This window comes from Nocardia sp. IBHARD005 (assembly GCF_052814245.1).
Genome location: NZ_CP199935.1, coordinates 1,771,038 through 1,885,685, shown reverse-complemented (window position 1 = coordinate 1,885,685; position 114,648 = coordinate 1,771,038). Strand labels below are relative to the sequence as shown.

The following is a 114,648-nucleotide window of genomic DNA, read 5'->3' as shown; positions in this document are numbered from 1 at the left end:
GTTGTCCGCGCATGCGGCTACCCTGCCCATCGAGCCGCGTAATCCGTTGTGTGACAACAGATGCACGAACTTTCTGGAACGAAATTGGCTGCCTCTGTCCGAATGTACGATCGTGGCGGTCGGTGACCGTAGCCCGATCGCGTTGCGCAGCGCTGAACACGCGAGTTCGGCGGTCATTCGGTCGTCGATGCTGTAGCCGACGATGCGGTTGGACCACACGTCCTTGACTGCACAAATGTAGAGCTTGCCCTGGTCGGTGCGGTGTTCGGAGATGTCGGTTAGCCATAGCTGGTTGGGCCAGAGGCGGTGAAATCCCGCTGGACCAGGTCGTCGTGGACCGGCGGACCCGGCCGGGTGACCATGGCGCGTCGACGGGCGAAAGCGCTGTAGATCCCTTGCAGCGAGCACAGGCGTTGGACACGGTTTTCGCCGGCTTCGAAACCGAGGTCAGCGAGCTCGTCGGCGATGAACCGGTACCCGAACTCGGGATCATCGGCGTGGATATCGAGCGCGGCGTTGATCAAATGGGCGTCATCCCAATCGCGTTGGGACACGGGGTCTTTCACCCATTTGTAGAAAGCTTGTTTCGAGAATCCCAATACCCGGCAGGTCACCGCGACCGGGATGCGGTCAGCGGCTAGATCAAGGACCAGCGGATAGGTCATTTTGGGGGCAGCTCCCTGGCGAAGAACGCGGCCGCTCGTCGCAGGATCTCGTTTTCTTGTTCGAGCAGTTTGGTTCGTTTACGCAGTTCACGGAGCTCTTCGGTCTCGGCTGTGGTCAATCCTGGCCGGTTGCCGTCGGCGACGTCGGCCTTCTTGAGCCAGCCCGCGAGGCAGCTTTCCGAGATGCCGAAATCCTTCGCGATTTGCTTCAGCGGTGCTTGGCCCTTGCGGGCCACAGCGATGACGTCACGACGGAATTCGTCGGGGTAAGCCTTGGGCACGGTGGTTCATCCTCTCACGGAGGAGACTCGCTGGACTCCTCAGGGTAGGAGTCAACCAAACCCGGGGCAGTCCCGGTTTCTGGTTCGAGTCCAGATGGGGGAGCATCTACCAGGGTCAAACGTCATCGTTTGACCCTGGTTTTTGACTATTCTGACCCTCGCTACACGAAAACAACACCTTTTCACCGTTTCAGCTGCTCCACAGTGGCGGTGAAGTCGGGTGCCTGCGTCGCATGATCGATGTGAGCTGCGGCGGCTCTGGCGGTCCGGATTTCGGGGTAGCCGACTACGCGTGACAAACCCGCGCCTGCGGCGCAAGCTGATGAGTGCCCAACACACATTGGAGGTGCACTCATGACATCGACCACGACGCGGGCTCCCCGCACGGAATCCCCCGCGTCACAGATCCACTACTCGGAGGATTTCCCCGCCGAGCACCGCCGTTTCGTCGAGAAGTCGATCCAGAGCATGATCGAACGTTCCTCCGCGGCGACCGCGCGCGGGCGCGCCGCCGCCGCCGAACGGACCGCGATCTCGCAGGCGCTCTACGCTCCGCTGATCCGACTGGCACAACAGGATCCCGACACGGCGGACATGCTGCGAAACGCGGAGGAAACCCCTGTCCCGCTCGACGAGGACCTGGCACACCTGCGGCGCACCGACTCACACGGGACCCACCCGGAAACAACGGCAACGCTCGATATCCGGGCAGGCACAGAGATCTTCGGGATCCCGTATCACTTCGAGTGGGCATGGCACGACCCGGCCGGCGGCGCACCGTTCGAGATCGTTGTCGATCGCGACAACGGCCGCGTGGCCATCGACGGCCGAGCGGGTCCGAAGATCGGCGGCGCCGACGACTTCGTAAGCGCGCGTGCCGGATTCGGGGTCTCGCTGCAGACCGACCACGAGGTCTCCGCGATGGGCCGCGCGTACCGGACGACCGACGACCACTACTCGGTCGGCGCCGGGTTCGGCGGCGACGCCACTGCGGAGGGTGGTACCGATCTAACGGTTTTCGAGAACGGCAACTTCATCGCCTCCGCTATCGACAAACGCTGGCGCAAGCGGGTCAGCCAGAATGAGGTGGACGTCTACAGCAGCGACGGATTCGGCCCCGGGGCGACCATCGACGTGTTCTGGACGATGCGCCCCGGCAATACGTACACGTTCAACGTCGGAACGTGGGTCTATGCCGAACGGAACGACGGTCTCGGCAACACCTGGAGCCAATCGAGCATTGTCGCGAACCTCATCTTCATGAGCCTCTTCCGATAGCGGCGTGACGCTGGGAAATCTCCAGGAAGGCTGCGGGGGCGGTGCCGCGCGAGTACCTGGAGGGTGCGAGCCTGATTACCCGGCCGAATGAGGATGGCCTCCTCGGTCAACAGCGTTCCGCGGTGACCCCAAGCGACCCGGAATCTCTACCGGCGCCGGTAGTCGAACTGTGGTCTCGACAAGTCGACGTCTGCTCGGAGGTCGCCATCATCGGCAGCGCCATCGAAATCGACACGGCGAGCACGGCTTCCAATGCTGAGGGACTCGATGAAGCCCGGTTGCGTCAGGATGGACGTTGGTACAGGTAAATTGTGGCGAACTGTGAGTCACGAGCGATCGTGACCTCGGGGTAGTCGGGCCTGATGTTGCCGTACGGTGAGCTGGCGAACAATTCGATTGCGTTCGTGCAATCGAACTTCCAGTCGTTGTCGCCGCCCTTGGTCGTCGGGTCGAAGCCGAGCTGCTTCGTCAGCTCGGCGCAGGTCACTGTGCGCAGCGGCCGGGGATAAGCCTGATCCGTGAACATCGACTGGTAGTCCGGGAATCGTTCCGCTGGCGCGGTCCCTACGTAGCCACACATACCTGCCAGCGGCGGACAGCCGAATCGGCGCATCCTGACCAATTCGAATGAGTCAGGTATCCGGATACTATGCCGATCTGTGAGCCGCTGCGCCTCCTCGTCGGACATGTCATGGTCCGCTTTCGGGATGATGGCAGAGACCCATCCCCACAGGAGTGCTCCACACGTCACGAGCACGAGGGCGGTCCAGAACCATCGCAAATCCCAGCCTCGAGACACGATCCCCCCGCAGTTGCCATGACGGAAAGGCACTGATAGACAGCGCTTTCAGGCCCCGGCCGCGTAGCCCTCGTTGCCCATCGCCTGGGCCGCGAGGCTCTTGCGGTACTGCTCCAACGCCACCAGGTCGCCGAACAGCGTCATGTAGGTGTCGGGTTCCTCGCTGGCGGAAAGGCGCTGCAGCTTCGATTTGAGCTCGGCGATCTGGCGGCCTACCCAGGCTTCCTGGGTGCGGGCCAGGATACCTGTGATGAAGCGTGGGGTGTCGTTCTGTGTGCGGACCGGGAGCTGCTCGTTGGCCAGTTCGGAGACCAAGGCGCGGATCATCAGGTCATCGGTGTGGTCGGCGACGGCGGCGACCCATTCCGCGCCGCTGAGCCCGGCCGCCGTGCCGCCCGCTTGGGCGATCATGATGCGCAGGGCGACATAGGCGGGGTGGGTGAAGGCGGCGGCGTCGATGGCGTCGAAAGCCACGCCCGCGATGCCTGGGTATTGCAATGCGGCACTGAGACTTTGACGTTGAGCGAACAGCACCGGGTCATTCGGGGCAGGCCGCACCGAGGAGCTCTCCTCGAGCCGAGGCACGGGAATCGCCGCGGCACCGGACTTCAGCGCGGGCGTGACATTGCCGCCCATCCGGTTCTTCTTCGCCTCTTCACCGACCCGGCGTACGACCAGCTGGATGTCGTCCCAGCCGACCCAACCGGCCAGCTTGGTCGCGTACCCCTTTCGGGTGGCGTTGTCCTTGATCTGAGCCACCACGGGCACCGTACGGCGCAACGCTTCGACACGGCCCTCGACATCGTCGAGATTGTGTTCGGCAATCAGTCCGCGAATGACGAACTCGTACAGCGGGGTTCGCCGCGCCACCAGATCACGCACGGCACTGTCACCGGAGTGCTGACGCAACTCGCACGGATCCTGCCCGTCGGGCGCGACAGCGATGTAGGTCTGCCCGGCCAGCCGCTGATCGCCACTGAACGCCTTCAACGCCGCGGCCTGGCCTGCCGCGTCCCCGTCGAAGGTGTAGATGATCTCGCCGCGCCAGAAGTTGTCGTCCATCAGCAGCCTGCGCAACACCTGCAGGTGCTCTTCGCCGAAAGCGGTGCCACAGGACGCGACCGCGGTTTTCACTCCGGCCAGGTGCATGGCCATGACGTCGGTGTAGCCCTCGACGACCACGGCCTGATGACCCTTGGAGATGTCGCGTTTGGCATGGTCGAGACCGAACAGCACCTGAGACTTCTTGTACAGCAACGTTTCCGGCGTGTTCACGTACTTGCCGGGCATGGTGTCGTCGTCGAACAGCTTGCGCGCGCCGAACCCGATCACCTCGCCGCCGAGATTGCGGATCGGCCACAGCAGGCGCCGATGGAACCTGTCGATCGGACCGCGCTTGCCCTGCTTGGACAACCCGGCCGCTTCGAGCTCCTTGAACTCGAAACCCAAGCGCTGCAGGTGTTTGGTGAGCCCGTCCCAGCCCGCGGGCGCGTAACCGCAACCGAACTGCTGCCAGGACGCCTTGTCGAAATTGCGGTCCGTCAAATACTGGCGGGCGGCCTCGGCCTCGGGTTCGTGTAGCAGGGCCATGTAGTACTCGTGCGCGGCGGCATTGGCGGCGACCAGGCGGGAGCGCGTGCCACGATCGCGCTGCACCGAGGTGCCGCCACCCTCGTAGTTGATCTGGTAGCCGATGCGATCGGCCATCTGCTCGACGGCCTCGACGAAACCGATGTGTTCCATCTGCTGCAGGAACTTGTAGACGTCGCCGCCCTCACCACAGCCGAAGCAGTGGAACAGTCCATGGTTGGGTCGCACATGGAACGACGGTGACTTCTCGTCGTGGAACGGGCACAGACCTTTGATCGAGTCGGCGCCCGCGCGCTTGAGCGCCACGTACTCACCGACTACATCTTCGATCCGGACACGTTCACGGATCGCCGCGATATCGCGATCTGGGATTCGTCCGGCCACGGTGAGCGAGTCTAGTCGGGTCTGGTCAGCGGCAGTCCAGCGAGGCGGCGACGCGTTCGAAGCGGCTCTCGGTGTAGGAGGCGATCTGGTCGATCACCACGCGCACACGGGCGGCCTCGGTGGTCGCGGCGTTGAACCAGGGCAGCATCTGGTCGTCGAGGTGGGCAGGCGCGGTGGTGAGCAGGCGGTCGGCGACGGCCTGCACGCGATCGCGCTGGGTCTGCTGGCGGGCGAGGTGGCCGGGGTCGGAGCGCACGTAGCGCAGCGCCACGGTCTTGAGGACGGCGACCTCGGCGGCCACGATCGGTGGCACGATCAGGTCGGCCTCGTAGCGGCTGAGCGGGCCTTCGCCGTGTCGCTCGTGGGTGGCCGAGATCGCGGCGGTGGCGAAGCGGCCGACCAGTTCGCTGGTGAGTCGTTTCAGGGCCACCGAGGCGCCGAAGCTGCCGTCGTAGGTCGCGGCATCGGCCACGATGTCGAGTTCGGAGAGCCGTTGCGCGGCGGCGGCGAGTGCTTCGATCGACTGGTCGGGGTGCTGGCCGTGACCCTGTTCGGCGAGTGCGGCCTGCTCGGCCGGATCGGCGAGGGCGCGCAGATCGATGCGGCCGACGATCACGCCGTCCTCCACGTCGTGCACCGAGTAGGCGACGTCGTCGGACCAGTCCATGATCTGGCATTCCAGGCTCTGTTTGCGGTCGGGCGCGTCCTTGCGCACCCAGGCCAGGCGCTCGAGGTCGTCGTCATAGGCGCCGAACTTGGTGCCGGAACCGCTTCTGCCCCAAGGGTATTTGAGGGTCGCGTCCAGGGCCGCCCGAGTCAGGTTGAGCCCGAAGCTTTCTCCGTCGGCGTCGAGGATCTTGGGTTCGAGGCGGGTCAGGATGCGCAGGTTCTGCGCGTTGCCTTCGAAACCACCGTATTCGTCGGCGAATTCGTCGAGCGCGCGTTCGCCGTTGTGACCGTAGGGCGGGTGGCCGATGTCGTGGGCCAGGCCCGCCAGGTCGACGAGGTCGGGGTCGGCACCGACACCGTCGGCGATGCTGCGCCCGATCTGGGCCACTTCGAGGGAGTGCGTCAGGCGGGTGCGCGGGGTGTCGCCTTCGCGCGGGCCCATGACCTGGGTCTTGTCGGCCAGGCGACGCAGTGCGGCGGAGTGCAGTACACGGGCACGATCGCGGGAGAACTCACTGCGATGACCCTTGCCTGCCGCACCGGGCCACGCGGTCTTACCCGGCTCGTGGACCATGCGTTCCTGGTCGTGCGGAGTATAAGTCCCTGTCATCTCACTGTCCCGCCTCGTAAGAGAAGTCTGCCGAGAAATGAGTGAGCTGATACCAGAGCAGCGCGCCGGTTTCGCGGGCGATGCCGCGGAATTGCGACTCCCTCGTGTAGACGGCCGGTCCGGTGCGGGTGGGTGCGGTCCACGCTGCCAAGCCCGCGTCGCGAGCCATCGTTCTGGTTCGGAGTGAATGCCACGGATCGCTCACGAGTACGGCCGATGACATGTCGCGCTCCCCCATCGCTGTCGCGACGGCCTCGATGCTGCGCAGGGTGTCGGAACCTGTTTCCACGGCGAGGATGCTCTCGCTCGGCACGCCCTTGTCTTCCAAATACCTTTTGCCCGAGGCGGCTTCGGTATACAGGTCGCCCTCCTGCTTGCCGCCGACGGTGATCACCGTGGGCGCCACACCGGCTTCGTAGAGTCGCCACGCCTGATACAACCGCGCCTCGAAAACCGACGACGGCGTCCCCGAATACTGCGCCGCGCCGAGCACCACGATCGCGTTCGCGGGGGTGTAGTCGTCGATCCGCGCGACCTGCCAGACCCGGAACGCCGTCCCGGCGACCAGCACCAACGCCATCAGCACCGCCCCGGCGATCAACCGGACGAACCACACCGAGACCGTCGACACCAGCCCGCGCGGATGCCTGACATCCGGGGCGGGCGCTGACGTTCGCGAGAATCCCGATTTCACCTTCGTCAGTCTGCCAGGTCGGTCCGACGCGTCGTGTGGTCAGCGGTCACCACTGGATTCCGTTCCGGTGAACGACCGATCGGCGGCGGCGAGATCATCGCGGCAACGTCGACGATCGAGCGGATCAGCGGGCTGTGCTCGGCGCTGTTCCAGGACGAGATTGCTCGGCGGCTTGTCGACGAGCGGGACCACCACCAGAGGGTCCGGTACCGGACGGCCGAGCGGCGTGCGTCCGACGGTGCCGTTCCACAGGACGGTTTGCTGATATTCGTGGACGGTGCGCACCACCGGCCCGGTGTCCGGATCGGTCGGGTGCGACCAGTGGCTCCGCCAGATCGGGTGTCGGGAGGCAGCTGGAACCGGTGTCGATCGGCCAGATCTCGCAGGTGCAGGTTCACGCGGTCGGCGAGTGGATCATCCACGCGCAGTACGACACCTACGGGGTCTGTGCGTAAAACCTGTGTGGTGATACCTGTTTCGTCGAAGGGTGTGCGGGTGAGGGCCATGTCGACGCGCGCCTCGTCGGCTGATCCACCGGCCGACCGAGCGAACTTCCGGGGCGGCCCGGACGTCACCAGCCCCGGGCGCGCCATTCGGGCAGATTCGCGCGGTCGGCGCCGAGGGTGGTGTCGTCGCCGTGGCCCGGGTAGACGACGGTGTCGTCGGGGTAGCGGTCGAAGAGTTTGGTGGTGACGTCGGTGAGGAGGGTGTCGAAGTCGGCGGGACTGTGAGTTTTCCCCACTCCACCTGGGAAAAGGGAGTCGCCGGTGAAGAGGTGGGTGTGGCCTGCGTTGTCGGTGAGGGCGAGGGCGATCGAGCCGGGGGTGTGGCCGCGCAGGTGGATGACCTGTAGGACGAGGTCGCCGATTTCGATGGTGTCGCCGTCCGCCAGCAGGCGGTCGGGGTGGACCGGGATGTGGTCGGCGTCGAGGGTGTGGGCGGCGGTCGGGACGGCGAGGGACTTGGTGACCTCGGTCAGTGCCTGCCAGTGATCGGGGTGGCGGTGGGTGGTGACGAGCTGTTCGACCTGGCCGGGGGTCTCGAGCGCGGTCAGTTCGATGATGCGCTCGGCGTCGTTGGCGGCGTCGATCAGCACGGCGGCGCCGGTGGCGGTGCTCTGGATCAGGTAGGTGTTGTTGTCCATCGGACCGACGGACATCTTCACGATGCGGGCGCCGGGGACGTCGCGCAGCTGGGCGCCTGCGCCCGCGGTGACGTGACCTGTGTACTGGCGATCGACTGTGACCATGCATCAGATCGTAGAAGCCACGCGCCGCGATGTCGTGCCGGTGTCGGTGTCGACCGTTAGATTCGACAGATGCCGCTGTCGAGGAAAAGTTCGGCCACGCTCCGCCCCCGCGCGTCGACCAGCGGGCAGGTACGTCCCGCGCAGCACGGCCGCCCGTCGGGCGAACACGCATCGGTCGGAGATGACCGCCGAACCGGGCAGCGGGGCCGTGCGCTGATCGGGGTCATGATCGCCGCACTCGTCGTGCTGTGCGCGCCCGGCGCTGGTGCGGAGCCGCCGTCGCGGATGGGTCCGCGGGTGGTCGACTCCGCCGGTGTGCTGAGCGCGTCCGACGAGGGCCAGGTGCTCGACGCGATCGATACGTTGTACCGCGATCACCAGGTGAAATTGTGGGTCATCTACGTGCGCGACTTCGCGTCGATGGCCCCGCAGGATTGGGCCGCTCGCACCTCCAGCCTCTCCGGCTTCAGCGATCGCGACCTGCTGCTGGCGGTAGCCGTCGACGACCGCGGCTACTGGCTCGACGGCACCCTCCCCGAGGGTGTGAGCGACGCCGAACTGGACTCGCTGCTCGCCGGTTCGGTGGAACCCGATCTGCGCGACCAGAAGTGGGCGCGGGCCGCGGTCGACACCGCCGAGGGAATAGGTTCGGCGATGCGTGGTGGCGGGGTGCCGTGGGGGGTGCTGATCCTCATCGGACTGGCCGTGATCGTGGTGGCAGGCGGTCTGATGTTGTTCTCCCGCAAGCGTCGTAGTGCCAGAGATCGTGCCGAACTGACCACCGCGCGCGAGGTGGACCCGACAGACTCGGCGGCGCTGGCGACATTGTCACTGCCGACCTTGCACGAGCTCTCCCGTGAGCGACTGGTCGAGATCGACGACGCCGTGCGGACCAGCGCCGAGGAATTGAGTTTGGCTACCAGCGAATTCGGCGACACCGCGGTGACACCGTTCCGCTCCGCGCTCGACGCCGCCCGTGCCGCCACCGCGAAGGCGTTCACGATTCGTCAGCAACTCGACGACGCCATCCCGGAGACGCCGGACCAGCAGCGCGCCCTGCTCATCGAACTGATCGCCACGGCGGGCAAGGCCGATCGCGAACTCGACTCGCAGGTCACCGATTTCGACGCCATGCGCGACCTGCTCATCGACGCGCCCACCCGACTGGACACTCTCACCCGCGACATCATCGAGCTGACCGCGCGCATGCCGGGCTCCGAAGCCGAACTCGCCCGGCTCGGTTCGACCTATCCGCCCTCGGTCATTGCACTGATCCACGACAACGTGCGAATGGCGCAGGAGCGAATCACTTTCGCCGAGAACAACATCGACTCCGCCCGCACCGCACTCACCCAGCCCGTCGGGCAGCAGGGCGGTGCGGTGGCGGCGATTCGTGCGGCCGAGGGCGCGATCGGGCAGGCCAGGACCCTGCTCGATGCCGTCGAGCAAGCCGCGACGAATATCCAGCAGGCACGCGACGGCCTACCCGCCGCCCTCGACGAACTGCGCGCCGACCTGAACTCGGCGAAGAGTCTCACCGAATTCGGCGGCGCCGATCTCGCCGCCGCGGTCTCGTCCGCCACCGCGGCCTTGAATACTTCGAACGCCGACAGTGATCCCCTCGGTACCTTCCACAACGCGGTCACCGCGGACGCCGAACTGGACCTGGCGATCGCGGCGGCCTCCGATCGCAAACTGGCCGTGGAGGATCTGCGACGCAGACTCGACCGCACCCTCACCGACGCGGCCGCGCGGATCGATGCGGCATCGTCGTTCATCACCACCCGGCGCGGCGGTGTCGACGCCGAAGCGCGCACCCGGCTCTCGGAGGCGCAACGCCATCTCGGCGAAGCACGCGCGCTCGCGGGCAGTGACCTCGAACGCGCCCTCGTCAGCGCGCAGACGGCTGCGGACCTCGGCGGCCGGGCGATGCAGGCGGCACAGGCCAACGTGCAGGCATGGGAGACCCGCCAGCCGATGTCAGGGGGCGGCGGCTCCCAGACCGGCGCGGTGCTGGGCGGAATCCTCCTGAATGAGCTCCTGCGCGGCGCGATGAGCGGCGGTTCGCGGCGCGGAGGTTTTGGCGGCGGCTATGGCGGAGGTGGCGGCGGGTACCGGCCTGGCTCATACGGCGGCTCGTCGGGATCTCGGCGGGTCAGCCGTGGCGGCAGATTCTGATCCGCCGGGAGGTGCCGGGGGGGTGACCGCGCCGGCTGTCGCGGCAGGAGGGCCGGGTCCTGGCGCGCCGAGGTCGACACGATTGCCCTTGACTCTCTCACTGTGTGAGGCCGTACACCGGAAGGCGTCATGTTCAGTATCGGAGATTTCGCCAGGCACGGTCAGGTGTCGGTACGCATGCTGCGCCACTATGACGCGGTGGGTTTGTTGCCGCCCGCCCGGGTCGACGCGGCCACCGGCTACCGGTTCTATACGGCAGCGCAGCTGGCTCGGCTCAACCGGCTTATCGCGCTCAAAGAGCTCGGGTTCACCCTCGAACAGGTAGGCCGGATGCTCGAGCCGGGACCCGACGCGGCGCAGCTGCGCGGCATGCTCAGCTTGCGCCGGGCCGAGTTGGAACAGCGGATCGCGGCCGACCGTTCGCGGTTGACCGAAGTCGAAGCGAGGCTCCGAATCATCGAAAAGGAGGGCGTTATGCCCGATCAGGATGTGGTGATCAAGTCGGTGCCCGCGATCAGGGTGGCCGAGTCATCCAGCTGGGCTTCGGGATTCGAACCCCAGGCGATCAGCCCGGTGATCGGAGGGCTGTTCGGCGAACTGTCGGACCAGCTGGCGAAGGCCGGGATCTCGATCGCGGGCCCTGCGATCGCCTATTACGATCTGCGTGAAGACGGGACGGTGGGCGTGCACGCGTGTGTGCCGGTGAACGTGGAACCCGATGCGGCGCCGGACTTCTCGATCGTCGATCTGCCCGCGCTCGAACACGCGGCGACGACCGTCTATCGCGGGAATGTGAGCGGGATCGGCTCGGCGTGGCAGGCGCTCGGCCGCTGGGTGGAGGACAACGGGCATCGCACCGGCGCGCCGGTCCGCGAGGTCACCCTCGCGTGGACGCCTGATCCCGATGACTGGGTCACCGAGTTGCAGGAGCCGCTCGCCGCGCACTGACTCAGGCGGTCGCGGCTTCGTGGTCCGCTGGTGACCGCGACAATTCCGCGGCCACCGCGGACAGCAGTTCGGCGGGGAGCGCGCCCCCGCCCAACCGGCCGATGTTCAACCGGCCGAGGTAGGTGTACACGAGGAAGGTGACCGCCGCGGACGCCCCCGTCGACGGGCGGGGGTGTGCGGAGAGATAGACGATCTCGTAATCGTCGAGGACCAGCCCGGCGGGGGCGCGGAACGTGGGCACCGTTCCGGTGTTGGTGAGGGCGATGTGGCCCGCCGTGGAGTGGATTCGGTGGGGTCCGAAGAAGTCCGGGAAGTGCAGGACGGACTGTTCGATCACGCCGTCGGCCAGGTCGTTGTGCAGGCTGGTGCCGATCCGGCGAGCGAGGACGATGAGGTCCTCGGTGGCGGCGGCGTCGGTGGCGAACGCGGCCAGGCCCGACAGGTTGGTGCCCGCCTCCGCGGTGACCGCCGGGTCGAGGCGCCTGCGCAGGTCGACCGGATACACGCACGAGACCCGCTCGGCGCCCGAGAGATCGGCATACGCCCGCAACACCGCGGCGGTGACCAACCCGTTGACGCTCACCGCATGCGCGCGAGCCATGTCGAGCACCCGCGCGGTCGCGACGGTGTCCAACTGAACCCGTGCGGGCCGAGCCAGCGTGGCCGGCGCCGGTTCCGAGCGCTCGACCCCACGCACCGGGTCAGCGGCGGTGAGCGGACGTGTCACCGTCTCGAGCCCCGACCGTGGCCCACGCCGGATCCCGCGCTGTGCCAACAGCGCCTCGAGCGACGCCGGATACTCCTGCGCCACACCGGGATCGGTCTCCGGCTCCCTGGCGCCGGTTACCGCGTCCGCCGGAGTGGTGCCGAGCCCCCTCGCGGTACCGGCCGCGATCTTCCCGGTTTCCACATAGTCGGTGTAGTAGCTCCACAACCGCGCGAACAGTTCGACGCAATACCCCGCATCAGCCACACTGTGGTGCACGAACAAGGTGACCCGAGCCCGATCTTCTTCGGCGAGAACCACATCCAGATACGCCAGCTGAGCCCCGGGGTCTACGGACTCGGCCGGAATCCGCACCTCGTCGGGATCACCGAAACTCACCCACGCACCGACGGCTTCGATATGCCCGGGACGCAACAGGATCCCGTTCTCGTCGCCATCCTCGACGATCCGGCACACCAGAATCGGAAACGCCCGCTGCAACGCCGCGAAGGCCGCGCCGAGCGCAGCCGCATCGAGTTCCCCGAGCACCGTGACCGACCGCCCGGTGAAGGTCGCGTGCCGCACGAATCGTTGTTCCGACGGTTCTAGCACCCGCACCACGTCTTCCGGTTCCCACAACACAACGAAGATCGTGAGGCACACACCCCCCCAACGCAAACCGTCAGCTACGCAGTGTGATCAACGCAGCTCAATCAAGATCATCAGGCCATGGTGGATTTTTCCTCTCGGCCGATGTCTACGTAATGGCCTGGTGATCAACCGTCCAGGCCGTAGACATGGAGGAACCCGCGCCAGGTATCCGGCGCGGGTTCTGATCGGTGGGGAATCAGGCGCCGATCAGGCGGGCTGCGAGGTAGGACTCGACCTTGTCCAGGGCGATGCGCTCCTGGGCCATCGAGTCGCGCTCGCGGATCGTCACTGCCTGGTCGTCGAGGGTGTCGAAGTCGACCGTGATGCAGAACGGCGTACCGATCTCGTCCTGACGACGGTAGCGGCGGCCGATGGCACCCGCGTCGTCGAAGTCGACGTTCCAGTTGCGGCGCAGCTGGGCGGCGAGGTCCTTGGCCTTGGGGGTCAGGTCAGCGTTGCGCGAGAGCGGCAGCACCGCGGCCTTGACCGGCGCGAGGCGCGGGTCGAGCCGCAGGCTGATCCGCTCTTCGGTCGTGCCCTTCGCGGTGGGTACCTGGTCGACGGTGTAGGCGTCGACCAGGAACGCCATCAGCGAACGAGTCAGACCGGCCGCGGGCTCGATGACATACGGCGTGTAGCGCTCACCCGAGGCCTGATCGCGATAGCTCAGGTCGACGTTGGAGTGCTCCGAGTGCGTCTTGAGGTCGTAGTCGGTGCGGTTGGCGATGCCCTCGAGCTCGCCCCATTCGCTGCCCTGGAAGCGGAAGCGGTACTCGATGTCGGTGGTACCCGCCGAGTAGTGCGACAGCTTTTCCTTCGGGTGCTCGAACAGGCGCAGGTTCTCCGGGTCGATGCCGAGGTCGGTGTACCAGGACAGCCGGGCGTCGATCCAGTACTTGTGCCACTCGACATCCTCGCCCGGCTTGACGAAGAACTCCATCTCCATCTGCTCGAACTCACGCGTGCGGAAGATGAAGTTGCCCGGGGTGATCTCGTTGCGGAAGCTCTTGCCGATCTGGGCGATGCCGAACGGCGGCTTCTTGCGCGCGGTCTCCTGGACGTTCTTGAAGTTGACGAAGATGCCCTGCGCGGTCTCGGGACGCAGGTAGTGCATGCCCTCTTCGTCGTCGACCGGGCCGAGGAAGGTCTTGAGCAGGCCGGAGAAGTTGCGCGGCTCGGTCCACTTGCCGGGCTGACCGGTGTCGGGATCGTTGATGTCGGCCAGGCCGTTGGCGGGCGGGCGGCCGTGCTTGGCCTCGTAGGCCTCGATGAGATGGTCTGCGCGGTAACGCTTGTGCGTGTGCAGCGACTCGACCAGCGGATCGGAGAAGGTGGCCACGTGGCCCGAGGCCTCCCAGACCTGGCGCGGCAGAATCACCGAGGAGTCGAGACCGACGACATCGTCGCGGCTGGTGACCATGGTCCGCCACCACTGCCGCTTGATGTTGTCCTTCAGTTCGACGCCGAGCGGACCGTAGTCCCACGCCGACTTGGTGCCTCCGTAGATCTCACCGCACGGGTAGACCAGACCCCGGCGCTTGGCGAGGTTGGCAACGGTGTCCACCTTCGACTTGGGTGCCACGCGAGATTTCTCCATCCACTGCGAGTCGGAATTGTTCGTCACGTCGTGAGAATTGCGTTACGACGTAACGTTCGTCTTGCGATAGAGCGTATCGGCACCCGTCCAGTGAGTTTGCAGCACCCGAGGTGTCCGCGCGGCGCGTCATTTGACATGCGCAACCGTGCATATCAAAATGGAATCTGTTTCCATTAAGGAGTTGGTTCATGACCACCGAGGCCGCGCCCGCGCACCCGCACAACCCGTACCACTCCCCTGCCCCCGCCGCCGTGCCGTCGCGCACGGTGCTCGAGGACGCGGGGGAGTTGCTGCGGGCACTCGCCGCGCCGGTACGCATCGCCATCGTGCTGCAGTTGCGTGAGTCGCCGCGCTGCGTGCACGAGCTGGTCGACGCCCTCGGCGTCACCCAGCCACTGGTCAGCCAGCATCTGCGCATCCTCAAGTCGGCGGGCGTGGTGCACGGCGAACGCTCGGGCCGCGAGGTGCTCTACGAACTCGTCGACGATCATCTGGCGCACATCGTCGTCGATGCCGTCGCCCATGCCGAGGAAGGGTAATCCGTTGGCAGACAACATCTCCGCGAAGCAGGTCGGGGTTCGCAGCACCCGTCAGCGCAGTGCCATCTCGGCCCTGCTCAGCGATATCGACGAGTTCCGTTCGGCACAGGAATTGCACGACGAGCTGCGCAAACGCGGCGAGAACATCGGCTTGACCACGGTGTATCGCACCCTGCAGTCCCTCGCCGACGCGAGCATGGTCGACGTCCTGCGCACCGACACCGGCGAATCCGTCTACCGCCAGTGCTCGAGCGGCCACCATCACCACCTGGTGTGCCGCCAGTGCGGCCGCACCGTCGAGGTCGAGGGCCCGACAGTCGAGGCGTGGGCCGAGTCGATCGCGAGCGACCACGGATTCACCGAGGTGAGCCACACGCTCGAGATCTTCGGCACCTGCCGCGAATGCGTGCGCAGCCGGACCGATGCGGACGAGCCCGCATCCGTGTGACTCACGTCACATGATGGAACCTTCGCTTCGCGTACCCCGTCCAACCTTCACGAGGGGACCGGTCCACCCGGACGCGTAGTCCTTCGGCATCGAAGGAGGGGGACATCGTGAGTGGGACCCTGGGCGTCGAGCCCGATCAGCTGAAGACCATGGCGACGACCTGGCGCCGGGAGGCAGGCGAAGTCGACGCGCTGAGCTGGGCTGCTGCCGGCGAGGCGACCGGCGACGGAAGTGACGTACTCGCCGCCGTGCGCGGACTGGCCGACCCGGCTTCGCAGGCCATGGACTCGATCGCGACCCGGTACACGACGCTGGCCGACCTCGTCGACAAGTTCTCCGCCGATATCCAGGCCGAAGACGTCGAGACCGCGGGCGAAATCGGGAAGCTCGGTACCCGCTGATGCGGCCCACGATCCCCCAACTCGACACCTGGAATCTCGAGGGCCTGCACCGCGCCGCCGAAGCCGCCCGCGCCAATGCCGACATCGTCTCGACCTCGGTCGAGGACTGCTCGCGCGCGGTGTCGGCGGCAGGCGGTTGGTACGGACAAACCAAGGACGCGGCCTCGCGACGCATCGATGAGGAAGTCGATCACGGCTACGAGGTCCGCACTGTGCTGTTGCGCGTGGCCGACGATGCCGATGACGCCTACCAGGGCTTGAAACACTTCAAAACCTATGTGCTGGAACAGAAGAACCTCGCTGTCGCGCAAGGTTTCGCGGTCGCCCCCGATGGCCGGGTGACCCATTCCGATCCCGAGAAGGAAGGCGATGCAGGGGTTTTCCAGCTCAACCTGTTGAGTGGGCTGGACGAGATCGAACGCCTCGACAATCTGTTCGGTGCGCGTTTGCGCGAGTCTGTCGGCGACCTCGACGCGATGCGCGACGGTCAACCCGACATCACGCTCGCCGATGGGTCGGTCCGGGATCCGGATGCGGTGGCGATCCAGCTGGCATCGATGTCGCCGGACGATCGGGCGACGTTGCTGGCCGGGTTGAGCCCCGAAGCGCAACGTCAATTGGTGATCGCGGCGCCGGAGAAGCTGGGCAACCTGAACGGGGTGCCGTTCGTGATGCGGATCGACGCCAACGAGATCAACGTCCGCACTGCGCTGACCTCGGAGAAGGCGAAGCCGAATCGGGACGAATCGCGCGTCGAGCAGCTAGAGGCGATGCTCGCGCCGATCCCGAATCCGGACGGCAAGACGACAGCCCAACAGGGCATGGTCGACCGCAAGTTCGTCATGTTCAGCACCGAAGGCAACGGTCGGATGATCGAGATGATCGGCGATCTGAAGTCGGGCGCGCCTGGTGTCGGCGTCTATGTGCCCGGGACGAGTACCAATCTCAACGGTTCGGGGTCCAACCATGTGGCGGCCTGGAATCTCGCCGACCAGACGAACGGCCCGATCTTTCTCTACATGGAGGGCGACTTCCCGCAGAGTCTGACCGGTCTGTCCGATGGTGCGCCGAGCCCGAGTTTCGCGGCTGATATGGCGCCTCGACTTGTCGACTTCGGTCGCGAAATCGATCGGGAAGTCGCGGCGTCAGCACCGGGAACACCGGTTTCCTATGTTGGCCATTCCTATGGCGGTTCGATCGTCGGGTCGGCCGAGCAGTTGGGCCTGCGGGCCGACCGCGTACTGCATGCTTCGTCGGCGGGAACCGGTGTGTTCGATGGTGGTTGGAACAATCCGAACCCGAATGTCGGCCGTTATTCCATGACCGCGCCCGGCGATCTGATCGGCGTCGTGCAGTCCTACCCGGAGGGCGGGCTGACCATTCCCGGCGGGATTCATCTGCCCGGTAATCCACACGCCTCGGACGTTCTCGGTGGCGATCCCGATGAAGTACCCGGCGTGACCCGACTGGACACCGGCTATTACAGCGACCAATCCACCGACCACCGGAACGAGGTCGTCTTCGGAAGCGACGGGCACGGCAACTACTGGGACGACCCAGGCTCGACAGCGTTCGAGAACATCGTCGGCGTCATCAGCGGATCGGACGCGACAGCCTACGTCGAGCGCGGGATCGAAACACGGTATGTCGACATCGGTTTGGGCGACAACGGCGATGGCGGCAAGGAAGGATTCGATGCGGCGAGGGCCGCCGCTGCCGCAGCCCTCGCAGCCGCCTTCGGCAACCCGAACCTCGACCCGTACGCGAACCCGCGCGTCACCGACAACCCCCGACTCGGCGAAAAGATCGACATCAAATGAGGATGATGACCGCACTCGCGGTGCTTGCCACCACGACTCTGACCGGGTGCGGCGCCTTCATCAACGAAGGTCCGACCAACCAGGAGATCAAGGACACCACGGGGCTGACCGTCGCCGAAGCGGGTCCGATTGTCGAGCACAATCTCGAACTCGTCTGGCCGCAACAGGTGAGCATCGAACGCGCCCCTCTGCCCTATTCTGGCGTCGGCTGTCGAACCAGCAACTCGATGATGTCGGAAGGGCCGCCGTGGCGGGTCCGCGTCACGATGGAGGAGGTGAACCCGTCCCAGGAGTTCATCGACCGTGCGATGGCCAACCTCGAAGCGATGACCACACAGGGATTCACACTCGAACCGAGCCAGCGGCCGGACGACGACCCGGCGAATCGGTTCTACCGCGATTCACACGGCTACACCGTCTCGTCGTCCCGCGACACCTCCGTTGGGCAGACAAAAGAAGTGCGGTTCTCGATGACCGCGACCTCACCTTGCGCGGCGGAGTAGGGCCCCGCGACATCCTTCTTCTTGCTCGCGGCGTCCGGGGGTGACCGCGCGTTGGATACCGTGCTCCGACAGCACATCGAGGCAGTACACACTGCGAAAGAGGTTGTTGCCAAGGCGATTGCACCCAACGAGGCGACCTCGATGTCACCGGCTGGCTGCTCTGGTTCCTCGATGCCCTGCACCGGTCCATCGACAACGCCGACAACACCATCGACGCAGCCCTCGCAAAAGCCCGCTTCTGGCGACCAGAAAATGGGCGATCATCACCAAGACCTCGCAAGCCTCGGCCCTGCGCGACATCAACGAACTGATCGACCTCGGAGTACTGCGTCGCTCCGACTCGAGCGGACGAAGCACTCCTTACGAGCTGATGGAAACCGCCGATACCGACCAGCAGTAGGCACAAAGATGCTCCGCACGAAAGGTGTTCGTGCGGAGCATCTTTGCGTGGACTGTCAGGCAGGTACGGCCGTCGGTTCCGGAGCTGCGGTAGGGGTGTCCGTCCGACGGGAGCGCAAGGCGCCGAGGCCGAGGAGAGCGACACCGCCCGCTGCCCAGGCGAGTAGGACGGTGAGCGGGGCGATGGCGCCCGCACCGTTGAAGTAGGCGACCGAGCGGAGCAGGGAGGCGGCGGCGCCGGGGGGAAGCAGCTGGCCGAGGGTGCCCCAGGGCTGGGGCAGGAGTTCGGGGGCCGAGGTGGCGGCGGAGAAGGGGTTGCCGACCAACAGCATGGTGAGGGCGCCGAGGCCGATTCCGGGGGGGCCGATGGCGGCGGCCAGGCCGACGATCGTCGCGGCGACGGCGAAGGAGGCGAGACCGGCGATGGCGGCCAGTTCGAGGTAGGTGCCGGGCAGGATCGAGAGCCAGGTGTGGAAGACCAGGGTGCTGAGGAGGCCGCCCGCGACGGCGAAGGTGGCCAGGCCGGCGAGGCGGGCGCCCAGGGAGGGGACCAGCAGGGTGAGCAGGACGCCGGCGGCGATACCGGACATGACGAGTGGGAGGACCATCGAACCGAAGCCTGCGCCGCGTGGGTCGTCGGGGTCGGTGGCGATCACGTCCTGGACTTGCGCGGTGGGCAGGCCGCTGAGCTGTTGGGCGACGGCGGTGAGTTGCTGGGCGACGGCCGGTGAGGCCGCGGAGGCGACCAGGACCTGCGGTGCGCCGTTGCCGGTGACGATGGCGCCGTAGATCTCGTTGTCGGCCAGTGCGGTTCGCGCCTGGGCGGCATCGGCGACGGTGGTGATCTCGAATGCCTCGGGATCGCGCTGCCGCAGTTGCTCGGCGACTTGGGCGGAGCCGGGACCCGCGACGGCGATCGGCAGGTCGCGCGGGGTCAGGTTGACGGTGGGCCAGGCGAAGGCGATCAGCATCAGGGCCTGGAACGCGGTGGCCGCGAGACCGAGAGCTACTGCTCGGCGGGTAATCGTCATGGCGGTTCTCCCTAAAGCGAATCCTCGTTCTTTTTGATGTTCCTACGGTGACACCGCCCACCTCGCTTGTCAAGAACGAACATTCGTTTTACTTTTGATCCATGCCCCGAGTCAGCGAAGAACACCTGGAACGCCGCAGACAGCAGATCCTCGACGCCGCGCAGCTGTGCTTCGCCCGTAGGGGGTTCCACGAGACCTCGATGCAGGATGTGTTCACCGAATCGCAGATGTCGGCGGGTGCGGTCTATCGGTATTTCGCCAGCAAGAACGAGATCATCGGCGCGCTCGTGAACCGCGCGATGGGGCCGTTACGCGAGCGGCTCGCCGAGATCATTCGCAGCGAGACTCCGCCTCCCCCAGCCGAAGTCATCCGGCTGCTGACGACCGAGATCGTCAAGCGCAGCGGACCAGAGGGGCCGCTGCGGCTCGCCCCGCAGGCGTGGGCGCTGGCCCTGGTCTCGACCGAGGCGGCCGTCCCGGTGTGCGCAGCCATCGCGTCGATGCGCGAGCTGTGGTTCGAGTACGCGGACCGGTTGCGTGAAACCGGCTGGCTGCCCCCCGGCACTGATTCCGACGCGATCGCCAAGACGATCATCGGGTTGGTTCCCGGGTTCATTCTGCAGCACCTGCTGCTCGGTGATGTCGAACCGGACGATTTCGCCCGCGGCCTCGAGGTGATGCTCCCGGGACCACCACATCACCCCAGGTGAGCAAGGCCACTGTTGCCACCGGCGCCCAACGGGTAGGTTCGGGTGCGGCACCGGAGGGGGTCCCGAGCGCCGGACATCGTTGAATACCGATCCGACCAGGGAGTTTTCAGTGACATTGCACCGTCGAACCCTTCGATCACGCGGCCTGGCCGCACTGGCAGCCGTGACCGTCGCGGCCCTGCTGCCCGCGGCCGTGGCAGGCACCGCGCAGGCCCGGATGATCGGCGGATTCGAAGTGGGCGGCGCGATCGAGGCCGAATACGACCAGGCGGGCGGCCCGGCGCTGGGCGAGCCCACCTCCCCGGAAGCCGACGCGGCGGCCGGTGGCAAGTACCAGACCTTCACCAACAACGCGGCCATCTACTGGCATCCCGACACCAACGCCAACACCGTCGCGGGCCAGATCCGCGACAAGTTCGCCGAGACGGGCAACGAGTCGGGCAAGCTCGGCTACCCGCTCACCCGCGAGCAGTCCACCCCGTCGGGCAGCGGCCGCTACAACCACTTCCAGAAGGGCTCGATCTACTGGTCCGTCGGCACCGGCGCGCACCAGATCAGCGGCCCGATCCTGGACAAGTGGGCTGCGCTGGGCTGGGAGTCGAGCCCGCTCGGCTTCCCGCTCACCGACGTGTCCGCGGCAGGCAAGGGCGACGGCCAGTTCACCATGTTCCCGACCGGCGCCATCTACTGGACGTCGAAGACCGGTGCGCACGCGGTATGGGGCAGCATCCAGGCCGACTGGATCCGCGCGGGGGGCGAAAACGGTCGCTACGGCTACCCCACCAGCGACGAATACGACTACCAGGGCGGCAAGGCCCAGGATTTCTCGGGCGGCAAGATCACCTGGAAGCCCGAGCGCTGAGACGGGTGGTGGCGGTGCTGATCACCGCCACCACCTCCGCTCGCATCGCGATCGACCTGTCATGCCGCGCACGTCCGAGAATTCTGTCAGGGTGCGAGAAGCCCCTGGCGAGCTCGGCTCGCGCCGGACAATGTCAACAGCAACATCGTGGTGAGGGCTCCGTCGTCGAGGCCTTCGGCAGGGAAGGTGTAGCGCAGGATGACATCGCCCAGTTGGCCACGGGCGATCAGCGTGACCGAACCGAACTGAATCTCGTTGTTACGTTCGGCGACGCGCTTGTGCAGGGCCGCCTTTAGCGGGCGGTCCCAGGCCAGAACGCTGGTGAGCGACAGCACGGTGAGGCCGGGGGCGAGGGTCACGGCGCGGATCGAGCACAGGGCGCCGTCGTATTCGAAGCCGAGCGAGCCGTCCGCGTCGACGCGAACGTCGATGTCCTGCATCTGCAGGCACGCACCGGTACGCGCCTGCAAGTCGATTTCGGGCGTGACCGTGGTATCCATGCCGGCTCCGTCGTCACTCATTTGGCGCCACCGAAGCGGCGATCGCGCTTGGCGTATTCCAGGCACGCGTCCCACAGGTTACGCCGGTCGAAGTCGGGGAAAAGCGTGTCCTGGTAGACGAATTCGGCGTAGGCGGCCTGCCAGATCAGGAAGTTCGAGCTGCGGAACTCGCCGGAGGGGCGAAGGAACAGGTCGACATCGGGCATGTCGGGTTCGTCGAGGTACTTCGCGACGGTGGCCTCGTCGACCTTCTCCGGGTCGATCTCACCCGCGGCCACCCGGCGCGCGATTTCCCTTGCGGCATCGGCGATTTCGGCACGGCCGCCGTAGTTGACGCACATGGTCAGCGTCATCACGTCGTTGTCGCGGGTGAGCTCTTCGGCCACCTCGAGTTCCTTGATCACACTGCGCCACAGGCGCGGCCGGCGCCCGGCCCAGCGCACCCGCACACCCATCTCGTGCATCTCGTCGCGGCGGCGGCGGATCACGTCGCGGTTGAAGCCCATCAGGAAGCGCACCTCGTCGGGGCTGCGCCGCCAGTTCTCGGTGGAGAAGGCGTAGGCCGAGAGCCACTTGACGCCGATCTCGATGCAGCCTTCGACGGAGTCCATGAGCACGGCCTCGCCGCGTTCGTGTCCGGCGGTGCGCGGCAGCCCACGCTCCTGGGCCCAGCGCCCGTTGCCGTCCATCACCAGCGCGACGTGGTTGGGCACGAGCTCGGGCGGGATCGCGGGCGGGCGCGCGCCGGAGGGATGCTGGGACGGCGGGCGCACGATGCGGGTGCCGTCCGGCTTGCTCGCGGGAGAAGAGTCACGACGCAGGATCACGGCATCCATCCTGCCTGATCGCCGGGTGCGGGCTGCACGGGCTCCGGGTTGACGGGTGGACCGGTCGTCACTGGAGCTACTCGCGGGCATCGCGCGCGGCGACCGGCCCGCGACGCTGGGCAGGCGATGAGCACGCGGGTGCCGTCGACGGAGACATCGACCGGCTTGCGCCGACCCTGATCAGCCGACCCGGCCGACAACATCGGCAGCGGACCGATCCGCGGTCGGGGATTCGATGCGGGATCGCTCGATCAGCGGCAGCGTGCGCAGCTGACGTTCCAGATGCCACTGCAGATGTGCGGCGACGAGACCGCTGGCCTGGCGGCGGACGTTGTCGGGGACGCTGTCGATGTAGGCCCACTCCCCCTTCAACAGGGCGACGAGCAGATCGAGCACCCCGGTGACAGGCGTGCTCGCGCCCGGTGGACGACAGTGCACACAGACCGCGCCGCCCGCTGCCACATGGAAGGCGCGATGCGGGCCAGGGGTGGCGCAGCGGGCGCATTCGTCGAGCGCGGGTGCCCAACCGGCAAAGCCCATGGCGCGCAACAGGTATGCGTCGAGGATCAGTTCGTGCGGGCGCTGCTTGGCGGCGATGGCGCGCAGGGCACCCGCGGTGAGGACGTGCAGCTTCGGGGCGGGTGCGCGTTCTTCGCCCGCGAGGCGTTCGGCGGTTTCGAGGATCGCGCACGCGGTGGTGTAGCGGCCGTAGTCGTCGATGATGTCGGCGGCGAACGCCTCCACGGTGATGACCTGGGTGACGATGTCGAGCGTGCGGCCCGGATGCAACTGCACGTCGATGTAGGAGAACGGCTCGAGCCGCGCCCCGAACTTCGACTTGGTGCGCCGCACCCCCTTCGCCACCGCCCTGACAAGCCCATGTTGCCTGGTCAAGAGCGTGACGATGCGATCGGCCTCGCCCAGCTTGTGCTGGCGAACCACTATCGCCTCATCCCGATACAACCGCACCTGGCCAGTCTTGCACGCGAGCCCGACACCGCGGTCACGGACACAGATCAGGACCGGAGCAGGCCGGTGATGAGCAGCAGCAGCGATTGCTGGGTTTCGATGCGGGCGCGTTCGGGGTCATCGGCATGGGCGACGATGAGCGAGGCTTCGGTGATGGCGCTGAGCAGTAGTTGCGCGAGGACCGGGACCGGGGCGACCGGGATCAGCTCCGCGTCGGTGGCGCGTTGCAGTTCGGCGGTGATGAGGCCGAGTCCATGGCGGGCCTCGAATTCGCGGAAAGCGGGCCAGCCGAGGACGGTCGGGGCGTCCATCAGCACGATGCGCACCATTTCCGGGCGGCCACAGAGCTCGAGGAAACACGCCAGGCCCGCGGTCATGCCACCGATGATGTCGGCGCGGTCGACGGCGGCGATGGCGCTCGCGATTTCCGCGGTGGCCTGGGTCTCGATCTGTTCGAGGACGGCGAGGAACAGACCGCGCTTGTCGCCGTAGTGGTGATGCAGGGCGCCGCGGGTGACACCGGCGGCGGCCACCAACTGCTCGGCCGACGTACCGGCGAAGCCGCGCTCGGCGAACAGGTCGCGGCCTGCCCGCTCGAGCGCGGCTCGGGTGGTACGGGAACGATCCTCCTGACTACGGCGCTGCATGCAGCAGAGTGAACTCCACGATCAGTTCGGTGAGCAACTCCGGCTGGTCCTCTGGGATGAAGGTGTAGGAATCGTCGACGGTGTGCAGGCTCGCCCGCGGTAGGTCGGCGACCAGCCGTTGCGCCAGCGCCATCGGGAACAGCTTGTCCTCGGTCGACCACACCACGAGCACCGGCACCTCGACCGAGCCGAACCGTTCGGCCGCGGCGATGGTGAATCGGTTGTCCACGGCGGCGGCGAAGCGGCGCAGGTCGTCGCGGATGGCGGCACTGCCCCGGGCGGGACCCAGGTAGGACTGCGCGATGTCTTGCGGCAGTTCGTGTTTGGTCACCCAACCGAAGCCGAGTGGCAGGCGCTGCGCGAATTTCCAGCGCATCGGTGCCAGCAGCGGACCGATCACACCGGGAATCTTCGCCACCTTCAGCAGACTCGAGAAGGGCCGGGGCGGGAACACTTCGTAGCAGTCGACGGCGGCCAGGACGACGCGGCCGATCCGTTCCGGTCGGCGGGTCATCAGGATCTGGGTGAGCGCGCCGCCGGTGTCATTGGCGACGAGGGTGACATCGGTGAGGTCGAGTGCGTCGAGGAACTCGGCGATCAGGTCCGCGATGCCGACGGGGCTGAGGTCGGCGTCGGGCATCGGAATGGTGTGGGATCCGAGTGGCCAGTCGGGCGTGAGGCAGCGGTGCCCGGCGGCGGCGAGGCCGGGCACCACCCCGCGCCAGATGTCGGCGTTGACGAGCAGTCCGTGGACGAACACGACCGGGGATCCGGTGCCGGTGTCGTGATAGCGGACGCGGCCGGACGACAGGGCGATCTCGTGCGCCGGGCCGAGTGCTGAGCTGATTCCCATGGGGTCCTCCCCTGGTCGGTTGCTGGGCACCTCCACTGTTACATACATACCGTATGTATGTCTATACCCACCCTAGGGGATGTGGACGGGTGACCAGTTACGCGTTACGGTCGAGCCAGGTACCAGCAGAGACGGAGCTCACATGTCCGCGCCCGACCACATCGCGCCGAATCCCTCGGCCGATCTCGGACTCACCGACCTGTCCGCGGCCATTGCCGAGGGCAGCATCTCCTCGGTCGCCGCCGTCGCCGACGCGCTGGACCGGATCGAGGCGTCACAGCCGACGCTCAACGCGTTCCGGGTCGTCCGCCGCGAGGCCGCGCTGCGGGAGGCGGCCGAGGCGGACGCGCGGTGGGCCGCGGGGGTGCGGCTGCCGCTGCTCGGCGTGCCGATCGCGGTCAAGGACGACACCGATATCAGCGGTGAGGTCACCGCGTTCGGGTGTGGTGGGGAGTTCGCGCCGAAGACCGCGGACGCGGAATCGGTACGGCGGTTGCGCGCGGCGGGTGCGGTGATCGTCGGCAAGGCCAATACCTGCGAACTGGGACAGTTGCCGTTCACCAGTGGTGACGCGTTCGGATACACCCGCAACCCGTGGGATCGCACGCGCACGCCGGGTGGGTCATCGGGTGGGTCGGCAGCGGCAGTCGCGGCCGGATTGGTCCCTGCCGCACTGGGTTCCGACGGTGCGGGGTCGGTGCGCATCCCGGCCTCGTGGACGAACCTGATCGGGATCAAGCCGCAGCGTGGGCGCATCTCCACCTGGCCGCTGGCGGAGTCGTTCAACGGACTCACCGTCAACGGCCCGCTCGCGCGCACCGTGCGTGACGCGGCGCTCCTGCTCGACATCGCCGCCGGGCCGCACGACGGCGACCGGCACAAGCCCGCGCCGATCGATGCGAGCGCGGCCGTCGGGCGCGACCCCGGCAGGCTCAGAATCGCTCTGTCCCTGAACATTCCGTACACCGCGACCAAGACCGCGCTCGATCCGCAGATCGCGGCGGCGGTGCACGCGCTGGCCGGCACGCTGCGCACCCTCGGCCATACCGTCACCGTGACAAACCTGCACTACGGGTTGATGATCGGCGCATCCTTCCTTCCGCGCTCGCTGGCGGGGATCAGCCGCGTGCTCCGGGATATGCCCGGGGCCGTTGTCGATCCACGGACCACCGTCAATTCGCGCATCGGCCGAGTCCTCAGCGGGCCCGCACTCACCGCGGCACGACTCGCGGAACCCTTGCTGCACAGGCGAGTCGGTTTGTTCTTCGACGACTACGACCTCGTGCTGGCGCCGACAACGGCGACTCCTCCCCCGCAGGTGGAAGAGATCGATGACATCGGCGTCGGCGCGACCAACAACCTGATCACCGCCGCGTGCCCGTACACGTGGCCGTGGAACGTGCTCGGCTGGCCGAGTGTGAACGTACCGGCGGGCTTCACCGAATCCGGTCTGCCGATCGGCGCGCAACTGATGGGCACCGCCGACAGTGAACCACTGCTGATTTCTCTTGCGGCCCAACTGGAATCGGAACTGCACTGGGAACGTCACCGCCCCGAGCGGTGGTGGTGGTGATCCACAGGGCGCTTTCGAGCGACTCGAACAGCACGAATCCGCTACGCGGTAGGTAATTTGCGGAGCACGAGCCCTACCGGGCAGGTTCGGTCCACCCTTCCAGATCGCTCTTCGTGCCCGACGGACAGCCGTCCTGACCGGCCTGCCGGGGAAACATCATCAGGCAGCGCTGCGGACCCGATCCGCCGACCGCGGTGGTGACCAGGACCGCGATCGACGAGCCATCGGCGACGCGACTGGTCGAGAAGCCGAGCGTGCCGGTGACGCCGCGATAGTCGGACTCGCGCAGCTGGACCGCGATGGCGGTTCGGTTCGGCGGGAGGTCGGCGAGGACACCACGGCTGTTGCGTACAGCCTGGAGGAACAGGCCGCTCACGTCGAAGGCCAGACCGGTGCGGTCGCCCGCCCAGCTGGGCTGGTAATCGGTGAGGTCGGGGTAGCCACGGAGTTCTTCGATCAATCCGGCCAGTTCGGTGCACAGCTGTTCGTGTTCGAACGGCACCGGCTGGTCGCCCAGTTTGCCGATGCCACTGACGCAATCGGCGCCGCCGAGCATGACCGGCGAAGCCTTGGACACGTAGCGCACGGTGAGGTTGGCGGGAAGTGCAGCGGTGGCCTTCGGATCGGTGATCAGTCTGGTCACCGCGTCATTGCCGAGGATCGCCGGGCCCGCGCCGCTGATGCAGCCGCGGCTCACCGATTTGGCGAAGGTCGGGAAGTCGTCGTTGCGGCCCGCGAAGAACAGCAGGGTGCGACGGTCGAATCCGGCGGTCTCACACGGCGCGGGGAAACGGTAGAGCTGCTGCTGTTCACGCCAGCTCATACTCTGTTGTGCCACACCGCGTTTGGTGAGTTCTTTCTGCACATCCTCGACCAAGGTGGTCACGTACAGGTCACCGGCGGCCTCGGGGTGATAGATCGCCACCTTGTCGTAGCGGGGTGCGCCGTTGAGATCTCGGGCACCCTGCACATAGTCCGCGACGAGGCGAGCCTGCACGCTATTGCTCGGTGCCGCTTGGAAATACAGCGGCGATGCCTGTTCCAGACCATCGGCGGACAGTGTCGTGGCCACCGCGGGAACGCCGAGTTCGCCGAGCCGGGTGATGGCCCTGCGGGTTTCGTCGTTGCTGCGATCGATCCCGACGACACCGAGCACGCTGGGGTCATCGGCCACGAGCTGCCGCAACGGATTGTCGACCACCCAACCGGCGTGGCGCATATCGGAACCGCCATTGGCGACGATGACGCGCAGCAAGGGTTCCGATTCGTCGGAGGCCAGCAACGCGCGACGTTGCTGCACCGCCAGACCGGCGAGTTCCTCGACCTGGGCGTGCGGGTAGCGCACATTGGTGTCGACATAGCTGAGGCCGGCGAAATACACCAGCGAGACCAACGGCCGGTTCGGGTTGCTCGCGCGCGCGTCGGCCGCGGCGACGTTGAGCCGGAACACTTCTCGCTGCATCGCCGATAGCTCGGGGTCATCGGCGAAGGTCTGGCGGGGGTTGTCGCTGTAGCCGACGCATTCGCCGTCACGCAGACTCACCGAGACACCGCCGGTCCACGGCCAGTGCGAACATTCGGCACCACGCAGCGGCGGAAAGTAGACCAGCGTCGCGCCCACGGCGAGCACGATCGGGATCAGCACACACAGACCGACGAACCAGCTGCGTGCGGCGAGCGGCGGCGCGGGCGGCAGTGCGAGACCACGGAATCGGGCATCGCTGACGCGCGGTGCGGTGTCGGGCGGCAGGATCGCGCGCAACGGCAGGAACCACGCGTCGGCCTGGCGATGAGTGCGGCGGTTGTCGATCTCGCGCACCCACTCCTGCAGCGGATCGGGCGGCTGCGGGGTTGGGGCGTCGGCAAGACTTTCCAGGGTGCGCAGCGGGCGAAGATCGCTGATGTGCGAGAGCTCGCCGACCTCGCGGCTTGGCCCTTCCGCACGCAACGCCACGACCACCAGCGGATCGAAAAGTCCGGTCTCGTTACGGATTTCGTTGATCCAGGTGAGGATGCGCGCACCGTCGCTGCCCTCGGCCAGACCACCGAGCAGCGCGACCGGATACGCGGTGCGCCGCCAGCTCGACGGGCGCCAGATCCGGCGCCGGTAGGCGTCGCGCAGGTCCTCGAGAAACGCGTGCACGAGGAGCTTGGCGACCTGCTCCTCGTTCTCGTCGACCCGGTGCGAAGCCGTGAGCCGGGAGGCGAAACCCAGGAAACTGCCCGACAATTCGGGTGCCAGGTAGCGCTGGTGCAGGAACCACCGCGTCACCTTCGACATACCGGGTATGCGCCCGGACACCCACAGCCACAACCGCAGCACCGGCCACAAGGCCAGTACACCGAAGACCACGCGCGAAATCGTGTCGCCCGCAACGCCTTCGGCGGTATCGGAACGGCTCGTCGGCGTGCCGCTGCGCAGCAGTTTGGGCAGCCTGCGGCGCAGTTCGTCGGGCGCCTCGGATTCGTCGGAGGTCACCCGCTGGCGGGTCAGCCAGTCGGCGGTGCGGTAGCGCGGGAACTTGATCGCGCCCATCGCGGTGTCGTCGGCGGCGAAACCCGCCACCAGGTGCCCGACGATCGGGAGGCAGTGGCCGGGGATCTCCTGATCGTTGGCGTGCGGGCCCGCGTCGATCGCGTTGAGATCGGGGGTGAGCTGAGTGCGCGGCAGGTCCGGCGCGCGCAGGTCGATCTTGACGCGCGGCGTCGCCCGCCTGCCACCGGATTCACTGAGCCAGCTGTAGATTTCGCCGACCAGTGCCGTATGCCCGGCGACGCCGACCACTTCGACGATCGGACGCGGCAGCGCGCGCCGCCCGTGTACCAGTGTGCGCAGCACGCGCGGGCGGGCGTCGGGAATCTCGAGCGCCCGCAGCAGCTCCAGCAGCTTGCCGACATCATTGGCATCGGGCACTTCCACGGCCTCCCCGGACGATCAGCGACCACGCCGAACGAACCGGCGTGTTCGCCGAACGATACCCCGAACCGCCGACACTCAAACGGTCAAAAGCCCAGCTTCCCCAGCTGTTTCGGGTCGCGCTGCCAATCCTTGGCTACCTTCACGTGCAGGTTCAGGTAGATGCGGGTGCCGAGAATGTGCTCGATCTGTTTGCGGGCATTGGTGCCGACCTCTTTGAGGCGTGCGCCGTTCTTGCCGATGATGATCGCCTTCTGGCTTGGCCGCTCGACGTACAGCAGGGCATGCACTTCGAGCATGTCCTCGTTCGCCGCATAGGGCTCGATGTCCTCGATGACCACGGCCAGCGAGTGCGGCAGTTCATCGCGCACGCCTTCGAGCGCGGCCTCGCGGATCAGCTCGGCCATGAGGGTTTCCTCCGGCTCGTCGGTGATCTCGCCGTCGGGGTAGAACGCCGGACCCTCGGGCATCAGCGAGGCGATCACGTCGACGAGCACCTCGACCTGTTCGCCCTTCACGGCCGACACCGGGACGACCTCGGACTCGGGACCGAGCAGCTTCACCAGCGCCATCAGCTGGTGGGCGATCTCGTCGCGGCCCACCTTGTCGATCTTGGTGACCACACCGAGGATCTTGGTCTTGGGCGCCATCATCTTGATCTGCTCGACGATCCAGCGGTCACCGGGACCGATCTTCTCGTCGGCCGGGATGCACAGCGCGATCAGGTCGACCTCGGAATAGGTGTCGCGCACCAGGTCGTTGAGGCGCTGGCCGAGCAGGGTGCGCGGGCGGTGCAGGCCGGGGGTGTCGACCAGGATCAGCTGGGCGTCCTCGCGGTGCACGATGCCGCGGATGGTGTGGCGGGTGGTCTGCGGGCGCGAGGAGGTGATCGCGATCTTGGTGCCGACCAGTGCGTTGGTCAGCGTCGACTTACCGGTGTTGGGCCTGCCGACGAAACAGACGAAGCCGGAATGGAATTCCTTGCCGGAATCAGCCACCGTGCACCTCGCTCAGTACGGCGCCGGTGTGGTCGGTGCGCACGACCGTGGCCGACGGGGAGACCTCGCGCACCGCGTCGATGCCCGCGTCGTTGGCGTCACCGCCGACGACGACCGCCGCCTCGAAACCCTCGGCGCCGCTCGAGATCGCGGCGGCCACGGCGGCCTGCAGTGCGGTCAGGCGCAGTGCGGTCAGCGCCACCTCGCCCGCGGCGTAGGTGCGGCCGTCGGTGTCGCGCACCGCGGCACCGCTCGCGCCGCCGGTGCGGCCAAGCGCGCCACGGGCCAGCACCAGCAGTTTGTTGTCCTCGGCGTCCAGTTCACTCATGGTTTTCTCCGTTGTCGTCGGGCACGCGCACCTGGTCGGTGTCGGCGGTTGCCTCGTCGGTGGCGCCCTTGCGGGGCTTGTCGGTCTTCTTCTCCTTGTCGGCGGCCCGGCGCACCAGCACGGTGTTGACCCGCATGCGCCCGCGCGCGTCGGCGCCGCCCTCGCCGCGCAGCACCAGCCCGTAGACGGTCACCTTGGAGCCGGGCAGCGGGACACGGCCCAGCTCGTGCGCGAGCAGTCCGCCCACCGTGTCGACGTCGTCGTCCTCGATGTCGAGGCCGTACAGCTCCCCCAGGTCTTCCACCGACAGCCGCGACGAGACGCGGTAGCGGCCGTCGCCGAGGTCTTCCACGGGCGGGGTTTCGTCGGTGTCGTATTCGTCGGCGATCTCACCGACGATCTCCTCGAGCACGTCCTCGATGGTCACCAGTCCCGCGATACCGCCGTATTCGTCGACCAGCAGCGCCATGTGATTGCGGCGGCGCTGCATCTCGTCGAGCAGTTCGTCGAGCGGCTTGGAATCGGGAACGAAGACCGCGGGCCGCATGACCTCGCGCACCGATACCTTGCGGGCGCGATCGGCATAGGGCACAAGGTCTTTCAGGTAGACCACGCCGCGTACGTCGTCTACGTTCTCGCCGATCACCGGGATCCGGGAATGGCCGGAGCGCACGGCCAGTGACATCGCCTGGGCGGCGGTCTTGTCGTCCTCGATCCACACCATCTCGGTGCGCGGCACCATCACCGCGCGGGCCGGGGTGTCGCCGAGTTCGAAGACCGACTGGATCATCCGGCGTTCGTCGTCGGCCACCACGCCGCGCTCGCGGGCCATGTCGACCACCTCGCGCAGCTCGATCTCGGAAGCGAAGGGGCCGTTGCGAAATCCCTTACCGGGAGTGATCGCGTTGCCGAGCAGAATCAGCAACCGGCTGACCGGGCTGAGCACCGCGCCGATGATCTGCAGCGGCACGGCGGCGGCCAACGCGATCGAGTAGGCGTGCTGGCGGCCGAGGGTACGCGGGCCGACGCCGATCACGACGTAGGAGACAACGACCATCAGCATCGCGGTGACCAGTAGCGCCGTGCTCTCGTTCCACAGGTCCAAGGTCGCCGCGGCCAGCAGTACGGTCGCGGTGATCTCACACAGAATGCGCAGCAGGACAGCGAGATTCACATAGCGTGGGCGGTCGTCGACGATCTTGCGCAGTCGCACGGCGCCGGGGCGCTCCTCGCGGACCATGTCGTCGAGCCTGGCCCGGGACACCGTATTCAGTGCCGAGTCGACACCCGCGAACACCCCGCCGATTCCGATCAATCCGATCGCCAGCGGGATCAGGGTCAGTGCTGTCACGCGGGGCCTTCACCGGGTGCGGTGAAACCTGCCTTGCCGAGTAGTCGGTCGTCACGCTCGGCCAGCTCGGCGCGGCGCTGTTCCTCGCGCAGGCTCACGTACCACTCCTCGAGCAGCTGTGCCTGCAGCGCGAACATCTCCTTCTCCTCCTCCGGCTCGGCATGGTCGTAGCCGAGCAGGTGGAGCACGCCGTGCACGGTGAGCAGGGCCAGCTCGTGGTCGAGCGAATGGTCGGCCTTCTGCGCCTGACCCATCGCGAACTCCGGGCACAGCACGATGTCACCGAGCATGGACGGGCCGGGCTCAGGGCTGTCGGGACGACCGCCGGGCTCCAGCTCGTCCATCGGGAACGACATCACGTCGGTGGGGCCGGGCAGGTCCATCCAGCGCACGTGCAGGTCGGCCATGGTGTCGAGATCGACGAGCACCATCGACAGTTCGGCGGCCGGATGTACGTCCATCCGGCCGATCACGAAACGTGCGACGCTGACCAGGTCTTCTTCGGGAACGTCCATGCCCGATTCGTTGGCGATCTCGATGCTCACCTGTTCAGGGTACGGTGCTGGCCCGACGCCACCGGGAGCGGCATCGGGCCAGCTTGATCGCCCGTCAGGGACACGGTCACCGGCCCCGACATCGAGCACCGCGCCGGTTAGCGGCGGTCGGTGCGACCGGCGGCCCTGCGCTGGGCCCGATTGCCCGGGTAGTGCGGGCCGGGGACCGCGCGGGTGTCGGATTCGAAGCGGTCGTAGGCGTCGACGATGTCGGAGACCAACCGGTGGCGGACCACGTCGGCGCTGGTGAGCTCCGAGAAGTGGATGTCTTCGATATCGATGAGGATCTCCGCGGCCGCTCGCAGACCCGAGCGCTGCCCGTTGGGCAGGTCGACCTGCGAGATGTCGCCGGTCACCACCATCCGCGAGCCGAAGCCGAGGCGGGTGAGGAACATCTTCATCTGCTCGGCGGTGGTGTTCTGCGCCTCGTCGAGAATGATGAACGAATCGTTGAGGCTGCGACCACGCATGTACGCCAGCGGTGCGACCTCGATGACGCCGGAAGCCATGAGCTTGGGAATAGCTTCGGGGTCCATCATGTCGTGCAGAGCGTCGTAGAGCGGGCGCAGGTACGGGTCGATCTTGTCGTTGAGCGTGCCCGGCAGGAAGCCGAGCCGCTCGCCCGCCTCGACCGCGGGCCTGGTCAGGATGATGCGGGTGACCTGCTTGGACTGCAGGGCCTGCACCGCCTTGGCCATCGCCAGGTAGGTCTTGCCGGTACCGGCGGGGCCGATGCCGAACACGATGGTGTTGTCGTCGATCGCGTCGACATAGCGCTTCTGGTTCAGCGTCTTGGGGCGGATGATCTTGCCGCGCCGCGACAGGATGTCCAGGCTCAGCACCTCAGCAGGCGATTCGTGCACGCCTTCGTCGGTGAGCATCGAGATGGTGTGGCGGACCGCCTCGGGGGTGATCACCCGGTTGCGGCCGGTCAGCGCCACGAGCTGCTCGATGACCCGCTCGGCCAGCGCCACATCGCCCGCTTTACCGGTGATGGTGACGGTGTTGCCACGGACATGGATGTCGGCCGGAAGCAGTTTCTCCAGCTGACGCAGGTTCTGGTCGGCCGAGCCGAGGAAACCGAAAACCGACTCCGGGGCGAGCTCGATGCTGGAACGCACGGTCCGCGCCGCGGGACCAGCATTGTTTCCGCCTGTGCCGATGTCTGATACGGGGTTGGTGGGGTTGCCGATCTCGCCTGAGTTCTTCAAAAGTGGCTACAGCCTGCTTCCGGTTTCGACCTGGTGTTCGATGAGATCAGTTTACCGCCGAGCACTGACACCGCACAGTGGTTAAAAATGCGCCCGTGGTATGCCGTTCGCGACACCATCGGAATACCCGATCCCGGGCGGTCCACTCCTGCTCACCAGCGTGCGGTCAACGCCCCCAGCGCACCGAGCGCGACCGCAGCCGCGGTGGAGGTGCGCAGGACGGTCGGGCCGAGGAGCACGATGTCGGCTCCGGCCTCCGCCAGTGCGGCCAGCTCGGCGTCGTCGAGGCCGCCCTCGGGGCCGACGATCAGCACCACTTCGCTCGCCTCGCCCAGCGGCAGTTCGGTGAATTTGCCCGCACCGGATTCGTGCAGGGCCGCGACGATCGCGCCGTCCGCCTTGGCTTTTCGCACCAGTTCCACCAGGTTGCGGGTGCGGTGCAGGTCGGCGATCTCGGGGATGTAGGCGCGACGGGATTGACGCGCAGCGGACTTGGCCGCCGCACGCCACTTCTCGATGCCCTTGGCGGCCTTGGCTTCCCAGTTCGCGACGCAGCGCGCGGCCTGCCACGGGACGATCAGGTCCGCGCCCGCCTCGGTCATCAGTTCGACGGCCAGCTCGGAGCGGTCCGACTTGGGTAGCGCCTGCACCACGGTCACCGCGGGGGTGGGCGGTGCGGCGACACGACGGTCGCGGACCGCCAGCTCGAGCCGATCCTTCTGGGCCGCAACGACTTCCGAATCGGCCAGCACCCCGTGTCCATCGGACAGGGTGATCGGCTCGCCGACCTTGATCCGGCGCACGGTCGCCGCATGGCGACCCTCCGGACCGTCGAGCACCGCGACGGCGCCCGGCTCGGGCACCTCATCGAGATAGAAGACCGTCGCGGCCACGGGCTCAGCGTCCGCTGAACGACGCGCGCAGCCGGGCGAACAAGCCGCTGTTGTGCTCGGACTGGGTCGACATCACCTCGGCGCGATCCTTGTCGCGCATGCCCTTGAACTTGCGCAGCAGATCGGTCTGCCTGCCGTCGAGCTTGCTCGGCACCACGATGTCGAGGTGGGCGAGCAGGTCGCCACGCGCACCCGAGCGCAGGCGCGGCATGCCGTGCGCACGCAGCTGGATGACCTCGCCGGGCTGGGTGCCCGCCGCGATGGAGAGCTCGGTGGGGCCGTCGAGGATGGTGTCGACGACCACGGTGGTGCCGAGGATCGCGTCCACCATCGGCACCCGGACGGTGCAGTGCAGGTCGTCGCCGTCGCGAACGAAGGTGTCGTGGGGCTGCTCGACGACCTCGACGTAGAGGTCACCGGCGTGGCCGCCACCGGGGCCCACCTCGCCCTGAGCGGCCAGGCGAACCCGCATGCCGCTGGCGACACCGGCCGGGATGGGCGCGGCGATCTCGCGACGGGCACGCACCCGGCCGTCGCCACCGCACTTGTTGCAGGGGTCGGGGATGGTCTCGCCCGCGCCACGGCAGGTGGGGCACGGACGCGAGGTGAGCACCTGGCCGAGGAACGAGCGCTGCACCGACTGCACCTCGCCCGCGCCGGCGCAGGTCTCGCAGCGGACCGGCTTGGAGTTGCCGTTGGTGCCCGAGCCGACGCAGACATCGCACAGGATCGCGGTGTCGACGGTCAGATGCTTGGTGACACCGACCGCGCATTCGGCCAGGCTCAGCCGGGTGCGGATCAGCGAGTCGGCGCCGGGCTGCACGCGACCACGCGGCTTGCGCTGGCCACCGCCCTGGCCGCTCATCCCGCCGAAGAAGGCCTCGAAGACGTCGCCGAGGCCGCCGAAGCCCGCACCGTTGAATCCCGCTCCGCCGCCGCCGTTTTCGAGCGGGTCACCACCGAGGTCGACGATCCGGCGCTTCTCGGGGTCGGTCAGCACCTCGTAGGCGGTGGAGACGTCCTTGAAGCGGGCCTGCGCGCCCTCGTCCGGGTTCACATCGGGGTGCAGTTCGCGGGCCAGTTTGCGGTAAGCGCGCTTGAGCTCCTGGTCGGTGGCGTTCTTGCCGACGCCGAGCAGTCCGTAGTAATCCCGTGCCACGTGAGTTCTCTAGTCCTTGGTCGGTGTGGGCCGGCCGAGCGCCGGGCGCATCCTTTAGTCGAATCCACTCAACTTTACCGGCCGAAGTATCGACCTTAACAGTCCGGTAGTTGTCGTTCCCGAGCTGGCTTCACCTTTCGGCGAGCACCTCGCCGATATAGCGGGCCACGGTCGCCACCGATGCCATGGTGCCCGGGTAGTCCATGCGCGTGGGGCCGAGCACGCCCATCCCGCCCAGTACGGCACCGGCCGCGCCGTAGCCGGTGGAGACGACCGAGGTGCCGCGCATCTGCTCGACCTGGGTCTCCTCGCCGATCTGCACCGTCACCTGGCCCGGCTGCTGCGCGGCGGCGAGCAGTTTGAGCACGATGACCTGTTCCTCCAGGGCTTCCAGCACGGTGCGCAGGGAGCCGGGGAAGCCGAAATCGGCGACATTGCGGGTGAGGTTGGCCGTGCCGCCGAGGACCAGGCGTTCCTCAGGATGTTCGACCAGCGTCTCCACCAGGACTGTGGAGACCCGGACCAGCACGTCGCGGATCTTGGCCGGTGCGCGTTCGGGCACCCCGGCCACCGAGGCACTGGCGACCGAGAGCAGTTTGCCGTCCATGGCCCCACCGAGCAGGCCGCGCACCGCGGCGAGGTCCTCGTCGGAGATCACCGCGCCCAGATCGACGATGCGCTGGTCGACGCGACCGGTGTCGGTGATCACCACCAGCAGCAGGCGGGCGGGATTCAGTGCGACGACCTCGATATGGCGCACGATCGACGCTGAGACGGTGGGGTACTGCACGACGGCGACCTGGCGGGTGAGCTGGGCCAGCAGGCGCACGCCACGACGCAGGACGTCGTCGAGATCGACACCGGATTCGAGGAATTCCATGATCGCCCGGCGTTCGGCGCCCGAGAGCGGTTTCACCTCGGCGATCCGGTCGACGAACTCGCGGTAGCCCTTGTCGGTGGGGATGCGGCCCGAGCTGGTGTGCGGCTGGGTGATGTAGCCCTCGGCCTCGAGCACCGCCATGTCGTTGCGGATGGTGGCGCTGGAAACGCCGAGGTGGTGCCGTTCCACGAGAGACTTGGAGCCGATCGGTTCCTTGGTGGCGACGTAATCGGCGACGATCGCTCGAAGGACCTCGAAACGTCGATCTTCGGTGCTCGACGCCATCGACCCCACCTTCCTCGCTCGTGCTGGTACGTCATGCCTACCGTGCTGCGTTCGCACAGGGTCGCACGCGGACGCTCGCAGCGTCTCGTTGTCCAGTCTAATTGTCTCGTTCGGCGATCACCGGATCGCACGGCTGTCCGGCATCGAACTGTCATCCGGGGATATTCGGCTTCGGGGGCGGTGTTCGGCCTGCCGACCCGGTCGAGCGCGGCTCAGAGTTATCCACAGGCCCGAGTTGTCCACAGATGGGATTTCGGGGGTTGTCGGGCCCTGGTGGCGGGCGTAGGTTCGGGACTGAATCAGGGGATCTACCAGCAATTTTCAACTATCGACCGTGGTGCGGGGAGGAAACTGTGGTGCGTCCGGGTGTGGTCGGCGAGGCGTGGCATTTCGGGTCGAGCGAGGTCTCGGTGCGGCCGGCGGAGTTCGCCGGGATCGACGATGCGTGTGGGGAGTTCCTGCTGGCGATCGCGCGGATTCGGGCACTTGCCGTGGAAGTCGGCGATCAAGTGCATTGGGGACTGGGTGAGGGGCAAGCACGGCTGATATCCGGTTCCACGTTGGTGGCGCGATTGCGCTCTGTGGCGGCAGCGAAGGAGAACAGCATCGCTGCCGTATTGGATCGACATTCGCGGATCGTGGGCGATATTCGCCAGTCGTTCCGGGAGGTGCGCGATCTGATGATGGTTGCCGACGAAGAGTGGGCCGATCGACTTACATCGGTGGAACCCTCTGCGGGACAACCTATTTCCATGGAGTCGGTGTGACCCGCCGCGAGCCGAGCGGCATTCGCGGCGGCGGTCCGAATCCGAACTTTTCCGGCGGCACCCCGAATTCGGGTTTTCCCGGCGTCAGCGAGAGCACGCATACCGGTAGCCATAGCGGTTTCACACAGACCGGTATTCCCGGCGGCGGGGAGAATACGCATTCTTGGCGACACCGGGAGATCGTCGCGGCATTCGAGGCGCTCGAGGTGACCGATGCCTTGGCGCAAGCGGATCGGTTCGCCCAGATCGCGCGATGGTGGGACGACGGTGTGCGCGCTTTCCGGCACGCGGTGGAGGGGTCGCTCGCGCTGGCTTGGTCGGGCGTGGGGGCATCTGCGGCTGGTTCCGCGGTCGAGGGCTATGTCGCGCAAGCGCACGAACTGACAGTCGCACTGGAGGAGTTGCCCGGTGTGGTTCGGGCGGCGGCCGAGGCGATCGTGGCGACCAAGTACGCGGTCGGGTCGCCGGTTGTCGAGGAAACCGGCACTTCGGCATGGTCGGTGAGTGGGGCGGTACACGCCGCGGGCTCGGCATCGGCGCACGGTGTGGCTTCGGCCGCGCAGGAGGATGCGCGCGCCGCGATGCGGGAGCGGTACGTGCTGCCGTTCGCTGAGCTGGTTGCTCGTATTCCGTTGCTGCCCATACCGCTTCGGTCGTTCGACTCCGGCGGGTCAGACATCCGGCAGATGCTGTTCGGCACCGCAGGGCAATCGCGGGGACACAGGCGTGCGTGGTCGCCGGGCGAGGTTTCGGCAGGAGCCGGGGAGAACCCGTCCGCCGCGACCAAGGAGAGCTCGGAGGTCAGAGCGATCGGGGATTCGGAAACGGTGGGACGCGATGGCCGCCGAACAGGAGTTCCGACCGGCGGGTCGGACAGGCTCGACAGCCGGTCGGAATCCGATGACGGGGCGGCGCGTTCGGGCAGCGCTACGACGATGGCCTCGGCATCAGCGGGTGTCACCGGCGCCACACCGCCGAGCGGCACGGCTGCGTTGACCACACCTGGCGGCTCGTGGTCGCTCACAGCGCCTCCGGGGAATTCCGCGGCGGCCATCGACCCCGTGGTCGTTTCGGCGGGGCGCGATCCATCGACTGGGCGTACCGCCGGCACGAGGGGGGCCGGTGACCGAACCGCGGGGGGCGCTCCGCGGTACCAGCCGTCTGGTCAGCCCCACGTGTCGAGGCCAGGTATCGGGCACAGCATTCCCGGATCGACAGGCCCGGTCATCGGGGCCAACCCACCATCGGGGAATACCCCAGCCAGGGCGGTCGATCGCTACTTCCAGTGCGCCGGAGCATCACCGGCAGTGCCGGCACCAGGCGTGGACGCCGTGCGAGGCCTGCCGGAGTACTTGATCACGTCGGCGAATACCGCGGAACTGCTCGGTGCGCCACGACCGGCGGTAGCAGGTGGGGTGATCGGGGGTGGCGATGACTTCGTGCCCGGCGAGCAGCGCTCACCGGCGACTCGGGGCTGACGGCGATGTCAGCGAGCCGTCGGGACTCTTCAGCAATGGCCGCCCGGGCGGGCGGCCGATGCCGAATCAGACTCGGGCAGCTGCGCCGCAGCGAGCGGCCGAGTCGGGAGCGCCGACCTCTTTGCCCGCGAGGGCATCAAGGCCGAGCATCGCCAGCAGCGCGCCGCAGTCGTCGGCGTCGTTGGAGTGCGACGCGACCGTCCTCGCGGCGACCGCGCACTGACGCGCGTTCTCCGCCTTCTCGGCGGAGCGCGCTTCAGCGAATTCGCTCTGCTCGTGGACGAGGGTGATGTGCCGTTCGGTGGACATATAACTCCCTAGGATCGAGTTGAAGCCTACGCCCCTAATCGTTATCTTCCACCCCGAACCCACCGAACATACCCTTAGAGCACCCCACTGTTCCGGGCCCCCAACCAGGTGTGCATTGGCTTGATACCCCAGGATGACCGGGCAATCTTTGGTACCGATCCCAAGCCGGAGAAATCTCGAAATTCAGATCACGATGACATCACCGCCCGCGCGATTCCCCGACCTGCTCAACAGCGTGTCGAACGCCAACCGCTGAGTCGACAAACCTTCGGAAAAGACCGCCGCGGATCGGTCGAGAAACCTCCAGCGCGCCCTTCGACGATCAGGTGAGAAGGTCGCGGACGATGCCGTCGGCGAGGAGACGGCCTCGGTCGGTGAGGACCAGGTTGTCGCCGGTGATGTGGGCGAGACCGTCGGCGATGATCCGGTCGAGGGCGGGGGCGGCGGACGGGGCCAGGTCCGTGAGGGGCATGCCGGTGCGGAGGCGGACCGTGAGCATGAGGTGTTCGGTGTAGCGCTCGTCGTCGGTGAGGGCTTCCCAGCCCGCGGCGGGGAGTCCACCGAGGGCTACCCGATCGGCGTAGCGGGCGGGGTGTTTGACGTTCCACCAGCGCACACCGCCGACATGGCTGTGCGCGCCGGGGCCCGCGCCGAGCCAGTCACCACCGTCCCAGTAGCCGAGGTTGTGCCGGCAGCGGGCGGAATCGCTTGCGGCCCAATTGGATACCTCGTACCACGTCAGACCGGCGGCGGCGAGGCGGGCATCGATGCGTTCGTAGCGGGCGGCGAGGACATCGTCGTCGGGTGCGGGCAGTTCACCACGGCGGACCTTGCGTGCCAACGCGGTCCCGTCCTCGACGATCAGAGAGTAGGCGGAAACATGATCGACACCGGCGGCCAGCACCGCGTCCAGACTCAGGTCCAGATCGGCATCGGTCTCGCCTGGAGTGCCGTAGATCAGATCGAGGTTCACGTGATCGAACCCGGCCGCACGCGCTTCCTTCGCCGCGGCGACCGCGCGACCCGGCGTGTGCGTGCGATCGAGCACCTTCAGCACATGCTGTGCGGCGGACTGCATGCCGAGCGAGATCCGGGTGTAGCCGGCCCCGCGAAGCCGCTCGAAGAACTCGGGCGAGGTGGATTCCGGGTTGGATTCGGTGGTCACCTCGGCGTCGGCGGCCAGCGGGAAGTTCGCTCGCACGGCATCCAGCACCGAGGCCAGCCCGTCACCACCGAGCAGCGACGGTGTCCCGCCGCCGACGAAGATCGTCGACACTTCGGGGGTTGCGCTCGGCAGGGCACCGAACTCGACCGCGGCGGTCGCGAGCTCGCCGCGCAACGCCTCCAGCCACGACTGGGGCGACGCCGAAGTACCCAGCTCCCCCGCCGTATAGGTGTTGAAGTCGCAGTACCCGCAGCGGGTGGCACAGAACGGCACGTGCACGTACACCCCGAACGCGCCACCCCCGAAATCGCGCAGCACCGGGCGATCGGCATCGGCCGGTGTCACGCCGGGAGCCCCGGAAGCAGCGCTGGTAATCACCCCTCCAGTCTGCCGGGCCATGGTGAACCGCCTCGTCCGGCCCCTCGCCGGGCACGCGTGCCGACCCCGCACGAGCCGGGCGCGCGGCTATCGGCGCACGGGCGGCGATCACCGACGACACGTCTGCCGGCCGACGACGATCTACCCGAACGTGTCAGTGCGTCAATCCGTCACCACGGGAGTGTTCTGGTTCGCGGTGAGCACCCAGGCCCCTGCCTCCTTGGTCATCACGTACAGCGGGGTGCCCTGACCGGACAGCTCGCCGTCGAGGGTGAAGTAACTCTGGCGGATCTTGACGGCGGCGACATCGGGCCGCAGGAAGAGCACGTGCTCGACCTCGTAGGTCGCGCTGCCCTGCGTCGTCGCGCCGGGCAGCACCTGAGCGGTGAACTCGGCGATGGCCGGGCGACCGAACAGGCGCTTGCCGTGACCGGTGGTCCAGATCGCGTCGTCGCGGAAGACGGCGACGAACTCCTCGGCCAGTTCGTTGGCTTGGGCGTGCGCGATGGTGTTGACGACGGCGCGGATGGCCGCGAGTTCGGTGTCGAGATCGGCGGGGGTCTGACCGGCGGCAGTGGCGTCGTTGCTCATGCCACTACTGTGCAACCTCGAGCGCGCTCCAGGTCAACCGCGCTGTGCGGCACCGCACACGCGTCGGCGCGACGTATCACAGGTCGGTTCCGCGCGGCGGGCTATGACCCCCGTCACAGAACGGGACGGCCGTCCAGGGAATTTCCCCCAAAAGTGCGGGAAATATCTCCTTGCGGTCGGACCGACCCGGTTGACGTGGCACAATAGGCGCATGCACGCAACTGGAGTACGACTCGTGGCCCGTCGCCACGTCGACTTCCAGCGTGTCTGTAGCGCCTGCTGTCGGCCCGGTTTCCACCGGTAGCGCAGCGGCGTCCACGCCCGGGTATCCCCCGGTGCCTTCGACTTTCATCGGCCCGCTGACCGCCTGACGCGAGCCAGCCCCTCGCGCCCTCAGCACGGATGTCCAATCACCCCGCAGGAGCGACCCACCATGACGTCGAGCACCGACGCCGGTTCGACCGAACAGTCGACGGCGCAGGCCCGCACTGAGCGTTCAGCTGCCCAGCGCCCGGCCCGCCCGAGCACCGATGCCCCGGTCGCGCCGCGCGCCCGCACCGGCAAGCCGGTCCGCCGCCGCTCCGAAGGCCAGTGGGCCCTCGGCTACCGCGAGCCGCTGAACCCGAACGAACAGTCCAAGAAAGACGACAACCCGCTCAACGTGCGTTCGCGCATCGAGAACATCTACGCCAAGGGCGGCTTCGACTCGATCGACAAGGCCGACCTGCGTGGCCGTTTCCGCTGGTGGGGTCTCTACACCCAGCGCGAAGAGGGCTACGACGGCACCTTCACCGACGACGACAACATCGACCTGCTCGAAGCCAAGTACTTCATGATGCGGGTGCGTTGCGACGGCGGCGCGCTCAGTGCCGCCCAGCTGCGCACCGTCGGGCAGATCTCCACCGAGTTCGGCCGCGACACCGCCGACCTGTCCGACCGCGAGAACGTCCAGTACCACTGGATCGAGGTCGAGAACGTCCCGGAGATCTGGCGCCGGCTCGAGTCGGTCGGCCTGCACACCACCGAGGCGTGCGGCGACTGCCCGCGCGTGGTGCTCGGTTCGCCGCTCGCGGGTGAGTCCCTGGACGAGATCATCGACCCCACCTGGGCGATCGACGAGATCGTCAAGCGCTACATCGGGAAGAAGGAGTACTCCAACCTTCCCCGCAAGTTCAAGACCGCGATCTCGGGCCAGCAGGACGTGGTGCACGAGATCAACGACATCGCCTTCGTCGGTGTGAACCACCCTGAGCACGGCCCCGGCCTCGATCTCTGGGTCGGCGGCGGTCTGTCCACCAACCCGATGCTGGCTCAGCGCGTCGGCGCTTTCGTGCCCCTCGAAGAGGTCCCCGATGTGTGGGAAGCGGTCGTCTCGCTCTACCGCGACTACGGCTACCGCCGCCTGCGCACCAAGGCCCGCCTGAAGTTCCTGATCAAGGACTGGGGCATCGAGAAGTTCCGTCAGGTGCTCGAGGACGAGTACCTCAAGCGCAAGCTCATCGACGGTCCCGCGCCCGCGCAGCCGGCCAAGCCGATCGACCACGTCGGTGTGCAGAAGCTGCGCAACGGCCTGAACTCCGTCGGCTTCTCCCCCATCGCCGGTCGCGTCTCGGGCACCATCTTGAGCAAGGTCGCCGATGCCGCCGAGAAGTACGGCTCCGACCGCATCCGCTTCACCCCGTACCAGAAGCTGATCGTCCTCGACATCGCCGACGACCAGGTCGACGCGCTGATCGACGAACTCGAACCGCTCGGTCTGCAGGCCCGCCCGTCGGTCTGGCGCCGAAACCTGCTGGCGTGCAGCGGTATCGAGTTCTGCAAGCTCTCCTTCGTCGAGACCCGCAAGCGTTCACAGGTGCTGGCACCGGAACTCGAGCAGCGCCTCGCCGACATCAACGCCGAACTCGACGTGCCGATCACCATCAACATCAACGGCTGCCCGAACTCGTGCGGCCGGTCCCAGATCGCCGATATCGGCTTCAAGGGCCAGCTCGTCGACGACGGCACCGGGAATCAGGTGGAGGGTTTCCAGGTTCATCTCGGTGGCAGCCTCGGCCTCGACAGCGCGTTCGGCCGGAAGTTGCGCCAGCACAAGGTGACCAGCGTCGAGCTCGGTGACTACATCGATCGCGTCGTCCGCAACTTCGTCAAGAACCGGGAATCCGGTGAACGCTTCGCGGTGTGGGCTGTGCGCGCCGACGAGGCCGACCTCCGATAGTCGATGAGGAGATCCCCACTGTGACAACCAATCTCGCGGCCAAACTGTCCGAAGACGAACTGCGCGCGCTCGCCGAGCAGGGCGCGGCCGAACTCGGCCCCGACGCCTCGCCCGCCGACCTGATCGCCTGGACCGACAAGGTGTTCGGCAACGGCTACATCGTCGCCTCGAACATGCAGGACGGCGTGCTGGTCCACCTCGCGGCACAGACCCGCCCCGGCGTGGACGTGCTGTTCCTCGACACCGGCTACCACTTCGCCGAGACCATCGGCACGCGCGACGCGGTCGAGGCCGTGTACGGCGTGAACGTGGTCAATGTGGCGCCCGAGGCCAGTGTCGCCGAGCAGGACGCACTGCTGGGCAAGGATCTGTTCGCCCGGGACGCCGCCGAATGCTGCCGGCTGCGCAAGGTCGTCCCGCTGAAGCGCTCGCTGAGCGGCTACAACGCGTGGATCACCGGCATCCGCCGCGTCGAGGCGCCCACCCGCGCCAACGCGCCGCTGATCTCGTTCGACGAAGCCTTCGGCCTGGTGAAGATCAACCCGATCGCACCGTGGTCCGACGACGAGATGCAGGCCTACATCGAGGCCAACGGCATTCTCGTCAATCCCCTGGTGGAGGAGGGTTACCCGTCCATCGGCTGCGCACCGTGCACGCGCAAGCCCGAGCCGGGGTCCGATCCGCGCAGCGGCCGCTGGGCCGGTATCGCCAAGACCGAATGCGGATTGCACCAATCATGACTATCACCGGGAGTGAGCCTGTGAGTACCAACACCACCGAACGCGAACTCGGCCTGACCGAGTTCGACACCCTCGCGGCGCTGGAATCCGAGGCGATCCACATCTTCCGTGAGGTCGCGGGCGAATTCGAGCGTCCCGTGATCCTGTTCTCCGGCGGCAAGGACTCCACGGTCCTGCTGCACCTGGCGCTCAAGGCCTTCTGGCCCGCGCCGCTGCCGTTCACGCTGCTGCACGTGGACACCGGGCACAACCTCGACGAGGTGCTCGAGTTCCGCGACAAGGTGGTCGAGCGCTACGGCCTTCGCCTGCACGTCGCCTCGGTCGAGGAGTACCTGGCCGACGGCCGCCTGACCGAGCGTCCCGACGGCATCCGCAACCCGTTGCAGACCGTGCCGCTGCTCGACGCCATCACCGAGCACCGCTTCGACGCGGTCTTCGGTGGCGGCCGCCGCGACGAGGAGCGCTCGCGCGCCAAGGAGCGGATCTTCTCGCTGCGCAACGCCTTCGGCCAGTGGGATCCCAAGCGTCAGCGTCCCGAGCTGTGGAACCTCTACAACGGCAAGCACGCGCCGGGTGAGCACGTGCGCGTGTTCCCGCTGAGCAACTGGACCGAGCTCGACATCTGGCGCTACATCGCCCGCGAGGACATCGACCTGGCATCGATCTACTACGCGCACGAGCGTCCGGTGTACTCCCGTGACGGCATGTGGATGACGCCCGGCGTATGGGGCGGCCCGAACGAGAACGAGGTCCTGGAGACCCGTTCGGTGCGCTACCGCACCGTCGGCGACGGTTCCACCACCGGCGCCATCATCTCCGACGCCGCCGACAACCAGGCCATCCTGGCCGAGGTCGCGGCGTCACGACTGACCGAACGTGGCGCTACTCGCGGCGACGACCGCGTGTCCGAGGCCGCCATGGAAGACCGCAAGCGCGAAGGCTATTTCTGATGCGTTCTGTGCTACTCACCAGGCCGAACGCGGCGCACAGCGCCCGACTCGGGGCGAGCGACGACCGTGTGTCCGAAGCCGCCATGGAAGACCGCAAGCGAGAGGGTTATTTCTGATGTCCGACCTATTGAGGCTGGCCACCGCCGGTTCTGTCGACGACGGTAAGTCCACTTTGGTCGGACGGCTGCTCTACGACACGAAGTCCGTGCTGGCCGATCAGATCGACGCGGTCACCCGCGCCTCGGTCGACCGCGGGCTGTCCACGCCGGACCTGTCGCTGCTCGTCGACGGCCTGCGCGCCGAGCGTGAGCAGGGCATCACCATCGACGTGGCGTACCGCTACTTCGCCACACCCAAGCGGTCTTTCGTGCTGGCCGATACGCCGGGACACGTGCAGTACACCCGCAATACGGTGTCGGGTGCGTCCACCGCGCAGCTGGTGATCCTGCTGACCGACGCGCGCAAGGGTGTGATCGAGCAGACCCGTCGCCACGCGGCCGTGCTCGCGCTGCTCGGTGTGCCGCGGCTGGTGCTCGCGGTGAACAAGATCGACCTCGTCGACAACCCGGCCGAGGTGTTCGCCGAGATCTCCGCCGAGTTCAACGAGCTCACCTCGAAGCTGGGCTGGGCCACCGAGGATGTCATCGAGATCCCGGTTTCGGCGCTGCACGGCGACAATATCGCCAGCCGCTCCGAGAACACCCCGTACTACGACGGCCCCTCGCTGATCGAGCACCTGGAATCGGTTCCGGTGGACGCGGATTCGACCGGCACGCACGCGCTGGGTCTGCGTTTCCCCGTGCAGTACGTGATCCGTCCGCGCACCGCCGAGTACCCCGATTACCGGGGTTACGCGGGTCAGATCGCGGCCGGTTCGGTCTCGCCCGGTGACGAGATCGTGGTGCTGCCCTCGGGGAAGAAGACCACCGTCGAGCGCATCGACACTCCGGACGGCGAACTGGCCGTGGCGCAGGTGGGGCGCAGCGTGACGCTGATCCTGGCCGACGAGGTCGACATCTCGCGCGGCGACATCATCGCCTCGGTGCACGACGCGCCGGAGTCGATCGACTCCTTCGACGCCACTGTGTGCTGGCTCGGCGACAAGGGCCTGCGTCCCGGCGCCCGACTGCTGCTCAAGCACGGCGCCAAGACCACCCAGGCCATCGTCGGCGCGCTCGTGGAGCGGTTCGACGAGCAGACGCTCACCGCGCAGCCGAGCCCGGAATCGTTGGAGCTCAACGACATCGGTCGTGTCTCGCTGCGGCTGGCCGAGCCGATCCCGGCCGACGACTACCGCACCAACCGGCACACCGGGTCGTTCCTGCTGATCGACCCCGCCGGTGGCAACACCCTCGCGGCCGGCCTGGTCGGCGATGTGCTGACTTCGGTCGAGGTCGGTACCGCGGTCTGATGAATCGCACGCTCGCCCCGCTGCGCGGCCCCGGTATGGCGCCGCGCGGCGGCGGCGAGCCCGCGCTGATCCTGGTCGCCCACGGCAGCCGTGACCCGCGTTCCGCGGCGAACGCGGCGGCCGTGCGCGATCGGATCGCCGCCGCACGACCGGATCTTCTCGTGCGGCTGGCCTTTCTCGATCTGAATGCGCCGTCCGTCGACCAGGTCGTCGATGCTGTCGCGGCGCAAGGGTGTTCGCATGCCATCGTGGTGCCGCTGCTGCTGGGCAGCGCGTTCCATGCCCGGGTCGATCTGCCCGGCCTGCTCGATGCCGCACGGCGCAGGCAGCCGCTGCTCGACCTGATTCAGGCCGATGTGCTCGGCCCCGATCCGCGGCTGATCGCCGCCCTGTGCGAGCGGATCAGCGAAGCGACAACGGGCTACCCCCGTGGCCGCGTCGGCATCGCCGTCGCCGCGGTCGGTTCCTCGCGCACCGGCGCCAACGAGCGCACTGCCGAGGTCGCCGTCGCGGTCGCCCGGCGCACCGGGTTGCTCACCGAGATCTGCTTCGCGACAAGCGAACCCACCGTGTCGGCCGCGACCGAACGACTGCGCGCCCGCGGTGCGGAGCGCATCGTGGTGGCGCCGTGGTTCCTGGCACCGGGTCTACTGACCGACCGATTGCGTACCACCGCACCAGGGCTCGTCCATACTCTGGCACTCGGAGCCCACCGGACGCTTACCGAGGTCGTGTGGGATCGCTACGACACCGCGCTCGGCGCCGAATGGGAACTCTCCGCCTGAGACACCGGCGGTTCGGCCGAGGTCGATCCGGAGGCCGTCTCGGAGGCGGCACCGGCGGTCGACCCGGCATCTGCGACGACCTGTTCGGACTCCGTGCTCGGCGCGACGGTGTCGGCAGTCGATTCCATTGTGGACGTGACGGCTTCTGTGGTCGATGCTGCCGAGCCTGGGATCGATCCCGTGTGGTCGACCACCGGGCCTGGATCAGTGGGCGAAATGGGGAAATGGGGCAGCCCGGGCGCCGGAATCTCGATCGATGGCGATGGCGGTGACGGCGCCTGCGACCCACTGTTATCGGCCGAATCCCCTCGCGGGTCGGGTAGCGGCGCGCTCGGTGAGTCCGCCTGGACGAGCGCGGTGGCAGCGACCGCGGGAACGCTCGTGGGCGGATCGATGCCAAGCACGTTCGCCGGAGCCGAGGGATCCCCTTGTGTTCGCAGTGACTCCGGCACAACGACCGCCGCGCGGGGGTTCCACCACATCACTGGGAGCCAGCGTGGCTGGGTCGCGACCGCGCCGGGCAACGGTGCCGATTCCCCGGCCCAACCGTCGACGAGCCGGCCGGGCAGACTGCGACCGGGCGCCGCTGCCACGGCCTCAGGCCTGCCGTCCTCGGCAGGCAACAGGGCGAGCACGGCCGGAATGAGCAGTGGCACAGCGAGCGCGGCACCGGCGAGCGCGGTGCGTGCCATCGGACGCCGGACCGGCACCAGCACCGTGTCGGTGGCCGACCGCCTGGCCCCGAGCAGTGCGGCACCACGGGCGACGGACTCGGCGGTCACGGGACCGCGAACGACCGGGCAGCCCAGCGCGTCGGCGAGGGTGTGCGCCACCACGAGCGGCGAGGCCGCGCCCCCGGCGAGGAGGATCGCACCGAGATGTTCGGGGGAAAGTCCTGCGGTGCGCAGGCATTCGTGCACCAGCGGCAGCGAATCCCGCACGAGCTGCGCGCGAACCGCCGTCCGGACGGGATCCGGCGACCCGGCGACCGGTTCGTCCGTGGGCGCCAGATCGTGCTCCGTGGCGGCTACGGCCGCGGCGGTGAACCGGCCACCGAAGGCATAGGACCGAATCGGCTGTCCAGCAATCCGATGCCCCTGCCGGTCGCGCACGACCACGGTGAGGTCGAGGGAGGTGGCACCGAGGTCGTACACCAGCATCGAATCTGTGGCGACGCCGAGTTTTTCGTTCGGTTCCTGCTGTTCGATCGGGTCGAGGGCCGCCGCTGCCGCGATCGGCTCCGCCACCAGCTCGACCTCGCCCAAGTGCGCCCGCGCGAGCGACCGCCGCAGCGCGGTGACGTGCTGCTCGGTGTAGACCGCCGGGTACGCGAGCACAGTGTGCTCGGCGAGAGCGCCCGCGGCGGCCATCGCTTCACCGAGAACCCGGGCGACAAGGTCGGCGGCCCCGGAGGCCGGCGTGCAGGACAGCTCGTACGCGAGGGTCAGGTCACCGAAACCGAGAATCCGCGGGTTCGCGCCGGAGCCGGTCGCCGCCGTGGTCCGACCGCTGCTGACCACCGGATCGGTGCCACCACCGACTGCGGCGCAGACGGTGTTCCGCGCACCGATGGATACTCCCCATCCGACCGTCATCCCACACCAATCTCTCGCGGCCGATGTGCGACCGGGAACGTTTTACCAGAATCGAAGACGTAGTTTAGCCTCTCCTAACATCTTGTTGAGACACCAGGCGGAGGCATCCATGCCACAGGGTTTGCTGGTCATTCGACCGAATATCGTGATGACACCGACGGTCTGGGGCACGCCGCATGCCCCGGCCCCGATACCGCGCGGTGGTCGCTGGCCCGCCCCGGAACCGTCCCGGCCGATCGGCCTGCTCGACTCCTGGTGGCTCGTCACCGCAGCCGCACTGGCATCGACGGGACTCCTCGGCGCGGCACTGTGGATCGCCACCCATGTGAACCCAGACCCGGTACTGCACACCGCGGGATTGTTCGTTCACCTCGCCGGGCTGACGCTCGGCTTCGGCGGCGTCCTGATCGCCGACTATCTGGCCGCCCTGTGGCTGCTCGGGCGCAGCACCCTCGCCGAGGCGATGGCCGGAGTCTCCCGAATGCACGTGCCGATCTGGCTCGGGCTCGCGGCGCTGGTGGCCAGCGGCTGCGTACTGGAACCGAATCTCGATTCCCCGTTGACGCAGACCAAGATGGTGTTGACCGCACTGCTCACCGTCAACGGATTACAGACCACGGTCTTGAGCAGGCGCCTGGCCGACCACTCGGCAGCACCACTGCCACCCCGATTGCTGGCGTGGGGCGCCGCCTCGGGGGCGATCTCCCAAGTCTGCTGGTGGGGAGCGATGGCCATCGGATTCTGGAACGCCCAGCGCTGACGGACCACGAACCCTCTGTGATTCAGATCATGGGGTATTCCTCCTGCTTACATACCCCATGGGGGTATTGTTGGTGGCAACGCCCAGCGAACGCAGAGAGGCGAAAACGATGACCACCAACGCCCACGCCGGACACCACACCCACGCCGGACACGCTGACACCGCGCCCCAGCCCGCGCACGCCGGACACCAGGACAACCACACCGGGCACGGCATCGATGCCGACGACCATGCGGCGCACCAGCATCACGGCAAGCACGCCGCGCCCGAGCAGCCAGCCAACGACGCCCACGCAGGCCACGCCGCAGGAGTGCCGGGCGGCCTCCTTGTCACCCAGGACGGGTACACGCTCGATCTGGAGACCACGATCGCCGAGCCGGGCGGTATCGACTTCCGGTTCCGCATCCTCGGGCCGGACGCAACCGCGGTCACCGAGTTCGATCCGATTCACGATCGCGAGCTGCATCTGATCGTCGCGCGCCGCGAGCTGACCGGGTTCTGGCACGTCCATCCGGTGCGCGAGGCCGACGGCACCTGGGTGATCCGCCTCGACCTTCCGGAAGCGGGCGCCTACCGCGTATTCACCGACATCGCCCCGCGGGCACTCGGCCGGACGATCACCCTCGGCGCCGACCTGGCAATCACGGGACACTATGCGCCGCAACCGGTTCCGCCGGTTTCGCGGGGCACCGAGGTCGACGGCTACGAGGTGACGGTCGAGGGCGAGTTGCGCGCCGAGGGCGATCTGCTGACGCTCACCGTACGCGGGACGGCGAACCGGTGACCGACCTACAGCCGTACCTGGCGGCTTTCGGCCACCTCGTGATCCTGCGCGCAGGAGACCTCGCGTACGTCCACGTGCACCCCAACGGTGAACCCGGCGACGGCATCACCCCCTCGGGCCCCGAAATCACCTTCCACACAGCGGTTCCCGGCCCGGGCACCTACCGCTTGTTCCTCGATTTCCACCACAACGACGTCGTCCGCACCGCCGCCTTCACCCTCGCCGTTCCGCCTCTCCGGGTATTCGAGCCGGGCTCAGGCGCGACGCCGGCGGCCGACGGTGTGGCGCGGGGCTAGTGAGCCCGTTCCGGTGAGTTACCCATGCGCTCTGGAGATCACTGGCCGAAGCACAGCCACCGACACAACCGACTAGGTCCCGCTCGGCGCGTCCGACAACAAGCGGGTCGCGATGGTGCGGGCCGCTTCGACGCGGGCCGAATCACCGGTCTGGCGGGCGATATTGGCGGCGCTCACGATCGCGTCGAGCTCGAAGACCAGCAGATCAGGGTCGACGTCGGTGAGTTCACCCATGGCCTGTGCCTTACGGACCTCATCCGCCAGGAAGGACAGCCAGCCATCATGGTCGGCTACGACGGCGTCGCGCACAGGGCCTGGCTTGCTGCTGAATTCGGTGAGGGTGGCCACCCGGAAGCAGCCGCCGGGGAAAGGGGGATTCTCGATGTGCGCGAACCAGCCGTCGACCATCGCGCGGACCCGGGTTCCGCCGCGGGGGGCGCGCAGGCCGGGCGCGATGACTCGTTCGACGAAGATGTCGCGACCAGCTTGGACGGCGGCGAGTTGCAGGGCTTCCTTGGTGCCGAAGAGGGTGGCGATGCCGCTCTTACTGATGCCGAGGTCGGTGGCGAGCCGGCCGATGCTGAGGCCGTCGAGACCTTCGACGGAGGCCAGTTGGGCGGCGCGACCGGCGATGGTGGCGCGGGCCCGGGCGCCCTTGGCCAACCGCTGGTCACTCGGTTCCGCATGACCGACGTGTCAGCTCGGCCCGAAGATCCGCTCCGCACAGCGACTCCCGACTCCAGCGCCGCAGGCCGCACCCTCGCAGTAGCCGCGGGCGCGGCATTCATCGCCTTCCTCGATCTCTCCGTCGTCAATATCGCATTCCCGACGATCGCCCTGAGTTATCCCGGCACGTCCACCGGCACACTGACCTGGATTGTCAGCGGCTACGCGATCGCGTTCGCCGCGCTACTCACACCGGCGGGGCGCATCGCCGACGCACTGGGCCGTCGGCGCCTGTTCGCGCTGGCCCTGGCCGGATTCGCGGTCACCTCCCTGCTGTGCGGGCTCGCACCCGGCGCCGACTGGCTCATCGCGGGACGTGTCCTGCAGGGCATCACGGCGGCATTCATGGTGCCCGCGGCACTCGGACTGGTCCTGGAAGCCACACCTCGGGCGAAGATCGGCGCCGCCATCGGCGCGTGGTCGGCGGCTGGTGGGTTCGCGGCGGTGGTCGGGCCTGCGCTGGGTGGCGCGCTGGTCGAGGTGTTCGGCTGGCGTGCGGTCTTCCTGATCAATGTGCCGATCGCGGTGGTGTTGATCGTGCCGGGGCTGAGGCTGCCCGGCGGCGACAAGGACTCGAGCGAGACGGCGCTACCCGATCCGCTCGGCACGGTCGCCGTCGCGATCGGACTCGGTGCGATCGTCGCCGCCGTCACCGAAGATCAGTCATGGGGCTGGACTGCGCCCGGCACGCTCGTCGCATTGCTCGGCGGAATCACGCTGACGGCGATCGCGCTGGTTCGCTCGCGTCGGCATGCCAGCCCGGCTGTCGCCGTGGCACTGTGGCGTGATCGGCAATTCGCGCTCGCGAACGCGGGTTCGTTCCTGTTCGGCGCCTCGATGTTCGCGTGGTTGCTGGCCTGGCCGCTGTTCCTGAACGCGATCTGGGGCTATTCCGTCCTCGAGTCGGCGGCCGCGCTGACCGTCGGCGCGGTGGCATCGATGGTGACCGCCGTTGTCACCGGCCGGATTACGACACCGCGCGGCCAGCGGTGGGTGGGCGTGCTCGGTGGTCTGATGTCGACGGCCGCGCTGGCCTGGATGAGCACCGACGCCTTCGGCCCCGAACCCGCGCTGTGGACGGCGTGGATTCCCGCCGGTGTGCTCGGCGGCGGCGGAATCGGCATCGTCGTCACGGTCCTCGGCACGGCGGCGGCGAATTCCGTTCCACCGCAACAATTCGCGGCCGGGATCGGGATGAACCTCACCGCTCGTCAGGTGGGTGGGGCGCTCGGCATCGCCGTACTGGCGGCGATCTTCTCGGCGACGGCCGACGACCCGCTGCGCGGTTTCCACCTCCTGTTCGCCGTGTGCGCCGGGATCAACATCGCCGTCGCCCTTGTCCTCGCCTTGCTTCGCAGGCCCGTTCGACCAACTGAACCGGGAGTCGATATGTCTTCCAGCACACCACTATCAGTGAGGTCGTAGTGGACACTCAGTTGTTGTCGCGCACCAATCGAGTGCCGAGTGCTACCAGTTCGGATCTGACCTGGGCGGGACCGACGACCTCGACGTCCCCGCCCCAGCCCGCCAGTTGCCGGGCGAGCATCTTCGCGGTGTCGGCGGTGATCCGAGCTCGCACCCGGCCGTCCGGACTCGGGCCGAGCAGCGTGCAGTTGCGGCCCTGCTGGTCGGCCAGGATGGGGGCGAGACCGGTGGCGACGAGGACCGTCGCGGCGACGGCGGCGCGACGGCCCTCCATCCGCTCGACGATCTGCGACCACTGGGCCTGGAGATCGAAATCGGCTGGCCGGTCAGCCGTTTCATCGAGGGTGACGACCTCGACGACACGGTCGAGCCGGAAGGTCCGCTGCCCACGGTCGGTGCCAGCGATCAGGTACCAGACCGTTTCCTTCTCGACCAGGCCCCATGGATCGATCGTGCGGACGGTGCGCTCACCCTTGCTCAGATAGTCGATGCGGACGCGGCGGCGATCGACCACTGCCCGCCGCACCGTGTCGAGTACCTCGGGCACTTGCGGATCAGGGCGCCCCCAGCGGGCCGGATCGACCACAACGGCGTCGGCCGCGGCGGCGGCATCGGCGCGGAAGGTGTGCGGGAGAGCGCGAACCAGTTTCCGCAGCGCCGACTTCAGTTCGGGGGCGGCCTGGGCGGCGGGGCCCGCGAGCAGGAACAGCGCTCTGGTCTCCCCTGCCGTGAGTCCGGACAGGTCTGTGCGTGCGCCGCCGATCAGCGACCAACCACCCCCGCGGCCCGATTGCGGGTAGACCGGGATGCCCGCGGCCGACAAGGCCTCCAGGTCACGCCGGGCTGTCGCCACCGAGACTTCGAGTTCGGACGCGACCTCGGCGGCTGTCACCCGCCCCCGCGCCTGCATCAACAACAGGGTGGCTACCAATCGGTCGGCTCGCATACTCGGTAATTCTGCCGAATAAAGTGCTCATTCGGTGAGCACTTTGGCTGGCACAGTCGTTTTCACACCGAAGCGACAACCGAATGGAGCAGACATGCTGCGCGGAATGGCCACCACCACCTACTACGCCGACGACCTCACCGCCGCCAAGGACTGGTACAGCGAATTTCTCGGTACCGCACCGTATTACGAGGTGCCCGGCGGGTACTACGAGTTCCGGCTCGGGCCGTTGCAGGCCGAGCTGGGAATCATCAATCGCGCGTACGCCCCGGCGGGTGCGCGCAATGCGCCGGGCGGGGGCGGAGTGGTCTTCTGGCAGGTCGACGATCTCGCGGCTACCTTCGCCCGGTTGCTCGAGCTGGGCGCCACCGAGTACGAGCCGATCACCGAGCGCGGGGAGGGCACGGGCTTCGCGACCGCGGCGGTACTCGATCCGTTCGGCAATGTGCTCGGGATCATGGCCAACCCGCACTATGTGGCGATGACGTCCTAGGGATTCAGGCGAACCAGCGTTCGAGGACGGTGGCGACACCGTCCTCGCTGACGTCGCCGGTCACTTCGTCGGCCAGGGCGAGCACGGCATCGGGCGAGCCGGCCATGGCCACCGAATGTGCTGCCCAGCACAACATCTCGCGGTCGTTGAAGCCGTCACCGATAGCAAGGGTCGCTTCGGCCTCGACCCCGAGCAGATGCCGAAGTTGTTCCAGCGCCCAGCCTTTGGACACCCCTCGGCGGGAAACGGTGAGCCATGGGCCGTACTCACCGTGCACCAAGGACGCATCGGGAACGTCGAAGGTTTGCAGCAGGCGCAGCATCTCCTCGGGGCTGCCGTCGGGCCACCAGCCGTTGAGGCGCGGCGTCGGCACACTGCTCAGCTCGCGGTGGTCGACGAGCTGGAAATCGCCGATCGAGAACTCCCCCGGCCCGTGCCCGGTCGCCCAGATACCGACGCCTACCCGTTCCGCGGCGAAGATCATCTCCGGGAACAGCGCGCGCAGAGCGAGCACCGCCGGTCCCGGATCGAACGATTGGACCGCGACCGGCTCACCGCGTGCCACATCGATGTGCACGGCACCGTTGGAACACAACGCATGCCCCTCGGCGAGGCCGAGCTCACTGAGCACCGGGCGCGTGGTGAGCAGGGTTCGCCCGGTGGTCACCACCACGTGCGCCCCCGCCGACACCGCCGCACGCACCGCCGCTCCCACCCGCGCGCTGATCTCGAACCCTGTCGCCAGCAGGGTCCCATCCACATCGAGCGCGATCAGCTTCGGCGCTCCCCCAAGTACAGCCACCGCCCTATTGTGCCCGCCCCCACCGACACCCACCCCCCGTTTCACCACCGGTGCTGGCGGACTACCCGGCATCCGGTCCCCGTTTCACCACCAGCACAGGCAGGACCACCCAGCATCCGGTCCCCGTTTCACCACCAGCACAGGCAGGACCACCCAGCATCCGGTCCCCGTTTCACCACCAGCACAGGCAGGACCACCCAGCATCCGGTCCCCGTTTCACCACCAGCTCAAGCGGGACCACCCAGCATCCGGTCCCCGTTTCACCACCAGCACAGGCAGGACCACCCGGCATCCGGTGCGGCACTTGCCATCGCGGGCCCCGGACATAGCCGGTCGGTCAGCGGCGAGAACCGCCACCACCACCGCCGCCGCCACCGCCTGCGGAGCCGCCCGAAGACGCGCCACCCTTGGAGCCGCCAACAGACGATGTACCGCCAGACGATGCGCCACCGGAAGATGCGCCGGAGGAGGATGCGCCGCCGGAATGTGCGCCGGATGACGCACCACTCTTCGATCCGCCGCCCGAGGCTCCACCACCGGACGCACCACCACCAGACACACCACCGGACGCACCACCACCCGAAGCACCACCGGACGCACCACCACCCGACGCACCCCCGCCGGAGCCACCGCCGTCAGATCCACCCCCGGACGCACCACCGCCCGACCCACCACCGCCGGACGCACCACCACCGAACGCACCACCCGATGCGCCCCCACCGGAGGCACCGCCGTCAGATCCACCGCCCGACTCACCACCGCCCGACGCACCACCACCGAACGCACCACCCGATGCGCCCCCACCGGAGGCACCGCCGTCAGATCCACCGCCCGACGCACCACCACCGGACGCACCACCGCTGCCGCCGGTCGATGCACCACCGCCGGAAGTACCACCGCCCCCAGCCCCACCGGAAGTGTCTGTGCCGCCGGTGGTTCCACCGCCGGTCGAACCTCCTGTGGCACCGCCGTCAGTGGTACCGCCGGTCGGTGTCCCTCCCGAGGTACCGCCGGCCGACCCGGTGGGATCGGAAGGTGTTGTGCCAGTGCTGGTTCCACCCGTCGGGACAGATCCCCCGGTATCGACGGAGACACCACCCGTACTCGGTGCCGATGTCCCGCCGGTCGGCGTGGAGGTACCACCAGTCGGGGTGGATGTGCCGACCGTCGGTGCCGTGCCGGGCGCCGGCGCGGTACCGGCCGCCGGAAGAGTGCCGGGATCCGTTGCGCCGGGCGCGGTCGGCGTGCCCGGAATCCCGGGGGCCGCGATCGGGCCGCCAGGGGGACGTTCGGGCGCGCCGGGGTTGGCCGGCGTGTTCTGGGGTTGGGCGGCCTGCGGGCCGAAGGGTAAGGGGTTGATGAAGCGGGCCGGGTCGCCGTAGGTGGTGCGGGCGAGGAGCGGCGACTTGCAGTCGTTGCTCACGTCCTGGTGGCCGGGACGGCCGCGGTCGGCGCCGCTGCCGCCGGACCCGCCGGGACGCGACTTACCACCGGGCGCCGTCGCGGGGGCGATGAGGTTCTCGTAGGCGCTGCGGGCCGCGGCCACGCCCGCTACCTGGATGCGGCCGGTAACCGGGTCGACATCGCTGACCAGACCTGCGGTTCGAGCGGCGAGGAGATCGGCGCTCATGTCGTAGAGCAGCGCGTCGACAGGGGCGCCGAGAACGGGGAACCGGTCGAGGACCGGCATCAGGCCGGGATCGAAGGGGCTGCCGAACACCGTCATCGCCGACATGGCGAGCGCGGAAACGACTGCCGCGCTGGAGAACACCGCCACGTGCGGCACCGGGCCACCGGTCTGCTGCTCGGGCGCGAAGGTGCGAGCCGCCAAACCTGCCGCGCCCGAGGCGATCACCTGGCCTGGGTCGGCCACGGTGACGAGCGGAACGCCGAGCTCGGCGAGGGTGCGGGCGACTTCGGGTGGGCGCGAGGCACCGCCGACGACCAGGATGCGCGACAGGTCGGCCAGCCGCAGGCCCGCCGCGGCCACGCTCTTGCTGACCAGCGGGAAAGTGTCGCGGATGTGTTCGGCGCGCAGCGCGTCGATGTTCACCATGGAGGTGAGGGTCTGGGTCGCGCGGCCCAGCCCCGGTTCGCCCGCGTAACGGGCGACCATCTCACCGAGCGGCTTGCCACCGAAATCGGTGGACCGCGTGGGGGTTCCGACCATCGGGTGGTGCGGCCAGTCGGGACCGACGCGCAGCACGGTGAGGTCGAGGCTGGTGGCACCCAGGTCGTAGACGAGCACGAAGCCCGGCTCCAGTGGGCCGCGATCGATCTCCAGCCATTCCGCGGCGGCGACCGGTTCGGGCGCGAGCAGGACCTCTCCGGCGCCCGCGAGATGCAGCGCCTGGCCGAGTAACGACACCTGTTTGTCGGTATAGACCGCCGGGTAGGTCAAGACGATCCCGGCGGGTGGTTCGGCCAACTCGATCAGACCGATGACCACCGCGGCGATCAGATTGGTCGCCGAGTAGAACCGCCCACCCATCACCATCGGCTCCGGTTCGCGGGTGAGGTCCGCGAAATCCGTGATCGCCGAGGCGAATTCGTTGATCGCGCCGATGCGGGGCCTGCCCGCCTCGTCGAATGTCAATGCGGTGCGTCGTGTGCGCACCGCCGGCTTGGCTGGATTATCGGCGACTACCGCCGAAATCGCATTGACCGCACCGATACTCAAGCCCAGACCTCTGGTCATGTTTTTGCTATCCCGTCAACGCACCGTGACCACGTCCAGCACGCGAGCGCACCATGTGGCCGCGGTCGTCTTCCAAACAGCTCGCCTAGATTAACTGGCACGTCCGCGAATTGCTGCCGGATTGATACGGAATCCGCAACCATGCGCCACCACAAGACGATTCGCGCAGGTGAGATGGCTTAAATCTAAGTATCCACCCCCCTGAACACCCCCTCGATGATTCACAGACTCCGAGAGGCAGCTACCTGCGAGTAATCGGACAGAGCCCCCATTAGATACATTCTTCGAGTTTGTTATCCCGCCCATAAAGCACACTTACCGACCGGTAATTAATTAATTCACTGCCGGGGTGATTTCACTGACGGCAAATTACATTCCCTCATTTCGGAGTTGACCCACTGTTCAGTGACACGTCAACGCAGCGACCGATTCCCGCCAGCACGGCCCAGCGCCCGGCGGTTGACTGAGAGCGCGGACAGATACCGACCGGATCTCGAAACACCAAGGGAAAGAAGGCACTACGCATGTCCACTCGATTCGCCGACCAGGTCGTACTCATCACCGGCGCCAGCTCCGGCATCGGCAAGGCGGTCGCACTGCGGGTCGCGTCCGAAGGTGCCGCCGTGGTCTTGGGCTCGCGCGGCAAGGACCAGGGCGAGCAGGTCGCCGAGCAGATCAAGGCGGCGGGCGGACGCGCGCTGTTCGTCTCGACCGATGTCACGATCGACGCCGACGCCGAACGACTCGTCCAGGCCGCGCTCACCGAGTACGGCCGCCTCGACGCGGCCTTCAACAACGCGGGCGCGGTGCACGCCTTCGGGCCGATCGCCGAGATCGACGACGTCTCCTGGCGCGCCGACATGGACCTGAACCTCGACGGCGTCTTCTACGGTCTGCGCCACCAGGTTCCGGCCATCACCGCCTCCGGCGGCGGGGCGATCCTGAACAACGCCTCCAACCTCGGCGTGGTCGGGATGGCACAGGTGGCGCCGTATGTGGCGGCCAAGCACGCTGTCGTCGGACTCACCAAGTCGGTGGCGCTAGAGACCGCGGCGGCGGGTGTGCGGGTCAACGCGCTGGTCTCCGGTGCGGTCGACACCCCGGCGTTCCGCGCGTCGATGGGCGCCACGCCCGAGGGCGCGGCCGCCATCGCGGCACTGCATCCGATGGGGCGGATCTCCCAGCCCGACGAGATCGCCGCCGTGTGCGCGTTCTTGCTCAGTAGCGAGGCATCGTTCGTCACCGGTGCGGCGATCGCGGCCGACGGCGGGTTCACCGCTCAGTGAACCGAGCGGAGGTTCCGGCCCGGCGAACCATCGTGCCGGATAACGAGAAAGGCCCGCAACGTCGCTCAGCGACGTTGCGGGCCTTCTGATGTGAGCGTCAGCCGCGAGCGAACAGACGCCTGACCTTGTGCTCGCGCGGCACCGCGGCGCCACCGGCGACCGCCTGTGGGCGGCGAGTGCGCACGAGACGGTCGAACTCGGACGCGTCACGAGTGGGCTCGCGCAGCTTGCCACCGTTGAAATCATCGGCGAGCTGCTGCACGGTCTCCTGCGCACACGACTTGTTGGTCCCGATGAAACCAGTCGGGCCGCGCTTGATCCAGCCGGTCACATACGTGCCGGGGAAGACCTCGCCGCCGGGCGCGGTGAGCACCCGGCCCGCGTCGTTCGGGATCACCGCGCGAACGTCGTCGAACGGCAGATCCGCGGTCGGCACTCCTCGGTAGCCGACCGAGGTGAGCACGACACCCGCCTCGAGCAGCGCGGTGTCGCCGGTCGGCGTGGCGGCCACGCGACCTTCGGCGTCGGTGACGAGCTCGTTGCGCTCCACCCGCACCCCGGTCACCGTGTCGGTGCCGACGATCTCCACCGGCGAGGACAGGTAACGGAACACGATGCGCTTGCGGGCACCGAACGGGCGATTCGCGACGCTGTGCAGCAGGCGCAGCTTCTGCTCGACCTTGTAGGGCAGATCGGGCGTGACCTCGGGCAGCTCACCCTCGATCGCGATGTCGATATCGGCAGCCAGCAGGCCGACGAATTCGGGCACCGTGAACGCCGACTCGGCCGGACCACGACGGCCGAGGATCACGACCTCTTCGATCTTGCTCTCGCGCAATGCCTTCAGCGCGTACGGCGCGATGTCGGTGTCGGCGAGCAGGGCCGGATCGACGGTCAGGATGCGGGCGACGTCGAGGGCGACGTTGCCGTTGCCGACGATGACGACCCGCTTCTGGTTCAGATCGAACCGGTCGTCGGCGTGGTCGGGATGGCCGTTGTACCAGGCGACGAAGTCGGTGGCCGACACATTGCCTGCCAGACCCTCGCCCGGGATGCCGAGCTTGCGATCCGAGGACGCGCCGACGGCGTAGATCACGCCGTGGAAGTGCTCGAGCAGCTCGGCGTGGCTGATGTGCTTGCCGATCTCGACATCGAGGTAGGTACCGAAGTCGTCCTGCTTCGACATGATGTCGAACAGGTCGGCGACCTTGCGGGTGTGCTTGTGGTCGGGCGCGACGCCGAGGCGGGCCAGACCGTAGGCCTGCGGCAGCCGGTCGAACATCGTGACCGCGACGCCGGGCTGGGTGAGCAGCTCGTCGGCGGCGTACATCGCCGACGGGCCCGAGCCCACGATGGCGACCCGCAGCGGGGAGCGCTGGGTGTCGATCGTGGGTGGCATCACCGGTGCGGCCAACGTCGGCCGGTCCCGCTGCACGCGGTAGAAGTCGGCGTTGATCTCGATGAACGGCTTCTGCTCGTCGGTCAGCTTCTTCGACGAGGTGATGGCATCCACGGGGCACGCGGTGGCACAGGCACCGCAGTCCACGCAGGCCGCCGGATCGACATAGAGCATCTCCGCGGTGCGGAAATCCGGCTCATCCGGGGTGGGATGAATGCAGTTGACCGGGCACGCGTAGACGCACGAGGCATCGCTACAGCACGACTGGGTGACAACGTATGGCATCTTATTATCGTCTCAGGCGGCGTGCTTCGCGGAGCGCTTGGGCTCCGAACGGTACCGGCTCGACGGGCCGTCGATGCCGAACATCTTCCACACCCTGCGGGCCACCGGGTTCATCAGGCCGATCTCCTCGGCGAGCGCGCGCACGTCGATGAAGTAGTCGGCGAAGACCTGCTTGGCCTCCTTGGAGCCGTAGAACAGCTCCTTGCGCACGTGGGCGGGCATGTCGAACTGCTTGAAGAACGTCTTCGGCGGGGTCGCGATGGCCCGGCCGAGGATGAACATGATCGTCGGCATGGCGATCGACAGCACGAACTTGTTGAACGCGCGCTGCGCGGGCACGTTCTTCTTGAGGAACTCGTGGGCGAAGGAGATGTGGCGGGCTTCCTCGGCCACGTGGATCGCCATCACGCCGCGCATGATCGGGTGGATGTCGTCACCCGAGCGCAGGATGTCCTTCTGGATGTGGTCGATCGGCTCTTCGCCGGCGAGCACGGCCATGAAGAACAGGTTCGGGAACAGCGCACCGGCCGGGGCGCCCAGGTGACGGAGCTGACGCACGAGCGGGTTCATCCCCGGCACGTCGGCGACGCGGTTGACCATCTCCTGGAACATCAGAGTGTGGTTGTGCTCTTCGATCATCTCGTGCGAGCAGTACCGGAACTCCGGGTCGTTGTTCTTCAGGTTGAAGATGTGCTGCATCATGCCGACGATCAGGATGGCCTCGAACTGCAGGCCGACCTTGGCCACGTTGGCCTGGCGGACCTTGCCGATCTCGATCTTGGTCTCCAGCGGCAGCGCCTGGTACCAGGGGTGGCGACCGATGGGGTCAGCCGAGGTCACCAGGACCCAGCGCTCGGGCTTGCAGTTCGGATCGAAGTCAGGAGCGTCCCAGTCGATGTCCTCGAACGGGTCGAAGTGGCGATCGACCGATGCCTCGGACAGCATCAGCAACTTCTCGGCGTACGCCTGAGCCTCCGCGACTACGGGATCGACGTCAGGGGTGGTGGGCGCAGACATCGTCGTCACTGCCTCTCCTCTAGGGACGTTTACTGTTTCCAATGGTTACACCTACACGGAGTCACGTCAACTCTGCGCAGTGCCGAATTTCGCGTGCTCGGCGCGCCGAAAGCCCTGTTGAGGAAGCTACTCGCCAGTAAAAGCGCTTCTACCTGTGACACTGCGTCATGCACAGTCTTCGAGGGTCTGCGGGAAGACGCGGAAAATAGTTGTCCGCCGAGTGCGTCATTCCGGCCTGCGAACCACCGGTACCGGTTAACCTGCGCCGATCCGCGTCCATCGAGGGTTTCGTCCCGCCGGCGAATCCCTCGGCAACGCGAACGGGCCCCGCGACGTATGTCGCGGGGCCCGTTCGTAGCAGGGTGGATCAGACGTGCGGGAGGTCCGGGATCCGGGTCGCCCTCGCGTAGACCGTCTCGCCCTCGGTCAGGTGTAGCGCCGCGGCGTCACCGCGGGTTACCTGGGCGGCGAACTTGTCGCCGGTCGCGGCATTGCGCAGTTCCAGGCGCACCTCGAAACCGAGACGCACGATCCGCTCAACCGTGGCCCTGGTGACGCCCGCCGATTCGGCGGTGCCCTCGTGTTCGGCCATCGCCATGCTCGGATCGCGGCCGACGCGGATGTCGTGCGGGCGGACCAGATGGCCGTTGAGCCGGGCGACCGCGCCGAGGAACGACATCACGAACTCGTTGGCGGGCCGGTCGTAGACCTCCTCGGGCGAACCGACCTGCTCGATGCGGCCCTTGTTCATCACCGCGATCCGGTCTGCCACATCCAGGGCTTCCTCCTGGTCGTGGGTGACCAGCACGGTGGTCACGTGGACCTCGTCGTGCAACCGGCGCAGCCACTGGCGCAGATCGGTGCGCACCTTGGCGTCGAGCGCGCCGAACGGCTCGTCGAGCAGCAGCACCTGCGGGTCGACGGCCAGCGCACGAGCCAGTGCCATGCGCTGGCGCTGACCACCCGACAGCTGCGCCGGGTAACGGTGCTGGAAACCGTCGAGGCCGACGATGCCGAGCAGCTCGTCGACGCGCTTGGAGATTTCCTTCTTCGGCCGCTTGCGGATGCTCAGGCCGAACGCGACATTGTCGCGCACGGTCATGTGCTTGAACGCGGCGTAGTGCTGGAACACGAAGCCGATATCGCGCTTCTGCGGTGAGACACGGGTGACGTCCTTGCCCGCAATCATGACGATGCCTGAATCGAGCGACTCGAGTCCGGCGATCGAGCGCAGCAGTGTCGACTTGCCCGAACCGGACGGGCCGAGCAAGGCGGTCAACTCGCCAGATGGGATGTCGATGCTGACATCGTCGAGCGCGGCGAAGGAACCGTAGTTCTTGCGCGCGTTGGTCACGGTGATCATTCGGTGCCCCGCTTGCGTTCGAGAAGAGTCATCAGGAGAAGAACCACCAGTGCCATACCCATCAGCAGGGTGGCCGCGCTGTAGGCGCCGAAGGTGTTGTGATCGTTGATGTAGCGGCCATGCACCAACAGGGTCAGTGTTTGCGACTTGCCCGGTAGTGCGGTCGACACCATGATCACCGCGCCGAATTCGCCGAGTGAACGAGCCACGGTGAGCACGACGCCGTATGTCAGGCCCCAGCGAATCGCGGGCAGCGTGATCCGCCAAAACGTCTGCCAGCCAGTGGCACCGAGGGTCGCCGCGGCCATCTCCTGGTCCTCACCGATCTCGTGCAGCACCGGTTCGACCTCGCGAACAACGAATGGCAGCGTGACGAAGATCGTCGCAATGACCATGCCCGGCAAACTGAAGATCACTTTGAAGCCGGTGTTCTCGATCGCGCCGAACCAGCCGCCCGCACCCCAGAGCAGGATCAGCGAAACGCCCACCACGACCGGCGACGTCGCGATCGGCAAGTCCACAAGACCCTGGACCAGATTGCGGCCGGGAAACTTGCTACGGACCAGTGCCAGCGCGGTGATGACGCCGAAGATCACGTTCAGCGGTACCACGATGGCCACGATGATCATCGACAACTGGAACGCCGAGATCGCCGCAGGCGTGGTGATCGAGTCGATAAATGCACCGATCCCCCGCTCGAACGTGCGGTACAGAATGACGCCCAGCGGCAATACCAGCAGAATCAGCAGGTAGCCCAGCGCGACGGTCCGCAGCGAAAGGCGGGTGAACACGGAGAGCCTCATTGGTCCGCCCTCTCCTTTCGGGATGCGCGCTCGGCCAGCAGCCGCAGCACGAACAGCGTGGCGAAGGAGATAACCAGCAGCGCCACCGAGACCGCAGCCGCGTTGATCGGCCGGTCGACCTCGATCTGCTGCTGGATGTACTGCGAGGTCATCTGCGTCTCGCGCGGAATATTGCCGCCGATCAGCACCACCGAGCCGTACTCACCGATCGCCCTGGCGAAGGCTAGCCCGCCGCCGGAGATGATCGCAGGCGTCAGCGTGGGCAGCACGATCCGACGAAATGTAGTCCAGTTGCTCGCACCCAGTGAGAGCGCGGCCTGTTCCACTTCCTTGTCGACCTCGATCAGCACCGGCTGCACCGAACGCACCACGAACGGCAGCGTGACGAAGGCCAGCGCCACCACCAGACCGGGCTGGGTGGCGTTGAGCTGAATGTCGACCGGGCTGTTCGGGCCGTACAGCGCCAGCAGCACGATCGAGGCGACGATCGTCGGCAGCGCGAACGGCAGGTCGATCAGCGCGTTGACGATGCCCTTGCCGGGGAATTCGTCACGCACCAGCACCCAGGCGATCAGGGTGCCCATCACGACATTGATCACGGCGACGATCACCGAGACGCCGATCGTCACCTTCAGCGAGTCCAGCGCCGAGGGTGCGGTAACCGCGTCCCAGAAGCCCGGCCAGCCGTCTTCGAACGAGCTGACGGTGAGCGCCGCCAGCGGCAGCAGCACGATCACGCTGAGCCACATCACGGCGACGCCGATGCCGAAGGGGCCGACCGAGCCGGTGACGCGCAGCCACGACCAGCTAGGTCCGCGCGAGGTCGGCGGCTTCTTGTCCAGTTTTACGGCAACGCCGGGATCGGAGGTTTCCCCGATCCCGGCGGGCCCACTGCTGTCAGTCACAGTTGTCCAGTATCGCGTGTGAGCCGGGTCACGGCCTACTTGGTGGCCTTGTCGTAGATGACGGCGACCTTGCCGGTGCCCTGCGCGAACAGATCCTTGTCGACGGCCTTCCAGCCACCGAGGTCATCGATGGTCCACAGCTTGGCCGGGGTCGGGAAGTCCGCGGCGAACTCGGCGGCGACCTTCGGGTCGACCGGACGGAAGCCTGCCTGCGCCCACGCCTTCTGGCCTTCGGCGGTGAAGAGGAAGTCTCGGAACGCGGTGGCCTTGGCCAGGTTCTTGGAGTTCTTCAGCACCGCGACCGGGTTCTCGATCTTGAAGGTGGTCGGCGGGTTGATGTGCTCGATCGGGTCGCCGTTGCGCTCGGAGAAGATGGCCTCGTTCTCGTAGCTCAGCAGCACGTCACCGGTGCCCTGCAGGAAGGTTTCGGTGGCTTCGCGGCCCGACTTGGGCTGCACCTTCACGTGTTCGGGCGAGATGAGCTGCGACAGGTAGTCCAGACCCGCCTGCTGGTTCTTGCCGCCGTCACTCTTGGCGGCGTAGGGCGCGAGCAGGTTCCACTTGGCCGAGCCCGAGCTGAACGGGTTCGGGGTGACGACCTCGACACCCGGCTTCAGCAGGTCGTCCCAGTCCTTGATGCCCTTGGGGTTGCCCTTGCGGACCACCAGGGTGACGACCGAGCCGAAGGGGATGCCCTTGGTGGCGTCGGCGTTCCAGGTCTCCTCGACCAGGCCCGCGTCGACGAGGCGGGTGATGTCGGGCTCGACGGAGAAGTTCACGACGTCGGCCTCGGCGCCGTCTTTGACCTTGCGTGACTGGTCGCCCGATGCGCCGTACGACGGCCGCACCGCCACGCCCTTGCCCGCCTCGGTCTTGTTGAATTCGGGGGTGACCTTGTCGAAGCCCGGCTTGGGCACGGCGTAGGCATAGAGGTTGATGGTGCCCCCACTGCCGTCGGCCACGGTGTCGCTGCCGTCGGTCGAGTCACTGGCGCCACCGCCGCAAGCGGTCAGCGCGAGCGCGGCGACAGCAGTGAGAGCGATGGCGGCGGCGCGGCGGCGCGAGCCGATCCAGGTATTGCGAGACATCGGGGTGAACCTTTCGGGAAAGACCTGCGGCGCAACATCTTTCGTGGCGGCAGGATTACGCTCATCGATCGGTAGACCTGTCGCGTGCGGAATACACGACAGTTGGCGCGACTCGGGCCAGTGGCCCCGACAGTGACGGACTACGACTGCGAAAGGAAAGCGCGCGCCAGTCTACTGGGCAGAAACGCGCAGACGAGTCCAGTGGCCGATCATCGACAGAGGATGTCGGCGACGGCGAGGTTGCCGACAGCGATCAACGCCAACTCATGGCGGATCTGCGGGGCGACACTCGACGACACAGGCAGACTGTAGCAGATTGCGACATGATGATCGCAATCGACGAGAGTTCTCTAACCAGGGGGGATTTCATCCTATGACCATGGCTCCAGACCGGGTTCGCACGCGTTTTCCGGAGATCAGCACGCGCGCGTGGGAACACCCGGCCGACCGCACCGCGCTCGTGGCACTGCGCTCGCTGAGCGGCTTCGACACGGTGCTGCGGGCACTGTCGGGATTGCTGCGCGAGCGTCAGCACCGGTTGATGTATCTGGCGACCGCCGTGCGGGTCGACGATCGGCAGTTCCGCACGCTGCACCAGTTGCGCGCGGACTGCGTCGGCGTGCTCGACGCGCAGTCCACCCCGGAGATGTTCGTGCTGCAGGACCCGTCGGTGAACGCGTTCACCATCGGGATGGACAAGCCGTTCATCGTGCTCACCACCGGCCTGCTCGAACTGATGGACACCGAGGAGCTGCGGTTCGTGGTCGGCCACGAACTCGGGCACGCGCTGTCGGGGCACGCGGTCTATCGCACGATGCTCATGCACCTGATGCGCCTGTCGGCCTCGGTCGGCTGGATGCCGGTCGGCGGCTGGGCGTTGCGCGCGATCGTGGCGGCGCTGATGGAGTGGAGCCGCAAGTCGGAGCTGTCCGGCGACCGGGCGGGACTGCTGTGCTGCCAGGACGTGGAGGCCTCGGTGCGCGTGCACATGAAGACCGCGGGTGGCGCGTGGCTGCACGAGATGAACCACGGCGCGTTCCTGGACCAGGCCGACGACTACCTGCGCTCGGGTGACCTGCGCGACGGCGTGCTCAAGCTGCTCAACCTGGAGTTACAGTCGCACCCGTTCTCGGTGCTGCGCGCGGCCGAGCTGCGTCGCTGGATCCAGTCCGGCGACTATGACCGGGTGCTCGGCGGCACCTACCCGCGCCGCGAGCACGACCGCAACGCGAGCATCAGCGAGGAGGTCAAAGAGGCGGCCCGGCACTATCGCGAGTCGTTCGATCAATCCGAGGACATGCTGGTTCGCACGGTGCGCGACCTCGGACGCGATGTGGGCTCTGCGGTGAACACGGTCGGCCATGAAGTCGGCCGCACGGTGTCGGACCTCGGCAAACGGTTCGACGACTGGCGCAAGAACTAGTCCTCACCCACCGAACAAGACGCCCTCCCGCGTTACCAGCCACACCGTGCGCCCCAGGTCCGCCATGACAGCACTCCCGGCCCCGCACCCGCGACCCCTGGGGAGCGGCGGCCACGAAGTGGCCGGTCCGCGGCCGGGTCGCCGGTTAGCGCTCGAAAGCGCACGCGCCGCAGGCGCAAGTCTCGAGCGCTAACCGGCGGCCCCTTGGGGCCGCGGACACGCGCGCGCCAGCGCGCCAAAAACACAGCGTATACAGCCTGGGACTACTAGGCACCATGTCCCAGCGCCTCAAATCACCGCGTGAAGAACCAAGCAATAACAACAAGAACAAGCAAACCGATAAGTGCGAGCTGAACGCGAGAACGTGGCATCAGCGGGCACCGCTGCCCACGGTCGGCCGTTCGGCAAGGATCACCGGCATCGGCGGTTCGGTGCGATCGTCGCGGCGCAGGACGCGAAAGGCCACGCGCAAGCCGCGGTCGAGAAGGAAGGCGATGGCGAAGCTGATCGGGACCATGCCGACCAGCACCACGAGAAACTGCGGAATGAACGGCAGCCCGGCTACCCAGAGTTCGAAGCCGTCCCACCAACCTGCGATGCGTTGCACGCCGACCAGCCTAGTCGGTCACCGCGAACGCCCTCGCCGTCCGCATCGGCGCAGGTGAATTCCGGGCCGCGACCAGCGGATCAACCGAGATCGCTCCCCGCGGCGGTGGACGCGCGCCGAAACCGCCGTGATGATGGGGTATGGAGTCTCCCAGCGTAGACAGCCTGCCGATTCTGAGTCCGGTCTCCTCCAGCGGCCGTCGCGGTGCGTTTCCACCGATCGACGACTACGCCTTCCTGTCCGACTGTGAATCCAGCTGCCTGATCGCCAGCAGCGGCTCGGTGGAGTGGATGTGCGTGCCACGCCCCGACTCCCCCAGCGTTTTCGGCTCGATCCTGGACCGCAGCGCCGGACATTTCCGCATCGGCCCCTACGGCAAGAACGTGCCCGCGGCGCGGCGGTATCTGCCGGGCGGGATGATCCTGGAAACCACCTGGCAGACCGAAACCGGCTGGCTGATCGTGCGCGACGCGCTGGTACTGGGCCCGTGGCACAACAACATGGCCCGGTCGAAAACCCACCGGCGTACTCCGATGGACTGGGACGCCGAACACGTGCTGCTGCGCACGGTCAAGTGTGTGAGCGGCACCGTCGAGCTGGAAATGAGCTGTCAGCCCTCGTTCGACTACCACCAGGGCGGGGCCAAATGGGAGTACACCGGCAAGGTCTATGAGCAGGCGACCGCGCGGGCGTCGGGCGACCCGGATGTCGGGCCGTGGCTTGTTCTCACCACCGACCTGCGACTCGGCTTGGAGGGCAGAGAAGCACGGGCCCGCACCAGGATGGCCGAGGGCGACCAGGTGTTCGTCGCGCTGACCTGGTCGGAACTGCCCGCGCCCGTCACCTTCGACGACGCGGCACAGAAGATGTGGGCGACCGCCGAATGCTGGCGGCGCTGGATCACCCAGGGCGACTTCCCCGATCATCCGTGGCGCAGCTACTTGCAGCGCAGCGCGCTCACCCTGAAGGGACTCACCTACGCGCCGACCGGTGCGCTACTCGCCGCCTCGACCACCTCACTTCCGGAAACCCCTGGTGGACACCGCAACTGGGACTATCGCTACACCTGGGTGCGCGATGCGAGTTTCGCGTTGTGGGGCCTCTACACCCTCGGTCTCGACCGCGAGGCCAACGACTTCTTCGCCTTCCTCGACGACGTCACCACCGAGGACAACGGGGACGCGGTTCCCCTGCAGGTGCTCTACGGGATCGGCGGCGAACGTCACCTCACCGAGTACGAGCTGCCGAATCTGTCCGGCTACGACGGCGCGCGCCCGGTCCGCATCGGCAACGCCGCCTACGACCAGGACCAGCACGACATCTGGGGCACCATGCTCGACGCGGTGTACCTGCACGTGAAATCGCGCGGGCAGGTGCCGGAATCGCTGTGGCCATTGCTCGAACGCACCGTGCACGCGGCGGTCGCGAACTGGCGCAAACCCGATCGCGGGATCTGGGAGGTGCGCGGCGAACCGCGGGACTTCACCTCGTCGAAGGTGATGTGCTGGGTGGCGCTGGATCGCGGTGCCCGGCTGGCGCAATTGCACGGCCAGCACGAGCGTGCGGCCGAGTGGTTCACGATCGCCGAGGAGATCCGGGCTGACGTCCTCGAATTCGGTGTCAGCGAGGCGGGCATCTTCACGCAGACCTACGGCGGCGACACTCTCGATGCCTCGCTGCTGCTGGCGGTGCTGACCCGTTTCCTACCGCCCGACGATCCGCGGATCCGCGCGACGGTGCTCGCCATCGCCGACCATCTCACCGTCAACGGGCTCGTGCTGCGCTACCGCACCGAGACCACCGACGACGGTCTGGAGGGCGAGGAGGGCACGTTCACGATCTGCTCGTTCTGGCTGGTCTCGGCACTGGTGGAGATCGGCGAACTCGAACGGGCCACCAATCTGTGCGAGCGCCTGCTCGGACTGGCCAGCCCGCTGCGCCTCTACGCCGAGGAGATCGACTCGCGCACCGGGCGTCACCTGGGCAACTTCCCGCAGGCGTTCACCCACCTGGCGCTGATCAACGCCGTGACCCACGTGATCCGGGCCGAGGACCAGCGCAACGCCGGTCAGTTCCAGCCCGCGCACGCACCGTCGCACCGACCCTGAAGTCCGAGCCTTCGCCCGGCGCCGGACCAGGTGATCGGCCCATCGTGCGCCTGCTCAGTAGGCGAGATGTTCGGCGCGAGCGCGTAGCCCGGCCACTGTGCGCAGGCCCGCGTCGATCTCGGTGATGCGCAGTTCGCGGTGGTCGCCGTAGCGCAGACCGGTTTCCTCGGCGGCGCGCAGTGCCTCGTCGGCGGTGCGGCCCACTTCGGCGGCGATCTCGGTGTAGTGGTCGCGCAGCACTCGTTGCAGTGCGCGCAAGCGGTTGCGCGATTCCTTGCCCACCTGGAAGATCACGTCATCGGCCAGCCGGGCAACGGCGACCTTGGCCTCGGCCTGCCTGCGCTGCTTGCGGTTCTTGCGATCGTCCCAGAGCGCGTTCACGCCGAGCAGCACGCCCGCGCCTGCGGAGTACCAGTTGACCAGTGACATGCCGAGCAGGCTGGTGGCGAGACCGACCATCAGGATGCCACCGTAGGACCCGCGCAGCGCGGTGAGCAGCTGTTGTCCCACACCGGCTTTGGCGCTTTCGAGAGGTTCCAGCGGCTGTACCGGTTCCAGGACCTCGCCGGGGTTGGTCAGGCGCAGTTCGGGCAGTGGCGGGGTTCGGTTGTCGGGCGGGAACTTCGAGGCCACCTGCTCGGTGAGCTCGACGGCACGGTAATGCGCCATCACGAAGTTCTCCTCGACCGCCTCACAGATCCGCGCGTCGAGTTCGGAGGCGAAATCGGCCCACTTGCGGGCGGGATCGGTGCGGGTGATCTCGGCCTCGGCCTCCCGGACCAGGCTGCGTAACCGGTGCCGCAGATCGTGTTCGATATCGGCGCTGAGCTCGGAACTGCCGTCGACGAGGGTGACCTGCCAGGTGGCGGTGCGCTGGCGCAGCTGATCGGCGGTGGTGCGCGCGGCGGCCAGGCGCTGGGTGATCTCGGCGCGCCTGCGCGGGTCGCGCAACGTGTCCGACTCGGCCCGCAGGGTGACGGTGAGCTGGTCGGTGATCAGCGCGATATCGCGCACCGCGGCCGCAACAGCCACCGAATCAGCCTGGGCGACAACATATTCGCGCAGGTGATCGATGAGCTGGGGCACCCCCGACTCGGCATCGCGCTGCTGGTCGCCGCGCTCGGTGGCCTCCCGGTGCAGCAGACCCGAGACGGGCGCCACCGCGAAGTTCAGCCCGGCACCGTCGAGCAGCGTGCGATTGCGCCGCTGGGTCAGCGACCAGTGCGGGTTGCGGTCGATCTTGGTGAGCACGCAGACCACCGCCGGGCACACCTGCTCGACCCGGCGCAGGTAGTCCAGCTGGGCCTCGGTGAGTTCGGCGGCGGAATCGGCGGCGTAGAGGACCACGTCGGCGGCGGCGATCATCGACCAGGCGGCCGCCTCGTGGGCGGTCGAACCCGGCGCGTCCATGACGACGAGACCGTCGGCCAGCAGCGCGCTCGGCTCGGCGAACTCGGCGCGCAGCACACCGAGGGCGGTCAGGGCGGGAAGGGGGTTGAGCGGATCGACGGGCACCCGTTCGACCCGGCCACCCGGCGCCGATTTCACCAGCGTCGCCCTCGGCGCCTGACCGTATTCGACGATCACCGGAACGCTCGGCTTGCCCTCGGTGGCGCTGACCGGGGACCCGACCATGCTGTTCACCAGCGTGCTCATCCCCGCCTCCGGTTCACCGACGACGACGATCCTGACCCGGGGATCGCTGAGCCTGGCCCGCACCATCCCGAGGCGGGCGTCGAGGTCGTTGCGGCCGCCCGAGCGGACCAGTTCCCGCAGTTCGTCGACCAGTTCGACAACGGGAGCCATCACATCCGGATGCTTCACCGTCGCGGTCTGCAGTCCGGCTGCGGCAGACAACTGTTCCTCACTCTCGTCTCATCAACACGGCCGAAATCGTCGTGTTCAGACCACGAAGTCATATCCGTGGTGCTCGATGGGATACGCGGCAGCGAGCAAGTCACCGCCACCCATGCCCGTATCGAACAATCCGGCCGAAACGCCATGGTAACCGCCGTCGTGCTGGTCGAACTCGGCGGCGATCGGCTTGGTCTCGATGACCGGGGGTTTTACCGGCGCGACGGTGGGCTGCACGGTGACCACCGGTGGTGGGGTGACCACGGTCGGCGGGTCGATGTCGACGGTCGGCTGCTTGGTCGGCGGGTCGATGGTCGGTTGCTTTGTCGGAGCGGTCGGCTGCTGGGTGGGCACCGGCGCGGTGGTGTGGGGTGCGGTCTGACTCGGCACGTCGACGGTCGGGGTGCTCGCGCCGGTGGAGGGTGTCGTCCCGCCGCCGGTGGTGCCGGGCTTGGTGGTGACGTCGTCGTCGGGGACGGTCGGCTTGGCCGGACCGGTCGGCGACACGGTGATCGGCACCTTGGTGTCATCGGGCGCGGTCGGGACCGTGGCCGTGGGGACGGGCAGCTTCACTGTCGTCGGGGTGTCGATGTCGACCGTCGGGACCTTGGACGGGACGGTCACCGGCACCGTCGTCGGGGTGTTGGCGCCACCGGAAACATCGGGCAGCACAACGGGTTTCGTCGGTGTGGACGGGGTGAACAGGGCGGGCACCGAGGCCGCGGGCGCGGTCAGCGGCGAAACGCCCTGGTGGCCGAACACATTCGCGATCGGGGTGGTCGCGACATCGGGCTGGATGGTGGTCTGCAACGGTGTGCTGACCACGGGGTTGACAGCGACCGGCGCGGGTGCGGCGGGTGCGATCGGCGCGGGGGCGATCGGGGCCGGGGCTGGTGCGGGAGCCGGAGCGAACGGCGTCGCGGCGACCGGCGCGGGAGCCGCGACGGCAGGGGAGGCGATGGCAGGGGCCGTGGGCGCCGTCGTACCCGGCAGACCCACGCCCGAGGACGACGATCCGGGCAGGCCGGGAGCACCCGACGACGAATTGCCGAGGCCGGTACCGCCGGACGAGGAGGTACCGAGGCCCGACCCGGTCGGCGAGGTGGCTGCCGGGTCACCGGGAACCTTCAGTCCGTCACCGAGCCACTGGCCGTAGTCGTCGAGCTGATCGCCGACCTGGCCGACCTGCACGTCGACCTTCATCTGCGAGGTAGCCCAGATCCCGTCGAGCCCGACGTGGACATCGACCTGCCAGTCGGTGGTCACCATCGCGCCGACACCGTCGAACATGCCGCCGACACCGTCGAACATGCCGTTGGAGCCGGCCAGATCGCCACTGGGCATACCGACGCTGTCATAGCCGGGGATGCCGAAACCGTGTCCGGGCAAGCCGTCGAAGCCCGGAATGCCGATGCCACCGCCCGGCAGACCGTCGAAACCGGGCAGGCCGTTGCCGGTGCCCGGTAGGTCGAAGCCGGGGAGGTTGCCCTGGCCGGGCAGGCCGTCGAAACCGGGGAGGTCGAAGCCGGGATCCGGGGTGGTGCCGGGTAGCGGGAAGGGGGTGGAGCCGTAGCCGGGTCCGGCCGGTGTGTGCCCGTAGTCCGGAATGCCGATTCCGCTGGACGGCTCGTCGCTGCCGGGGATCCGGAATTCGCGATCACCCTCGGAGCCGGGAATCTCTGGGCGCCAGCCGGATTCGTCCGGCACGGCGACCATCGAGGCGTCGGCCTTCGGCGGCGCGAAGATCGGCGCGTGCGGCACCACGGGGGCAGGCGGGGGCTCGACAGCCAAGTCGGGGAAGGTCACGATGGGGCTTGGCGCGTCCGGGCTCGGATCGGTGGACACGGTCTGCTGCGACCAGCCCGCGTACCGGCTGTCGGCATTGCTGGTGCCCGGCTCGCGCGCGGTCCCGTTGGCCGCGACCAACGCGCCACCGGTGACGTAGGCACCGGCCCTGGCCACCCGGGCTACGCCATTGGCGATCCGGTAGGCCGTGTCCGACCCCTCCGGTCCCTCTGCGCGCGCGGCACCGTCATCGAAAGGCAGATCACGCGTCATCAAAGCTCCAACACTCCATCGCTGTGGTTCCCCACCACAACAGCGGCGAAGTGAGGCCCATCCAACATCATTCGGTAACACCGAACTGTCATTTCGTGCAGAACGGTTGGTACCACCCTATTGCGGACAACATCATTCGGCGAGCCCGTGGAACCAGTGGCACCGGATCCGAAGAGAACTCTAACGATTACTCAACGGAACGTGAAGATCGGCGCCATAACGTCGTCCTTGCCGACCGAGGGGGTCGGTGAAACCCCACAGTCAGGAGCCCAACAGTGACCGCACTCTCGACCCGCAATCGCATCAAAGCCGCCGCGCTGCTCGGCAGCGCCGCCGTGATCACCGCCATGGCGGGGGGCATCGCCACCGCCGATCCGGGCTCCCCGTCCCACGGCGGCGAGCGCTCCACCAACATCTGCACCGAGCATGGTGGCGGCGCACACGACCACCCCGGGCAGCCGGGCGAGCCCGGCCGGCACTTCCAGCATGTCGGACCCGGCGAGCCGGGCCGGACGCACGCCGAACCCGGCCACCTCTCGCCGCGGGTGGACGGCCGATGGCCGGGCAGCGGCTCTGCCGACTCGAGGCCAGGACACCCGTTCTGACCAGCAAGAACAATCGATAACACTAGGGTGAGTGCATGACCGAACAGCAGATCTTGGTCGTCGACGACGAGGTCCGCGTGCTCGCGTCGTTGCGGCGCGGCCTCGAGCTCTCGGGCTTCGACGTGATCACCGCGCGCGATGGCGCCCAGGCACTCACCCTGGTCGCCTCGGCCGCGCCCGACGCCATGGTGCTCGATGTGAACATGCCCGAACTCGATGGCGTCGGCGTGGTCACCGCCCTGCGCGCGATGGGCAACGACATCCCGATCTGTGTACTCAGCGCGCGCAGCGCGGTGACCGACCGGATCGCCGCCCTCGAGCGCGGTGCCGACGACTATCTCACCAAACCGTTCGATCTGGGTGAATTGGTCGCCCGGCTGCGCGCGCTGTTACGGCGCAGGCCGGTGGCCGCTGCGTCCTCGGTCGAGAAGATCCGGGTCGGTGCGGTGGTGATCGATCTGACCGGGCATCGGGTGCACGCTGGTTCGGCACCGGTCGACCTCACCAAGAGGGAGTTCGAGCTGCTGGTGATGCTGGCGCGCAATGCCGGGATCGTGCTCGGGCGTGAGCAGATCCTGTCCGCGGTGTGGGGTTACGACTTCAATACCGACACCAATGTGGTCGACGTATTCGTGTCGTATCTGCGGCGCAAGCTGGAAGCGAACGGCGTTGGGCGAGTGGTGCACACGGTGCGCGGGGTCGGTTTCGTGCTGAGGGATCAGCCGTGAAGGCCTCGCGATCGTTGCGGTTCCGGGTCGCGCTGGTGTCGGCGGTGGTGGCCGCGCTGGTGGCCGTGACGCTCGGCCTGACCTATGGCGCGCTGCTGAAGGTGGCGGGCAGGAGTCAGCTCGATCAGATCGTCTCCAGTATGCGGGTGCAGGTGGCACAATCGTCCGACGGCGATTCTGGGCGTCCGCTGCCGCCGGCACTCCTGCCCCCGGTGTCCGAGCCGCCGACGCCGCGGCACCCGCCGTTCGTGGTCCCCGGCAACGCAGAGGGTAGAGCGCTCGCGGTGGTCCATGGCGCGCCGGGCTTGATGGTCAAACTCGACGCCGATCGCGAACTCGTCGACGCCGCCATCACCCGCAGCCAGCTGATCGGACTCGGCATCGGGGTAACCGGAGTACTCCTCGCTGCCGGATTGGGTTGGATACTGGCTGGATTAGCCGCGCGCCCGCTGCGCAGGCTCGCTACCGCCACCCACGAAATCGACACCCTCGACGAACTGCCGCCACTGTCCGGACGCGGCGCCAGAGAGGCCGAAGAACTCTCCGACGCGATCAACCGGATGCTGACGCGACTCGAGACCGCGCACGGCGAAACCCGCCAGGCGCTGGCCAGTGCCCGCGATTTCGCCGCTGTGTGCGCCCACGAACTACGCACGCCCCTCACCGCCATGCGCACCGACCTGCAGGTACTCGCGGGCACCGAACTGCCCACCGCCCAGCGCGGTACCGTCCTCGCCGACGTGCTCGCCGCCGAGGGCCAGATCGAGCGCACCCTCACCGATCTGGAACGTCTCGCCGTCGGAGAGCTCACCGATCAGGGCGCGTTCGAACCGTTCGAACTGTGCGAAACCCTCGACCGCGCGGTGCAGAACGCGCGCCGCGCGAATCCCGGCGTCGACCTCACGCTCACCGCGTGCGACCCGGTCCCGGTACACGGGTTGCCCGGCGGAATCATGCTGATCGTGACCAATGCCGTCGCCAACGCGGTCCTGCACGGGCACGCCACCGAGGTCACCGTCGCCGCGCGGGCCACCGACACCGGCGCCGAGATCACCATCGACGACAACGGCGCCGGCATTCCGGACCACCTGTCCCCCACCGCTTTCGACCGCTTCGCCAAACGACCGGGCTCCCCTGGCTCCGGCCTCGGCCTCGCACTGGTTCGCCAGCAGGCCGAATTGCATTCCGGCACAGCCGAACTCGACCGGAGCCCACTGGGCGGTGTCCGCCTGCGGGTGGAAATAGCTCAGGCGCCGGTGAGCACCGGCGCCTGAGCTGTCGTTCTGCGGGCTTGCCTACTTCTTCGGCTTGTCCGAATCCGAGGACAGTGCCGCCACGAAGGCTTCCTGGGGGACCTCGACGCGACCGATGGTCTTCATGCGCTTCTTGCCCTCTTTCTGCTTTTCGAGGAGCTTGCGCTTACGGCTGATGTCGCCGCCGTAGCACTTGGCGAGAACGTCCTTGCGGATCGCCCGAATGTTCTCGCGGGCAATGATCTTCGCGCCGATCGCGGCCTGGATCGGCACCTCGAACTGCTGGCGCGGGATCAGTTCGCGCAGTTTGGTCGTCATCTTGTGGCCGTAGGCCTGCGCGGCGTCGCGGTGCACGATCGCGCTGAACGCGTCGACGGCCTCGCCCTGCAGCAGGATGTCGACCTTCACCAGATCGGCTTCCTGCTCGCCCGCCTCTTCGTAATCGAGGCTGGCGTAGCCGCGGGTCCGCGACTTCAGCAGGTCGAAGAAGTCGAAGATGATCTCGGCCATCGGCATCGTGTAGCGCAGCTCGACGCGGGTTTCGGACAGGTAGTCCATGCCGCCCAGCTCGCCGCGACGCTGCTGACACAGCTCCATGATCGAGCCGATGAACTCGCTCGGCGAGATGACGGTGCACTTCACGATGGGTTCGTACACGTGCCGCGACTTGCCCTCTGGCCAGTACGACGGGTTGGTGACGACATGTTCGGTGCCGTCCTCCATCTCCACCCGGTACACCACGTTGGGTGCGGTGGAGATGAGCTCCAGACCGAACTCGCGCTGCAACCGCTCGCGGGTGATCTCCATGTGCAGCAGACCGAGGAAGCCACAGCGGAAACCGAAGCCGAGCGCCACCGAGGTTTCCGGCTCGTAGGTGAGCGCGGCGTCGTTGAGCTGCAGTTTGTCCAGTGCGTCACGCAGATCCGGGTAGTCGGAGCCGTCGACCGGGTACAGACCGGAGTACACCATCGGGCGCGGCTCGCGGTAGCCGGTGAGGGCTTCGGTGGCGCCGTTGCGGGCGCTGGTGACGGTATCGCCGACCTTCGACTGGCGCACGTCCTTCACGCCGGTGATCAGGTAGCCGACCTCGCCGACACCGAGACCCTGGGTGGGCTTGGGTTCGGGCGAGACGATGCCGACTTCGAGCAGCTCGTGCGTCGCGCCGGTCGACATCATCTTGATCTTCTCGCGCGGGGAGATCTTGCCGTCGACCACGCGGATGTAGGTGACCACGCCCCGGTAGGTGTCGTAGACCGAGTCGAAGATCATCGCGCGGGCCGGTGCGTCGGCGTCGCCCACCGGGGCGGGGACGGCCTCGATCACCTTGTCCAGCAGTTCGGTCACGCCGACGCCGGTCTTGCCCGAGACACGCAGCACGTCGCCCGGCTCGCAGCCGACGATGTGGGCCAGCTCGGCCGCGTAGCGATCGGGATCCGCGGCGGGCAGGTCGATCTTGTTCAGCACGGGAATGATCGTCAGATCCTTCTCCAGCGCCAGATACAGGTTGGCCAGTGTCTGCGCCTCGATACCCTGTGCGGCGTCGACGAGCAGGATCGCGCCCTCACAGGCCTCGAGCGCGCGGGAGACCTCGTAGGTGAAGTCGACGTGGCCCGGGGTATCGATCAGGTGCAGGACGTAGTCGGTGCCGTCGACCTGCCACGGCAACCGCACGTTCTGCGCCTTGATCGTGATGCCGCGCTCGCGCTCGATGTCCATCCTGTCCAGGTACTGGGCGCGCATGGCCCGCTCCTCGACCACACCGGTCAGCTGCAACATCCGATCGGCCAGGGTCGATTTGCCATGGTCGATGTGGGCGATGATGCAGAAGTTCCGGATCCGCGCTGGATCGGTGAACGTCGTGTCGACAAAGCTAGGCACGGGGCTCCTGGTCACAAGGGGGATTCGGCGTGGTCCATGATCCCATGAGTCTAGGCAGCCTCTGCCCGCAGGTCCGATGCCATCCCATTCTCATCCCATCGCTGCGCAGTAATGTCTTGGAGCGCTTCGTCCATGTCTTCTCTGAGCGCGTCTTCCTGGCCCGGCCAAAGGTGGACGTAAACCTTCCAGGTCATATTCGGTGACGAGTGTCCTAGGAGTTCGCTGACGGTCTTTACATCACGCCCCTTGAAGATGAGCCGCGATGCGAAATAGTGTCGGAGGTCGTGCCATGACCACTCCGTCCCGAGCCCTGCTTTGTCGCACGCTCGACGAAAGTTGCCACCGAGCAAGGTGGCATACCAACGCCCGCCACGCGGCGCGGCAAAGATCAGCTCGCCGGGACCGCGGTTGTGCGCGTCGTCGGCAAGGTAGGCGGCGAGGGTTTCCACAGCCGACTTGGACAACGGGATGGTTCGGCGCGAAGACTTGGTCTTGGGCGTGATCGGCTCCTTCTTGGGGCTGCGCGCAGCCTGCTGGACCACGTTGAGTTCTCGCCGTACGAAGTTCACGTCCTGGACGCGGAGGCCAGCGACTTCGCTGACCCGCAGGCCAGTCAGCGCGCTCAGCAGGATCATGATGGACACCGTCTCGGATGCGTGTTCCCGGATCCGGCTGATGAGCTGCGGCGTGAGGAGCTCTGTCGCAGTCGGCCCCTTCAGACCCTCTTCGTAGTCATCGCCGTCGAGCCTGAACTTCCTGGCAGCGTTCTTAACAATCAGCTCATCGTCAACGGCGATCTGAAGAAGAGTCGTGAGGTGCTGGAGGTATAACGAAACCGTCGAGAGCTGGAGCACCTTTCCTTTGCACCATGGTCGGCCGGTGAGGAGCAGATCGGTCCAGTCACGGATATCACTGCGCTGCACCTGCGCGAGGCTGAGCTTCGCCAGCGGACCGAGGTTGTTGATGAACTGCTGCCGAGCTTTGTATGTCCCATCTTTGCGGGCACGGTCCCGCCATTTCTCGGCATACACCTTGACATTCTGCTTACCGAGGTCCGGGTTAACGTATTCACCGTCACGAAGCTTGGCCTCGATTTTGCTCTTGAAGTACTCGGCCGTGTCCGGAACATCATAACGACCCCGCTTGTCGAAGGTTTTCGAGTCAGGTATTCCATTCTGATCTTCCCATCGAACGATGTATCGTTTCACCTTCTTCTTAGGCCCACCCCTCGGCCCCATCATGATTTCACGAACCTGGATGCTTGCCATTTCCACACTCTCTGGATCGAATTATCTTTCACACCTCCCCCAGCCTGGGGCGGCGGCCAACTATTGATCGCCAATCGAACATCCGTCTACCGAGAAAAGTTAGCCGACAGATAGCTGAATCTCGCCCCGCGTACGCGATCCGACCCCCCGTAGACCTATCGTCGTAGGGGGGTCGGAGATTCCGGTCTCAACCGAGAACGAGTGTCCTTATGCAGCTCGCCGAGTGCGGCTGGTTTTTAGGAGATCCCGCTCCCACTCTTCGACGTCACTCAGCCGATATCGCCGGTACCGGCCGACCTTTATGTAGCGCGGACCTTTTCCGGCTGACGCCCATACGGATATCGTCTTCACTGGGACCTGAAACCGCCGGGCCAGATCTTCGGTGGTGAGCCATACCACATCGGTGGTCATAAGACCGCTTCCTTCGCGATTCGATTCGCCCACATATCGCCGTCACGCCACCTGATGGACGCCGTCGTCAGACCAGCGGCCGTGACTACTGATCGACCGGATGCGATGGCTGCACGAAGGGCCGTCTCGCCCGGTCCGATTGCGACAGGGACGGCAGGCTGGTCTACCGCGATCCAATTGACGTCAAGCTCATAAGTCGGCGGCAGTGAGGTGATGTCGTACTTACTGAGGTTCAAGCCCGACGAGAGTTGGAAACCTAGCGTTCCGCGATACGATCGCCGGAAGGTGTTGAGGTACCGATTCTCTACGTGCGATGGCTCGCCAGGATCTCCCAGGCGGACAAGCTCATCAGGGTCGAGTTCCTGAATCATGTGCACTGCCGCAACAGAGCATCCGGGTGATGGCGAGGCATCTCCAACGTCGGCACGACGAGGACGAGCCTGCTTGCGGCCATGCCGGGCGGTCTCGACCTACGCCGACTGGGATCGAAGATCGAAACGTTGCTGTCGGGGTGGGTGTTCATTTCATACCTAGTTGTGTGGATGATGGCGACGATTGCGCGGGAGATCCCGAGTAGCGCTTGTGCGCCATTTGCAAGGACTTGTCAGCGAGGCCCATGCGTCGATCAGGCAAGCCTCTGCTGACGCCTCAGCTTGGAAGCGATTAGGCGACGTGACGCCGGACGTTGGCCTGGGCGATTTGCCGTCGAAGTTTCGCTTCGGCTCGTAGTCGGTCCTCCCACGCGATGATGTCGGCCAGGGCATAGCGGCGTATACGTCCCGGCTTGATGAAGTCGGGACCGGTGCCGGTGTAGGCCCAGTTGTCCAGCGTGCAGACCTCGACCTTGAGGCGTAATGCGACTTCCTTGCTTGTCAGCCAGATGTCGTTGGTGTTGTCCATTGCCTGTTTCCTTAGTTGAAGTGGTAGCCGGATGACGCCTGTGAGCTAGCCCGGTACGGAGCAGGTCCACGGCACGGGCGTCACATCGGAGGTCTGACATGCGGCTACCTGTCGCTGCACCACCATAGTACGCACGTTAGTGCAGATCTTCAACCATCCAAGTACACATCATCAGCAGTAAGTCTGTGTAGTTACCCGTGGCTGCGCCTGAATATGACGGAGGTAACTACGGATCGCTCGGCTATGAAGTACCCACTCAAGTCATGTAGCATCGGCAGCAACATGGGTACAGCAGCCCGTTCTGCGAGCCCTTCTACACAGAGTCGAGGCGATGACTACACGACACCCCGAGTACCTGGGCCAGGTAGTGCAGGCACGGCGTGAAGAGCTGGGCTTGTCCAAGCAGGCGGTTCACGCGGCTGTCGGACTGAACCCAAGGACGATCGACAAGATCGAAAACGGCCTGGCCGTGCAATTCCGCGGCCTCACACTGCCCAGGCTGGACACGGTGCTGCAATGGAAGGACGGCTCCGCATCGGACGCCTTCACCAAGCACCTACCCCCGAGGGTCATCGACGTCGCCGACGCGCCCGAGCCGACGTCAAAGGTGCTCTACGTTCCGATCCCGGCCAACTTGTTCCAGGACACGGTAGGGATGGCGCAGAGGGTAACCGAGATCGCGGGTGATGACGAACGTCTCGCGCCGCTGGTCGAAGGCATGAACACCATCGCTGACCGCATGCTGAGAGCGTGGACTATCGCCGATATCGAGCATCAGCGCTTCGACGGGACACTGAGCGCGGCCACCATCGAGATGCTGTTGGGCCACTATCTGCGCCGCGCGCCGCAGGCACCCACCGCCGACGATCACACCGAGTTGTTGTACTTGCGCTGGCTACTGGGGCGGCTGCCGGAATCGGAGTCCGAGCGCGCCGGGGAGTTCGCGCAGCGGTGGTCACAGATGGAGAAGACACTGTCGGCAACCCGACGGATCAACCGGTGAGGACACTCATGGCACTGTCGTTGGCAGGGAAGATCGACCGCATGATCGCCTATTCGCACCGATGGGACGAACCGGCGATGAACAACGAGCAGATCGCCGCCGCGCTGACCGAAGCGCTGGGGCGCAGAGTAGATCCAGCCGAAATCGCGGCTCTGCGCACCGGTTCGGTCCTGGAGGTCACGCGCGAGGTCGCGGACGCGCTGTGCGCACTGTGTGGTGTCACCGATGTGGCCTACCTGCTTCCGGTCGGCGACGAGGATCTGGATATCGACTTGCGACTACAGCTGTGGACCCTGGCGCGTGATCGCGGGGTGCAGCACGTTGCGGCGCGAGCGTTGACCCGCGACAAGCTCAGGGAGCTGATCGCCGATCTGCGCGCACTTCCTGCCCGCAGGCGGTAATTCAGCCCTGCCCTGCGTCATTCGATGCGGCGGAACCCGATTTTCAGATTCGCCGGGCGTAGCGTCAGATTCTCCTCGACATCCAGTTCGCCGTGTGCGGTGAGTTCGTAATCGCGCACCAACGAGGCGATCAGCAGTTTCGCTTCGTGTAGCGCGAAAGCCTGGCCGATACACGCGCGCGGGCCAGTGCCGAACGGACGATATGCCCAGGGCTTGGGCCGGAATCCACCCAGCCAGCGATCGGGGCGGAACTCGTTCGCGTCGCTCCCCCACACGGCCGGATCGCGGTGCACCGCCAACAGCAACACAAACACCCATTCGCCCGCGGCGATGGGGTATCCGCCGAGAGTGGTGTCCTGGCGTGCTTCGCGGAAGAATCCCGGGGCCACGGGCCAGAGCCGTAGCGCTTCGGCGATCACCGCGTCGGTGACCTCGAGCTTGGCGACGTCGTCGTAGGCGATGCGGCCGTTGGTGGTCAGCGCGGCGGCCTCAGCTCGTACCCGTGCGGCGAGCTCCGGGTCTTTGGCCAGGAAGTGCGCTACGAAAGCCAATAGGTTGCCGGTGGTTTCGTGTCCGGCGACGAACAGTGTCAAGACTTGTTCGATGAGGTTGTCGTCGGGCAGCGCTGGCCCGTCGACGGGGTACATCATGCGGTCGAGCAGATCCGGGTATCGCTTTCCGGACTGTCGCCGCGCCTCGATCACCTCGGACACCACGCCCTTCATCAAGGCGACGTCCGCGTCGTTTTGGCGTGCGCGCTTGCCCCCGGTGAGCTTGCCCACCACCGGGATTGCCGATTCCTGGGCGTAGGCGAACACACGGGTGAGGGCGTCGGCGAACGGGTTGCGGCCGTTCTCGCGGTCGGTGAACGCGCCGACGGAGTAGCCGAATCCGGCCAACCCGATGGCTTCCAGTGCGGCATCGCCCATCATCGCGGCGGTGTCGGTGACGGTGCGGCCCTGCCCGAGCCACTGCGCGGTCTGCTCCGCCACGTGGACGAAGGCGTCGTGGTAGTCGGCGATCGCGGCGGGCACGAATCCCTGAATCAGCGCCTCGTGACCGCGTTTCCACTCCATCGAATCGTTCGAGGCGGTGAAGAGTCCGTTCCCTGCGATGGCGCGCAGCTTTTCGTACGGGCGGGCGAAGTGGCGCTGCCATGACTTTTCATCGATGACCTCGCGCATGAGTTCTGAGGACCCGGCGAAGGTCAGATGGATTCCGCCGATGAACGTGCGCCGATACAGCGGCCCGAGCTGGCTGAATTGCCACAGCGTCTTCTGGTTCGGCTTCTTGCGATCCATGCCCAGCACATCACCGAGGATCGGCACCCGCTTGGGAGGGTGCGGAATTGTTTGCGCCGCAGTAGGTTTCGTCACTGTCATGCGGTTACCTCTCTGGGATGTGGTTCTGTGGCTCGGTCAGGGCCGGGACGGGTCCTGCTCCATTGGCGAGCGATCTTGAGTACGAACGCTTCGTTTCCCACCCACTCCGGCGCGGTCGCGTCCTGGTAGTGGTGGCCCGCTTCGCCCGCGTCCAGGGCGGCGCGCAGCGCCTGGCACACCTGGGACGGGTCCGGGCGCGGGCCCAGACCGGCAAGATAGGGGGCGGCCGAGATCATCGTGTCTTCGATCTCGATGCGCATGCGGTGTTCGGTCACTTGGGGCAGTGTTTTGCGCGCTTTGACGTGCAGACGCATTTCTGGGCGAGCGTCCATCATGTCCGCCCACATCGGCTCGAGGACCGCGATATTGCGCGAGGCGGGGTCTCGGCGCAGCCGGATCGCCAGGGACGTGGCGATCGAAGGCAAAGCCAGCAGCATCAGCAGCGCGACCGGGGCCAGGAAAAACAGATCATTGGTGCCCGCCCGGTCGACAGTGAGTTCGTTCTGCACTCCCGCGGTGATCAACCAGCCTGTGAGGATTCGAGTCCACGCGTCGACCTGGGAGACGGCGATACAGGCGATGATGACGCCCGCGAACACCGCGCGGGCGAGGCTCTGGCGCCAATGCCACACCAAACTCACAGCGGTGACCAAAATCATCAGCTCGGCGAGCACGGTAGGCATCGAATAGGTCATCAGGTAGACCCCGGGCCGCCAGCCCGAAAGCTCCTCGACCGCGATATTGGCCGCGCGCGCAGGGGCCGAGATCCATGCTAGCGCGACGACGAGCACCGCGACGCCGACCCAGATCAGCGCTATTGTTCTGTCGCGCACGGGTTTTCGCGCATGCCACAACAGCCCGATCCACACGAGAGCGCCAGCCGCGCACAGTGCAGCCGCGTGGGTGGCAAGGCGAATATCAGCGAGTGCGATCCAGCGTGTCAGCACCGATTGAACGGCGCGGTCCCGTAGCAGCGCGGTGAACCAGAACGACATCGCCAGCGTCGCCAATGCCCAGTCAAGGCTCAGGCGTTCGATGAGCACCGTCATGCGGGCCACGACCACGACTGCGATCCAGATCTGCAGCGCCGCCGCGACCGGTTCCGACAGCGAGGACGTGGCTTCGGCGACGAGAAGGGGGCTTGGGTGGGGACTCATCGCCACATCAGTTCGATTACAGATGCCGCGCGGTGGCGCGCGCCGCTGATGTCCTCGGGCCGCCCGCGGCTCATCCCTGCAAGATGGGTTCCCAGCCATTCGGCTTCGCGTTCAGCAGTGGAGTCGAAGTGGCTCCGGTGCATGATCTCGCGGACTCGTTGCGGGTCCAGGCCCTCGGACAGCAACGAGTCGGTCACCTCGAATTGGTCGTCACCCCTGTGTTCGAGCAGGACGTGACCGACCTCGTGCATGATCTCCTGCCGCTGCCCGCGAGGGGATCGCGCGGCGTCGTACTTGACGACAAGCTCCTGCTGCGTGACCCAAAGGGCGCCGCATCGCGACACCGACGGCACATGCACCCGCCATGGATCTAAGACGATCCGCTTGCCGAGACGCCCGGACAGGTACCTCGCGAACTCCCCAACCGTCCACGGCGGAGTTAGCGGGATTCCGTCCAAGATGCTCTGTAACCGGCTCTCATCCACCGCAGTCCCGACCTCCGAATTCTGTACACGATCTCCTTCTGTGCACACCCCACAGCGCACCCACATAGAAACGACCGTTCAACTAATAGCTCTCCAGCATAATAGCTGGTACATAGCTGACACGCCCTGGCGATGTCTACAGCAGAAGCCCGGCCGCAGAGCAAGCCGATGAGCTGATGCGACCACCGCAACGCAGTGATGACCTGGCAATGTCTGCCATAGAGCTGCGCCGACAACCAGTGCATCCCCGTGCGAGATATCACACGCGTTGGCCATGGTTTCGATCCCGCATAACGGGGCCACTGGCCGCCCCCTGGGCTGATTTCGGTCTCAATACCCCTGATGCGTGATCTATCCCACTCAATCGAATGTGATCGAGTTTGATCGAAGTTGGTCGTAGTGGTCCGTGCCGGATAGTTGCCGTTACTTCGATTTACCCCTCTGAGCTGCACATTGTGCGTTTGCCCCAGGCCATTTACCTTCATCTCGCGGCCGGAAATCGGTCGCTGAACTGCAAGTGAGGGAGAAGTGCCGGTGTGGGAGCGACCTAGTCGACAGGCTGCCGACTAGGCAGTCGCCCACATGCTGTCGCGGCGCAACCAGCCGTCGCCGATTGCGATTCCGCGGTGTCACCGGATGACCCGCAGCACCAATTCAGCGCACATCCGTATCTGGCATCGCCATGCCCACTTGCCTTTTGAATGGAGCATCAACATGTCCACAATCCCGACAATGACCGTGCACGTCGAATTTCCCGGTGGCGCACGATTTTTCTACGATATTCCCGCCGTTGAGGTCGAGGAGTTCGTGATTGCGGCGCGCCGAGTCGGCGCGTCCGCGAGCATCGTGGGCAAGTCGTCCCCGCGCGTCCTCTCGAGCGTGCCCGGGCGGGCCGCCGCATGACCGCGAACGATGTCGGACCCGATGCCAACCGCACTGCTCCGATCTGGGATTGCCACGTCGCGCAGGGCGGGAAGAACGCCCGGATGACGGGAATGCTCGGACCGGGCACCGGCCTTGTGCGGGTCGCGATGACCTCGGCGGTAGCAGCGGCGATTGTCCTGGCCGCGAACTCGGCGTTGGCCCAAGCAGCGCCGACGCAGCAGCCCGGCCTTGCTGGTCCTGCAACAACGCAACCGGGTATCGAGACCCGACCGACCGCTCCGATCCAGCCTCCTGCCGAGCAGTCCCCGCTAGGCAGGGTGATTCCCGCGCCCGCACTGCCGAGCGATCCGAGTCAGTACCGCGACCCGCGACCGTCCTCCGATCAGGGAACTGGCACTGCGCTGTCTCAGCAGCAGTCGAGCCCGCAGCGACTACACCAGCCCGCGCCTGCGCCGGACCTGCCGGTCGTGGTGGAGCCCGCACCGGCCCCAGTCGAACCGCCGAAGGTGATCACTCCTCCTGCCCCGGAGAAACTCGGGCTCGGCGATCTGACCATCGACCGCCCGGACTGGGTGCCCGCCGATGTGGCGTGGAAGGTCAACGGCCACGTGGCCCTCGCCCAGCGCGACACCAACGCCGCCCTTCAATCGGCGGGGATCAGCGCCTCCCGCGCCGACGTCATGTCAGCTGCGATGGTCCTGGGCGGTGCGAGCGGACTCGGCATCGGCGCGATCACTGTCGGAGTTCCCGCTGCGGCGATCGGCGCGGTCGGCGGCGGTCTCGTCGGAGCTGCGATCGGCGGTGCGGCCGGTGCTGTGGCGGGCACGCTGGTGCCGGTGCCGATCGTCGGTGTCGTCCCCTCCGCTGTGGCGGGAACCGCGCTGGGCGCGGCGACCGGCGCTGCGGTCGGAGCTGCGGTTCTCGGCGTCCCCGCCGCTGTTGCCGGTGGTGTGGCCGGCGGGGCAGTTGGCGCTCTGGTCGGCGGAGTGGCGACGGCGGGCGACGGCTCAGATTTCGTCGCTCCGCCGGAGAACGTGCCTGGTCCCGGCGCGCCCGAGCTGTCGCTGCACGATCAGCTGCGCGCGGGCGCCGATACCGCACGGGCCGCGGGCGAGGCAGCGGTGGACTGGGTCACGGCCCAACCTGGTGGGGCCGAAGCCGCTGACACGGTCGCCTCCGCGCTCGAAAATGGCGTTCAGGCGTGGCAGGACGAGCCAATGGCCGCGCCGGTCGATACCGCGTTCGCGCAGGTGACCAGCGATGTCCTCACCGCTGCCCGTTCGACGCCGGAAACCTCGGGCGTCGTCGACGCGATCACCTCGACAATCGGCGAGCAGGCTCCGTTCGAGTCCGACCAGCTCGGTCCGCTGACCGAGGAGGCCAACGGTGCGCTCGCCGCTGCCCAGGGGCTGGTGCGGTGATGTCGGCCGCGACGATCGGGCGGCGGTCCGCGTGCACGGTGGTGCTGGCGTCGGCGCTGGCTTGGGCTGGGTCAGTGCCCGCCTGGGCTGATCCCGAACCGGCACCGACGGTGACCGACTGCTCGGACGTGATCGCGTTGGCGGTCCCCGGCACCTGGGAGACCAGTGCCGACGCCGACCGCACAATCGTGCCAGGCATGCTCGGCCAGATCACCGGTCCGCTCCTGGCGGCGGTGGGTTCGGCACCCACTGCCGCAGCAGGCAGTGCGCCGCAGACGACGGTCCACTCGTCCTCGACGCGGGACCTCGCGACGGCCGCACCGAGGTCCAGCGCGATGTCGGTGCGCGCCGAACAGGTGCCGTACGTGGCGCAGGTTGGTGGCCCCATCGCTGGCATCGCGACGGGAAACCCCTTGACTCTCAGCCAGTCTCGGGCAACCGGCAAGTCCGCGCTCGAGGCGCGGGCGACGGAGTTGGCTCAGGCGTGTCCGCTGTCGAAGTTCGTCGTGCTGGGCTACAGCCAAGGCGCTCTGATCGCGGGAGACTTCCTCTCCGAGATCGGCAACCGCCGGGGCGTGATCGACCCGTCGCGCATCTTGGCCGGTGCGTTGCTGTCGGACCCGATGCGTTCGGCTTCCGTTGACCCGTCGGGTTCGGCCAGCACTGCGGCGACGTACTCGGCGAACTCCAAGTCGTCGGCGGTGGCCGAGACGTTGGTCGGCTCCGACCCGGGCGGTGAGGGCGTTCTCGGGACCCGCGATGGCGGGATGGGCGTGCTCGCCGAGCGGGTGACCACGATGTGCGCGCCCTCGGACACGGTGTGTTCGCTGTCGGGTAAGTCCAAGGTCGTCGCGGCGGTGGTGCCGCTGCTCAACCTCACACCCGAGGATCTGCCGAACTACGTGATCGGCAGGGGCATGGAGATGGTGAAAAACGTCGCCGAGGCCGATCCGCAGGTCCTCGCGAGGGCCGCCAGCTCCGTGATCGGCGAGCTGACGAAACTCGGTGTGGCTGCGGCGACTTCGCCGCATTCGCTACCGATCACGTTGGCGGAGATGGTGTTTTCCTCGACGATGCTCGATGACCTCGCAGCAGTTGTGAATTTGCCTGAGTTCGATGCCTTGGTCAGTTTTACCAAGCCAGACGAACTCGTTCAGCAGGCATCGCAGGCGGTGTCCTATCTACTACTGGACGCCCACCGGTCCTACGCGAGCAGCTACACGGTCAACGCCAGCGGTGACACCGCGACGCAATGGATCGTGAAATGGCTGACCGGGAAAATTCAGGCCGGTTTGTGAATCGGTGACCTCCTTTCCGCTTACGCCAGGTCGGAAGTGCCCGGCGTAAGCGGAAAGAGGCAGCTACCACAGTTCTCGCGGCACTCTACGCCGGAGAAAACTCCACTCCACCGCATTCCGGTGGATATGAACTTTCACCAAACATGTCCGGGGAGGTGTGATCGATGAAATCAGCATCGAAACTTGTTGCCGCCTTTATCGCACTCGTCATGGTTCCCGTGCTGATTGTCGCGGTTTTCCTCGATGGCGACCGGGACAATCCGAGTTTCGGACAAGCGAACCTGGCCACGGGCACCGTTCCACCCGAGTTCGAGGCGTGGGTCATCCGTGCGGGCAGCGTGTGCGAGGAGATCTCTGCCCCGCTCATCGCCGCCCAGATCGAGCAGGAATCGGGTTGGAACCCCAATGCGGTCTCCCCGGCCGGCGCCCAGGGGCTGTCGCAGTTCATGCCATACACCTGGCCGTCCTACGGCGTCGATGCCGACGGCAACAGCGTGATCTCTCCCTTCGATCCGGCCGACGCGATCATGGCGCAGGCGAAGTTCGACTGCGCCACCGTCGCACAGGCCAAGCAGGACCTGGCCAGCGGTCGGATCAAGGGCGACCTGATCGACATCGTGCTCGCCGCCTACAACTGCGGATACGGCTGCGTGATATCCGCTGGCGGGCCCCAGATCGTCAATGGGGAGACCGAGGGATACGCGCCCGGGGTCAAAGCCAAGATGGCCAAATACACCCAGCTCAGCACCGTCGAACTCACCAATTGCAGCCAATTTCGCCCCGGCGCAGCCTTCGGCACGAACGTGGCAGCAGCGGCACTGTGCTGGCAGGGCACGCCGTACGCGTGGGGCGGCGGCACTCTCGACGGGCCGTCACAGGGAATTCGAGATGGCGGTGTCGCCGATTCCTTCGGTGACTACGAGAAAGTCGGCTTCGACTGCTCGGGACTTGTTCTGTACGCCGTGGGTCAGGCGAGCGGCAAATCTATTCAACTTCCCCACTACACCACCTCCATCCTCAATGACGCACGCGGTCACCCTGTGGACGCCGACGATATTCAGCCGGGGGACATCGTTTTTCCGAGCGGCGGAAATCCGCAACATGTCGCCATCGCTCTCGGCGACGGACAAATGGTCGAAGCCCCCCAATCAGGCGATCAGGTGAAAATCTCCCCCTTATCGAATTTGGGGCCAGGAATCGAAATCAGGCGATTCGGAGCAGGAATCCAAAGACAATGATGCCGAAAACTACTTGGACGATGCAGGCGGTCGTACTGGCCGGGGCGGCGCTGGCAGTGGCTGCATGCTCCACGGGCCGAGCGAACCACAACACGCCGACGACCACCCCGACACCGACGACATCGGTCGCGGCTCCGGCCGAAACCACCTCGCGGGTTCCGGTGACACCGCCCTCGACACCGCTGGCGGCTCCGACCGCACTTCCCGTCGAGGTCGGCCCGGTCGACGACACCGACGTCGATGCGGTCACGGTCGCCGTGGCGCGGATCTGGTACGGGTGGGACACCACCCGCGATCTGTCCCCTCACGACGCCAAACTGCGCGCGGCCCCGTTGCTCGAACCCCGGCTCACACAGCTGCTGCGCGACTATCCACCGATATCGGGCCCGGGAGCGGACTGGCTCGACCTGACTGCACGGTCAGCGGTACTAAGTGTGCCCGCCGACGGCGTGCGCCCTGGCGCGGAGGTCGGCGCGCCCGCCGACACCGCGATCTCCGCGACGCGACTACTCGAGGTCACCCAGAGGGTGAGCACGGCGAACGAGCCCCTGCCGGAGCGTCACTTGGTGGTCGGGCTCGCGCTGGTCAAGGTCGGCGCCGGCTGGCGCGTGTCCCAGGTGGGTGCGCGATGAGCGCGCGACCGCGGCGCCCGGTGATCGGCGGAATCGCCGGTGGCGTCGGCACGACCACAGTGGCACATCTGCTCGACGGCACCGATGTCGGCGTCATCGAAGCCAACGGCACCCAGTCTGTCGACGTCCTGGTGACCCGCGCGACCGCCGTCGCGGTGAGCTGGGCCATCACCACCGCCCAGCGGATGCCCACGCGCCCGGTCCTGGTCGTCATCGCCGACAGCGAGGGTCGCTGGCCCTCGGTTGTCCAGCGCCGACTGAAGATGGCCGCCGCCAATCTGAACACCCCGGTGCTGCGGCTCGGCTGGTTCTCACCGCTGGCTGCCAGTGACAACCCCTGGGACCTGCTGACTACCGGTGTCTTCGATGCCGACCGCAAGACCTATCGATGGGCCGGACCTGCCCGCAAGTTCCGCGACGAGCTGGTTCAGGCGGTGCGCACCGCCATTGAGCGCGAAACCCCAACCATCACAGCCACATCCGAGCCGGACCCCATCGACGAGGGCGAGCACGAGCGCCCCGTCCTGCGGGTGTCTTGACCGATCACGAGAAGGAAATTCCCATGTCCACATTGTTACTGGCCGCCGACTGGTTGGCGCAAGTCCCCAATCCGCCCGCGAAGGAACTGCCCGGCGAATTGGGCGATCGCGTCAACGACACGCTCGGCTACGCCAAAACCCTCTGCTACGCACTGGCTTTCGCCGGGTTGCTCGCGGTGGCCGGAATGCTGTTCGTGGGCCTGCGCGGTCGCAGCGACACCGCCAAAAACGCTCTGGGCCACTTGCCGATGGTCATCCTCGGCATCGTCATCACCGGCGGCGCGGGCGGGATCATCGAGGCGTTTCGGTGAAACGGTCGCTCTGGGCGTTCGCGCTCACCGCGATCCTGACCACTGCGGGTGCCGGAGTCGTAGACGCTCAGCCGCCGACGACCACACCGGCCCCGCCGACCAGTCAGCAGCTCAGTCCCCAAAGCCCGGGAAGCGGCGGCGGAGAACAAATTCCCATCCGCGACCCCGCAACCGGCGGCGTGCAATGGGACAAGTTCGGTGGAGATCCCGCCGAGGCTCCCGAGGACCTGGACTCCTTCATCGCCGACTCGCTCGGTTGGATGCGCACCCTCGCACTCGCCTGCGCGGTCGGCGGCGTGCTGATCACCGCCGCGGTGCTGATGGTGGGGATTCGCGGTCGCTCCGAGCAAGCCAAGAAGGCCCTGCACTCACTGCCGGTCGTGCTCGGCGCCACCGTGCTGTCCGGGTCGGCCTACACCGTCATCAACGTATTTCTATGAAAGAGATTGAGCCCCAATGTCATTGACTACTTCCGAGTTCCGCGAAACCGCTGGCCTGGCGAAAGCGCGCCGCGCGTATCTGATCGGGTCGATCTGCGCGGCGGTACTCGCCGTTGTCGGCGCTCTCGCCCTTGTCGGCGTGGGCTTCCACGGCGAGACCGATGCACCAGGCGACGCAATCGCAACAGCCTCGACGACTGTCGTGACGACCGCCGCGAAGGGTTCGCTGGTCCCCCAGATCCCGGTCACCCGTTCCCCTGCCGACCCGGACTGGCTGACCGCCGCGCCCCAGGGGCTGTCCTGGCAGCGCGTCGACGGCGCACCCGTGCCGTTCACAGGGTCAGATGGGCCCTCCCACATCGACGGGGCGGTCGCGACCGGTTACGCCCACACCCCGCAAGGCGCGACCGTCGCGGCACTGCAGATCGGCATGCGACTGCTCTACTCCCCCGATTTCGCCCGCGTCCTCGACATTCAGGCCGCAGTCTCGTCCGCCGACCGTCACCAGATCCTCACCGCCCGTACCAGCCAGCCTCGGCTGGACCCGGCCGCCGTGCAGGCCAGCACCGTGCAGCCCGCCGGATTCAAGGTCGGCGCCTACACCGACGACGCCGCAACCATCTATTACGCCTATCCCCGCACCTCCGGCACCTACCGGATCGCCCGTCAGGCCGTGGTCTGGCGTGACGGCGATTGGCGCTACAGCAGCGATCTGAGCGCCCCGGCACTGCCCGAAGCGACAGACCTCACCGGATTCACCTCGCTGTAGCAAAGGAAACCTCGATGTTCACCACCCGGGAATTTGCCGACCACCACGCACCCCGCGACCCACGCCCACCGCGCCGCTGGTTCCTCGCGGCCGTGGCCGCCGTCCTGGTCGCCGTCGTCGGAATTGTCGCGGTCGCCGTAATACGCGACCAGACAACCCATCCCACTACATCACCCACGCCTGGCGCAGTCGCCACCGCGACGCCGCCGCGTGAGCTGGACTGGAAGTTGATCAACGGTGTCCGGCTGCCGTTCGGCGTGGACGGGCCCGCCCAGGTCGATGGTCCGCGTGCCCACGGCTACAGCCGCACCCCGCAGGGTGCGCTTGTCGCGGCGTGGCAGATCTCCACCCGGGTGTTGACCGATACCCGCTACGAGCAGCTGCTCGGTACCCAGGTACGCGCCGACCTCGGCCAGCAACAGCAGGTGCGCAACGCGATTACCCAGACCCGCAACCTGTCCGCCGAAGAGTTCGAACAAGCCTTTCGTCAGCCGTTCGCGTTCCAATTTGTCTCCTACACAACGACTTTCGCGCGGATCTACTTCGCGGTCCCGTCCAACAAGGGCGGCTACGACTTCGCGCGCCGCGCCGCGCTCTGGGACGGCAACGACTGGGTCTACCAGGTCGATTCCGGCCTTCCCGAACTACCGAACTCAACGGCCCTCAACGGGTTCACGACCTTCCAGGAGAAGGCACAGCGATGAGCACCAACACACCAACGATGCTGCGGCCCATCGTGCTCGTGGGCTTGCTGCTGGCACTGCTGATGGGCCCCGCGACGCTGGTCTCGGCCGCGCCACCACCACCGGATATGCCACAGAAACTGTCGGAGCTGAGCGCCGAACAGAAGAGCTGGCGCGACACCGACGGCGTGATCTGGTGCTCGCAGCACTCCCAATTCCCCGGGTGCGAGGCCAAACCCGACACCGGCTACCTCTACCCCAACGACGACACCCTCTTCCGGGCCCAAATCAACAACGGCGCAGCGCAAACCACGATCGACCTGAACCCGGGCCACGCCGCCGACAACGCGATCGGCAAAGCGGTGGACTCGGCATTTGGCAAAGCCGCCGAGTCCATTGGCAAGTTCTCCGGTGACCTGCTGGTCGAGTCGATGACCTGGTGGATCGGCACCGACTCGATCAGCCTGTCGTATGCGGGAGTGATGGCGGACAAGGCGCCGGTCCAGAAGGTCGTGTTCTTCATCATGATGGCCGGAATCCTCACCGGCTCCATGGTGATGATGGTGACCCGGCGCACCGAACCGGGTGCTCAGATCCTGGTCGGCGGAGTCAAATACATCGTTATCTCCTCGATGGCACTGATCGTGCTGTCGGGTGCGATCAACGCCGGAGACGACTTCGCCCGCCAGCTCATCGACACCGACGCCAACCAGTTCGGCCAGCGAGTCCAAGCCATGCTGGGAACCGCCACCATCGGCAACCCCGGCGGCGTGCTGCTGCTCGGTATCGTCGCCTTCCTGCTCGGCGCGATCCAGTGGGTAATGGGCTTCATCCGCCAGGCCGGAATCATCGTATTATTCAATTTGATCTTGTTCGCTGCCGCCGGACAGCTCACCACATGGGGGCGGCAGTGGTTCCCCCGCATCGCCGCCACCTGCGTGGCGCTGGTTCTCTACAAGCCGATGGCGGCCTACATCTACTCCCTGGGCTTCGCGCTCATCGGCCAAGAGCAATCGCTCACAACCTTGGTCACCGGCCTGATGGTGATCGCGCTCGCGGTCATCGCCTTGCCCGCGATGCTGAAGTTCTTCGACTTCATGGGCATGCACGTCAGCGGAGGCTCCGGCGCGCTCGGCCTCGCGGTCGGCGGTCTGGCAGGCGGGGCGCTCGGCGCCGCTGCGGCCATGGGCGGCGGCAGTTCAGGTTCTTCCTCGGGGGGAGATGGATTCGCGAGCTTCATGTCCGCGACCGGCCCCAACGGCGGCGAGCCCGACCCGTCGCCGGGCAATGGGGGCACCTCTGCCCTGACCTCGGGCGGCGGACAGGCCCAGCTGGAATCGGGGTCCGCGCCCAAGGCCCTCGGCACCGGCAGTTCCGGACTCGAACTCGAAGCCGGACCCAGCCCGCAACCCGAGAATCCCGATGCCTCCGGCACACCCTCCACACCGAGCGGCGGCGGCAGTGGCATCGACGTCGCCAGTGCCACTGAGGCTGGTGGAGCCGCCGCGGCCGGCGGCGGGTCCACCGCCGCCACAGGAGCTGCGGGCGCAGCCGCCACCGGAGGGGTCTCCATGGCGATCCAAGCCGGGCTCTCAGCGGCGAGTTCGGCCGTCGAAGCCGCCGACGATGTCGGCGCGGAGATGACCGGTGACGACCTAGGACCCGAACAGCGATGAGCGCCAACACATCTCACCAAATCAGGACACATCCATACGCCGCACGGCAGGCGGCACACGTTAGGGGCACACAATGAGCGACACCGGCTACGGCGGATTCCGCGAGGTCAAGGGCTTCGGGCTGGGCCGTCTCGGCACCAGCGGCACGGCCATCATCCTGGCCTCGGTAGTGGGATTGGCCTTCACCACGTTCATCGACCTGTTCCTGGCCTTCATCGGCCTGTTCATCGCCATCCCCGTGTTGGCGCTGACGATCGTCCCGATGGGCGACTCGCGACGTACCGTCGTCGAGCATCTGACCTGGAACGTCAGGGCGTGGTGGGGCAATCGGCACAACAGCGACGCCTACGCCGCCGACGTGCTCGAAGAGGTGCCGCGCGGGGAGAACATGCCCGGCGTGTTGGCGCCACTGATGCCGTTGACCGTCGAAGATGGTCGCGGGGGCACTCAGTGCCTGATCTGGAACCGCCGCACCGGCATCTTGTCGGCGGTGCTGAGGGTGTCCCCGGTCGGCATCACCTTGGCCGACAGCTCCGACACCAACGCTTGGGTCCGCAATTACGGCGCCTGGTTGGCCGATCTCGGGTTTACCCCGATCGTCTCCTCAGTCGTTTTCACGTGTGAGTCATCCCCGACCGGCGGTGTCGACCAGCGCGCCTACACGTTGGCCCGTATGGAGCGCGACGGCAAAAACGCGCCCGCGCTTGCCAAGAAGATCATGGAAAAGGCCGTCAACCAGTCGCGTTCGACCACCGCCGACATCCAGATGCGGGTCACGGTGAACTTCGATCTATCCAAGGCATCCCCACAACCCAAGACCCTCTCCGAGGGCGCGGCCGAGGTCGTACGGTGGCTTCCGCGCATCGAGTCCGCCCTCGCCGCGTCCGGGGCGACAGTGACCGACCGCGCGTCCACCGCGTCGGTGATCCGCAATATCCGCGCCGCGGTCGACCCTGCCATCCGAATCTTCCTCTCCGACACCCCCGACAACAACGACGACGAACTGCTGACCTGGACCGACGCAAGCGCACTGCGCACCGAAACCACCAAAGACGTCTACTACCACGACTCCGGCTATTCGGTGACCTGGGTACTCAAGGGAATGCCCAGCAGCGTTGTGCGCCAACATATCCTGCTCAAACTGGTCAGCCCCGGCAAGTACTATCGCCGTTTTTCGATGGTCTACCGGCCCTACAGCGCCGCTGCCGCTGCCGACATCGTCGAGCGTGAGATTCAGGGCGGCAAACTCCGCCAACTCTGGAACACCAAGACGAAAAAGGACGAGACCCAGAGAGAATTCGACGATCGTGTGCGCGCACGTAAGGCCGCGCAGGAGGAGTCGATGGGCGCGGGTCTTGGCCGGTTCACCATGTACGTCACGACCACAGTGCGCAGCGAGGAAACCCTCGCAGCGGCCTGCGCCGATGTCGAGGATCGGGTCAGCGCCACCAAATTGCAGTTCCGTCGGGCCCGTGGGGCGCAGCCCGCCGCATTCGCGTCTTCGCTCGGTTACGGCATCGAGCCGACCTCGGGACTTTCGCGCAGTGCCGCACAGAGGTGGCTAGGGTGAGCGGCACCGGAGTTGTCACCGAAGCCGAGGCAGCCGCTCGGCTGCATCGGGCGGCAGGCCGTGCAGGTTTGGCTGAACGCTGGCTGGCCAAACTGGGAGTCGTCCCGGCCTACCGCAGCCCCGAACTGCTCGATCCTGATGAACCTGGCCAGGAACCGTTCAACCCGTTCGCGCCTTTCGCTTCCCTGCCTCCGATTCCCGACGCGCGCGGGGAGCATCGCCCCTTCGGCGGGTACGCCCACAATGTCGACGCCGGTCGTCTGTTCGCGGGCACGACCACCCAGGTCCAGGGCCTGTACCCGTTCCCGGCAGCGTCGGGCGCACGGGTGCGCGGTGTCCCGTTCGGTCGTCATCTGCATACCGCCGAACCCATCGGACTCGACCCCTCGCAGTGGCTGGTCGACGGTTTGGTCACCAACACCGGCCTGTGGGTGCAGGGACAGCCCGGCATCGGAAAATCCACCGCGATCAAGCGGCTACTCGTTGGACTCGTCGCGTTCGGGTTTGCCGCGGTAATCCCCGGCGACATCAAAGACGAATACACCCCGATCGTAGAAGCGTTGGACGGCAAGGTGTTCCGCATCGGACGCGGGCTGCACAGCCTCAACCCCCTCGACCTCGGGCCACTGCGCGGCGCGATCAATGCGGCGATCGGTACCCAACGCGAGCAGCTGGTCTCCCAGGCTCGTGGCCGTCGGCTGGACCTGCTGGAATCGCTGATCACGATCGTCGGCGGTCAGGACCTCACCGCCACCGAGCGGCTGCTGCTGGCGATGACCGTCGACCAGGCCGACGCCGCCAGCCAACGCTACGGCTTGCCCGACCCGACGATCCCCGAGCTGGTACAGATCCTCGACTCCGCCACCGATCCGCTGCTGCGCGTCGTGGCAGCCCGCGATGAGCACGACTACCGGCGCGAGATCCGGGAGTTGCGCAACACGTTGGTCCTGTTGTGTGAGGGCCCGATCAAGGGCATGTTCGACCGGCCGTCGAGCTTCTCCCTCGACGCCGACCTACCAGCGATCTCGCTGTCGCTCGGGGCCGTTGAGGACGACGGCGACGATGTGGTGGCCGCCGCGATGATGTGCGCGTGGGCGTGGTCGGCGGGCCTGATCGAGGGCAAGCAAGCCGCCGGGCAACGCCGCAATGTTTTTCAGCCCCAGGACGAATTGTGGCGGGCGTTGCGCGCGGCCCCGGGCTTGGTCGAGAAGTCAGACCGGATGACCCGACTCAACCGCAGACGCGGGGTGGTATCGGTCCAGTCGACGCACTCCATCACCGACCTGGAGGCGCTGCCGACCGAGGCCGACCGCGCTAAAGCCAAAGGCATGGTCGCCCGCAACGCCATCAAGGTCATCGGCGGGCTCGACAACGCCGAAATGGAACGGCTGCACTCGATTTCGCCGTTCACCTCCGGCGAGAAGGAGTTGGTGACGCGCTGGTCAGCGCCACCGACCTGGGTGCCCGGTCAACGTCACCCCGGCCGAGGCAAGTACCTCATCAAATCCGGCTCACGCATGGGTTTGCCCGTGAACGTGGACCTGACACCAGAAGAACTCACCCTTTACAACACCGATGGTGCCTTCAGCGGACTCCACGGCTCCGCCTCTGAACGGAGCAACCGTGCAGCATGAGCGACCGACCCGGGAAAGGATCGTGATGCGGGAGGTCATCGCCGCACCAGACTGGAACCACGATCCCGGCGGCACAACCACCGCCATGATCATCACGATGTCCGACCATGTTGCGGCACTACCGCGCCGCTGGTGGGACCAGAGCCTCGTATGGAACCCCGAAATATGCGGCCCCACAACCACTTTTCGATGGGACCTGCTCGCAGCAATAACCGATGCCACCGATGCCGACCGCATCGCCGAGGCGCTGTTCTCCGTGGTTCACGACGAAGGCGCGTTGTTCTTCGTCCCAGAGGCATCGCTGATGACCGCGAACCTGCTCCTGGCCGCCGTACGCGGACGACGCAACCTCACCGACGTTCTCGACTGGATACACACCGGCAACCTGAACGAGCCCTACCGCCTGCTGGACCTATCGGGCGAGCACGGCCCGACCGCGGACCTCGACACCTTCGAACAATCGCCGACGGGGGAACAGGCCGCGATCTGGGCTGTGGTCCGCCAAGCCATGCTGCCACTGGATTATGGCCCGATCCTCGCCGCCCTGACCCCGCACGCGGGGGCAGGGTCGGTAATCGAACAACTGCCGATCCTCGAATCGGGTGCGCTCGCCACGCACGGGGAGATCTTCGTCGTTGAGGTGCCCGGCACCCGCAGCGCGGGTGCAGCCGCCGCACTGCGGGCCGAGCTGCTGCTGGCGTCCCAGAAGGCGGGCGTGTCGGTGCAGGTGGTGAATGTCGGCGCCCTGCGAAGGAGTGCGTGATGGAAGATTCCGCGCTGGCCTGGGTGTGGGTAGCGGCGTTCGTCGCGGCCGGAATCGGCTACGCCGTCTACCGAATCCACGAACAAGGCACGTCATGGCTGGTGATCGGCCTGGTCGCGGCGCTGCTGGTCCTGCTGGTCGCCGCGCTGGCGTGGGCGACGTGGAAGGTGTGGCCGCGCGAGACCCCGGAAAAGCTGCTGCGCGACAAAAGCCAGATCCAGGACATGCTCGGCAAGCAGGCCGCCCAGCGGGGCGCGAGCCTGCGTGCCTCCGTCAAATCCACCAAGGGCGTGTCCATGCGAGAGCTGGCCCCGCTGATCGGTCGCCTGCTGGGCAAGCCGATCTTCGCCTCCTGGGAGGACTTCACCATCGTGCTGATGGGGCCGCGCAGCAACAAAACCTCCGCCGTGGCGGTCCCGCGTATCCTGTCCGCGCCTGGCGCGGTGATCGCCACCTCGAACAAACCAGATCTGTGGATTCTCACCGGCGCCCTGCGCAAGGCAGTCGGACCGGTCTATGTCTTCGACCCCGGCCAGATCGCCTACGCCCCCCAAACATGGTGGTGGAATATCCTTTCCGGCATCACGACGTTGCGCGAAGCCAAGATGATCGCCGAGCACTTCATCGAGGAGAACCGCGGCTCAGGCTCTGCCCAAAGCGAAGACCCGTTCTTCGCACCGACGGGCAAAAACCTGCTGGCATGGGCGCTGCTGGCCGCCGCTCTGAGCGGGCGCACCATGCGCGACGTCTTGGACTGGATCGACACCTACTCCGACAAGCCGATCGACATTTTGCACCAGCACGGAAACCGCCGGGCGGGTAACGCTCTCGCCGCCGTGCTCGACCTGCCGCCCGAGACCCGAGGAGGTGTCTACGGCGAAGCTCAGACCGCGCTGGCATCGATCCAGGACGAAGAAACCCTGCGCTGGATCACCCCACCAAATACGTGGGAACAGCAGTCCACAGCAACGATCGCCGAACTCGACCTGTGGAACGTATTCGCCTACGAAAGTGACCAGGCCCCGACGCTGTACCTGATGACTCAGGAAGGGGCATCCAGCGCTGGCGCGGTGATCGCGGCCATGGTCGCCAAGATCTTCGAACTCGGCGACCTCGCCGCATCAGCCCATGGCGGACGAGTCGATCCACCACTGACCCTCGTCCTCGACGAATGCGCCAACATCTGCCGGATCAAACGTCTGCCGAAACTCGCCTCGCACCTCGGGTCGAAGTCGATGTGTGTCACCGCGATCTTCCAATCCGAAGCACAGATCATCTCCACCTGGGGCGCCGACGAAGCAGCCGCGCTCTGGGGCGCGTCGACCGTGCGCATCCTCGGCGCAGGGCTGCAAGACGAGCCGTTTCTGCGCAAGATCTCCGGCCTTGTCGGCCAATACAAGCCCCGCGAGCGCCGCCGCTCCCACGGCCCTGGTGGTGTCACCACCTCCAACGACCGCGGATCACTCGAGCCGATCATGCCCGTCGAAGACATCGCCGCGATAAAAAGGCACAACGCGCTACTGATCCGGCAGTCTTCGAGGCCAGTGCTGATCGACCTCATTCCCTGGTACACCGAACCGGACAAGGGCGACATCGAACGAGTCCGAGACGAAGCCACCCAGGAGGTGCAGAAGTCCGCGATCGAACAGCTGGGCCCGGCCAACCCGGTCGCGAAGGCACTGCGGCGTCGACTCGACTACGAGGCGAAAGCCACTGCGGCGTGAGCGTCAGCGAGTACCGGGACGCTGGCCTCGAAGAACTGCGTGAACAGCTCGCGACGCTGAGCGAAGCGCTCGTTGAGATGCGCAACCAAAACCGGTTGCTGTCTACGAAAGTCGAGCGTGTCGATGCGACCGCTGCCCGCTCCGCACAGGGGCTCGATGAGTTCGAAACAGCCCTCGGCTCGCTCGCCGATCGGATGGCCGCGAGCGCTCCACCCAACCCAGGCATCGACGTGGCACCGAGCGCCGTCGAACCGGCGGCGGCTGCAGCGACCACTCCTGCTGACACAGTCCTGGACCAGATCGACATGGAAGTGCTGTTGGAGTGGGTGATCGAAAATATCGGCGCGTGGGCTCAACGCAAACTACCGCGTTCGGCCACAAGCACCGCGAACGGCGCGATCTGCTGGTGCTCGCACTGGTTCGAACACCCCGAGGCGGTCACCGTGCTTTGGTCGCTACGCCGCGCATGGCTCGAAGCAGTCGTCCAGCCCGGTGCCGCCATGGCCGTGTACTTCCGTGACTTCTTCTATCCGCTGCTCAACACCCTGACTAACCCAGCCGGCCCGTTTTACGCCTGTACGCCCGACAATCACGACCTTGACGCGAAGTTCATCCCGGTGATCCCGGCGGCTTTCAAACCGTGATCGCTGCACGCCCCAACCTCGAAGTCCATGGGCATGCCCCAAGCGGACGACCAGCATGTGCCGCGGGCGCCGACGATCTGCCACTACCGGGCGTACGCAATATATGTCCGCCCGGGAAATTGCGAGTTCGTGGTATCAACGAGCCGAGCTGGATCTACGGTGCGGCATCTGGTTGCCCGAAGACATCGAACGGCGAGTCGCCGGTGAGCTGTGCCGCGCCACCTGGATTCCCTCCTCGACCCCACCACCGTTCACCGACCGGCACCTCGTTGAGCGGATCGGGATGCTGTCCACTGTGGGCCCCACCTACCGTCTCGGTAGAAGCCCTGGCAACCGACGACGTCCGGAGGTACGCCTGGCCGACGTCCTCCGCGCGGGTTGCTGCCCTTGGCCTCCTTGGCCGAGTCGTGGCGGCGACAACTGGACGCGCTCTACACCCACGGCGCGGCTGGATACAACGACCAATATCAGCGCCTGCTCGCCGGGGACCCGACCACCGATCAGCACGACATCGACAACCTCGGCATCGGCGGCGAACTAGGCGCCCTGAAGGAGTACTTCGCTGGGTTCGGCAGGCCCGGCAAGCTATTCGTCGCAGTCGCTACCGGTGACGTCGACTATTGACTCCCGGGCGGCTCACCCATCCACCAAGGCACGCGATCCAGCCGACCAGCAATATGCTCGCCATGCCGTCACTTCGCGAGATCAGCGATCCCGGGAACTCTCACCCATCGCGGCTCGTCGGTGCCCGACCAACACAGCGACCGGCTTTACTGACGGTGAGCTCTCGGCAGCGACGTGGTCGTCGAGTAGATCGGCGGTGGTGTCGAGCGCGGTACGCCACTCGGGTTGCAGCTGCGGATAGTCCCCGAGCACGGTCGCGTCGCCGTAGATCTTGGTCCAGCCATCATCTCGGTCGTGAAGTCCGGGAAACCTGTCCGTAGGTCCTCGATCCGTGCGCGCACCGCGGTCAGCTCGACCGCGTCGAAGTTGTTCTCGGCGTGGGGTTCGGGCAGTCGCTGACGCGAAGCTTGCTCGTCGATAAAGCACAGACAACAACCGACACACCTGGGACCGCAGTCGCGCCTGGTCGCGACCAACGGTATCGGCACCCACCAACTCGTGCGCCACCATCGCCGCCAAAATGTTCGCGGTGATAGGAGACGCCCGCCCGACCCGCGCACGGCTCACCAACTGAAACGACCAACCCTCCGGAGGAAAAGCCTCCGGACATACCGGGGCGGCTCACACGCGGGCTGGCCCGCATCTCTAGCCTCGGACGGACCAGCTCGGACCGTCGGCACGAGCACTGTGTGATCGAAATGTGTTGGCTCGGGTATCGAACGCGGCATACCACCGCCTGAACTGCGCACCGCCACTTTATGACAGCACGGCAAATTCCGCTGTCGCGCAACGATGTTCGATCGCGGTTTGCCCGCGAGATGCTCACACGACCACGAGTTCCACTGTGCCGCAATGCCACCTCGACGAGCGGGAATTCGGCTATCCTGAGATCGACTCCGGGGGGAACCTGCCTGCGTTCAGCAGAGCTCCGGCGCGCCCCAATCAACCTTGGTGCGAGGTGCAAGTTCGGAGGCTGAGTAGATGAACAAAGCCGGACCAGCATGCAGTACTGGCTTTCCACACGGTGGCGAATACCCACGGTTACAGCACCCGGGGCGACGCTACGGTGAACTCAAACACTTACCCATCGGCCCGATGCTGGTGGAGAACCCGCTGGTTACCCGCCGCCGCATCGATGAGCTCGAGGGTTTGGTCATCTCGATCCGGCACAAAGGCATCCTGCAGCCACTGATCGTGGGACGCGCGGCGGCCTTCCGGCTCGCCCGGCCAGACGCGCAATTACCGCCCGGGGCGGAGTTCGTGGTGGTTGCGGGGCACCGAAGGTACGCGGCCGCGCGGCTCGCGGGCCTGGCCACGGTGCCGGCCATCATCCGCGACGACGTCGTCGCCAAGGCAGACAACGTGGTGGTCTCGCTGGTGGAGAACGTGCACCGGGCCAAGCTGGTGCCGTTGGAGGAGGCGCGGATGCTGGCGGTGCTGCGCGATCTCGGGCTCACCCAGCGCGAGATCTGCGAGCGCACCGGCGTCAGCCAGGGGCAGGTGTCCAAACGACTACGACTACTGGACCTCCCGATCTCGCTGCAGGACGAGATCGAGGAGGGCTCGCTAACGGTGATCGATGCGTTGACCGTCCTGCAGAACCTGTCCGATCCCGCGCAGCAGCAGCGGTGTGTGGCGTTGAGCCAGCAGCACAGCCGTTCGGTCCGCAGCGTGCTGCGCCAGCTCGAACGCGAGCCAGCGGCGCCCCCGCGTAGCCCCGATCCGAAGCCGGAACCTGTTGCTGGTTCCCGGAATGACGCGCCTACGCCACACTTGACCCCGGTGCCCTCGCCCGCTCCGCCGCAGGTCCCGGACCTCGAACTACTCAAGGGTCCCGACGTGAGCGCGTTGCACGCGGCCTCGGCGCAGGCCCGGGCGACCGCCTGCCAGTTGCTCGTGCAGCGCGGCCTCGCCGGGCGCTTCGCCACCGAATTGCTCATGGATCTCGCGCTCGATCCCCCGATCGCCCGCTCGGCCGACGCGGTGCAGGCGGCCCGGATGGTAGCCCAGCGGTGGATCCGGTCGATGCCCGTCAAGGACATCGAGCGCGAACCGACCGAGGCCGAGCTCGCGTGCGCCGAGCTCGCCGGCGCCGGGCTGGCGCCGAGCGACCTGGCCGGGGCGATCGCGCTGGCCCATCGCGAGATCGATCTGAAATTCGCGGCGCCGCTGAATCGTCCGTGGCGGCGCTCCGCCCGTAGGCACATCAGCCGCCTCGCCCGGTGGGGGGTGCACGAACCGAGCTCCTATGAACTGGCCCGCCTAGAGGAGCCCGAAGAGCCCAACCATCACATCGAATCCCGCTGATTCCATGGAATCAGCGTCGAAGGCCATGGAGGTCGCAATGTCGGTGCAGTACGTCGTCGGTATCAATATCGGATTCCATGATTCCTCCGCCTGTCTGCTACGCGACGGTGCGCTGCGGATGATGGTTGAACAGGAGCGAGTGAGCCGGCGCAAGCGGGCGCTCGCCCAGAGCCCCGCCGACGCGGTGGCCGCCTGCCTGCAAGCCGAGGGTATCGGCCCCGACGAGGTCGACGTGCTGGCGATCGGCTGGGACTTCCGCGACACCGCGATGGGCCGGATGAAGCGCTTCGGCGACGAAGCCCTAACGCGCGCAATCCTTCCCGGCCGCACCCGCCCCGCGCCGCCGGTGCGCTGGGTGCCGCATCACATCGCGCACGCTGCCTCGGCCTACTACAGCAGCGGACTCGAGGAGGCGGCGGTCCTGGTGGTGGACGGCGCGGGCGAGCGCACCGCCACCACCATCGCGACCGCCACCCCGGCCGGCATCGAGATCGTGCGGGAATGGCCGATCTCGCAATCGCTGGGCTTCCTGTACGCGGCCGCGACCCGCTGGTCCGGGTTCGGTGATTGGGGCGCAGGCAAACTCATGGGCCTGGCGGCCTATGGACGACCGACCGACGATTCGCCGGTGCGCGTCACCGCAGACGGCTACGAACTCGTCGTCGACGGCCGCCGGCTGGAAATCGCCGAGGACGACGGCCGGGCCGCGCGCGGGCCGATGCTGAGCCAGTTCCCGGATTTCGAGAAGGCCATGCTGGGCCGCTTCGCCGAGATGTACCCGTATGCCGAGCGTTCCGACAGCGGCGAAGACGCCATCGCCTACGCCGATTTCGCCGCCTCGATCCAGGACGGCCTGGAACGGGCGATGGCCGCGCTCGCCGAACAGGCCGCGGGAACCGGGAAATCCGCGCTGGTGCTGGCTGGCGGCGTGGCGATGAACTGCTCGATGATCGGCGGGCTGATCCGCGCAAGCACCTTCGACACGGTCTACGTGCCGCCGGTACCCACCGATTCCGGTGTCGGGCTCGGCGCCGCCCTCGTGGTCGCTGCAGAGCAGGACGGGTTCGCGCCCACCGTCATCGATCATCCCTATTGGTCCAACGACATCGACCGCGACGAAGCCGAAACCGCCCTCACCGCAGCCGGTTTGACTGGCCGCGAGCTAGCCGAGGACGATCTGGCCGCCGAGGTGGCGGGCCTGCTCGCGGCGGGCCGCATCCTCGGCTGGGCGCGCGGACGGGCCGAGATCGGCGAGCGCGCGCTGGGTGCGCGCAGCATCATCGCCGACCCGCGCAGCCGGACCACGCTGCGCCGGTTGAACGTTCTCAAAGGCCGGGAGATGTGGCGTCCGGTCGCGCCGAGCGTGTTGGCCGAGCGCATCGACGAGGTGATGGAGACACCGGTCGGCTCCCCCGCCCGCTTCATGCTGGCGGCCGGGCGGGTGCGCGCCTCGATGCGCACCATCGTGCCCGCGGTCACCCACGTCGACGGCACCGCGCGACCGCAGCTGGTGGACCGGCGCACCAATCCGGGCTACTGGTCGATGATCGAGAATTTCCGGCGGCTGACCGGGGTGCCACTGGTGGTGAACACCTCGTTCAACCTCGCGGGCGAGCCCATCGTGCGCACCGCTGCGGATGCCATTTCGACCTTCCAACGCTGCCCGGAAATGGACGCACTTGTGCTCGGACCGATGCTGGTCGAACGTCCGGAAAACGCCGGGACCAGGACGAACTGATGTCCGGCCGGAAATTCGTTGACCCCGCTGGAATTTCGCCGCCACTTGCTAACCTGGCCGATATGACGATCTCGCGGAGCTTCGTGAACATCTGCAGTGACCAACTCCCGACAACGCGTGACTTCTATGTAGATCTACTCGGTTTCCAGGTCGGCTACGACAGCGATTGGTTCGTGCAACTCAGCGACCAGGATTCCGACGCCACCATCGGCATCATGGCCCGTGATCATGAGCTGGTGCCCGAACAGGCCCGCGGCAAGGCCACCGGCTCCTACCTCACCGTCGTCGTCGACGACGTGGAACCGGTCTTCGCCCGGGCCAAGGAGCTCGGCGTCCCGATTGTCGAAGAGCCCCGGGATCTGTTCTACGGCCAGCGGCGCATGCTGGTCACCGATCCCAACGGCGTGCTCGTCGACGTGTCCAGCCCGACCGCGGCACCGCCCACCGGCCTCTGACATGTCCACCCAGGATTTGCTGGCTCCGGTGCGCGCCTGGTTGCGCGCCGGAGCCGAATCCGGTGGTCCGGGTGCGCCTTTGGAGGCGGTCCTGAGCACGGTGGACGCCGCGGGCAAGGCGGACGCGCATTGGATCCGCCTGAGCCGGGTCGACCACGGCGTCGTATTCGGCGCGTCGCACGGCTCCGACCTCGGCCTGGATCTCGCGCTCGAATCCACGGCTGTGCTCTGTGTGCACGCGCCGCGGGGTCCGCAGCGCGCCCGCATCGCCTGCGTCGCAACTCGTCTGGATCCGCTCGACTCCGACCGTCTCTTCGACGAGCTGGACCGGCACGCCCAGCTGCGCACCTGGCTGCCGGGCCGGGACAACCCCGAAGCCGACACCCTCGCCGTCGTCCGGTTCCGGTTCAACGGCCAGCTCATTCCACGACCGCACGCGTGGGGCGGCTACCGGCTGCTCCCGACCGCGGTAGAACTCGGCACGGCAATCCCGCTTCACTGATTCCACCGGCAAGGGGGCGATAGTGACCGACCATGCGATCGAAATACACGGTCTGCGAAAGACATTCGGCGAACGGACTGCGGTCGAGGAGCTTTCCTTCACTGTCGCGCCGGGTTCGGTGACCGCCCTGCTCGGGCCCAACGGCGCGGGCAAGACCACCCTGGTGCATCTGCTGGCCACCCTGCTGCGGCCCGACGCCGGTTTGGCGACGGTGGCCGGGCACGATTTGCTCGCCGAGCCGGAACGGGTGCGCGCCTCGATTTCGCTCACCGGACAGTTCTCGGCGGTCGACGAGGTACTCACCGGGCGGCAGAACCTGATCATGTTCGGCCGGCTGCAGGGGTTGTCCCGACGGGCAGCCAAGGAACGCGCGGCCCAGGTGCTCGCGGACTTCGCCCTCACCGACGCCGCCGACCGCCCGGCGGGCAAGTACTCCGGCGGCATGCGGCGCCGCCTCGACCTGGCCTGCAGCCTGGTGGTGCCGCGTCCGATCCTGTTTCTCGACGAACCGACCACGGGCCTGGATCCACGCAGCCGCCACCAGCTGTGGGAGGTGGTGGACGGGTTGCGGGCGACAGGCACGGCGGTGCTGCTCACCACCCAGTATCTCGAGGAGGCCGACCGGCTCGCCGACCGCGTCGTGCTGATCGACCACGGGCGGGTCAAGGCCGAAGGCACACCCGCCGAGCTCAAAGCCGCTGTCGGACAGACGGTGTGCGCGGTGCGGGTGGAGGGCGAGGAGCAGCGGGAGACAGTCGCGCGGCTGCTCGCGGAGCTGCGCCCGCGGATCGAGGGCGGTGAGATCGTCGTCCCCGACGCCTCGGCGGCCGTAACGGCCGGCATCGCGCGGCGCTTGGACCGGGCGGGCATCGAACCGAGCGGGCTGACCTTGCGCCAGCCCAGTCTCGACGAGGTGTTCTTCGCGCTCACCGGCGCGGGCGCGCATGCCGAGGACGCGACAGCCGACAGCGGTGCCGCATGGTGACCGCGGCGCCGGCGCAGGCCGCGCTGCTCGCGGGCCGCAATATCCGCCGATTGCGCACGCCCGCCACAGTTTTCGGCGCGGTGGTGATTCCGCTGGTCTTCTTCATCGGCTTCTCGGCGGTACTCGGGCGCATGCTCGAGTACCGCGGCCTGGACGCGGCGCAGTACCTGACGCCCGCGATCGTGGTGCAGGCCGGGATGTTCACTGCCATGTCCGCCGGGTTCGCGGTGTCCTCGGACGTCGCCGAGCGGGTCATCGTGCGGTTCCGGACGATGTCGGTCGGGTGGACGGCGATCCTCGCGGGGCGGCTGGCCGCCGATGGGCTGCGGGTCGTCGGGTCGGTGCTGGTCGTGACGCTCGCGGGTATGGTCGCCGGGTTCCGGTTCCACGGCACCGCGCTCGATGCCGCTGGATTCGTCGCGCTCGCAGTGCTTTTCACCCTGGTCCTGGCCACCGGCGCGGCCGCCCTCGGCGCGGGCTCCGACGACCCGGAGTCGGTCAACGCGCTGCTGCAGATCCCCTATCTGCCGCTGATCATGCTTTCCTCGGCGTTCGTGCCGGTCGCCGCGTTCCCGGGGTGGCTCGAGCCTGTCATCCGGAATTCGCCGGTGACCGCGGTCGTCGAAGCGCTGCGCGGACTCGCGGATGCGGAACCCGGCACGCCCGCGCTCCCGGCCGCGCTGACCTGGCTCGCCGTGCTCGGTCTGCTGTTCGTGGTGCTGTTCCAGCGCTCGCTGCGCACAGCGATGGTGCCCAAATGAGTATCGCCATCGAGACCTTCGTGCTGGCCGAGCGCAATCTGCGCCGGTTCGCGGCCAGCCCGCGCGCGGTGATCGGCACGCTGCTGTTCCCGCTGTTGCTCATGCTGATCATGCTGGCGGCGTTCTCCGAGATGGTGACCGGCGTCAGCGGCGGTGCCTATATCGATCGGCTGGCGCCGCTGATCGTGTTGTACGCGGCCGCTTTCGGCGCGGTGAACACCGGACTGGGCCTGTTCAACGATCTCCGATCGGGCCTCATCGATCGAATCCGCTCGCTGCCGGTGCACCGCGGCGCCGCCCTGCTCGGGCGGGTGGCCGCGGATCTGGTTCGCATCGTGGCGGTGGCCGCGTTGATCACCCTCGTCGCCGCGGCCTTCGGCTTCCGGTTTAGGGGCGGCCTGGCCGGGGTCGTGGGATTCGGGTTGATCGCGCTCGTCGTCGGCTGGATGTTCCTGTGGCTGGCCGTCCTCATCGCACTGCGGGCGCGGACCGCCGACGGTGTCAGCGCGGCATTGAACGGCCCGCTCACGCTGCTGCTGTTCCTGTCCACGGGATTCGCTCCGGTCGAAGCGTTTCCGGGCGCCCTGCAGCCGATCGTGCGCGCGAACCCGTTGAGCGTGGCGAGTGCGGCGATGAGCGGGCTGGCCGGTGGTGGTCCGGTGACCGGGCCGGTGCTGTGGACGCTGCTGTGGGCGGGCGCGGTCACGCTGGTGGCGGCTCCACTGGCCATTGCGCTGTTCGGTCGCCGCGGTCGCTGAGCCGCTATTCCCGTGCTGCCCGGGCCGAGCCGTTGCGGCGGGTAACCCGTGGCGACCACACTCGAAAACTATGTCCCCCCAACGGATAACCACGCTGCTCCCGAGCTTGCGACCACTGGATCCGGCGGTGCTGGAGGATCCGTACCCGACCTATCGGCAATTGCGTGACGCCGGCCCGGTGTGCCGGGTCAGCCCGGCCGCGTACGGCGTCACCCGGCACGCCGAAGTGGCGGCGCTGCTAAAGGACCCGCGGGTGAGTCACAAGTTTCCGGAGTCCGATCCCCGGTTCGCCGCGCAGGATCCGGTGGCGTTCGAACTCGCGCGCCGGATCATGTCAACGCGCGAGGCGCCCGACCACACCCGTATCCGAAAACTCGTCGCGCCCGCGTTCGGACCACGCCAGGTGGCGCGCCTGCGCGCGGACATCGCCGGCCAGGTCGAGCGCCTGTTCGCGGCGGGCATAGAACGCGGGCGAATGGATATCGTGAACGACCTCGCGCTGCCGCTGGCGGTCGGGACGGTGTGCGGCGTGGTCGGCCTGCCCGACCAGGTGCGCGACGAGATCGCCGGGCGGGCAGCGGATCTGAGCCGGGCCTTCACCCCCTTCGCCATGCCCGAACGCACCCGGGGCGCGGCGGCGAGCGCACTGGCCTGGCTGCGCTCGATCATCGCCGAGGAGCTCGCGCAGCGCAGGTATGCACCGCGCGACGATCTGCTGACCAATGTGCTCGGCGGGGCCGAGGACGAACGGCTGAGCCTCGAAGAGGCCATCGACAACGTGGTTTTCGTGTGTTTCACCGGCTACGAGACCACGGTGAACATGATCTCCAACGGCTGCGCGGCGCTGCTGCGCTTCCCGGATCAGCTCGCGCTGCTGCGCGAGGATCCCGCCCTGGTGCCGACCGCGGTCGAGGAGTTCCTGCGCTATGAGGCGCCCAGCCAATACGGCGCGGGCATCGCGCAGGAGCCGATCACGCTGGGCCCCAGCACGATCAAGCCGGGCCGCGTGGTGTTCCTACTGCTCGGCTCCGCTAACCACGACGAACGCGTCTTCCGCCATCCGGACCGGGTCGATGTGACCCGCTCCCCCAACCCCCACGTCAGCTTCGGCGGCGGCCCGCACCGCTGCGTCGGCGCCGCGCTCGGCCGCGCCGAGGGCGAGGTCGTCTTCGACGCGCTGGCCCGCCGCCTCATCCGCTTCGAACCCGACGGCGCGCCGGTGCGCGCGCCCAACGCCTCCATGCGCGCCTACGCCGAACTACCAGTCGCGATCGGCGCGGCCTGAAACCAGGCCCGATACGGAAAGGTTCCCGATGGACCCGCAGTTGCAACGAGCCGCCGCCATGATGCCCCGCACCGATCTCACCGATCCGGTCGCCGCACGCGAGGCGACGCTGGCCTTCAAGGAGTTCGTCGGTGTGCCACCGACTCCCGACTCGATCCAGATCGAGGAGCTCGAGATCCCGGGCGGCTCGGGCGCGCCCGCCCAGCTCACCCGGATCTACCGGCCCAAGGTCACCTTGCGGCCGCTGCCGGTGATCGTCTACTACCACCCCGGCGGCTTCGTGCTCGGCGATCTCGACACCGACCACGCCCGCGTGCTGCGCCTGGTCGAGGGGGCCGGCGCCATGGTGGTGACCAGCATGTTCCGGCTCGCGCCGGAGCATCCCTTCCCCGCGGGCATCGAAGACGCCTACGCCACCCTGTGCTGGACCGCGGAGAACGCCGCGCTCATCGGCGCCGACGCAGACCGGATCGCGGTGGGCGGCTGCAGCACCGGCGCAACCTTCGCCGCGGCGATCTCGCTGCTCACCCGCGACCGCGGCGGGCCGCAGCCGATGTTCCAGCTGCTGCTCTACCCCGCCCTGGACGACCGCCTCGACACGCCATCGATGACACAGTTCGAGGACATCCCGGGTGGGGATCGCACCGGCGCGGAACTGATGTGGCGGCACTATCTCGGCCCGCTGTACGGCAGCAGCGAAGTGCCCGCGTACGCGGCTCCGGCACGCGCACAGGACCTTTCGGGCCTGCCGCCGGCGTATCTGATGGTCAACGAGATCGACGTGTGCCGGGACGAAGAGCTGGCCTACGCGATGCGACTGATCGCTGCGGGGGTGCCCGTCGAACTGCACCACTATTCGGGCACCTTCCACGCGTTCGAGTCGATGGTCCGCGGCTCGGAGATCTCCCGGCGCGCGCTCGACGAGCAGATCGCGGTGGTGCGCCGGGCGCTGCGCCGCCGCCCGGCCGCTCGCGCGCAGCAGGAGCCCGCCCGATGAACAGCAGCCGCGCGGTGGCCGCCGCCGAAGACCTGCTGCGCTCACATCAGGAGGTCACCGCGCCGACCACCTTCGGGCTGCTCGGGGCCGAATGGGAGCTGCTACCAGGGGTTTACGCGCCCGCACTGACCAGCTCGGCCGCACTGTACGCCGAGTGGCTGCCCTATCCGGTCGGCGGTTCGTTCTGCGAGGTGGGCTGTGGCACCGGCTATCTGGCGGTGCTGGCGGCCGAACGGGGGTGCGCGCGGGTAGTCGCGCTCGATGTCAGCCCGGCCGCGGCCGAGAACACCCGGCGCAATGCCCGGCGCCACGGGGTCACCGAGCGCGTCGAGGTCGCCGTCGGCGATCTGTTCGCCCCGCTCACGGCCGAGGATCGATTCGATGTCGTGTTCTGGAACTCCGCGTTCATCGACGCCGCACCCGAATCATCCCCGACCGACAACGATCTCGCGCCGGCGTTCTTCGACGACGGCTACCGCACCCACCGCCGCTTCCTCGCTGACGCCAGCCCGCATCTGGCGCCCGGAGGGCTGCTGCTGCTCGGCTTCTGCGACCTGGGCAATCGGTCGCTGCTGGAATCGGTTGCTGCGCAAGAGGGTTGGCGGCCACGCACGGTTCGCGCCTGCACCACACCGTCACCGGGTGGGCAGTTGAGCTTCGAACTGATCGCGCTGGAGCGAGCGTGACCGGACTGCTGGACTGGATCGCACGGGCGGAGATCGAGGACACCGGGCGGGGTATCCATCTCGCCGATCGCGACGACTGGACCCTGTGGTCCTATCCGCGGCTGGCCGGGCTGACTCGCACGACGGCGGCCGGATTGCGCGGCAGCGGCGTCGATCCCGGCGATGTCGTGGTGATCGTGGCGCGGTCCGGGCCGGGCTTCGTCGCCGCGTTCTTCGGGGCGCTGCTGGCCGGGGCGACACCGGCTCCGGTGCCACCCCGGGCTCCGTTCCGCACGGCCGATACCTACGACAACCATCTGGCCGCACTGCTACGGCTCGCCCAGCCCGCCGCGGTGCTCACCGACGCCGATCTGCTCGAGCATTTGCGTCCGGTGGTCGGGGCATCCGCGCCTTGCTTGTCGATCGACGAACTTCTCGCCGCTCCGGCATGCGCGCCGGTCAAGGTATCGGCCGCCGATGCGAAACCGCCTGCGCTACTGCAGTTCACCTCCGGATCGACCGGCAACCCGCGCGGCATCCGCGTCCCGCACGACGCGCTCGCGGCCAATATCGCCGCCATCCGTGCCTGGCTGCACTGGCGACCCGAAGACGCCTGCGCGTCGTGGCTGCCCGTCCATCACGACATGGGCCTGATCGGCTGCCTGCTGACCCCGATCGTCACCGGCGCGGACCTGTGGCTCATGCAACCCGAGCACTTCATCACCCGGCCCGAACGCTATCTGCGCTGCTTCGGCCCGAGCGGTGCCCGGTTGACGGCGATGCCCACCTTCGGCCTCACCCACATCCTGCGGCGGCTGCGCGATCAGAGTTTCACCGCGCACCTGGCCGCGACGGACCTGTCGGGCTGGCGCGCGGCGGTGATCGGGGCCGAGCGCGTCGACCCGGCGGTGCTGGACGAATTCGAGTCGGCGCTGGCGCCTTTCGGGCTGCGCCCGGGCACCTTGCTGCCCGCCTACGGCCTGGCCGAGGCCACCCTCGCCGCAACCGGTGTGCCGCTCGGGCGGGCGCGCCGGGAGTTCCGGGCCGACCCGGCGACACTGACCGTCGGCGAGCAGGTTCACGAGGCGCCGGACGGCAGCCGGATCGCCGGATGCGGTGCGCCGCTGGACGAGACCCGCGTCACGGTGACCGGCGCGGACGGCCGGGAGCTACCGGAGCGGCACGTCGGCGAGATCGTGGTGCGCGGCCCCGCCGTCGCCGCGGGTTACGTCTCCGCCGGCTCGACCGCCTCCACCACCCGACTGGACGACGGCACACTGCACACCGGCGACGCCGGATTCATCGACGGTGGTGAACTTTTCGTGATCGGCCGACTCGGCGACGCACTCAAGGTGCGCGGCCGCCTGGTCTACGCCGAGGATCTGGAGGCGGCACTGGGTGCT

109 protein-coding genes and 1 pseudogene (2 of these 110 running past the window's edge) are annotated in these 114,648 nt (G+C 67.2%); 59 read left to right on the top strand and 51 right to left on the bottom strand.

The annotated features are described in order from the left end of the window. The 3 genes and pseudogenes from ACTWPB_RS08820 to ACTWPB_RS08810 all read right to left on the bottom strand — a co-directional run. A protein-coding gene (locus ACTWPB_RS08820; RefSeq protein WP_446223330.1) for an IS3 family transposase crosses the window boundary here: on the bottom strand, positions 1-408 show its 5' portion. Its footprint begins 198 nt before the window's first position; 408 of the gene's 606 nt are visible here — the first part of the coding sequence; its start codon is at positions 406-408; its stop codon lies off the left edge, out of view. Between the two features lie 17 nt (positions 409-425). After that, a pseudogene (locus ACTWPB_RS08815) lies at positions 426-665 on the bottom strand (IS3 family transposase); the annotation flags it as partial. After that, positions 662-946: a transposase gene (locus ACTWPB_RS08810; protein WP_446223331.1), complete on the bottom strand. Its 285-nt coding sequence runs from the start codon at positions 944-946 to the stop codon at positions 662-664. The gene ACTWPB_RS08810 and the pseudogene ACTWPB_RS08815, both read right to left, overlap by 4 nt. A gap of 354 nt (positions 947-1,300) precedes the next feature. Between ACTWPB_RS08810 and ACTWPB_RS08805 the strand changes: the two genes are divergently transcribed. Then, positions 1,301-2,224: a hypothetical protein gene (locus ACTWPB_RS08805; protein ID WP_446225188.1), complete on the top strand. Its 924-nt coding sequence runs from the start codon at positions 1,301-1,303 to the stop codon at positions 2,222-2,224. Positions 2,225-2,507: 283 nt separating this feature from the next. Here ACTWPB_RS08805 and ACTWPB_RS08800 read toward each other — a convergent pair whose 3' ends face one another. The 6 genes from ACTWPB_RS08800 to ACTWPB_RS08775 all read right to left on the bottom strand — a co-directional run bounded on the left by ACTWPB_RS08800 (position 2,508) and on the right by ACTWPB_RS08775 (position 8,219). Further along, on the bottom strand, positions 2,508-2,912 hold the full coding sequence (locus ACTWPB_RS08800; protein ID WP_446225187.1) for a hypothetical protein: 405 nt from the start codon (positions 2,910-2,912) through the stop codon (positions 2,508-2,510). Between the two features lie 159 nt (positions 2,913-3,071). Beyond that, positions 3,072-4,997, bottom strand: coding sequence for a DNA primase (gene dnaG, locus ACTWPB_RS08795; RefSeq protein ID WP_446225186.1), 1,926 nt, complete (start codon positions 4,995-4,997; stop codon positions 3,072-3,074). 25 nt (positions 4,998-5,022) lie between these two features. After that, a complete protein-coding gene (locus tag ACTWPB_RS08790) occupies positions 5,023-6,276 on the bottom strand; it encodes a deoxyguanosinetriphosphate triphosphohydrolase (RefSeq protein WP_446225185.1) in 1,254 nt (417 codons plus the stop codon). Between the two features lies 1 nt (position 6,277). Beyond that, on the bottom strand, positions 6,278-6,856 hold the full coding sequence (locus ACTWPB_RS08785) for a YdcF family protein (RefSeq protein ID WP_446226268.1): 579 nt from the start codon (positions 6,854-6,856) through the stop codon (positions 6,278-6,280). 153 nt (positions 6,857-7,009) lie between these two features. Next, positions 7,010-7,258 (bottom strand): hypothetical protein, encoded by a 249-nt coding sequence (locus ACTWPB_RS08780; protein WP_446225184.1) that lies wholly within the window; start codon positions 7,256-7,258, stop codon positions 7,010-7,012. A gap of 283 nt (positions 7,259-7,541) precedes the next feature. Then, positions 7,542-8,219 (bottom strand): MBL fold metallo-hydrolase, encoded by a 678-nt coding sequence (locus ACTWPB_RS08775; protein WP_446225183.1) that lies wholly within the window; start codon positions 8,217-8,219, stop codon positions 7,542-7,544. Between the two features lie 69 nt (positions 8,220-8,288). Between ACTWPB_RS08775 and ACTWPB_RS08770 the strand changes: the two genes are divergently transcribed. Together ACTWPB_RS08770 and ACTWPB_RS08765 are read left to right on the top strand one after the other, a co-directional pair. After that, positions 8,289-10,397: a TPM domain-containing protein gene (locus tag ACTWPB_RS08770; protein ID WP_446225182.1), complete on the top strand. Its 2,109-nt coding sequence runs from the start codon at positions 8,289-8,291 to the stop codon at positions 10,395-10,397. Between the two features lie 129 nt (positions 10,398-10,526). Then, the gene (locus tag ACTWPB_RS08765) at positions 10,527-11,345 is read left to right on the top strand and encodes a MerR family transcriptional regulator (protein ID WP_446225181.1); all 819 of its coding nucleotides are present in this window, start codon (positions 10,527-10,529) and stop codon (positions 11,343-11,345) included. 1 nt (position 11,346) lies between these two features. On the opposite strand, the gene ACTWPB_RS08760 is transcribed toward ACTWPB_RS08765, so the two are convergent. Together ACTWPB_RS08760 and ACTWPB_RS08755 are read right to left on the bottom strand one after the other, a co-directional pair. Further along, positions 11,347-12,693: a phthiocerol/phthiodiolone dimycocerosyl transferase family protein gene (locus ACTWPB_RS08760; RefSeq protein WP_446225180.1), complete on the bottom strand. Its 1,347-nt coding sequence runs from the start codon at positions 12,691-12,693 to the stop codon at positions 11,347-11,349. A 205-nt stretch (positions 12,694-12,898) separates the two neighbouring features. Beyond that, on the bottom strand, positions 12,899-14,299 hold the full coding sequence (locus tag ACTWPB_RS08755; RefSeq protein WP_446226267.1) for a glycine--tRNA ligase: 1,401 nt from the start codon (positions 14,297-14,299) through the stop codon (positions 12,899-12,901). A 188-nt stretch (positions 14,300-14,487) separates the two neighbouring features. Between ACTWPB_RS08755 and ACTWPB_RS08750 the strand changes: the two genes are divergently transcribed. The 5 genes from ACTWPB_RS08750 to ACTWPB_RS08730 all read left to right on the top strand — a co-directional run bounded on the left by ACTWPB_RS08750 (position 14,488) and on the right by ACTWPB_RS08730 (position 18,010). Continuing rightward, a complete protein-coding gene (locus ACTWPB_RS08750) occupies positions 14,488-14,838 on the top strand; it encodes an ArsR/SmtB family transcription factor (RefSeq protein WP_067456316.1) in 351 nt (116 codons plus the stop codon). Between the two features lie 4 nt (positions 14,839-14,842). Then, a complete protein-coding gene (locus tag ACTWPB_RS08745) occupies positions 14,843-15,286 on the top strand; it encodes a Fur family transcriptional regulator (protein WP_446225179.1) in 444 nt (147 codons plus the stop codon). Between the two features lie 107 nt (positions 15,287-15,393). Continuing rightward, positions 15,394-15,687: a type VII secretion target gene (locus tag ACTWPB_RS08740; protein ID WP_446225178.1), complete on the top strand. Its 294-nt coding sequence runs from the start codon at positions 15,394-15,396 to the stop codon at positions 15,685-15,687. Next, complete coding sequence (locus tag ACTWPB_RS08735; protein ID WP_446225177.1) at positions 15,687-17,507, top strand: alpha/beta hydrolase; 1,821 nt, start codon at positions 15,687-15,689, stop codon at positions 17,505-17,507. Before ACTWPB_RS08740 ends, ACTWPB_RS08735 begins: the two co-directional genes overlap by 1 nt. Before the next feature lie 2 nt (positions 17,508-17,509). Further along, positions 17,510-18,010 (top strand): hypothetical protein, encoded by a 501-nt coding sequence (locus ACTWPB_RS08730; RefSeq protein WP_446225176.1) that lies wholly within the window; start codon positions 17,510-17,512, stop codon positions 18,008-18,010. Between the two features lie 455 nt (positions 18,011-18,465). On the opposite strand, the gene ACTWPB_RS08725 is transcribed toward ACTWPB_RS08730, so the two are convergent. Further along, a complete protein-coding gene (locus ACTWPB_RS08725; protein ID WP_446225175.1) occupies positions 18,466-19,440 on the bottom strand; it encodes a hypothetical protein in 975 nt (324 codons plus the stop codon). A gap of 101 nt (positions 19,441-19,541) precedes the next feature. On the opposite strand from ACTWPB_RS08725, the gene ACTWPB_RS08720 reads away from it, so the two are divergent. Both ACTWPB_RS08720 and ACTWPB_RS08715 read left to right on the top strand, forming a co-directional pair. Next, a complete protein-coding gene (locus ACTWPB_RS08720; RefSeq protein WP_446225174.1) occupies positions 19,542-20,150 on the top strand; it encodes a TetR/AcrR family transcriptional regulator in 609 nt (202 codons plus the stop codon). A 109-nt stretch (positions 20,151-20,259) separates the two neighbouring features. Then, a complete protein-coding gene (locus tag ACTWPB_RS08715) occupies positions 20,260-21,012 on the top strand; it encodes an LGFP repeat-containing protein (RefSeq protein WP_446225173.1) in 753 nt (250 codons plus the stop codon). An 86-nt stretch (positions 21,013-21,098) separates the two neighbouring features. On the opposite strand, the gene ACTWPB_RS08710 is transcribed toward ACTWPB_RS08715, so the two are convergent. The 5 genes from ACTWPB_RS08710 to ACTWPB_RS08690 all read right to left on the bottom strand — a co-directional run bounded on the left by ACTWPB_RS08710 (position 21,099) and on the right by ACTWPB_RS08690 (position 24,808). Further along, positions 21,099-21,452, bottom strand: coding sequence for a YbjN domain-containing protein (locus tag ACTWPB_RS08710; RefSeq protein WP_446226266.1), 354 nt, complete (start codon positions 21,450-21,452; stop codon positions 21,099-21,101). A gap of 77 nt (positions 21,453-21,529) precedes the next feature. Beyond that, entirely contained in the window at positions 21,530-22,348 is an 819-nt protein-coding gene (locus ACTWPB_RS08705) for an isoprenyl transferase (RefSeq protein ID WP_446225172.1), read from the bottom strand. 171 nt (positions 22,349-22,519) lie between these two features. Next, positions 22,520-23,308 carry a DNA repair protein RecO gene (gene recO, locus ACTWPB_RS08700; protein ID WP_446225171.1) on the bottom strand — a complete coding sequence of 263 codons (789 nt, stop codon included), beginning with the start codon at positions 23,306-23,308 and terminating at the stop codon, positions 22,520-22,522. 47 nt (positions 23,309-23,355) lie between these two features. Continuing rightward, entirely contained in the window at positions 23,356-23,955 is a 600-nt protein-coding gene (locus ACTWPB_RS08695; RefSeq protein WP_446225170.1) for a TetR/AcrR family transcriptional regulator, read from the bottom strand. Further along, positions 23,942-24,808, bottom strand: a complete 867-nt coding sequence (locus ACTWPB_RS08690; RefSeq protein ID WP_446225169.1) for an alpha/beta fold hydrolase — start codon at positions 24,806-24,808, stop codon at positions 23,942-23,944. Before ACTWPB_RS08690 ends, ACTWPB_RS08695 begins: the two co-directional genes overlap by 14 nt. Positions 24,809-24,950: 142 nt before the next feature. Between ACTWPB_RS08690 and ACTWPB_RS08685 the strand changes: the two genes are divergently transcribed. Continuing rightward, entirely contained in the window at positions 24,951-26,381 is a 1,431-nt protein-coding gene (locus ACTWPB_RS08685; protein WP_446225168.1) for an amidase, read from the top strand. Positions 26,382-26,454: 73 nt separating this feature from the next. On the opposite strand, the gene ACTWPB_RS08680 is transcribed toward ACTWPB_RS08685, so the two are convergent. The 9 genes from ACTWPB_RS08680 to hrcA all read right to left on the bottom strand — a co-directional run bounded on the left by ACTWPB_RS08680 (position 26,455) and on the right by hrcA (position 36,957). After that, on the bottom strand, positions 26,455-29,301 hold the full coding sequence (locus tag ACTWPB_RS08680) for a hypothetical protein (protein ID WP_446225167.1): 2,847 nt from the start codon (positions 29,299-29,301) through the stop codon (positions 26,455-26,457). An 83-nt stretch (positions 29,302-29,384) separates the two neighbouring features. After that, a complete protein-coding gene (era, locus tag ACTWPB_RS08675; protein WP_446225166.1) occupies positions 29,385-30,296 on the bottom strand; it encodes a GTPase Era in 912 nt (303 codons plus the stop codon). Next, positions 30,289-30,624, bottom strand: coding sequence for a cytidine deaminase (locus tag ACTWPB_RS08670; RefSeq protein ID WP_446225165.1), 336 nt, complete (start codon positions 30,622-30,624; stop codon positions 30,289-30,291). The genes era and ACTWPB_RS08670 overlap by 8 nt, the downstream gene beginning before the upstream one ends. Beyond that, positions 30,617-31,975, bottom strand: coding sequence for a hemolysin family protein (locus ACTWPB_RS08665; protein WP_446225164.1), 1,359 nt, complete (start codon positions 31,973-31,975; stop codon positions 30,617-30,619). The genes ACTWPB_RS08670 and ACTWPB_RS08665 overlap by 8 nt, the downstream gene beginning before the upstream one ends. After that, positions 31,972-32,520, bottom strand: coding sequence for an rRNA maturation RNase YbeY (gene ybeY / locus ACTWPB_RS08660; protein ID WP_364410399.1), 549 nt, complete (start codon positions 32,518-32,520; stop codon positions 31,972-31,974). The genes ACTWPB_RS08665 and ybeY overlap by 4 nt, the downstream gene beginning before the upstream one ends. Positions 32,521-32,627: 107 nt before the next feature. After that, the gene (locus ACTWPB_RS08655) at positions 32,628-33,692 is read right to left on the bottom strand and encodes a PhoH family protein (RefSeq protein ID WP_446226265.1); all 1,065 of its coding nucleotides are present in this window, start codon (positions 33,690-33,692) and stop codon (positions 32,628-32,630) included. Between the two features lie 200 nt (positions 33,693-33,892). After that, on the bottom strand, positions 33,893-34,633 hold the full coding sequence (locus ACTWPB_RS08650) for a 16S rRNA (uracil(1498)-N(3))-methyltransferase (RefSeq protein ID WP_446225163.1): 741 nt from the start codon (positions 34,631-34,633) through the stop codon (positions 33,893-33,895). A 4-nt stretch (positions 34,634-34,637) separates the two neighbouring features. Then, positions 34,638-35,792, bottom strand: coding sequence for a molecular chaperone DnaJ (dnaJ, locus tag ACTWPB_RS08645; RefSeq protein ID WP_446225162.1), 1,155 nt, complete (start codon positions 35,790-35,792; stop codon positions 34,638-34,640). A gap of 130 nt (positions 35,793-35,922) precedes the next feature. After that, the gene (gene hrcA, locus ACTWPB_RS08640) at positions 35,923-36,957 is read right to left on the bottom strand and encodes a heat-inducible transcriptional repressor HrcA (RefSeq protein WP_446225161.1); all 1,035 of its coding nucleotides are present in this window, start codon (positions 36,955-36,957) and stop codon (positions 35,923-35,925) included. Positions 36,958-37,325: 368 nt separating this feature from the next. On the opposite strand from hrcA, the gene ACTWPB_RS08635 reads away from it, so the two are divergent. Both ACTWPB_RS08635 and ACTWPB_RS08630 read left to right on the top strand, forming a co-directional pair. Further along, entirely contained in the window at positions 37,326-37,724 is a 399-nt protein-coding gene (locus tag ACTWPB_RS08635) for a hypothetical protein (protein WP_446225160.1), read from the top strand. Then, positions 37,721-39,202, top strand: coding sequence for a hypothetical protein (locus ACTWPB_RS08630; protein WP_446225159.1), 1,482 nt, complete (start codon positions 37,721-37,723; stop codon positions 39,200-39,202). The genes ACTWPB_RS08635 and ACTWPB_RS08630 overlap by 4 nt, the downstream gene beginning before the upstream one ends. A gap of 66 nt (positions 39,203-39,268) precedes the next feature. On the opposite strand, the gene ACTWPB_RS08625 is transcribed toward ACTWPB_RS08630, so the two are convergent. The 3 genes from ACTWPB_RS08625 to ACTWPB_RS08615 all read right to left on the bottom strand — a co-directional run bounded on the left by ACTWPB_RS08625 (position 39,269) and on the right by ACTWPB_RS08615 (position 41,645). Next, entirely contained in the window at positions 39,269-39,511 is a 243-nt protein-coding gene (locus ACTWPB_RS08625) for a hypothetical protein (protein WP_378918832.1), read from the bottom strand. Positions 39,512-39,833: 322 nt separating this feature from the next. Further along, the gene (gene hemW, locus ACTWPB_RS08620) at positions 39,834-41,075 is read right to left on the bottom strand and encodes a radical SAM family heme chaperone HemW (protein WP_446225158.1); all 1,242 of its coding nucleotides are present in this window, start codon (positions 41,073-41,075) and stop codon (positions 39,834-39,836) included. A 141-nt stretch (positions 41,076-41,216) separates the two neighbouring features. Next, the gene (locus ACTWPB_RS08615) at positions 41,217-41,645 is read right to left on the bottom strand and encodes an SgcJ/EcaC family oxidoreductase (protein ID WP_446225157.1); all 429 of its coding nucleotides are present in this window, start codon (positions 41,643-41,645) and stop codon (positions 41,217-41,219) included. A gap of 433 nt (positions 41,646-42,078) precedes the next feature. Here ACTWPB_RS08615 and ACTWPB_RS08610 point away from each other — a divergent pair, with 433 nt between their 5' ends. From ACTWPB_RS08610 to ACTWPB_RS08590, 5 genes are all read left to right on the top strand, one after another. Then, the gene (locus tag ACTWPB_RS08610) at positions 42,079-43,863 is read left to right on the top strand and encodes a nitrite/sulfite reductase (RefSeq protein WP_446225156.1); all 1,785 of its coding nucleotides are present in this window, start codon (positions 42,079-42,081) and stop codon (positions 43,861-43,863) included. A gap of 20 nt (positions 43,864-43,883) precedes the next feature. Continuing rightward, the gene (locus ACTWPB_RS08605) at positions 43,884-44,603 is read left to right on the top strand and encodes a phosphoadenylyl-sulfate reductase (protein WP_446225155.1); all 720 of its coding nucleotides are present in this window, start codon (positions 43,884-43,886) and stop codon (positions 44,601-44,603) included. Further along, a complete protein-coding gene (gene cysD / locus ACTWPB_RS08600) occupies positions 44,600-45,553 on the top strand; it encodes a sulfate adenylyltransferase subunit CysD (protein WP_446225154.1) in 954 nt (317 codons plus the stop codon). Before ACTWPB_RS08605 ends, cysD begins: the two co-directional genes overlap by 4 nt. Before the next feature lie 115 nt (positions 45,554-45,668). Continuing rightward, entirely contained in the window at positions 45,669-46,964 is a 1,296-nt protein-coding gene (locus tag ACTWPB_RS08595) for a sulfate adenylyltransferase subunit 1 (RefSeq protein ID WP_446225153.1), read from the top strand. Beyond that, complete coding sequence (locus ACTWPB_RS08590) at positions 46,964-47,749, top strand: sirohydrochlorin chelatase (RefSeq protein ID WP_446225152.1); 786 nt, start codon at positions 46,964-46,966, stop codon at positions 47,747-47,749. The genes ACTWPB_RS08595 and ACTWPB_RS08590 overlap by 1 nt, the downstream gene beginning before the upstream one ends. Here the strand turns inward: ACTWPB_RS08590 and ACTWPB_RS08585 are convergent. Continuing rightward, positions 47,707-49,344 (bottom strand): FGGY-family carbohydrate kinase, encoded by a 1,638-nt coding sequence (locus ACTWPB_RS08585; protein WP_446225151.1) that lies wholly within the window; start codon positions 49,342-49,344, stop codon positions 47,707-47,709. The two genes, ACTWPB_RS08590 and ACTWPB_RS08585, sit on opposite strands and share 43 nt — an antisense overlap. Before the next feature lie 109 nt (positions 49,345-49,453). Between ACTWPB_RS08585 and ACTWPB_RS08580 the strand changes: the two genes are divergently transcribed. The 3 genes from ACTWPB_RS08580 to ACTWPB_RS08570 all read left to right on the top strand — a co-directional run bounded on the left by ACTWPB_RS08580 (position 49,454) and on the right by ACTWPB_RS08570 (position 51,184). Further along, a complete protein-coding gene (locus ACTWPB_RS08580; protein WP_446225150.1) occupies positions 49,454-50,104 on the top strand; it encodes a hypothetical protein in 651 nt (216 codons plus the stop codon). A 109-nt stretch (positions 50,105-50,213) separates the two neighbouring features. Next, positions 50,214-50,888, top strand: a complete 675-nt coding sequence (locus tag ACTWPB_RS08575; RefSeq protein ID WP_446225149.1) for a hypothetical protein — start codon at positions 50,214-50,216, stop codon at positions 50,886-50,888. Next, complete coding sequence (locus tag ACTWPB_RS08570) at positions 50,885-51,184, top strand: hypothetical protein (RefSeq protein ID WP_446225148.1); 300 nt, start codon at positions 50,885-50,887, stop codon at positions 51,182-51,184. Before ACTWPB_RS08575 ends, ACTWPB_RS08570 begins: the two co-directional genes overlap by 4 nt. A gap of 72 nt (positions 51,185-51,256) precedes the next feature. Here ACTWPB_RS08570 and ACTWPB_RS08565 read toward each other — a convergent pair whose 3' ends face one another. After that, on the bottom strand, positions 51,257-51,847 hold the full coding sequence (locus ACTWPB_RS08565) for a TetR/AcrR family transcriptional regulator (RefSeq protein WP_446225147.1): 591 nt from the start codon (positions 51,845-51,847) through the stop codon (positions 51,257-51,259). 21 nt (positions 51,848-51,868) lie between these two features. On the opposite strand from ACTWPB_RS08565, the gene ACTWPB_RS08560 reads away from it, so the two are divergent. Continuing rightward, positions 51,869-53,335, top strand: coding sequence for an MFS transporter (locus tag ACTWPB_RS08560; RefSeq protein ID WP_446225146.1), 1,467 nt, complete (start codon positions 51,869-51,871; stop codon positions 53,333-53,335). Between the two features lie 7 nt (positions 53,336-53,342). Here ACTWPB_RS08560 and ACTWPB_RS08555 read toward each other — a convergent pair whose 3' ends face one another. After that, on the bottom strand, positions 53,343-54,281 hold the full coding sequence (locus ACTWPB_RS08555) for a helix-turn-helix transcriptional regulator (RefSeq protein WP_446225145.1): 939 nt from the start codon (positions 54,279-54,281) through the stop codon (positions 53,343-53,345). Between the two features lie 94 nt (positions 54,282-54,375). Here ACTWPB_RS08555 and ACTWPB_RS08550 point away from each other — a divergent pair, with 94 nt between their 5' ends. Next, positions 54,376-54,774, top strand: a complete 399-nt coding sequence (locus tag ACTWPB_RS08550) for a VOC family protein (RefSeq protein WP_446225144.1) — start codon at positions 54,376-54,378, stop codon at positions 54,772-54,774. A 4-nt stretch (positions 54,775-54,778) separates the two neighbouring features. Here ACTWPB_RS08550 and ACTWPB_RS08545 read toward each other — a convergent pair whose 3' ends face one another. Next, positions 54,779-55,576, bottom strand: coding sequence for an HAD family hydrolase (locus ACTWPB_RS08545; protein ID WP_446225143.1), 798 nt, complete (start codon positions 55,574-55,576; stop codon positions 54,779-54,781). 337 nt (positions 55,577-55,913) lie between these two features. Beyond that, positions 55,914-58,274, bottom strand: coding sequence for an Hsp70 family protein (locus ACTWPB_RS08540; protein ID WP_446225142.1), 2,361 nt, complete (start codon positions 58,272-58,274; stop codon positions 55,914-55,916). 524 nt (positions 58,275-58,798) lie between these two features. On the opposite strand from ACTWPB_RS08540, the gene ACTWPB_RS08535 reads away from it, so the two are divergent. Beyond that, entirely contained in the window at positions 58,799-59,560 is a 762-nt protein-coding gene (locus tag ACTWPB_RS08535) for a glucose 1-dehydrogenase (protein WP_446225141.1), read from the top strand. A gap of 97 nt (positions 59,561-59,657) precedes the next feature. Here ACTWPB_RS08535 and ACTWPB_RS08530 read toward each other — a convergent pair whose 3' ends face one another. The 7 genes from ACTWPB_RS08530 to ACTWPB_RS08500 form a co-directional block, all read right to left on the bottom strand. Further along, a complete protein-coding gene (locus tag ACTWPB_RS08530) occupies positions 59,658-61,244 on the bottom strand; it encodes an FAD-dependent oxidoreductase (RefSeq protein ID WP_446225140.1) in 1,587 nt (528 codons plus the stop codon). Positions 61,245-61,256: 12 nt separating this feature from the next. Further along, positions 61,257-62,261 carry an AurF N-oxygenase family protein gene (locus ACTWPB_RS08525; protein WP_446226264.1) on the bottom strand — a complete coding sequence of 335 codons (1,005 nt, stop codon included), beginning with the start codon at positions 62,259-62,261 and terminating at the stop codon, positions 61,257-61,259. Positions 62,262-62,628: 367 nt separating this feature from the next. Further along, positions 62,629-63,624 (bottom strand): sulfate/molybdate ABC transporter ATP-binding protein, encoded by a 996-nt coding sequence (locus ACTWPB_RS08520; RefSeq protein ID WP_446225139.1) that lies wholly within the window; start codon positions 63,622-63,624, stop codon positions 62,629-62,631. Then, on the bottom strand, positions 63,621-64,427 hold the full coding sequence (gene cysW / locus ACTWPB_RS08515) for a sulfate ABC transporter permease subunit CysW (protein ID WP_446225138.1): 807 nt from the start codon (positions 64,425-64,427) through the stop codon (positions 63,621-63,623). Before cysW ends, ACTWPB_RS08520 begins: the two co-directional genes overlap by 4 nt. After that, positions 64,424-65,269, bottom strand: coding sequence for a sulfate ABC transporter permease subunit CysT (gene cysT / locus ACTWPB_RS08510; RefSeq protein ID WP_446226263.1), 846 nt, complete (start codon positions 65,267-65,269; stop codon positions 64,424-64,426). Before cysT ends, cysW begins: the two co-directional genes overlap by 4 nt. Before the next feature lie 98 nt (positions 65,270-65,367). After that, complete coding sequence (locus ACTWPB_RS08505; RefSeq protein WP_446225137.1) at positions 65,368-66,420, bottom strand: sulfate ABC transporter substrate-binding protein; 1,053 nt, start codon at positions 66,418-66,420, stop codon at positions 65,368-65,370. Positions 66,421-66,629: 209 nt separating this feature from the next. Next, a complete protein-coding gene (locus ACTWPB_RS08500; protein WP_019045829.1) occupies positions 66,630-66,719 on the bottom strand; it encodes an Ms4533A family Cys-rich leader peptide in 90 nt (29 codons plus the stop codon). Between the two features lie 74 nt (positions 66,720-66,793). Between ACTWPB_RS08500 and ACTWPB_RS08495 the strand changes: the two genes are divergently transcribed. Continuing rightward, on the top strand, positions 66,794-67,843 hold the full coding sequence (locus ACTWPB_RS08495; protein ID WP_446225136.1) for a M48 family metallopeptidase: 1,050 nt from the start codon (positions 66,794-66,796) through the stop codon (positions 67,841-67,843). A gap of 370 nt (positions 67,844-68,213) precedes the next feature. Here the strand turns inward: ACTWPB_RS08495 and ACTWPB_RS08490 are convergent, their stop codons facing one another. Next, a complete protein-coding gene (locus tag ACTWPB_RS08490; protein WP_446225135.1) occupies positions 68,214-68,450 on the bottom strand; it encodes a hypothetical protein in 237 nt (78 codons plus the stop codon). 140 nt (positions 68,451-68,590) lie between these two features. On the opposite strand from ACTWPB_RS08490, the gene ACTWPB_RS08485 reads away from it, so the two are divergent. Beyond that, positions 68,591-70,558: a glycoside hydrolase family 15 protein gene (locus ACTWPB_RS08485; RefSeq protein WP_446225134.1), complete on the top strand. Its 1,968-nt coding sequence runs from the start codon at positions 68,591-68,593 to the stop codon at positions 70,556-70,558. A 54-nt stretch (positions 70,559-70,612) separates the two neighbouring features. Here the strand turns inward: ACTWPB_RS08485 and ACTWPB_RS08480 are convergent, their stop codons facing one another. Together ACTWPB_RS08480 and ACTWPB_RS08475 are read right to left on the bottom strand one after the other, a co-directional pair. Further along, entirely contained in the window at positions 70,613-72,415 is a 1,803-nt protein-coding gene (locus ACTWPB_RS08480; RefSeq protein ID WP_446225133.1) for a hypothetical protein, read from the bottom strand. 45 nt (positions 72,416-72,460) lie between these two features. After that, the gene (locus ACTWPB_RS08475; protein ID WP_446225132.1) at positions 72,461-74,470 is read right to left on the bottom strand and encodes a hypothetical protein; all 2,010 of its coding nucleotides are present in this window, start codon (positions 74,468-74,470) and stop codon (positions 72,461-72,463) included. Positions 74,471-74,745: 275 nt separating this feature from the next. On the opposite strand from ACTWPB_RS08475, the gene ACTWPB_RS08470 reads away from it, so the two are divergent. The 3 genes from ACTWPB_RS08470 to ACTWPB_RS08460 are packed head-to-tail and all read left to right on the top strand — an operon-like array spanning position 74,746 to position 77,077. After that, entirely contained in the window at positions 74,746-75,075 is a 330-nt protein-coding gene (locus ACTWPB_RS08470) for a hypothetical protein (RefSeq protein WP_446225131.1), read from the top strand. 35 nt (positions 75,076-75,110) lie between these two features. Continuing rightward, complete coding sequence (locus ACTWPB_RS08465) at positions 75,111-75,803, top strand: response regulator transcription factor (protein WP_446225130.1); 693 nt, start codon at positions 75,111-75,113, stop codon at positions 75,801-75,803. Further along, positions 75,800-77,077 (top strand): HAMP domain-containing sensor histidine kinase, encoded by a 1,278-nt coding sequence (locus ACTWPB_RS08460; RefSeq protein ID WP_446225129.1) that lies wholly within the window; start codon positions 75,800-75,802, stop codon positions 77,075-77,077. Before ACTWPB_RS08465 ends, ACTWPB_RS08460 begins: the two co-directional genes overlap by 4 nt. Positions 77,078-77,098: 21 nt before the next feature. On the opposite strand, the gene lepA is transcribed toward ACTWPB_RS08460, so the two are convergent. The 4 genes from lepA to ACTWPB_RS08440 all read right to left on the bottom strand — a co-directional run bounded on the left by lepA (position 77,099) and on the right by ACTWPB_RS08440 (position 81,513). Beyond that, positions 77,099-78,949, bottom strand: a complete 1,851-nt coding sequence (gene lepA, locus ACTWPB_RS08455) for a translation elongation factor 4 (protein WP_446225128.1) — start codon at positions 78,947-78,949, stop codon at positions 77,099-77,101. Positions 78,950-78,984: 35 nt separating this feature from the next. Beyond that, on the bottom strand, positions 78,985-80,202 hold the full coding sequence (locus ACTWPB_RS08450; protein WP_446225127.1) for a tyrosine-type recombinase/integrase: 1,218 nt from the start codon (positions 80,200-80,202) through the stop codon (positions 78,985-78,987). A 207-nt stretch (positions 80,203-80,409) separates the two neighbouring features. Further along, positions 80,410-80,613: a helix-turn-helix domain-containing protein gene (locus ACTWPB_RS08445; protein ID WP_446225126.1), complete on the bottom strand. Its 204-nt coding sequence runs from the start codon at positions 80,611-80,613 to the stop codon at positions 80,410-80,412. Between the two features lie 663 nt (positions 80,614-81,276). Beyond that, complete coding sequence (locus tag ACTWPB_RS08440; protein ID WP_062986479.1) at positions 81,277-81,513, bottom strand: helix-turn-helix transcriptional regulator; 237 nt, start codon at positions 81,511-81,513, stop codon at positions 81,277-81,279. A 331-nt stretch (positions 81,514-81,844) separates the two neighbouring features. Between ACTWPB_RS08440 and ACTWPB_RS08435 the strand changes: the two genes are divergently transcribed. Then, complete coding sequence (locus ACTWPB_RS08435; protein WP_446225125.1) at positions 81,845-82,516, top strand: hypothetical protein; 672 nt, start codon at positions 81,845-81,847, stop codon at positions 82,514-82,516. After that, a complete protein-coding gene (locus tag ACTWPB_RS08430; RefSeq protein WP_446225124.1) occupies positions 82,513-82,917 on the top strand; it encodes a hypothetical protein in 405 nt (134 codons plus the stop codon). Before ACTWPB_RS08435 ends, ACTWPB_RS08430 begins: the two co-directional genes overlap by 4 nt. 17 nt (positions 82,918-82,934) lie before the next feature. On the opposite strand, the gene ACTWPB_RS08425 is transcribed toward ACTWPB_RS08430, so the two are convergent. From ACTWPB_RS08425 to ACTWPB_RS08415, 3 genes are all read right to left on the bottom strand, one after another. Further along, a complete protein-coding gene (locus ACTWPB_RS08425; protein WP_446225123.1) occupies positions 82,935-84,299 on the bottom strand; it encodes a cytochrome P450 in 1,365 nt (454 codons plus the stop codon). Next, positions 84,296-85,348, bottom strand: a complete 1,053-nt coding sequence (locus tag ACTWPB_RS08420) for a DUF6545 domain-containing protein (protein WP_446225122.1) — start codon at positions 85,346-85,348, stop codon at positions 84,296-84,298. Before ACTWPB_RS08420 ends, ACTWPB_RS08425 begins: the two co-directional genes overlap by 4 nt. A 104-nt stretch (positions 85,349-85,452) precedes the next feature. Further along, positions 85,453-85,815: a hypothetical protein gene (locus ACTWPB_RS08415; RefSeq protein WP_446225121.1), complete on the bottom strand. Its 363-nt coding sequence runs from the start codon at positions 85,813-85,815 to the stop codon at positions 85,453-85,455. 762 nt (positions 85,816-86,577) lie between these two features. Between ACTWPB_RS08415 and ACTWPB_RS08410 the strand changes: the two genes are divergently transcribed. The 28 genes from ACTWPB_RS08410 to ACTWPB_RS08275 all read left to right on the top strand — a co-directional run. Beyond that, positions 86,578-86,844, top strand: a complete 267-nt coding sequence (locus ACTWPB_RS08410; RefSeq protein WP_446225120.1) for a hypothetical protein — start codon at positions 86,578-86,580, stop codon at positions 86,842-86,844. Continuing rightward, positions 86,841-88,247: a hypothetical protein gene (locus ACTWPB_RS08405; RefSeq protein WP_446225119.1), complete on the top strand. Its 1,407-nt coding sequence runs from the start codon at positions 86,841-86,843 to the stop codon at positions 88,245-88,247. The genes ACTWPB_RS08410 and ACTWPB_RS08405 overlap by 4 nt, the downstream gene beginning before the upstream one ends. Continuing rightward, positions 88,247-89,545: a cutinase family protein gene (locus tag ACTWPB_RS08400; RefSeq protein WP_446225118.1), complete on the top strand. Its 1,299-nt coding sequence runs from the start codon at positions 88,247-88,249 to the stop codon at positions 89,543-89,545. The genes ACTWPB_RS08405 and ACTWPB_RS08400 overlap by 1 nt, the downstream gene beginning before the upstream one ends. 164 nt (positions 89,546-89,709) lie before the next feature. Next, the gene (locus ACTWPB_RS08395; RefSeq protein ID WP_446225117.1) at positions 89,710-90,783 is read left to right on the top strand and encodes a C40 family peptidase; all 1,074 of its coding nucleotides are present in this window, start codon (positions 89,710-89,712) and stop codon (positions 90,781-90,783) included. A gap of 20 nt (positions 90,784-90,803) precedes the next feature. Beyond that, positions 90,804-91,415, top strand: coding sequence for a hypothetical protein (locus tag ACTWPB_RS08390; RefSeq protein ID WP_446225116.1), 612 nt, complete (start codon positions 90,804-90,806; stop codon positions 91,413-91,415). Further along, positions 91,412-91,954 (top strand): hypothetical protein, encoded by a 543-nt coding sequence (locus tag ACTWPB_RS08385; RefSeq protein WP_446225115.1) that lies wholly within the window; start codon positions 91,412-91,414, stop codon positions 91,952-91,954. The genes ACTWPB_RS08390 and ACTWPB_RS08385 overlap by 4 nt, the downstream gene beginning before the upstream one ends. A gap of 23 nt (positions 91,955-91,977) precedes the next feature. Beyond that, complete coding sequence (locus tag ACTWPB_RS08380) at positions 91,978-92,265, top strand: hypothetical protein (RefSeq protein WP_365060841.1); 288 nt, start codon at positions 91,978-91,980, stop codon at positions 92,263-92,265. Then, positions 92,262-92,705, top strand: a complete 444-nt coding sequence (locus ACTWPB_RS08375; RefSeq protein ID WP_446225114.1) for a hypothetical protein — start codon at positions 92,262-92,264, stop codon at positions 92,703-92,705. The genes ACTWPB_RS08380 and ACTWPB_RS08375 overlap by 4 nt, the downstream gene beginning before the upstream one ends. Positions 92,706-92,721: 16 nt before the next feature. Then, entirely contained in the window at positions 92,722-93,474 is a 753-nt protein-coding gene (locus ACTWPB_RS08370) for a hypothetical protein (protein ID WP_446225113.1), read from the top strand. A 14-nt stretch (positions 93,475-93,488) separates the two neighbouring features. Continuing rightward, complete coding sequence (locus ACTWPB_RS08365; RefSeq protein ID WP_446225112.1) at positions 93,489-94,178, top strand: hypothetical protein; 690 nt, start codon at positions 93,489-93,491, stop codon at positions 94,176-94,178. Further along, positions 94,175-95,833: a hypothetical protein gene (locus tag ACTWPB_RS08360; RefSeq protein WP_446225111.1), complete on the top strand. Its 1,659-nt coding sequence runs from the start codon at positions 94,175-94,177 to the stop codon at positions 95,831-95,833. The genes ACTWPB_RS08365 and ACTWPB_RS08360 overlap by 4 nt, the downstream gene beginning before the upstream one ends. A gap of 73 nt (positions 95,834-95,906) precedes the next feature. Continuing rightward, positions 95,907-97,403 (top strand): SCO6880 family protein, encoded by a 1,497-nt coding sequence (locus ACTWPB_RS08355; protein ID WP_446225110.1) that lies wholly within the window; start codon positions 95,907-95,909, stop codon positions 97,401-97,403. Beyond that, positions 97,400-99,037 (top strand): hypothetical protein, encoded by a 1,638-nt coding sequence (locus ACTWPB_RS08350; RefSeq protein ID WP_446225109.1) that lies wholly within the window; start codon positions 97,400-97,402, stop codon positions 99,035-99,037. Before ACTWPB_RS08355 ends, ACTWPB_RS08350 begins: the two co-directional genes overlap by 4 nt. A 25-nt stretch (positions 99,038-99,062) precedes the next feature. Then, positions 99,063-99,800, top strand: coding sequence for a hypothetical protein (locus ACTWPB_RS08345; protein WP_446225108.1), 738 nt, complete (start codon positions 99,063-99,065; stop codon positions 99,798-99,800). Then, positions 99,800-101,524 (top strand): type IV secretory system conjugative DNA transfer family protein, encoded by a 1,725-nt coding sequence (locus tag ACTWPB_RS08340; protein WP_446225107.1) that lies wholly within the window; start codon positions 99,800-99,802, stop codon positions 101,522-101,524. Before ACTWPB_RS08345 ends, ACTWPB_RS08340 begins: the two co-directional genes overlap by 1 nt. Then, positions 101,521-102,168: a DUF4913 domain-containing protein gene (locus ACTWPB_RS08335; protein WP_446225106.1), complete on the top strand. Its 648-nt coding sequence runs from the start codon at positions 101,521-101,523 to the stop codon at positions 102,166-102,168. Before ACTWPB_RS08340 ends, ACTWPB_RS08335 begins: the two co-directional genes overlap by 4 nt. 387 nt (positions 102,169-102,555) lie before the next feature. Next, on the top strand, positions 102,556-102,792 hold the full coding sequence (locus ACTWPB_RS08330) for a hypothetical protein (RefSeq protein WP_446225105.1): 237 nt from the start codon (positions 102,556-102,558) through the stop codon (positions 102,790-102,792). Positions 102,793-103,773: 981 nt separating this feature from the next. After that, positions 103,774-105,099 carry a ParB/RepB/Spo0J family partition protein gene (locus ACTWPB_RS08325; RefSeq protein WP_446225104.1) on the top strand — a complete coding sequence of 442 codons (1,326 nt, stop codon included), beginning with the start codon at positions 103,774-103,776 and terminating at the stop codon, positions 105,097-105,099. Between the two features lie 37 nt (positions 105,100-105,136). Continuing rightward, positions 105,137-106,837, top strand: coding sequence for a carbamoyltransferase family protein (locus ACTWPB_RS08320; protein ID WP_446225103.1), 1,701 nt, complete (start codon positions 105,137-105,139; stop codon positions 106,835-106,837). 62 nt (positions 106,838-106,899) lie between these two features. Then, positions 106,900-107,292, top strand: a complete 393-nt coding sequence (locus ACTWPB_RS08315; protein ID WP_446225102.1) for a VOC family protein — start codon at positions 106,900-106,902, stop codon at positions 107,290-107,292. Position 107,293: 1 nt separating this feature from the next. After that, positions 107,294-107,794 carry a hypothetical protein gene (locus ACTWPB_RS08310; protein WP_446225101.1) on the top strand — a complete coding sequence of 167 codons (501 nt, stop codon included), beginning with the start codon at positions 107,294-107,296 and terminating at the stop codon, positions 107,792-107,794. Positions 107,795-107,816: 22 nt separating this feature from the next. Further along, positions 107,817-108,779 carry an ATP-binding cassette domain-containing protein gene (locus ACTWPB_RS08305; protein ID WP_446225100.1) on the top strand — a complete coding sequence of 321 codons (963 nt, stop codon included), beginning with the start codon at positions 107,817-107,819 and terminating at the stop codon, positions 108,777-108,779. Further along, entirely contained in the window at positions 108,773-109,540 is a 768-nt protein-coding gene (locus ACTWPB_RS08300; protein ID WP_446225099.1) for an ABC transporter permease, read from the top strand. The genes ACTWPB_RS08305 and ACTWPB_RS08300 overlap by 7 nt, the downstream gene beginning before the upstream one ends. Further along, on the top strand, positions 109,537-110,298 hold the full coding sequence (locus tag ACTWPB_RS08295) for an ABC transporter permease (RefSeq protein WP_446225098.1): 762 nt from the start codon (positions 109,537-109,539) through the stop codon (positions 110,296-110,298). The genes ACTWPB_RS08300 and ACTWPB_RS08295 overlap by 4 nt, the downstream gene beginning before the upstream one ends. A 70-nt stretch (positions 110,299-110,368) precedes the next feature. Next, positions 110,369-111,583: a cytochrome P450 gene (locus ACTWPB_RS08290; RefSeq protein WP_446225097.1), complete on the top strand. Its 1,215-nt coding sequence runs from the start codon at positions 110,369-110,371 to the stop codon at positions 111,581-111,583. 28 nt (positions 111,584-111,611) lie between these two features. After that, complete coding sequence (locus tag ACTWPB_RS08285) at positions 111,612-112,580, top strand: alpha/beta hydrolase (protein ID WP_446225096.1); 969 nt, start codon at positions 111,612-111,614, stop codon at positions 112,578-112,580. After that, positions 112,577-113,266: a methyltransferase domain-containing protein gene (locus ACTWPB_RS08280; RefSeq protein WP_446225095.1), complete on the top strand. Its 690-nt coding sequence runs from the start codon at positions 112,577-112,579 to the stop codon at positions 113,264-113,266. Before ACTWPB_RS08285 ends, ACTWPB_RS08280 begins: the two co-directional genes overlap by 4 nt. Then, positions 113,263-114,648, top strand: partial view of an AMP-binding protein gene (locus ACTWPB_RS08275; protein WP_446225094.1) — the 5' portion only. 252 nt of this gene lie beyond the right edge of the window; 1,386 of the gene's 1,638 nt are visible here — the first part of the coding sequence; the start codon lies at positions 113,263-113,265; its stop codon lies beyond the right edge, outside the window. Before ACTWPB_RS08280 ends, ACTWPB_RS08275 begins: the two co-directional genes overlap by 4 nt.

Bases quoted from the DNA above. Each gene is read 5' to 3' on its own strand.
- ACTWPB_RS08540 (WP_446225142.1), bottom strand. From the start codon at position 58,274: ATGACCAGAGGTCTGGGCTTGAGTATCGGTGCGGTCAATGCGATTTCG.
- ACTWPB_RS08285 (WP_446225096.1), top strand. From the start codon at position 111,612: ATGGACCCGCAGTTGCAACGAGCCGCCGCCATGATGCCCCGCACCGAT.
- ACTWPB_RS08610 (WP_446225156.1), top strand. From the start codon at position 42,079: ATGACGTCGAGCACCGACGCCGGTTCGACCGAACAGTCGACGGCGCAG.
- ACTWPB_RS08450 (WP_446225127.1), bottom strand. From the start codon at position 80,202: ATGGCAAGCATCCAGGTTCGTGAAATCATGATGGGGCCGAGGGGTGGG.
- ACTWPB_RS08750 (WP_067456316.1), top strand. From the start codon at position 14,488: ATGACCACCGAGGCCGCGCCCGCGCACCCGCACAACCCGTACCACTCC.
- ACTWPB_RS08590 (WP_446225152.1), top strand. From the start codon at position 46,964: ATGAATCGCACGCTCGCCCCGCTGCGCGGCCCCGGTATGGCGCCGCGC.
- hrcA (WP_446225161.1), bottom strand. From the start codon at position 36,957: ATGGCGTCGAGCACCGAAGATCGACGTTTCGAGGTCCTTCGAGCGATC.
- ACTWPB_RS08520 (WP_446225139.1), bottom strand. From the start codon at position 63,624: ATGATCACCGTGACCAACGCGCGCAAGAACTACGGTTCCTTCGCCGCG.
- ACTWPB_RS08765 (WP_446225181.1), top strand. From the start codon at position 10,527: ATGTTCAGTATCGGAGATTTCGCCAGGCACGGTCAGGTGTCGGTACGC.
- ACTWPB_RS08340 (WP_446225107.1), top strand. From the start codon at position 99,800: ATGGAAGATTCCGCGCTGGCCTGGGTGTGGGTAGCGGCGTTCGTCGCG.
- ACTWPB_RS08685 (WP_446225168.1), top strand. From the start codon at position 24,951: ATGTCCGCGCCCGACCACATCGCGCCGAATCCCTCGGCCGATCTCGGA.
- ACTWPB_RS08755 (WP_446226267.1), bottom strand. From the start codon at position 14,299: ATGGAGAAATCTCGCGTGGCACCCAAGTCGAAGGTGGACACCGTTGCC.
- ACTWPB_RS08475 (WP_446225132.1), bottom strand. From the start codon at position 74,470: ATGACGCGTGATCTGCCTTTCGATGACGGTGCCGCGCGCGCAGAGGGA.
- ACTWPB_RS08360 (WP_446225111.1), top strand. From the start codon at position 94,175: ATGAGCACCAACACACCAACGATGCTGCGGCCCATCGTGCTCGTGGGC.
- ACTWPB_RS08485 (WP_446225134.1), top strand. From the start codon at position 68,591: ATGGAGTCTCCCAGCGTAGACAGCCTGCCGATTCTGAGTCCGGTCTCC.
- ACTWPB_RS08385 (WP_446225115.1), top strand. From the start codon at position 91,412: ATGAGCGCGCGACCGCGGCGCCCGGTGATCGGCGGAATCGCCGGTGGC.
- ACTWPB_RS08445 (WP_446225126.1), bottom strand. From the start codon at position 80,613: ATGACCACCGATGTGGTATGGCTCACCACCGAAGATCTGGCCCGGCGG.
- ACTWPB_RS08345 (WP_446225108.1), top strand. From the start codon at position 99,063: ATGCGGGAGGTCATCGCCGCACCAGACTGGAACCACGATCCCGGCGGC.
- ACTWPB_RS08530 (WP_446225140.1), bottom strand. From the start codon at position 61,244: ATGCCATACGTTGTCACCCAGTCGTGCTGTAGCGATGCCTCGTGCGTC.
- ACTWPB_RS08785 (WP_446226268.1), bottom strand. From the start codon at position 6,856: ATGGCGTTGGTGCTGGTCGCCGGGACGGCGTTCCGGGTCTGGCAGGTC.
- ACTWPB_RS08575 (WP_446225149.1), top strand. From the start codon at position 50,214: ATGACCACCAACGCCCACGCCGGACACCACACCCACGCCGGACACGCT.
- ACTWPB_RS08770 (WP_446225182.1), top strand. From the start codon at position 8,289: ATGCCGCTGTCGAGGAAAAGTTCGGCCACGCTCCGCCCCCGCGCGTCG.
- ACTWPB_RS08705 (WP_446225172.1), bottom strand. From the start codon at position 22,348: ATGGATGCCGTGATCCTGCGTCGTGACTCTTCTCCCGCGAGCAAGCCG.
- ACTWPB_RS08625 (WP_378918832.1), bottom strand. From the start codon at position 39,511: ATGTCCACCGAACGGCACATCACCCTCGTCCACGAGCAGAGCGAATTC.
- ACTWPB_RS08790 (WP_446225185.1), bottom strand. From the start codon at position 6,276: ATGACAGGGACTTATACTCCGCACGACCAGGAACGCATGGTCCACGAG.
- ACTWPB_RS08560 (WP_446225146.1), top strand. From the start codon at position 51,869: ATGACCGACGTGTCAGCTCGGCCCGAAGATCCGCTCCGCACAGCGACT.
- ACTWPB_RS08355 (WP_446225110.1), top strand. From the start codon at position 95,907: ATGAGCGACACCGGCTACGGCGGATTCCGCGAGGTCAAGGGCTTCGGG.
- hemW (WP_446225158.1), bottom strand. From the start codon at position 41,075: ATGGCCCGGCAGACTGGAGGGGTGATTACCAGCGCTGCTTCCGGGGCT.
- ACTWPB_RS08720 (WP_446225174.1), top strand. From the start codon at position 19,542: ATGCCCCGAGTCAGCGAAGAACACCTGGAACGCCGCAGACAGCAGATC.
- ACTWPB_RS08690 (WP_446225169.1), bottom strand. From the start codon at position 24,808: ATGGGAATCAGCTCAGCACTCGGCCCGGCGCACGAGATCGCCCTGTCG.
- ACTWPB_RS08300 (WP_446225099.1), top strand. From the start codon at position 108,773: ATGGTGACCGCGGCGCCGGCGCAGGCCGCGCTGCTCGCGGGCCGCAAT.
- ACTWPB_RS08365 (WP_446225112.1), top strand. From the start codon at position 93,489: ATGTTCACCACCCGGGAATTTGCCGACCACCACGCACCCCGCGACCCA.
- ACTWPB_RS08315 (WP_446225102.1), top strand. From the start codon at position 106,900: ATGACGATCTCGCGGAGCTTCGTGAACATCTGCAGTGACCAACTCCCG.
- ACTWPB_RS08420 (WP_446225122.1), bottom strand. From the start codon at position 85,348: ATGACGGTGCTCATCGAACGCCTGAGCCTTGACTGGGCATTGGCGACG.
- ACTWPB_RS08725 (WP_446225175.1), bottom strand. From the start codon at position 19,440: ATGACGATTACCCGCCGAGCAGTAGCTCTCGGTCTCGCGGCCACCGCG.
- ACTWPB_RS08695 (WP_446225170.1), bottom strand. From the start codon at position 23,955: ATGCAGCGCCGTAGTCAGGAGGATCGTTCCCGTACCACCCGAGCCGCG.
- ACTWPB_RS08585 (WP_446225151.1), bottom strand. From the start codon at position 49,344: ATGACGGTCGGATGGGGAGTATCCATCGGTGCGCGGAACACCGTCTGC.
- ACTWPB_RS08710 (WP_446226266.1), bottom strand. From the start codon at position 21,452: ATGCAGGACATCGACGTTCGCGTCGACGCGGACGGCTCGCTCGGCTTC.
- ACTWPB_RS08290 (WP_446225097.1), top strand. From the start codon at position 110,369: ATGTCCCCCCAACGGATAACCACGCTGCTCCCGAGCTTGCGACCACTG.
- ACTWPB_RS08410 (WP_446225120.1), top strand. From the start codon at position 86,578: ATGACCCGCAGCACCAATTCAGCGCACATCCGTATCTGGCATCGCCAT.
- ACTWPB_RS08495 (WP_446225136.1), top strand. From the start codon at position 66,794: ATGACCATGGCTCCAGACCGGGTTCGCACGCGTTTTCCGGAGATCAGC.
- ACTWPB_RS08535 (WP_446225141.1), top strand. From the start codon at position 58,799: ATGTCCACTCGATTCGCCGACCAGGTCGTACTCATCACCGGCGCCAGC.
- ACTWPB_RS08670 (WP_446225165.1), bottom strand. From the start codon at position 30,624: ATGAGTGAACTGGACGCCGAGGACAACAAACTGCTGGTGCTGGCCCGT.
- ACTWPB_RS08320 (WP_446225103.1), top strand. From the start codon at position 105,137: ATGTCGGTGCAGTACGTCGTCGGTATCAATATCGGATTCCATGATTCC.
- ACTWPB_RS08390 (WP_446225116.1), top strand. From the start codon at position 90,804: ATGCAGGCGGTCGTACTGGCCGGGGCGGCGCTGGCAGTGGCTGCATGC.
- ACTWPB_RS08435 (WP_446225125.1), top strand. From the start codon at position 81,845: ATGACTACACGACACCCCGAGTACCTGGGCCAGGTAGTGCAGGCACGG.
- ACTWPB_RS08595 (WP_446225153.1), top strand. From the start codon at position 45,669: ATGTCCGACCTATTGAGGCTGGCCACCGCCGGTTCTGTCGACGACGGT.
- ACTWPB_RS08280 (WP_446225095.1), top strand. From the start codon at position 112,577: ATGAACAGCAGCCGCGCGGTGGCCGCCGCCGAAGACCTGCTGCGCTCA.
- ACTWPB_RS08310 (WP_446225101.1), top strand. From the start codon at position 107,294: ATGTCCACCCAGGATTTGCTGGCTCCGGTGCGCGCCTGGTTGCGCGCC.
- ACTWPB_RS08440 (WP_062986479.1), bottom strand. From the start codon at position 81,513: ATGGACAACACCAACGACATCTGGCTGACAAGCAAGGAAGTCGCATTA.
- ACTWPB_RS08400 (WP_446225118.1), top strand. From the start codon at position 88,247: ATGTCGGCCGCGACGATCGGGCGGCGGTCCGCGTGCACGGTGGTGCTG.
- ACTWPB_RS08550 (WP_446225144.1), top strand. From the start codon at position 54,376: ATGCTGCGCGGAATGGCCACCACCACCTACTACGCCGACGACCTCACC.
- ACTWPB_RS08465 (WP_446225130.1), top strand. From the start codon at position 75,111: ATGACCGAACAGCAGATCTTGGTCGTCGACGACGAGGTCCGCGTGCTC.
- ACTWPB_RS08615 (WP_446225157.1), bottom strand. From the start codon at position 41,645: ATGAGCAACGACGCCACTGCCGCCGGTCAGACCCCCGCCGATCTCGAC.
- ACTWPB_RS08555 (WP_446225145.1), bottom strand. From the start codon at position 54,281: ATGCGAGCCGACCGATTGGTAGCCACCCTGTTGTTGATGCAGGCGCGG.
- ACTWPB_RS08370 (WP_446225113.1), top strand. From the start codon at position 92,722: ATGTCATTGACTACTTCCGAGTTCCGCGAAACCGCTGGCCTGGCGAAA.
- ACTWPB_RS08295 (WP_446225098.1), top strand. From the start codon at position 109,537: ATGAGTATCGCCATCGAGACCTTCGTGCTGGCCGAGCGCAATCTGCGC.
- ACTWPB_RS08425 (WP_446225123.1), bottom strand. From the start codon at position 84,299: ATGACAGTGACGAAACCTACTGCGGCGCAAACAATTCCGCACCCTCCC.
- ACTWPB_RS08805 (WP_446225188.1), top strand. From the start codon at position 1,301: ATGACATCGACCACGACGCGGGCTCCCCGCACGGAATCCCCCGCGTCA.
- ACTWPB_RS08525 (WP_446226264.1), bottom strand. From the start codon at position 62,261: ATGTCTGCGCCCACCACCCCTGACGTCGATCCCGTAGTCGCGGAGGCT.
- ACTWPB_RS08735 (WP_446225177.1), top strand. From the start codon at position 15,687: ATGCGGCCCACGATCCCCCAACTCGACACCTGGAATCTCGAGGGCCTG.
- ACTWPB_RS08325 (WP_446225104.1), top strand. From the start codon at position 103,774: ATGAACAAAGCCGGACCAGCATGCAGTACTGGCTTTCCACACGGTGGC.
- ACTWPB_RS08580 (WP_446225150.1), top strand. From the start codon at position 49,454: ATGCCACAGGGTTTGCTGGTCATTCGACCGAATATCGTGATGACACCG.
- cysD (WP_446225154.1), top strand. From the start codon at position 44,600: ATGACTATCACCGGGAGTGAGCCTGTGAGTACCAACACCACCGAACGC.
- ACTWPB_RS08800 (WP_446225187.1), bottom strand. From the start codon at position 2,912: ATGTCCGACGAGGAGGCGCAGCGGCTCACAGATCGGCATAGTATCCGG.
- ACTWPB_RS08395 (WP_446225117.1), top strand. From the start codon at position 89,710: ATGAAATCAGCATCGAAACTTGTTGCCGCCTTTATCGCACTCGTCATG.
- cysW (WP_446225138.1), bottom strand. From the start codon at position 64,427: ATGAGGCTCTCCGTGTTCACCCGCCTTTCGCTGCGGACCGTCGCGCTG.
- ACTWPB_RS08505 (WP_446225137.1), bottom strand. From the start codon at position 66,420: ATGTCTCGCAATACCTGGATCGGCTCGCGCCGCCGCGCCGCCGCCATC.
- ACTWPB_RS08730 (WP_446225176.1), top strand. From the start codon at position 17,510: ATGATGACCGCACTCGCGGTGCTTGCCACCACGACTCTGACCGGGTGC.
- ACTWPB_RS08380 (WP_365060841.1), top strand. From the start codon at position 91,978: ATGTCCACATTGTTACTGGCCGCCGACTGGTTGGCGCAAGTCCCCAAT.
- ACTWPB_RS08405 (WP_446225119.1), top strand. From the start codon at position 86,841: ATGACCGCGAACGATGTCGGACCCGATGCCAACCGCACTGCTCCGATC.
- ACTWPB_RS08775 (WP_446225183.1), bottom strand. From the start codon at position 8,219: ATGGTCACAGTCGATCGCCAGTACACAGGTCACGTCACCGCGGGCGCA.